Annotated in this window: 111 protein-coding genes, 1 tRNA gene and 2 riboswitches (2 of these 114 only partly in view); of the genes, 59 read left to right on the top strand and 53 right to left on the bottom strand. The window is 74.8% G+C overall.

The window, feature by feature from the left end; translation table 11 throughout:
* On the top strand, window positions 1-432 hold the 3' portion of the coding sequence (locus tag ACWIX6_RS02645; RefSeq protein ID WP_448615302.1) for an ATP-binding cassette domain-containing protein. It extends 375 nt beyond the left edge of the window; only the last 432 of its 807 coding nucleotides appear in the window; the start codon falls outside the window, past its left edge; the stop codon is at window positions 430-432.
* Window positions 433-489: 57 nt separating this feature from the next.
* On the opposite strand, the gene ACWIX6_RS02640 is transcribed toward ACWIX6_RS02645, so the two are convergent.
* The 7 genes from ACWIX6_RS02640 to ACWIX6_RS02610 all read right to left on the bottom strand — a co-directional run bounded on the left by ACWIX6_RS02640 (window position 490) and on the right by ACWIX6_RS02610 (window position 7,042).
* On the bottom strand, window positions 490-636 hold the full coding sequence (locus tag ACWIX6_RS02640) for a GPGG-motif small membrane protein (RefSeq protein ID WP_448615301.1): 147 nt from the start codon (window positions 634-636) through the stop codon (window positions 490-492).
* 101 nt (window positions 637-737) lie between these two features.
* A complete protein-coding gene (locus ACWIX6_RS02635; RefSeq protein ID WP_448615300.1) occupies window positions 738-1,145 on the bottom strand; it encodes a DUF3151 domain-containing protein in 408 nt (135 codons plus the stop codon).
* A 2-nt stretch (window positions 1,146-1,147) separates the two neighbouring features.
* Entirely contained in the window at window positions 1,148-2,182 is a 1,035-nt protein-coding gene (gene fbaA / locus ACWIX6_RS02630) for a class II fructose-bisphosphate aldolase (protein ID WP_448615299.1), read from the bottom strand.
* Between the two features lie 115 nt (window positions 2,183-2,297).
* A complete protein-coding gene (locus ACWIX6_RS02625) occupies window positions 2,298-3,734 on the bottom strand; it encodes an FAD-binding oxidoreductase (RefSeq protein ID WP_448615298.1) in 1,437 nt (478 codons plus the stop codon).
* Window positions 3,735-3,775: 41 nt separating this feature from the next.
* Window positions 3,776-4,375, bottom strand: coding sequence for an orotate phosphoribosyltransferase (gene pyrE / locus ACWIX6_RS02620; RefSeq protein WP_448615297.1), 600 nt, complete (start codon window positions 4,373-4,375; stop codon window positions 3,776-3,778).
* 153 nt (window positions 4,376-4,528) lie between these two features.
* Window positions 4,529-5,206 carry a fasciclin domain-containing protein gene (locus ACWIX6_RS02615; RefSeq protein WP_448615296.1) on the bottom strand — a complete coding sequence of 226 codons (678 nt, stop codon included), beginning with the start codon at window positions 5,204-5,206 and terminating at the stop codon, window positions 4,529-4,531.
* A 129-nt stretch (window positions 5,207-5,335) separates the two neighbouring features.
* Entirely contained in the window at window positions 5,336-7,042 is a 1,707-nt protein-coding gene (locus ACWIX6_RS02610) for a molybdopterin-dependent oxidoreductase (protein ID WP_448615295.1), read from the bottom strand.
* Window positions 7,043-7,301: 259 nt separating this feature from the next.
* Here ACWIX6_RS02610 and ACWIX6_RS02605 point away from each other — a divergent pair, with 259 nt between their 5' ends.
* On the top strand, window positions 7,302-7,625 hold the full coding sequence (locus ACWIX6_RS02605; protein ID WP_448615294.1) for a hypothetical protein: 324 nt from the start codon (window positions 7,302-7,304) through the stop codon (window positions 7,623-7,625).
* Window positions 7,626-7,643: 18 nt separating this feature from the next.
* Here ACWIX6_RS02605 and ACWIX6_RS02600 read toward each other — a convergent pair whose 3' ends face one another.
* On the bottom strand, window positions 7,644-8,387 hold the full coding sequence (locus tag ACWIX6_RS02600; protein WP_448615293.1) for a DUF6264 family protein: 744 nt from the start codon (window positions 8,385-8,387) through the stop codon (window positions 7,644-7,646).
* 149 nt (window positions 8,388-8,536) lie between these two features.
* Here ACWIX6_RS02600 and ACWIX6_RS02595 point away from each other — a divergent pair, with 149 nt between their 5' ends.
* Window positions 8,537-9,229, top strand: a complete 693-nt coding sequence (locus ACWIX6_RS02595; RefSeq protein ID WP_448615292.1) for a DUF4190 domain-containing protein — start codon at window positions 8,537-8,539, stop codon at window positions 9,227-9,229.
* Between the two features lie 68 nt (window positions 9,230-9,297).
* Here ACWIX6_RS02595 and clpB read toward each other — a convergent pair whose 3' ends face one another.
* Window positions 9,298-11,901 carry an ATP-dependent chaperone ClpB gene (gene clpB, locus ACWIX6_RS02590; protein ID WP_448615291.1) on the bottom strand — a complete coding sequence of 868 codons (2,604 nt, stop codon included), beginning with the start codon at window positions 11,899-11,901 and terminating at the stop codon, window positions 9,298-9,300.
* A 172-nt stretch (window positions 11,902-12,073) separates the two neighbouring features.
* On the opposite strand from clpB, the gene ACWIX6_RS02585 reads away from it, so the two are divergent.
* Complete coding sequence (locus ACWIX6_RS02585) at window positions 12,074-12,541, top strand: MarR family winged helix-turn-helix transcriptional regulator (protein WP_448615290.1); 468 nt, start codon at window positions 12,074-12,076, stop codon at window positions 12,539-12,541.
* 231 nt (window positions 12,542-12,772) lie between these two features.
* Window positions 12,773-13,213: an OsmC family protein gene (locus ACWIX6_RS02580; RefSeq protein ID WP_448615289.1), complete on the top strand. Its 441-nt coding sequence runs from the start codon at window positions 12,773-12,775 to the stop codon at window positions 13,211-13,213.
* 219 nt (window positions 13,214-13,432) lie between these two features.
* Here the strand turns inward: ACWIX6_RS02580 and ACWIX6_RS02575 are convergent, their stop codons facing one another.
* The 4 genes from ACWIX6_RS02575 to ACWIX6_RS02560 form a co-directional block, all read right to left on the bottom strand.
* Window positions 13,433-15,091, bottom strand: coding sequence for an MFS transporter (locus tag ACWIX6_RS02575; protein WP_448615288.1), 1,659 nt, complete (start codon window positions 15,089-15,091; stop codon window positions 13,433-13,435).
* A complete protein-coding gene (locus tag ACWIX6_RS02570) occupies window positions 15,088-15,588 on the bottom strand; it encodes a MarR family winged helix-turn-helix transcriptional regulator (protein WP_448615287.1) in 501 nt (166 codons plus the stop codon). The genes ACWIX6_RS02575 and ACWIX6_RS02570 overlap by 4 nt, the downstream gene beginning before the upstream one ends.
* A 127-nt stretch (window positions 15,589-15,715) precedes the next feature.
* Window positions 15,716-18,634 carry an FAD-binding and (Fe-S)-binding domain-containing protein gene (locus ACWIX6_RS02565; protein WP_448615286.1) on the bottom strand — a complete coding sequence of 973 codons (2,919 nt, stop codon included), beginning with the start codon at window positions 18,632-18,634 and terminating at the stop codon, window positions 15,716-15,718.
* A 73-nt stretch (window positions 18,635-18,707) separates the two neighbouring features.
* Complete coding sequence (locus ACWIX6_RS02560; RefSeq protein ID WP_448615285.1) at window positions 18,708-19,889, bottom strand: pyridoxal-phosphate-dependent aminotransferase family protein; 1,182 nt, start codon at window positions 19,887-19,889, stop codon at window positions 18,708-18,710.
* A gap of 230 nt (window positions 19,890-20,119) precedes the next feature.
* On the opposite strand from ACWIX6_RS02560, the gene ACWIX6_RS02555 reads away from it, so the two are divergent.
* The 3 genes from ACWIX6_RS02555 (at window position 20,120) to ACWIX6_RS02545 (ending at window position 23,780) form a co-directional block, all read left to right on the top strand.
* Window positions 20,120-21,631 (top strand): SLC13 family permease, encoded by a 1,512-nt coding sequence (locus tag ACWIX6_RS02555; protein WP_448615284.1) that lies wholly within the window; start codon window positions 20,120-20,122, stop codon window positions 21,629-21,631.
* 149 nt (window positions 21,632-21,780) lie between these two features.
* Window positions 21,781-23,001, top strand: coding sequence for a CaiB/BaiF CoA transferase family protein (locus tag ACWIX6_RS02550; protein WP_448615283.1), 1,221 nt, complete (start codon window positions 21,781-21,783; stop codon window positions 22,999-23,001).
* Complete coding sequence (locus tag ACWIX6_RS02545; protein ID WP_448615282.1) at window positions 22,998-23,780, top strand: enoyl-CoA hydratase; 783 nt, start codon at window positions 22,998-23,000, stop codon at window positions 23,778-23,780. The genes ACWIX6_RS02550 and ACWIX6_RS02545 overlap by 4 nt, the downstream gene beginning before the upstream one ends.
* Here the strand turns inward: ACWIX6_RS02545 and ACWIX6_RS02540 are convergent.
* Window positions 23,761-24,549, bottom strand: a complete 789-nt coding sequence (locus tag ACWIX6_RS02540; protein WP_448615281.1) for an IclR family transcriptional regulator — start codon at window positions 24,547-24,549, stop codon at window positions 23,761-23,763. The genes ACWIX6_RS02545 and ACWIX6_RS02540 overlap by 20 nt on opposite strands.
* Before the next feature lie 237 nt (window positions 24,550-24,786).
* Here ACWIX6_RS02540 and ACWIX6_RS02535 point away from each other — a divergent pair, with 237 nt between their 5' ends.
* The 5 genes from ACWIX6_RS02535 (at window position 24,787) to ACWIX6_RS02515 (ending at window position 31,301) form a co-directional block, all read left to right on the top strand.
* The gene (locus ACWIX6_RS02535; RefSeq protein WP_448615280.1) at window positions 24,787-24,930 is read left to right on the top strand and encodes a hypothetical protein; all 144 of its coding nucleotides are present in this window, start codon (window positions 24,787-24,789) and stop codon (window positions 24,928-24,930) included.
* Window positions 24,931-25,071: 141 nt separating this feature from the next.
* The gene (locus ACWIX6_RS02530; protein ID WP_448615279.1) at window positions 25,072-26,628 is read left to right on the top strand and encodes an FAD-linked oxidase C-terminal domain-containing protein; all 1,557 of its coding nucleotides are present in this window, start codon (window positions 25,072-25,074) and stop codon (window positions 26,626-26,628) included.
* Between the two features lie 10 nt (window positions 26,629-26,638).
* Window positions 26,639-27,937 (top strand): FAD-binding oxidoreductase, encoded by a 1,299-nt coding sequence (locus ACWIX6_RS02525; RefSeq protein ID WP_448615278.1) that lies wholly within the window; start codon window positions 26,639-26,641, stop codon window positions 27,935-27,937.
* Window positions 27,937-29,346 (top strand): (Fe-S)-binding protein, encoded by a 1,410-nt coding sequence (locus tag ACWIX6_RS02520; RefSeq protein ID WP_448615277.1) that lies wholly within the window; start codon window positions 27,937-27,939, stop codon window positions 29,344-29,346. The genes ACWIX6_RS02525 and ACWIX6_RS02520 overlap by 1 nt, the downstream gene beginning before the upstream one ends.
* 185 nt (window positions 29,347-29,531) lie before the next feature.
* On the top strand, window positions 29,532-31,301 hold the full coding sequence (locus ACWIX6_RS02515; RefSeq protein WP_448615276.1) for an L-lactate permease: 1,770 nt from the start codon (window positions 29,532-29,534) through the stop codon (window positions 31,299-31,301).
* A 62-nt stretch (window positions 31,302-31,363) separates the two neighbouring features.
* Here the strand turns inward: ACWIX6_RS02515 and ACWIX6_RS02510 are convergent, their stop codons facing one another.
* The 6 genes from ACWIX6_RS02510 to ACWIX6_RS02485 form a co-directional block, all read right to left on the bottom strand.
* A complete protein-coding gene (locus tag ACWIX6_RS02510; RefSeq protein ID WP_448615275.1) occupies window positions 31,364-31,867 on the bottom strand; it encodes a MarR family winged helix-turn-helix transcriptional regulator in 504 nt (167 codons plus the stop codon).
* A 47-nt stretch (window positions 31,868-31,914) separates the two neighbouring features.
* Window positions 31,915-32,373: a heat shock protein transcriptional repressor HspR gene (locus tag ACWIX6_RS02505; RefSeq protein WP_448615274.1), complete on the bottom strand. Its 459-nt coding sequence runs from the start codon at window positions 32,371-32,373 to the stop codon at window positions 31,915-31,917.
* A complete protein-coding gene (gene dnaJ / locus ACWIX6_RS02500) occupies window positions 32,370-33,608 on the bottom strand; it encodes a molecular chaperone DnaJ (RefSeq protein WP_448615273.1) in 1,239 nt (412 codons plus the stop codon). The genes ACWIX6_RS02505 and dnaJ overlap by 4 nt, the downstream gene beginning before the upstream one ends.
* Window positions 33,609-33,724: 116 nt before the next feature.
* The gene (grpE, locus tag ACWIX6_RS02495; protein ID WP_448615272.1) at window positions 33,725-34,363 is read right to left on the bottom strand and encodes a nucleotide exchange factor GrpE; all 639 of its coding nucleotides are present in this window, start codon (window positions 34,361-34,363) and stop codon (window positions 33,725-33,727) included.
* Window positions 34,364-34,454: 91 nt separating this feature from the next.
* A complete protein-coding gene (gene dnaK / locus ACWIX6_RS02490; RefSeq protein ID WP_448615271.1) occupies window positions 34,455-36,335 on the bottom strand; it encodes a molecular chaperone DnaK in 1,881 nt (626 codons plus the stop codon).
* A 146-nt stretch (window positions 36,336-36,481) separates the two neighbouring features.
* Entirely contained in the window at window positions 36,482-37,150 is a 669-nt protein-coding gene (locus ACWIX6_RS02485; protein WP_448615270.1) for a class I SAM-dependent methyltransferase, read from the bottom strand.
* Window positions 37,151-37,319: 169 nt separating this feature from the next.
* Between ACWIX6_RS02485 and ACWIX6_RS02480 the strand changes: the two genes are divergently transcribed.
* The 3 genes from ACWIX6_RS02480 to ACWIX6_RS02470 all read left to right on the top strand — a co-directional run bounded on the left by ACWIX6_RS02480 (window position 37,320) and on the right by ACWIX6_RS02470 (window position 41,603).
* Window positions 37,320-39,608, top strand: coding sequence for a (Fe-S)-binding protein (locus ACWIX6_RS02480; protein WP_448615269.1), 2,289 nt, complete (start codon window positions 37,320-37,322; stop codon window positions 39,606-39,608).
* 152 nt (window positions 39,609-39,760) lie between these two features.
* Entirely contained in the window at window positions 39,761-40,321 is a 561-nt protein-coding gene (locus ACWIX6_RS02475) for a hypothetical protein (RefSeq protein ID WP_448615268.1), read from the top strand.
* A gap of 49 nt (window positions 40,322-40,370) precedes the next feature.
* The gene (locus ACWIX6_RS02470; RefSeq protein ID WP_448615267.1) at window positions 40,371-41,603 is read left to right on the top strand and encodes an MFS transporter; all 1,233 of its coding nucleotides are present in this window, start codon (window positions 40,371-40,373) and stop codon (window positions 41,601-41,603) included.
* A 23-nt stretch (window positions 41,604-41,626) separates the two neighbouring features.
* On the opposite strand, the gene ACWIX6_RS02465 is transcribed toward ACWIX6_RS02470, so the two are convergent.
* Both ACWIX6_RS02465 and dcd read right to left on the bottom strand, forming a co-directional pair.
* A complete protein-coding gene (locus ACWIX6_RS02465; RefSeq protein ID WP_448615266.1) occupies window positions 41,627-42,403 on the bottom strand; it encodes a methyltransferase domain-containing protein in 777 nt (258 codons plus the stop codon).
* 29 nt (window positions 42,404-42,432) lie between these two features.
* On the bottom strand, window positions 42,433-44,112 hold the full coding sequence (gene dcd, locus ACWIX6_RS02460; RefSeq protein ID WP_448615265.1) for a dCTP deaminase: 1,680 nt from the start codon (window positions 44,110-44,112) through the stop codon (window positions 42,433-42,435).
* A gap of 121 nt (window positions 44,113-44,233) precedes the next feature.
* Here dcd and ACWIX6_RS02455 point away from each other — a divergent pair, with 121 nt between their 5' ends.
* The 5 genes from ACWIX6_RS02455 (at window position 44,234) to ACWIX6_RS02435 (ending at window position 47,279) form a co-directional block, all read left to right on the top strand.
* Window positions 44,234-44,809, top strand: a complete 576-nt coding sequence (locus ACWIX6_RS02455) for a PAS domain-containing protein (protein ID WP_448615264.1) — start codon at window positions 44,234-44,236, stop codon at window positions 44,807-44,809.
* A gap of 1 nt (window position 44,810) precedes the next feature.
* A complete protein-coding gene (locus ACWIX6_RS02450; RefSeq protein ID WP_448615263.1) occupies window positions 44,811-45,773 on the top strand; it encodes a methyl-accepting chemotaxis protein in 963 nt (320 codons plus the stop codon).
* A gap of 77 nt (window positions 45,774-45,850) precedes the next feature.
* A tRNA-Gly gene (locus ACWIX6_RS02445) sits at window positions 45,851-45,921 on the top strand.
* A 60-nt stretch (window positions 45,922-45,981) separates the two neighbouring features.
* Window positions 45,982-46,536, top strand: coding sequence for a GNAT family N-acetyltransferase (locus tag ACWIX6_RS02440; RefSeq protein WP_448615262.1), 555 nt, complete (start codon window positions 45,982-45,984; stop codon window positions 46,534-46,536).
* Between the two features lie 161 nt (window positions 46,537-46,697).
* Window positions 46,698-47,279 carry a universal stress protein gene (locus ACWIX6_RS02435; protein WP_448615261.1) on the top strand — a complete coding sequence of 194 codons (582 nt, stop codon included), beginning with the start codon at window positions 46,698-46,700 and terminating at the stop codon, window positions 47,277-47,279.
* Window positions 47,280-47,357: 78 nt separating this feature from the next.
* Here the strand turns inward: ACWIX6_RS02435 and ACWIX6_RS02430 are convergent, their stop codons facing one another.
* The 4 genes from ACWIX6_RS02430 to ACWIX6_RS02415 form a co-directional block, all read right to left on the bottom strand.
* Window positions 47,358-47,999 (bottom strand): response regulator transcription factor, encoded by a 642-nt coding sequence (locus ACWIX6_RS02430; RefSeq protein WP_448615260.1) that lies wholly within the window; start codon window positions 47,997-47,999, stop codon window positions 47,358-47,360.
* A 94-nt stretch (window positions 48,000-48,093) separates the two neighbouring features.
* Window positions 48,094-49,122, bottom strand: coding sequence for a type III polyketide synthase (locus ACWIX6_RS02425; RefSeq protein WP_448615259.1), 1,029 nt, complete (start codon window positions 49,120-49,122; stop codon window positions 48,094-48,096).
* Window positions 49,123-49,222: 100 nt separating this feature from the next.
* Complete coding sequence (locus ACWIX6_RS02420) at window positions 49,223-49,933, bottom strand: methyltransferase domain-containing protein (protein ID WP_448615258.1); 711 nt, start codon at window positions 49,931-49,933, stop codon at window positions 49,223-49,225.
* 8 nt (window positions 49,934-49,941) lie between these two features.
* Complete coding sequence (locus ACWIX6_RS02415) at window positions 49,942-50,283, bottom strand: DUF3140 domain-containing protein (protein ID WP_448615257.1); 342 nt, start codon at window positions 50,281-50,283, stop codon at window positions 49,942-49,944.
* A 69-nt stretch (window positions 50,284-50,352) separates the two neighbouring features.
* Between ACWIX6_RS02415 and ACWIX6_RS02410 the strand changes: the two genes are divergently transcribed.
* From ACWIX6_RS02410 to ACWIX6_RS02365, 10 genes are all read left to right on the top strand, one after another.
* Entirely contained in the window at window positions 50,353-50,850 is a 498-nt protein-coding gene (locus tag ACWIX6_RS02410) for a DUF6328 family protein (RefSeq protein ID WP_448615256.1), read from the top strand.
* Between the two features lie 62 nt (window positions 50,851-50,912).
* Complete coding sequence (locus ACWIX6_RS02405; protein WP_448615255.1) at window positions 50,913-52,052, top strand: ribokinase; 1,140 nt, start codon at window positions 50,913-50,915, stop codon at window positions 52,050-52,052.
* 127 nt (window positions 52,053-52,179) lie between these two features.
* Window positions 52,180-52,311 carry a hypothetical protein gene (locus ACWIX6_RS02400; protein ID WP_448615254.1) on the top strand — a complete coding sequence of 44 codons (132 nt, stop codon included), beginning with the start codon at window positions 52,180-52,182 and terminating at the stop codon, window positions 52,309-52,311.
* A 188-nt stretch (window positions 52,312-52,499) separates the two neighbouring features.
* Window positions 52,500-53,132 (top strand): TetR/AcrR family transcriptional regulator, encoded by a 633-nt coding sequence (locus ACWIX6_RS02395; RefSeq protein WP_448615253.1) that lies wholly within the window; start codon window positions 52,500-52,502, stop codon window positions 53,130-53,132.
* A gap of 68 nt (window positions 53,133-53,200) precedes the next feature.
* A complete protein-coding gene (locus ACWIX6_RS02390; protein ID WP_448615252.1) occupies window positions 53,201-53,623 on the top strand; it encodes a hypothetical protein in 423 nt (140 codons plus the stop codon).
* A gap of 29 nt (window positions 53,624-53,652) precedes the next feature.
* Entirely contained in the window at window positions 53,653-53,823 is a 171-nt protein-coding gene (locus ACWIX6_RS02385; RefSeq protein WP_448615251.1) for a hypothetical protein, read from the top strand.
* Window positions 53,824-53,967: 144 nt separating this feature from the next.
* Entirely contained in the window at window positions 53,968-54,186 is a 219-nt protein-coding gene (locus tag ACWIX6_RS02380) for a hypothetical protein (RefSeq protein ID WP_448615250.1), read from the top strand.
* A 40-nt stretch (window positions 54,187-54,226) separates the two neighbouring features.
* Window positions 54,227-54,412: a hypothetical protein gene (locus ACWIX6_RS02375; RefSeq protein WP_448615249.1), complete on the top strand. Its 186-nt coding sequence runs from the start codon at window positions 54,227-54,229 to the stop codon at window positions 54,410-54,412.
* Between the two features lie 58 nt (window positions 54,413-54,470).
* Window positions 54,471-55,391: a 3-methyladenine DNA glycosylase gene (locus ACWIX6_RS02370; RefSeq protein WP_448615248.1), complete on the top strand. Its 921-nt coding sequence runs from the start codon at window positions 54,471-54,473 to the stop codon at window positions 55,389-55,391.
* Between the two features lie 43 nt (window positions 55,392-55,434).
* On the top strand, window positions 55,435-56,271 hold the full coding sequence (locus tag ACWIX6_RS02365) for a tyrosine-protein phosphatase (RefSeq protein ID WP_448615247.1): 837 nt from the start codon (window positions 55,435-55,437) through the stop codon (window positions 56,269-56,271).
* A 19-nt stretch (window positions 56,272-56,290) separates the two neighbouring features.
* On the opposite strand, the gene ACWIX6_RS02360 is transcribed toward ACWIX6_RS02365, so the two are convergent.
* The 3 genes from ACWIX6_RS02360 to ACWIX6_RS02350 form a co-directional block, all read right to left on the bottom strand.
* Complete coding sequence (locus ACWIX6_RS02360) at window positions 56,291-58,348, bottom strand: diguanylate cyclase domain-containing protein (RefSeq protein ID WP_448615246.1); 2,058 nt, start codon at window positions 58,346-58,348, stop codon at window positions 56,291-56,293.
* 326 nt (window positions 58,349-58,674) lie between these two features.
* Window positions 58,675-58,827 (bottom strand): hypothetical protein, encoded by a 153-nt coding sequence (locus ACWIX6_RS02355; RefSeq protein WP_448615245.1) that lies wholly within the window; start codon window positions 58,825-58,827, stop codon window positions 58,675-58,677.
* Window positions 58,828-58,990: 163 nt separating this feature from the next.
* Window positions 58,991-60,697, bottom strand: coding sequence for a putative PEP-binding protein (locus ACWIX6_RS02350; RefSeq protein WP_448615244.1), 1,707 nt, complete (start codon window positions 60,695-60,697; stop codon window positions 58,991-58,993).
* 209 nt (window positions 60,698-60,906) lie between these two features.
* On the opposite strand from ACWIX6_RS02350, the gene ACWIX6_RS02345 reads away from it, so the two are divergent.
* The 4 genes from ACWIX6_RS02345 to ACWIX6_RS02330 are packed head-to-tail and all read left to right on the top strand — an operon-like array spanning window position 60,907 to window position 65,198.
* Entirely contained in the window at window positions 60,907-61,674 is a 768-nt protein-coding gene (locus ACWIX6_RS02345) for a DeoR/GlpR family DNA-binding transcription regulator (protein ID WP_448615243.1), read from the top strand.
* The gene (locus ACWIX6_RS02340; RefSeq protein WP_448615242.1) at window positions 61,671-62,735 is read left to right on the top strand and encodes a 1-phosphofructokinase family hexose kinase; all 1,065 of its coding nucleotides are present in this window, start codon (window positions 61,671-61,673) and stop codon (window positions 62,733-62,735) included. Before ACWIX6_RS02345 ends, ACWIX6_RS02340 begins: the two co-directional genes overlap by 4 nt.
* A gap of 26 nt (window positions 62,736-62,761) precedes the next feature.
* Complete coding sequence (locus tag ACWIX6_RS02335) at window positions 62,762-64,891, top strand: PTS fructose transporter subunit IIABC (protein ID WP_448615241.1); 2,130 nt, start codon at window positions 62,762-62,764, stop codon at window positions 64,889-64,891.
* Window positions 64,892-64,937: 46 nt separating this feature from the next.
* Window positions 64,938-65,198: an HPr family phosphocarrier protein gene (locus ACWIX6_RS02330; protein ID WP_448615240.1), complete on the top strand. Its 261-nt coding sequence runs from the start codon at window positions 64,938-64,940 to the stop codon at window positions 65,196-65,198.
* A gap of 70 nt (window positions 65,199-65,268) precedes the next feature.
* On the opposite strand, the gene ACWIX6_RS02325 is transcribed toward ACWIX6_RS02330, so the two are convergent.
* From ACWIX6_RS02325 to pdhA, 3 genes are read right to left on the bottom strand one after another with little or no spacing between them, the layout of a single operon-like run.
* Window positions 65,269-66,831 carry a dihydrolipoamide acetyltransferase family protein gene (locus ACWIX6_RS02325; protein ID WP_448615239.1) on the bottom strand — a complete coding sequence of 521 codons (1,563 nt, stop codon included), beginning with the start codon at window positions 66,829-66,831 and terminating at the stop codon, window positions 65,269-65,271.
* A complete protein-coding gene (locus tag ACWIX6_RS02320; protein WP_448615238.1) occupies window positions 66,831-67,811 on the bottom strand; it encodes an alpha-ketoacid dehydrogenase subunit beta in 981 nt (326 codons plus the stop codon). The genes ACWIX6_RS02325 and ACWIX6_RS02320 overlap by 1 nt, the downstream gene beginning before the upstream one ends.
* A complete protein-coding gene (gene pdhA / locus ACWIX6_RS02315; protein WP_448615237.1) occupies window positions 67,808-68,950 on the bottom strand; it encodes a pyruvate dehydrogenase (acetyl-transferring) E1 component subunit alpha in 1,143 nt (380 codons plus the stop codon). Before pdhA ends, ACWIX6_RS02320 begins: the two co-directional genes overlap by 4 nt.
* Before the next feature lie 210 nt (window positions 68,951-69,160).
* On the opposite strand from pdhA, the gene ACWIX6_RS02310 reads away from it, so the two are divergent.
* Entirely contained in the window at window positions 69,161-69,646 is a 486-nt protein-coding gene (locus tag ACWIX6_RS02310) for an Lrp/AsnC family transcriptional regulator (protein WP_448615236.1), read from the top strand.
* 22 nt (window positions 69,647-69,668) lie between these two features.
* Here ACWIX6_RS02310 and ACWIX6_RS02305 read toward each other — a convergent pair whose 3' ends face one another.
* A complete protein-coding gene (locus ACWIX6_RS02305) occupies window positions 69,669-71,144 on the bottom strand; it encodes an AAA family ATPase (protein ID WP_448615235.1) in 1,476 nt (491 codons plus the stop codon).
* Between the two features lie 162 nt (window positions 71,145-71,306).
* On the opposite strand from ACWIX6_RS02305, the gene ACWIX6_RS02300 reads away from it, so the two are divergent.
* Window positions 71,307-71,693: a DUF6394 family protein gene (locus ACWIX6_RS02300; protein ID WP_448615234.1), complete on the top strand. Its 387-nt coding sequence runs from the start codon at window positions 71,307-71,309 to the stop codon at window positions 71,691-71,693.
* Window positions 71,694-71,698: 5 nt separating this feature from the next.
* Window positions 71,699-73,507 (top strand): potassium channel family protein, encoded by a 1,809-nt coding sequence (locus ACWIX6_RS02295; protein WP_448615233.1) that lies wholly within the window; start codon window positions 71,699-71,701, stop codon window positions 73,505-73,507.
* A 4-nt stretch (window positions 73,508-73,511) separates the two neighbouring features.
* Here ACWIX6_RS02295 and ACWIX6_RS02290 read toward each other — a convergent pair whose 3' ends face one another.
* Window positions 73,512-73,763: a DUF3253 domain-containing protein gene (locus ACWIX6_RS02290; protein ID WP_448615232.1), complete on the bottom strand. Its 252-nt coding sequence runs from the start codon at window positions 73,761-73,763 to the stop codon at window positions 73,512-73,514.
* 99 nt (window positions 73,764-73,862) lie between these two features.
* Between ACWIX6_RS02290 and ACWIX6_RS02285 the strand changes: the two genes are divergently transcribed.
* Complete coding sequence (locus tag ACWIX6_RS02285; RefSeq protein WP_448615231.1) at window positions 73,863-74,378, top strand: hypothetical protein; 516 nt, start codon at window positions 73,863-73,865, stop codon at window positions 74,376-74,378.
* 56 nt (window positions 74,379-74,434) lie between these two features.
* Here ACWIX6_RS02285 and ACWIX6_RS02280 read toward each other — a convergent pair whose 3' ends face one another.
* From ACWIX6_RS02280 to ACWIX6_RS02270, 3 genes are all read right to left on the bottom strand, one after another.
* Complete coding sequence (locus ACWIX6_RS02280; RefSeq protein WP_448615230.1) at window positions 74,435-75,757, bottom strand: serine hydrolase domain-containing protein; 1,323 nt, start codon at window positions 75,755-75,757, stop codon at window positions 74,435-74,437.
* Between the two features lie 10 nt (window positions 75,758-75,767).
* On the bottom strand, window positions 75,768-76,112 hold the full coding sequence (locus ACWIX6_RS02275; RefSeq protein WP_448615229.1) for a DUF3817 domain-containing protein: 345 nt from the start codon (window positions 76,110-76,112) through the stop codon (window positions 75,768-75,770).
* Window positions 76,113-76,309: 197 nt separating this feature from the next.
* Window positions 76,310-77,407, bottom strand: a complete 1,098-nt coding sequence (locus ACWIX6_RS02270) for an NlpC/P60 family protein (protein WP_448615228.1) — start codon at window positions 77,405-77,407, stop codon at window positions 76,310-76,312.
* 16 nt (window positions 77,408-77,423) lie between these two features.
* A riboswitch (cyclic di-AMP (ydaO/yuaA leader) is annotated at window positions 77,424-77,589 on the bottom strand.
* Between the two features lie 149 nt (window positions 77,590-77,738).
* Between ACWIX6_RS02270 and ACWIX6_RS02265 the strand changes: the two genes are divergently transcribed.
* The 4 genes from ACWIX6_RS02265 (at window position 77,739) to ACWIX6_RS02250 (ending at window position 81,241) form a co-directional block, all read left to right on the top strand.
* Window positions 77,739-78,281, top strand: coding sequence for a hypothetical protein (locus ACWIX6_RS02265; RefSeq protein ID WP_448615227.1), 543 nt, complete (start codon window positions 77,739-77,741; stop codon window positions 78,279-78,281).
* Between the two features lie 4 nt (window positions 78,282-78,285).
* Complete coding sequence (locus ACWIX6_RS02260; protein ID WP_448615226.1) at window positions 78,286-78,759, top strand: GNAT family N-acetyltransferase; 474 nt, start codon at window positions 78,286-78,288, stop codon at window positions 78,757-78,759.
* Window positions 78,756-80,300 carry a phytoene desaturase family protein gene (locus ACWIX6_RS02255; RefSeq protein ID WP_448615225.1) on the top strand — a complete coding sequence of 515 codons (1,545 nt, stop codon included), beginning with the start codon at window positions 78,756-78,758 and terminating at the stop codon, window positions 80,298-80,300. Before ACWIX6_RS02260 ends, ACWIX6_RS02255 begins: the two co-directional genes overlap by 4 nt.
* Window positions 80,301-80,371: 71 nt before the next feature.
* The gene (locus ACWIX6_RS02250) at window positions 80,372-81,241 is read left to right on the top strand and encodes a YhjD/YihY/BrkB family envelope integrity protein (protein WP_448615224.1); all 870 of its coding nucleotides are present in this window, start codon (window positions 80,372-80,374) and stop codon (window positions 81,239-81,241) included.
* 5 nt (window positions 81,242-81,246) lie between these two features.
* Here ACWIX6_RS02250 and ACWIX6_RS02245 read toward each other — a convergent pair whose 3' ends face one another.
* Both ACWIX6_RS02245 and ACWIX6_RS02240 read right to left on the bottom strand, forming a co-directional pair.
* Complete coding sequence (locus ACWIX6_RS02245) at window positions 81,247-81,606, bottom strand: YrdB family protein (RefSeq protein WP_448615223.1); 360 nt, start codon at window positions 81,604-81,606, stop codon at window positions 81,247-81,249.
* Between the two features lie 79 nt (window positions 81,607-81,685).
* Window positions 81,686-83,782: a HelD family protein gene (locus ACWIX6_RS02240; protein WP_448615222.1), complete on the bottom strand. Its 2,097-nt coding sequence runs from the start codon at window positions 83,780-83,782 to the stop codon at window positions 81,686-81,688.
* Between the two features lie 97 nt (window positions 83,783-83,879).
* Here ACWIX6_RS02240 and ACWIX6_RS02235 point away from each other — a divergent pair, with 97 nt between their 5' ends.
* On the top strand, window positions 83,880-84,680 hold the full coding sequence (locus ACWIX6_RS02235) for a YsnF/AvaK domain-containing protein (protein WP_448615221.1): 801 nt from the start codon (window positions 83,880-83,882) through the stop codon (window positions 84,678-84,680).
* 130 nt (window positions 84,681-84,810) lie between these two features.
* Entirely contained in the window at window positions 84,811-86,640 is a 1,830-nt protein-coding gene (locus ACWIX6_RS02230; protein WP_448615220.1) for an NAD(P)-binding domain-containing protein, read from the top strand.
* A gap of 48 nt (window positions 86,641-86,688) precedes the next feature.
* On the opposite strand, the gene ACWIX6_RS02225 is transcribed toward ACWIX6_RS02230, so the two are convergent.
* Entirely contained in the window at window positions 86,689-87,357 is a 669-nt protein-coding gene (locus ACWIX6_RS02225; protein WP_448615219.1) for an acVLRF1 family peptidyl-tRNA hydrolase, read from the bottom strand.
* Window positions 87,358-87,438: 81 nt separating this feature from the next.
* Between ACWIX6_RS02225 and ACWIX6_RS02220 the strand changes: the two genes are divergently transcribed.
* The gene (locus ACWIX6_RS02220; RefSeq protein WP_448615218.1) at window positions 87,439-88,596 is read left to right on the top strand and encodes an MFS transporter; all 1,158 of its coding nucleotides are present in this window, start codon (window positions 87,439-87,441) and stop codon (window positions 88,594-88,596) included.
* 82 nt (window positions 88,597-88,678) lie between these two features.
* Here the strand turns inward: ACWIX6_RS02220 and ACWIX6_RS02215 are convergent, their stop codons facing one another.
* The 8 genes from ACWIX6_RS02215 to ACWIX6_RS02180 all read right to left on the bottom strand — a co-directional run bounded on the left by ACWIX6_RS02215 (window position 88,679) and on the right by ACWIX6_RS02180 (window position 95,571).
* Complete coding sequence (locus ACWIX6_RS02215; protein ID WP_448615217.1) at window positions 88,679-89,092, bottom strand: VOC family protein; 414 nt, start codon at window positions 89,090-89,092, stop codon at window positions 88,679-88,681.
* A 94-nt stretch (window positions 89,093-89,186) separates the two neighbouring features.
* Window positions 89,187-90,083, bottom strand: coding sequence for a hypothetical protein (locus ACWIX6_RS02210; protein ID WP_448615216.1), 897 nt, complete (start codon window positions 90,081-90,083; stop codon window positions 89,187-89,189).
* 48 nt (window positions 90,084-90,131) lie between these two features.
* Complete coding sequence (locus ACWIX6_RS02205; protein WP_448615215.1) at window positions 90,132-90,371, bottom strand: hypothetical protein; 240 nt, start codon at window positions 90,369-90,371, stop codon at window positions 90,132-90,134.
* A gap of 293 nt (window positions 90,372-90,664) precedes the next feature.
* On the bottom strand, window positions 90,665-91,174 hold the full coding sequence (locus ACWIX6_RS02200; RefSeq protein WP_448615214.1) for an inorganic diphosphatase: 510 nt from the start codon (window positions 91,172-91,174) through the stop codon (window positions 90,665-90,667).
* A gap of 131 nt (window positions 91,175-91,305) precedes the next feature.
* Entirely contained in the window at window positions 91,306-92,520 is a 1,215-nt protein-coding gene (locus ACWIX6_RS02195) for an MFS transporter (RefSeq protein ID WP_448615213.1), read from the bottom strand.
* Window positions 92,521-92,709: 189 nt separating this feature from the next.
* Complete coding sequence (locus tag ACWIX6_RS02190) at window positions 92,710-94,524, bottom strand: phosphoenolpyruvate carboxykinase (GTP) (protein ID WP_448615212.1); 1,815 nt, start codon at window positions 94,522-94,524, stop codon at window positions 92,710-92,712.
* A 217-nt stretch (window positions 94,525-94,741) separates the two neighbouring features.
* Complete coding sequence (locus tag ACWIX6_RS02185) at window positions 94,742-95,245, bottom strand: SRPBCC family protein (protein ID WP_448615211.1); 504 nt, start codon at window positions 95,243-95,245, stop codon at window positions 94,742-94,744.
* Window positions 95,242-95,571 (bottom strand): ArsR/SmtB family transcription factor, encoded by a 330-nt coding sequence (locus ACWIX6_RS02180; protein WP_448615210.1) that lies wholly within the window; start codon window positions 95,569-95,571, stop codon window positions 95,242-95,244. Before ACWIX6_RS02180 ends, ACWIX6_RS02185 begins: the two co-directional genes overlap by 4 nt.
* Window positions 95,572-95,657: 86 nt before the next feature.
* Here ACWIX6_RS02180 and ACWIX6_RS02175 point away from each other — a divergent pair, with 86 nt between their 5' ends.
* The 3 genes from ACWIX6_RS02175 to ACWIX6_RS02165 all read left to right on the top strand — a co-directional run bounded on the left by ACWIX6_RS02175 (window position 95,658) and on the right by ACWIX6_RS02165 (window position 97,352).
* A complete protein-coding gene (locus ACWIX6_RS02175; protein ID WP_448615209.1) occupies window positions 95,658-95,936 on the top strand; it encodes a hypothetical protein in 279 nt (92 codons plus the stop codon).
* Window positions 95,937-96,024: 88 nt separating this feature from the next.
* Window positions 96,025-96,267, top strand: a complete 243-nt coding sequence (locus ACWIX6_RS02170; RefSeq protein WP_448615208.1) for an acyl carrier protein — start codon at window positions 96,025-96,027, stop codon at window positions 96,265-96,267.
* A gap of 122 nt (window positions 96,268-96,389) precedes the next feature.
* Complete coding sequence (locus ACWIX6_RS02165; protein ID WP_448615207.1) at window positions 96,390-97,352, top strand: NAD(P)H-dependent flavin oxidoreductase; 963 nt, start codon at window positions 96,390-96,392, stop codon at window positions 97,350-97,352.
* Here ACWIX6_RS02165 and ACWIX6_RS02160 read toward each other — a convergent pair.
* Window positions 97,235-97,981: a DsbA family oxidoreductase gene (locus ACWIX6_RS02160; protein ID WP_448615206.1), complete on the bottom strand. Its 747-nt coding sequence runs from the start codon at window positions 97,979-97,981 to the stop codon at window positions 97,235-97,237. The two genes, ACWIX6_RS02165 and ACWIX6_RS02160, sit on opposite strands and share 118 nt — an antisense overlap.
* 101 nt (window positions 97,982-98,082) lie before the next feature.
* Complete coding sequence (locus tag ACWIX6_RS02155; protein ID WP_448615205.1) at window positions 98,083-98,460, bottom strand: FKBP-type peptidyl-prolyl cis-trans isomerase; 378 nt, start codon at window positions 98,458-98,460, stop codon at window positions 98,083-98,085.
* A gap of 212 nt (window positions 98,461-98,672) precedes the next feature.
* Between ACWIX6_RS02155 and ACWIX6_RS02150 the strand changes: the two genes are divergently transcribed.
* Complete coding sequence (locus tag ACWIX6_RS02150; protein WP_448615204.1) at window positions 98,673-101,372, top strand: ATP-binding protein; 2,700 nt, start codon at window positions 98,673-98,675, stop codon at window positions 101,370-101,372.
* Window positions 101,373-101,542: 170 nt separating this feature from the next.
* Window positions 101,543-102,649, top strand: coding sequence for an MFS transporter (locus ACWIX6_RS02145; protein WP_448615203.1), 1,107 nt, complete (start codon window positions 101,543-101,545; stop codon window positions 102,647-102,649).
* Window positions 102,650-102,713: 64 nt separating this feature from the next.
* On the opposite strand, the gene ACWIX6_RS02140 is transcribed toward ACWIX6_RS02145, so the two are convergent.
* The 3 genes from ACWIX6_RS02140 to ACWIX6_RS02130 all read right to left on the bottom strand — a co-directional run bounded on the left by ACWIX6_RS02140 (window position 102,714) and on the right by ACWIX6_RS02130 (window position 106,443).
* Complete coding sequence (locus tag ACWIX6_RS02140) at window positions 102,714-103,100, bottom strand: antibiotic biosynthesis monooxygenase family protein (RefSeq protein ID WP_448615202.1); 387 nt, start codon at window positions 103,098-103,100, stop codon at window positions 102,714-102,716.
* A gap of 98 nt (window positions 103,101-103,198) precedes the next feature.
* Window positions 103,199-104,458, bottom strand: a complete 1,260-nt coding sequence (locus ACWIX6_RS02135) for an amidase (protein WP_448615201.1) — start codon at window positions 104,456-104,458, stop codon at window positions 103,199-103,201.
* Window positions 104,455-106,443, bottom strand: a complete 1,989-nt coding sequence (locus tag ACWIX6_RS02130; protein ID WP_448615200.1) for an acetoacetate--CoA ligase — start codon at window positions 106,441-106,443, stop codon at window positions 104,455-104,457. Before ACWIX6_RS02130 ends, ACWIX6_RS02135 begins: the two co-directional genes overlap by 4 nt.
* Window positions 106,444-106,637: 194 nt before the next feature.
* Window positions 106,638-106,749, top strand: a riboswitch (TPP riboswitch).
* On the opposite strand from ACWIX6_RS02130, the gene ACWIX6_RS02125 reads away from it, so the two are divergent.
* The 8 genes from ACWIX6_RS02125 to ACWIX6_RS02090 form a co-directional block, all read left to right on the top strand.
* Window positions 106,739-108,082: a purine-cytosine permease family protein gene (locus ACWIX6_RS02125; protein ID WP_448615199.1), complete on the top strand. Its 1,344-nt coding sequence runs from the start codon at window positions 106,739-106,741 to the stop codon at window positions 108,080-108,082. It overlaps the preceding riboswitch by 11 nt.
* Window positions 108,079-108,711: a thiamine phosphate synthase gene (gene thiE, locus ACWIX6_RS02120; protein WP_448615198.1), complete on the top strand. Its 633-nt coding sequence runs from the start codon at window positions 108,079-108,081 to the stop codon at window positions 108,709-108,711. The genes ACWIX6_RS02125 and thiE overlap by 4 nt, the downstream gene beginning before the upstream one ends.
* A 47-nt stretch (window positions 108,712-108,758) precedes the next feature.
* Window positions 108,759-109,877 carry a glycine oxidase ThiO gene (gene thiO, locus ACWIX6_RS02115; protein WP_448615197.1) on the top strand — a complete coding sequence of 373 codons (1,119 nt, stop codon included), beginning with the start codon at window positions 108,759-108,761 and terminating at the stop codon, window positions 109,875-109,877.
* Window positions 109,868-110,068, top strand: a complete 201-nt coding sequence (gene thiS, locus ACWIX6_RS02110) for a sulfur carrier protein ThiS (protein ID WP_448615196.1) — start codon at window positions 109,868-109,870, stop codon at window positions 110,066-110,068. Before thiO ends, thiS begins: the two co-directional genes overlap by 10 nt.
* A 1-nt stretch (window position 110,069) precedes the next feature.
* Complete coding sequence (locus tag ACWIX6_RS02105; RefSeq protein WP_448615195.1) at window positions 110,070-110,945, top strand: thiazole synthase; 876 nt, start codon at window positions 110,070-110,072, stop codon at window positions 110,943-110,945.
* The gene (locus ACWIX6_RS02100; RefSeq protein ID WP_448615194.1) at window positions 110,942-111,532 is read left to right on the top strand and encodes a thiamine phosphate synthase; all 591 of its coding nucleotides are present in this window, start codon (window positions 110,942-110,944) and stop codon (window positions 111,530-111,532) included. Before ACWIX6_RS02105 ends, ACWIX6_RS02100 begins: the two co-directional genes overlap by 4 nt.
* Window positions 111,523-112,110, top strand: coding sequence for a thiaminase II/PqqC family protein (locus ACWIX6_RS02095; protein WP_448615193.1), 588 nt, complete (start codon window positions 111,523-111,525; stop codon window positions 112,108-112,110). Before ACWIX6_RS02100 ends, ACWIX6_RS02095 begins: the two co-directional genes overlap by 10 nt.
* On the top strand, window positions 112,107-112,337 hold the start of the coding sequence (locus ACWIX6_RS02090; RefSeq protein WP_448615192.1) for a TenA family protein. It continues 384 nt past the right edge of the window; only the first 231 of its 615 coding nucleotides appear in the window; it begins with the start codon at window positions 112,107-112,109; the stop codon falls past the right edge of the window. Before ACWIX6_RS02095 ends, ACWIX6_RS02090 begins: the two co-directional genes overlap by 4 nt.

Below are 112,337 nucleotides of genomic sequence, written 5' to 3'. Positions count from 1 at the left end.
GCCACGGCCTGCGAGGTGACCACCCAGGCGATGGCCCGGGTCGGGGTCGTCGGGCTGGACCCGGACCAGCCGGCGAGCGCCCTGCAGCCCGGGGAGCGGCAGAGCCTGGCGATCGCCCGCGCCCTGCACTTCGGTGCCCGGGTGCTGGTCATCGACGAGCCGACGACACCGATGACGCTGGCCCAGCGCAGCGTGGTGCTGCAGTCGGTGGTGACCGCCCGGGACCAGGGTCTGGCCGTCGTCTTTGTGACGCACAGCCCGCAGCACGCCCACCTGGTGGGCGACCGCTTCCTGCTGCTGGCCCATGGGCGGGTGGCCGGGGACCTGACCCGGGACGACGTGGACGCCGACGACCTCACCCGGCTGGTGGCCGGGGGCGACGAGCTGTCCCGGCTCACCGTCACACTGCGCAACGCCCGCGGGGACCGCTGACGCAGCGCTGAGCCCTCCGTCACCGGCCGGGGAGAGCCGGCGACGGGGGGCTCGCCGTCATCTCGTGAAGATGCTCACCCCGCCCGGCCCGACGAGCAGACCGACGATGATGAGGACGACACCCCACAACACCTGCTTACGCAGGATGGCGAAGATGCCAGCGATGACGAGGACGACGGCCAGGATCCAGAGCAGAGTCGCCACGGTGATCCCTTCCTACGTGGGGCGCCGTGATGGCGCCCAGTGGAGCGACCGTAGTGACTCTTGGTCACAACGGCATCTCGATGACGATCATGCGACCGCGGTCATCTCCCCAGCGCCGGATCGCAGTCACGCAGCAGCTGGTGCAGGCGCTCGGTCTCGGCGACCTCACCGATCCGCTCCGAGGCCGCGGCCAGCACGGTGACGCAGCGGAGGAAGCCGCGGTTGGCCTCGTGCGACCAGGGGACCGGGCCAAAGCCCTTCCAGCCGTTGCGGCGCAGGGCGTCCAGGCCCCGGTGGTAGCCGGTGCGGGCGTAGGCGTAGGCCTCGATCGTCCGGCCCCCCTCCAGCGCGCCCTCGGCGAGGGCGGCCCAGGCGGCACTGGACGTGGGGTGCGCCGCGGCCACCTCGGCCGGGTCGGTGCCGGCGGCGAGCGCGTCGTCGGCGGCCGGGTCGCCCGGCAGCCGGGTCGCCGGCGGCTCCCCGAGCAGGTTGTGGTGCGCGTGCGTCACGGTCAGCCCGCCTGGGACTGGCCGGCGGACAGCAGGTCCTCGCAGGCCCGCACGACCCGGTCGGCCATGCCGGCCTCGGCGAGCTTCATGTAGGTGCGCGGGTCGTAGGTCTTCTTGATGCCGACCTCGCCGTCGATCTTGAGCACGCCGTCGTAGTTCTTGAACATGTGGTCGGTGATCGGCCGGGTAAAGGCGTACTGGGTGTCGGTGTCGACGTTCATCTTCACGACGCCGTAGGACAGCGCCTCGCGGATCTCCTCCAGGGCCGAGCCCGAGCCGCCGTGGAAGACCAGGTTGAACGGCTTGGTGCCGTCCCCGAGACCGAACTCCTGGGCGACGACCTCCTGCCCGCGCTTGAGCACCTCGGGGCGGAGCTTGACGTTGCCTGGCTTGTAGACGCCGTGCACGTTGCCGAAGGTGGCGGCCAGCAGGTACACGCCCTGCTCCCCCAGCCCGATGGCCTGCGCGGTGCGGACGAAGTCGCCGTCGGCGGTGTAGAGCTTCTCGTTGATCTCGTGGGCGACGCCGTCCTCCTCGCCGCCGACGACGCCGATCTCGACCTCGAGGACGATCTTCGCCGACGCGCACTTCTCGATGAGCTCGGAGGCGATGTCCAGGTTCTCTGTGAGCTCCACCGCCGACCCGTCCCACATGTGCGACTGGAACAGCGGTGCCTGGCCGGCGTCCACGCGGTCCTGGGAGATGGCGATCAGCGGACGGACGTAGGAGTCCAGCTTGTCCTTCGGGCAGTGGTCGGTGTGCAGCGCGACCTGCACCGGGTAGCGCTCCGCGACGACGTGGGCGAACTCGGCCAGCGCGACCGCACCGGTGACCATGTCCTTGACCCGGGTGCCGGCGCCGAACTCCGCGCCGCCGGTGGAGAACTGGATGATGCCGTCACTGCCGGCGTCGGCGAAGCCGCGCAGCGCCGCGTTGATGGTCTCCGAGGACGTGCAGTTGATGGCCGGGTAGGCGAAGCCGCCCTCCTTCGCCCGGCTGATCATGTCGGCGTAGACCTCGGGGGTCGCGATGGGCATGCGTGCACTCCTGGCGTCGGGGTCAGCTGCTCTGCTGGACGTCAGTATCGCGGCCGCCCTCCGCCGGTGTGGTCCCCGGGGCGCGCTTTCCGCCGCCGGGACCCCACCGGACCGGTCAGGGACGCGCCAGGGCGCCGAGCGCCCCGAGGTCCCCGCGGTGCGCCCGCCGGAACATCTTGCCGGGGTTGAGCAGCCCGGCGGGGTCCAGGGCGTCCTTGACCGCCTGGTGCACCGACAGGGACACCGGGCCGATCTCCCGCTCCAGCCACTCGGCCTTCACCGTCCCCACGCCGTGCTCGCCGGTGACCGTCCCACCCAACGAGAGCCCGAGCTCGAGGATCGCGTCGAACGCGGCGAAGGCCCGGGTGCGCTGGTCGGGATCGGCGGCGTCGAAGACCACCGTCGGGTGCATGTTGCCGTCGCCGGCGTGCCCGACCACGCCGATGACCAGGCCGGACCCGGCCGCGATGGCGTCGCAGCCGTCGATGAAGGTGGCGACCCGGGAGCGCGGGACGGCGACGTCGTCGAGCAGCAGGCTGCTGCCCAGCCGCTCCAGCGCCGGCAGCGCCATCCGCCGCGCGGTGAGCAGCAGGTCGCCCTCGGCGGGGTCGTCGGTGGAGTGCACGAAGTCCGCCCCCGCCTCCTCGCAGATCCGGGTGAGCGCGGCGATCTCGGCCACCGCCGCCTCGCCCCCGCTGTCGGACTGGGCCAGCAGCAGCGCCTGGGCGTCCCGGTCCAGGTCGGCCCGCATCAGGTCGTCGACCGCGCGGATGCAGGTGCGATCCATCACCTCGAGCATGCTGGGCACCAGGCCGCTGGTGACCACCCGCTCGACGACCTGCCCGGTCTGCGCCGAGGTGCCGAAGCTGGCCACCAGGGTGATGGGTGGCGGCGGGGAGGGCCGCAGCGCCAGCGTCGCCTCGGTGATCACGCCCAGCGTGCCCTCGGAGCCGACGAAGAGCCGGGCCAGGTCGTAGCCGGCGACGCCCTTGACCGTCCGCCGGCCGGTGCGCAGCACCCGCCCGTCGGCGAGCACGACCTCCAGGCCGAGCACGTAGTCGGTGGTGACGCCGTACTTCACGCAGCACAGCCCGCCGGAGTTCACCGCCAGGTTGCCGCCGATGGTGCACCAGTCGTAGCTGGCCGGGTCCGGTGGGTAGAACAGCCCGGAGCCGCGGACGGCGTCCCGCAGCGTCTTGTTCACCACGCCGGCCTGGACGACGGCGAGCCGGTCGGCGGGCGCCACCTCCAGGACGGCGTCCATCCGGGTGAGCACCAGGGTGATGCAGCCGTCGGTCGCGTTGGCCCCGCCGACCAGCCCGGAGCCGGCGCCGCGCGGCACCACCGGCACCCCGTGCCGGGACGCGACCCGCATCACCGCGACCACCTCGTCGGTGCTGCGCGGGAGCGCCACGGCGGCCGGCACGCCGGCCTCGGCCAGCATCGCCTGGTCGCGCGCGTAGGACGCGGTCACCTCGGGGTCGGTCAGCACGCTCTCGCGCCCGAGCGCGTCCTGCAGCTCCCGGACCCACGTCGTCGTGAGGGTGGTCACCCGGTGACCGTACGTCGGAGACCGCCTGGTCGAGACCCTGTCTAGAGGTCGAGGTCGGCCAGGTCGAACGCCGCGCGGTACTCGAAGCCGGCCGCTTCGACCGCCTCCCGGCCACCGCGGTCGACGATCACCGCCACGGCGATCACCTCCGCGCCCGCCTCCTGCAGGGCCTCGGCGGCGGTGAGCGGGCTGCCCCCGGTGGTGGAGACGTCCTCGACGACGAGCACGGCGCGACCGGCGACGTCCGGGCCCTCGATCCGCCGCTGCAGGCCGTGCGCCTTGCCCTCCTTGCGGACCACGCAGGCGTCCAGGAAGCCCTCGCCGGCCGCCGCGGCGTGCAGCATCGCGGTGGCCACCGGGTCGGCACCCAGGGTGAGCCCGCCGACGACGTCGTAGACCAGGTCGCCGGTGAGCTGGCGCATCACCCGGCCGACCAGCGGGGCGCCCTCGTGGTGCAGCGTCAGCCGGCGCATGTCGATGTACCAGTCGGCCTCCCGGCCGGAGGAGAGCGTCACCTTCCCGTGGACCACGGCGAGTTCCACGATCAACTCGCGCAGCCGGTCGCGGTCGGGGTGCGCGGTCCCGTCCCAGGGGCCCGCCCCGGAGGACGAGGGGTGGGCGGGGAGGGCGTCCTTCTGCATGCCGGCAGACCCTACGCAGCGCTCCGGGCGCGGTCGCACCGAACGCGGCAGGGCCGCCGTCCGGGTGCGGACGACGGCCCTGCCGTGCGGGTCAGGCCCCCTGCAGGGCCCCGCCGCGAGCGTGCGAGCGGTGGGGGGCAGGGGGGTCCTTCCTCAGGAGGTGGCGGGAGCCAGGACCTGGTCGATGATGTAGACCGTCGCGTTCGCGGTCTGCACGTTGCCGCAGATCACCGAGGCCGGCGCGCTGCCCAGCACCGTCTGGTCGGCGGCGAGGGTGAAGTCCTCACCGGAGCCCTCGATGGTCACCGTGCCACCGGCCACGGTCGCGTGCTCACCGGCCAGCTCCTCCGGGGTCAGCCGGCCCGGGATGACGTGGGACGTCAGCACGGTGGTCAGCTGCGCGGTGTCGGCCAGCAGCGCGTTCAGGGCGTCGGCCGGGACGGCCTCGAAAGCCGGGTTGGCCGGGGCCAGCACGGTGATGTCCTGGGTGGTGTTCAGCGTGTCCACCAGGTTGGCGGCGGTCACGGCCTGGACCAGCGTGGACAGCACCGGGTTGTTGCTGGCGGCGGTGGCGACCGGGTCGTCGGTCATGCCGTCGAAGCTGCCCTCACCGTCGGCGGGGACGGCCGAGCAGCCGGCGCCGAAGGGCTCGTCGGACGCCGGGGCGGCCGTGGTGCTCTCCGGGGCGGACGACGACGACGAGCTGCTGCTCGCCTCCGGGCTGCTGGCGGTCGAGGTCGACTCCTCGGCACCACCACAGGCGGTCATGGTGAGGGCGAGACCGGACACGGCGGCCAGGACGACGCTGCGGTAGAGGCGGGGGGTGGTCATGGCGTTTCTCCCATGTGTTCTCGTGCGACGACAGTCGCGGGGTGGGACCCGGGCCGATGGCCCGGGCAGCGCCGCCGGCCGGTGGCCGTCGACGAGCGTGGGGGGTGCCGGCAGGCGGCACCCGGTCGGTCAGGTCGCGATGACCCGGATGGAGTGCCAGCCACTGGCGCCGTTCGGGAACGGCGCCGCGCGCTGGTCGGTCTGCACCGTGCCGGCGCGGTCGGTGGCACGGACGGTGAGCTGGTGCTGGCCGGGAGGCAGGTCGACGGGCAGCACCCACTGGCGCCACAGGTCGGCGTCCACCTCGGGGGCGAGCTCGGCGTCGACGAAGTCGGCGTCGTCCACCTTGACCTCGACCCGGGCGATGCCGCGGGTCTGGGCCCAGGCGACCCCGGCGACGGCCTGCCGGCCGGCGGGGATCTGGCGCAGCGGCACAGGGGTGTCGATCCGCGAGAAGACCTTGATCGGGCCGTCGGTCGCCCAGTCGCGTTCGGTCCAGTAGGCGTCGAAGGCGTCGTAGGTGGTGGCCTCGATGCCGGTCAGCCACTTGCACGCCGAGACGTAGCCGTACAGGCCGGGGATCAGCATCCGGACCGGGAAGCCGTTGGCGACCGGCAGTGGCTCGCCGTTCATCCCGATCGCGAGCATCGCGTCCTCGACGTCGAGGGCCGACCGGGTGGGCGCGCCGATCGTCATGCCGTCGCTGGACCGGCACACCAGCTGGTCCGAGCCGGACTGGACGCCGGCCTCACGCAGGAAGTCGCCGAGCGGGACGCCGATCCAGCGGGCGGTGCTGGCCAGCGTGCCGCCGACCTCGTTGGACACGCAGGTGAGGGTGATGTCGCGCTCGATGAGGTCGTCGCGCTCGAAGAGCTCGGCGAGGGTGAACGACCGCGGGTCGTCGAACATCCCGCGCAGGGTCAGCGAGTACTCCGACGGGCGGAGCTGGGGGACGGTGATGGCGGTGTCCACCCGGTAGAAGTCCGCGTTGGGGGTGAACAGCGGCGTCAGCCCGGGCACGCGCTCGGCGAGGTCGGCGCCGGCGGGCAGTGCGGCGGCGGGCGAGGACGGCACGGGCAGCGCCAGGTCGGCGCGCTCGCCGGCGACGGCGAAGCGCCGCTGCAGCAGCCGTCCGCCGCCCCCGGTCACCGCGGCCGCCCCGACGGCGACCCCGCTGGTGACCAGGAAGCGCCGGCGGTCGACGGTGGACCCGTTCCGGTCCCCCGCGGCGAGCACCTCGCGCAGCCGGCCCAGCACCCGGTCGTCGGCCGACCGGCCGTCGTCCTCGGCCGGGTCCGTCCCGGCGGCGGTGCCGGACGCCGGCGCAGGACGGGCGGTCCGCGCGGTGAGCGCGGCGAGCAGCGCGCCGAGCGCGACGATCCCGGCCATCGCACCGACCAGCGAGGGGATGCCGTCGGCCAGGCCGCCGGCCGGCCGGGTGACCGCCGCGACGAACCCGACGATCCCGAAGACGGCGATCCCGGCGTAGCCGAGCGGGCGGTTGCGCAGCCCGATCAGGCCCACGGCCACCGCGTAGAGCGCGATGACGAGGAGGGTGCCGACGACGAGGGCGATCTTGTCGGCCTCGCCGAAGGTCGCGATGGCGAAGGCCTTGACCGGCTCGGGGGTCAGCGGGATGGCGGCGTTGCCGACGGCGATGACCGGGCTGGACGCCGGACCGATGAAGCCGGCGACCAGCTCTGCCGCCCCGAGGGCCACGGCGGCGGAGATCACGCCGGCCAGGGCGGCCAGCAGCCGGCGGGGTGCCCGGGCGCCGGCGGCCGGCGGAGCCGCCGGTGCTGCGCTGGGGGCTGCGCCCTGCTCGGTGTCGGTCATGCACTGTCTTCGCGCTCACACCCGGTTTTGGTTGATCACGTTTCTGTAACACGCCACACAACCTGTCGACACCCTCCGCCGGGCGGTCGTGCCACGCTGCACGCATGAGCGCGTCGCGACCCGCCGAGCCACCCGCCGCACCCGCCGCGGGACGGCCGGGGATGCCCGCCTCGGTGCGCGTCTCCGTCGCCCTGCTCGCCGTCGTCGGTGGCTTGCTGCTGGCCAGCGCCCTGTTGACCTGGGGCGGCCGGGACGGCGTGTGGAGCAGTACCTGCGCGCCCAGCCGGGCGCGACCCGGGCCGACGGCGAGCGGCTGGTGCTGCTCAACGTCGGCCAGGGCCTGCTGCTCGGCGTGCTGGCGGCGGTGTCGGCCCTGTTCCTGTCCCGCCGGCACGGCTGGGCCCGGTGGACCGGGGTGGTCGGCTGCGGGCTGCTGGTGCTGCTCACCGTGTGGCTGAGCGTCGGCGTCGGCGGCATCACCGTCAGCTCGCTGCTGCTGCTGGTCCTGTGCGTCGGCGCGGTGAGCAGCCTGCTGGCCCCCACGACCGCCGGCTGGACCCGCTCGGGGTCCGCCGGCGGCTGAGTACGGGTCGGGGCCGGCTCAGGCGGTCCAGCCCTGGCGGCGGCGGGACTCCGACCGGTACCACTCGTTGGACGGCCGCAGGGCGAGGAGCACGACACCGGCGGCGAGCAGCAGAAGCTGCAGCACGCCGAGGACGGCGAGCACACCCGAGCTGGCGATGAGCCCCAGCAGCCCGAAGAGCAGGCCGAGACCGCCGAAGACCCAGAGGACGATCCGGGCCCAGTTGTGGCCCTTCCAGGCGGCCCAGACCATCCCCAGGTAGAACGCCGCCCACAGCAGGGTGAGCACCAGGCCCACGATCGCGAAGGTGCGCGCCATCCCGGAGAAGTCCTCCTCCAGCCCGGCGTCCACGGTCGCCTGGTCCACGACGGAGTCCAGGTCGGCGAACCCCACGGCCGTGGCCACCAGGCTGATCAGGGCCTGGGCCACGAGGGCGGCGAGCCCCGCGGTCACCGTCCGAGGCCGCGGCGTCGGCTCGATGCTGGCGACCTGCTGCCCGTAGCCGGGCGCCGACGGGTAGGGGGACCATCCCGGCTGGCCGTACGGGGACTGCCCGTACGGCGGCTGGCCGTACGGGGGCTGGCCGTACTGGGGCTGCTGGCCGTACGGGGGCTGGCCGTACTGGGACTGCTGTCCGTACGGGGACTGCTGTCCGTACGGGGACTGCTGTCCGTACGGGGACTGCTGCCCGTACGGCGGCTGCTGGCCGTGGGGCTGCCCTTCCGGCCGGCCGTGCTGCGGATCCTGCGGGCCTGACGTCATGCCACTCCTCCGGGGGTCGCGGTGGACCACCGCGATCATCGGCCATCGGCATGCCCGCAGCGAGCACCGCGGCCGTGAGCTGCTGCACCGCCGCACCGTCCCGGCGATGCGGCCCGCCCTGGGGGCCGGCAGGCCCTACGCTCCGGGCCGTGACGACGCCAGGAAACCCGACGGACCCCGACCGCCCCGGCGACCGGAGGCCCGAGCCGCCGTCCGGCGCCTCCTCCGAGCCGGCACGGTCCCCGTGGGACCAGCCGCGGCCGGACCACGACCAGCAGGCCGGCTCGTACCAGCCCGGACAGCCCCAGCAGGGCTACCCGCAGCAGGGCTACCCGCAGCAGGGTCAGCCCCAGCAGGGCTACCCGCAGCAGGGTCAGCCGCAGCAGGGCTACCCGCAGCAGGGTCAGCCGCAGCAGGGCTACTCCCAGCCGGGGCAGCCGTGGGACCAGCAGCAGGGCTACCCGCAGGCCCCGGGCGGCTACGGCCAGCCGGGCCAGTACGGGCAGCCGAAGAAGAACGGCTTCGGGATCGCCGCGCTGGTGCTGGGCATCCTGTCCCTGCCGGCGGCCTTCTTCGCCGGGGTGCCCGGCATCGTCCTGGGCCTGCTGGCGATCGTGTTCGGCGTCCTCGGGCTGCGCCGGGTCAAGGCCCGCCAGGCGGACAACCGCGGCATGGCGATCACCGGCCTGGTCACCGGCGTGCTGGGCCTGCTGCTGGGCATCGCCGTCCTCGCCGCGACCGTGTTCTTCGTCCAGACCGCCGGTGACTGCCTCACGGACTTCGAGCAGACCGGCGACCAGGCCGCGTACGAGCAGTGCCTCCAGGAGTCCGTCAGCGACTGATCCGGGAAGGCGGGCTCAGGCCCCTGCCCCCACCGCGAGCGTGCGAGCGGTGGGGGCAGGGGCCTTTCTCAGCTGCGGCGCGCGGTGACCACCAGGCCGCTGGCGCCCGCCTCGTCGGCCACCCCTGCCGGACAGTCGACGAGCACCTCGTCGCCGTCCCGGATCTCCCCGGCCAGCAGCGCCCGGGCCAGCTGGTCACCGATCGCTGACTGCACCAGGCGGCGCAGCGGCCGCGCTCCGTAGACCGGGTCGAAGCCGTTGATGGCCAGCCACTCGCGGGCGGCGTCGGTGACCTCCAGCGTCAGCCGCCGGGCGGCCAGCCGCCGCGCCAGCACGCCGACCTGGATGTCCACGATCCCGGTGAGCTCCTCGCTGCCCAGCGCCCGGAAGACCACGACGTCGTCCAGCCGGTTGAGGAACTCCGGCTTGAAGTGCCCGCGGACCACCTCCATCACCGCCTGCCCGCGCACGGCCTCCGGCACCGACTGGTCGGCGATCAGCTGCGAGCCCAGGTTCGACGTGAGCACGAGGATGGTGTTGCGGAAGTCCACCGTGCGGCCCTGACCGTCGGTGAGCCGGCCGTCGTCGAGCACCTGCAGGAGGACGTCGAAGACGTCCGGGTGCGCCTTCTCCACCTCGTCCAGCAGGACGACGGTGTACGGACGCCGCCGCACCGCCTCGGTGAGCTGGCCACCGGCCTCGTAGCCGACGTACCCGGGGGGCGCACCCACGAGCCGCGCCACCGAGTGCTTCTCGGAGTACTCGCTCATGTCGATGCGGACCATCGCCCGCTCGTCGTCGAACAGGAACTCCGCCAGCGCCTTGGCCAGCTCGGTCTTGCCGACGCCGGTGGGCCCCAGGAACAGGAAGGACCCGGTGGGCCGGTCGGGGTCGGCGACACCGGACCGGGCGCGGCGGACGGCGTCGGAGACGGCGCGGACGGCGTCGGGCTGACCGACCACCCGCTTGCCGAGCTCGTCCTCCATCCGCAGCAGCTTCTGCGTCTCGCCCTCCAGCAGTCGGCCGGCCGGGATGCCCGTCCAGGCCTGGACGACCTCGGCGATGTCGTCGGGGCCGACCTCCTCCTTGAGCATCGAGTCACCGGTCTCCACCGACGCCTCGGCCTCGGTCAGGTCCTTCTCCAGCTGCGGCAGCCGGCCGTAGCGGAGCTCGGCCACCCGGGCCAGTTCGCCGTCACGCTCGGCGCGCTCGGCCTCCGCCCGCAGTCGCTCCAGCTCCTCCTTGATGGACTGGATCCGGGTGATCGCGCTCTTGTCCTGCTGCCACCGGGCGGTCAGCTCGGCGAGTTCCTGACGCCGGTTGGCCAGGTCGGCGCGCAGCGCCACGAGCCGCTCCATCGAGGACGGGTCGTCCTCCTTGGCCAGCGCCATCTCCTCGATCTCCAGGCGCCGGACCACGCGCTCGACCTCGTCGACCTCGACCGGGCGGCTGTCGATCTCCATCCGGAGCCTGCTGGCCGCCTCGTCGACCAGGTCGATCGCCTTGTCCGGGAGGAACCGGGCGGTGACGTACCGGTCGGACAGGGCCGCGGCGGCGACGATGGCGGCGTCGGTGATCCGGACGCCGTGGTGCACCTCGTAGCGCTCCTTGAGCCCGCGCAGGATCCCGATGGTGTCCTCGACGCTGGGTTCGCCGACGAAGACCTGCTGGAAGCGCCGCTCGAGCGCGGGGTCCTTCTCGATGTGCTCGCGGAACTCGTCCAGCGTGGTCGCGCCGACCATCCGCAGCTCGCCTCGCGCCAGCATGGGCTTGATCATGTTGCCGGCGTCCATCGCCGAGTCACCGGTGGCGCCGGCACCGACGATGGTGTGCAGCTCGTCGATGAAGGTGATGACCTGGCCCTCGGCGTCGGTGATCTCCTGCAGCACGGCCTTGAGCCGCTCCTCGAACTCGCCGCGGTACTTGGCCCCGGCGACCATCGACCCCAGGTCCAGCGCCATCAGCCGCTTGCCCTTGAGGCTCTCCGGGACGTCGCCGGCCACGATCCGCTGGGCCAGGCCCTCGACGATCGCGGTCTTGCCGACGCCGGGCTCGCCGATCAGCACCGGGTTGTTCTTGGTGCGCCGGGACAGCACCTGCACGACCCGGCGGATCTCGGTGTCCCGGCCGACGACGGGGTCGATCTCCCCGCGGCGGGCCCGCTCGGTGAGGTCCAGGGCGTACTTCTCCAGCGCCTGGAAGGTGCCCTCCGGGTCGGGGCTGGTGACCTTGCGGTTGCCCCGCACCGTCCGGAACGCCGCGAGCAGCGCCTCCCGGGTGGCGCCCGCGCTGCTGAGCACGGCGCCGGCCTCGCCGCCGGTCGTGGCCAGCCCGACCAGGAGGTGCTCGGTGGAGACGTACTCGTCGCCGAGGGCGCCGGCCTGCTCCCCCGCGGCGTTGATCACCTGCAGCAGGTCCCGGGACGGGGACGGGGCGGGCACGGTGGCCCCGCTCACCCGTGGCATACGGCGCACCGCGGCGTCGGCCTTCGCCCGGACGTCGACGGGGTCGGCGCCGGTGGCGCGGAGCAGCGGGCCGGCGATGCCGTCGGTCTGGTCGAGCAGCGCGACCAGCAGGTGCAGGGGCTCCAACTGGGCCTGACCACGTTCGACCGCCAGCCGCTGGGCGGCAGCGAACGCCTCCTGCGAACGAGTGGTGAGCTTGTCTGGCATGGTCCGGGGCGGTCCTCTCCTGCTCGATGGTGCCTGTCGCGTGGTCCAACGACTGCGGAGTTGAGTCTGTTCCACTCAATCCTGGGATCCTGCGGCCCCGCCAGGGTGTGATGCACAACCAAAGGTGGAGTGGTGGCAAGCCCACGACCGGATCTCGCCCTACGCTGACCACATGACGGAAACCCCGTCGCCGAGCGTCGCTCTCGACGACCAGCTGTGCTTCGCGCTCTACGCGGCCTCCCGAGCGGTCACCGCGCGGTACCGCCCCATGCTCGACGAGCTGGGGGTGACCTACCCGCAGTACCTGGTGCTGATGCTGCTCTGGGAGGAGGACGGCCAGACCGTCGGCCAGCTGGGCTCCCGCCTCGCGCTGGACTCCGGCACGCTCTCCCCCCTGCTCAAGCGGCTCACCGCCGCCGGGCTGGTCACCCGGCACCGCCGGGCCGACGACGAGCGGTCGGTGTCGATCCGGCTCACCGAGGCGGGCCGTGCGCTGAAGGAGCCGGCCTGCTCGGTCAACGAGCAGATGATCGACGCCCTGGCGCTGGACCGGGTCGAGTTCGAGGAGCTGCGCAAGCTGCTGCACGTGATCGCCGAGCGGGTCAGCTCGCCGCCTGCGGACGCCGTCCAAGGCGCCTGAGGAAGGACCCCTCCGCCCCCCACCGCTCGCAGGCTCGCGGCGGAACCCTGCGGAGGGGCCGGATCCTCCTCGGGACGGGGCCTTGCTCCGCTCCCACCGGAGGGGCCGCGCTCGAGCGGGAGAGGTTCGAGTGGCGGGAACACCGCCCGCCAGCAACGGTTGTGCCCCACAGGTCGGGTGACCGACCGCGCCGCACCGGCAGCGCGGGTCACCCACCCCGGAGGAGGTCCCATGCCCACCCGTACCGCACGCACCGCCTGGAACGGCTCCCTGCAGGAAGGGTCCGGCCAGGTCGAGCTGAGCAGCTCGAAGGTCGGCACCTACGACGTGTCGTTCCCCAAGCGCGCCGCCGAGGAGGCCGGGGGCACCACCAGCCCCGAGGAGCTCGTGGCAGCCGCACACTCGGCCTGCTTCGCCATGCAGCTGTCCGCGAACATCGCGGAGGCCGGCGGGACCCCACAGAGCCTCGAGGTCAGCGCCGACGTGTCGCTCGGCCCGGACAAGGAGAACGGCGGGTTCCGGCTCACCGGCATCACGCTCACCGTCCGCGGCGAGGTCGACGGCCTGGACGCCGAGGGCTTCCAGAAGGCAGCCGAGGGCGCCAAGGCCGGCTGCCCGGTCAGCAAGGCCCTCACCGGGGTGGACATCACCCTGGACGCCGCGCTCGTCTGAGTAAGGACCCTCCTGCCCCCCACCGCTCGCAAGCTCGCGGCGGGACCCTGCAGGAGGGCCGACCTGGACGGGGCCTGACCCTGCCCCCCACCGCTCGCAAGCTCGCGGCGGGACCCTGCAGGAGGGCCGACCTGGACGGGGCCGGCGGCGGGGCCCTGCAGGAGGGCCGGCACGGCGAAGGCCCGCTCCCCCTGGGGGGCGGGCCTTCGCCGTCCGCACTCAGGAGCGGGCGGCCACCTCGCGGGTGCCGACCACCGGCTGGACGTCGACGTCCACGGGGGCGCCGGCGGTCTCGGCGCGCAGCCGCTGGTCACCGGTGTCGGTCCGCAACGCGACCTCGCGGATGAACAGGACGGCCACGATCGTGATGACCGACAGCAGCGCCGCGACCAGGAAGATGCGGCCGGTGGCGTCGCCGTAGGACACCGCGATCAGCTCCCGGATGGCCGGCGGCGCTCCCGCCAGGTCGGCCAGCCCGACGTCGCCACCCGCGGCCGCGGCCGCGCCACCGGGGACGTCGGCGAGCCCCTCGGAGATCAGCCCGCCGACCCGGCTGCTGAGCACCGCCCCGAGCACCGAGACGCCGATCGTGCCGCCCAGGCTGCGGAAGAAGGCCACCGCCGAGCTGGCCGCGCCCAGGTCGCCGGCCGCCACCGTGTTCTGCACCGCTAGCACCAGGTTCTGCATCGTCATCCCGATGCCGGTGCCCAGCACGGCGAGGAAGCAGCCCAGCAGCACCATGTCCGTGGCGTGGTCGATGGTGGCCAGCAGGCCGAAACCGGCGGCGACCAGCACCGACCCGGCGACCAGGTACGCCTTCCAGCGGCCGTACCGGGAGATCAGGATGCCGGACACGGTGGAGGAGACCAGCAGCCCGCCGACCATCGGGATGGTGAGCAGCCCGGCGGCGGTCGGCGAGTACCCGCGGGAGATCTGCAGGTACTGGCCCAGGAACACCGTGGAACCGAACATCGCCACGCCGATCGCCACGCTGGCGACGACGGCCAGCGTCGTCGTCCGGTCGCGGAACAGCCGGAGCGGGACGATCGGCTCGGGCACGCGCAGCTCGGTGACGACGAAGGCGACCACGGCCAGCACGCCACCGCCGACGAACAGCGCCGTCTCCACCGACAGCCACGGGAAGCTGTTGCCCGCGAGGGTCACCCAGATGAGCAGCGCCGAGACGCCGGCGGTCAGGAAGGCGGCACCCAGGTAGTCGATGGAGACCTCCCGCCGGGTCACCGGCAGGTGCAGCGTCCGCTGGAGCAGCACCAGCGCGGCCACCGCGAAGGGGACGCCGACGTAGAAGCACCAGCGCCAGCCCAGCCAGCTGGTGTCCACCAGCAGACCACCGAGCAGCGGGCCACCGACCGTGGCCACGGCCATCACGGCGCCGAGCAGGCCGGAGTACCGGCCGCGCTCGCGCGGACTGATCATCGCCGCCATCGCGATCTGCACCAGCGCCTGGAGCCCGCCCAGGCCCAGCCCCTGCAGGACGCGCCAGCCGATCAGGGTGGGCACCGACTGCGCCAGTCCGGCCAGCATCGAACCGACGATGAACACGACGATGGCGACCTGGATCAGCAGCTTCTTGCTGTTCAGGTCGGCGAGCTTGCCCCAGATCGGCGTGCTCGCCGTCGAGGCGAGCAGCGTCGAGGTGACCACCCAGGTGTACTGGCTCTGCGACCCCCGCAGCTCGGTGATGATCGTCGGCAGCGCGTTGGACACCACGGTCGAGGACAGGAACGCCACGAACATCGCCAGCAACATCCCCGACAGCGCCGAGAGGATCTGCTGGTGGGTCATCGCCCCCTGCTGCTCGGCCGGGACCGGCGCGGCCGGCCCCGCTGCGGATCGGACGGGTGCGGTGCTGGTCATCGGTTCTCCTGCGGGGTGCGGTGCGGGACGTGCGCTGCGGCGGGCGGCCGTCGGAGGGTGCGGTCGAGGTCGTCGGCGAGCCGGTCGACCAGGCGGCCCAGCAGTGCGGCCTCCTCGTCGTCCCAGCCCCGCAGGGCGTCGAGCGCCCACCGGGCGCGCAGCTCGCGCACCCGAGCGAGCGCGGCCGAGCCCGCGTCGCTGAGGCCGATCAGGCCGGCGCGCCCGTCGAGGGGGTCGGGCCGGCGGACGACGAGACCACCGCGCTCGAGGGCGGCCACGTGGCGGCTGGCGACCGAGACGTCGACGGCGAGCCGGACCGCGAGGGCGCTGCAGCGCAGCGGGCCCTCCTGGTCCAGCACGACGAGCAGGGTCCAGCCGGACGGCGGCAGGTCCCCGTAGAGGTCCGCCGCCGCGCCGTGTCCGAGCCGGCGACCGGTGCGCAGCAGCCGGGTCACCCCGGCGGTGAGCCGGTCGGCGGTGTCCCGGGTGACGTGCACGCCGACCATCATCGAACAGTTGGTTGCTGTATGCAACTGAACCCGTGGAGACGGGCACCACAGACAGACGGGCGCCTGCCGGACCGTCCGGTCCGGCAGGCGCCCGTCGTGTGCGACCGGCCCCGGGTCAGTCCGGGGCGACGGCCTCCAGCACCAGTTCCACCGGGTGCCAGGCGTTGCGCTCGGTGCCGTGGAAGATCTGCTGCCGGCAGGAGACGCCGGTCGCGGCGATCACCGTCTCGGCGTCCGCCGCCCGCACCGCGGGGAACAGCCGGTCCTCCCCCACCTGCAGGGACACCTCGTAGTGCTCGGACTCGAAGCCGAACGACCCGGCCATGCCGCAGCAGCCGGCGTCCAGCTCCTCGACCACGACGCCCGGGATCCGTGACATCAGGGCCACGGTGGCCGCCGTCCCCGCCTCAGCCTTCTGGTGGCAGTGGCCGTGGAACAGGATCCGGCGACCGGCCAGCCAGCTGTCCTCGCGCAGCCGGAGCCGGCCTGCGTCGATCGCCTCGACGAGCAGCTCCTCGGGCAGCTTCACCCGGGCCGCGACGTCCCGGACGTTCGGGTCGTCGGGCAGCAGCTCCACGTGCTCGGCCCGGAGCGTGAGGATGCAGGACGGCTCGCACCCGACGATCGGCGACCCGGGCTCGGCGCCGTCGCACAGCGAGGCGGCGAGGTGACGGGCCTTGTCCCGGGCGTCGTCCAGCATGCCCTTGGAGATGCTCGGGCGGCCGCAGCAGCCCTTGCTCTCCAGGACGACGCGGTGGCCGGCCCGCTCCAGCAGCTGGACGACGGCCTGGCCGATCCCCGGCTCGGTGTAGCTGGTGAAGGAGTCCGCCAGCAGCGTGACCGTGCCCTGGGTGGGCGCGGTCGGCGCGGTGTGCTTCCGGAACCAGCGCGGCAGCGTGTTCCGCCGGAAGGTGGGCAGCTCCCGCTGGCGGGCGATGCCCAGCTTCGAGTCCATCAGGGCGCGCAGCGGCTTGATCCTGCCCGGGAGGTTGGACAGCGGCGCGGTCGCCGCCCCCAGCTTGTTCAGCGTGCGGATGGCGCCGAAGGCGCGGGAGCGCAGCGGGATGCCGTGCACGTCGTGCTTGGCCGCCAGCGCCTCGCTCTTCATCGCCGAGACGTCCACGCCGAGCGGGCACTCGCTCTTGCAGGCCTTGCACATCAGGCAGAGGTCCAGCACCTCGTGCAGCCGCTCGTCGGCCAGCGCGGTGTGCGGGTCCCCCTCGCTGAGCGCCTTGACCAGCGCGCCGGCCCGGCCCCGGGTGGAGTGCTCCTCCATCCGGGTGGCGATGTAGGACGGGCACATCGCCCCGGTGGTGGACTTGCGGCAGAGCCCGATGTTCATGCAGCGGTCGGCCAGGCCGAACATCCCGCCGACGACGTCGAACTCGAGCCGGGTGCGCAGCGGGCCCGGCTGCGGCGGGTCCGCGTCCCGCAGGTGCTCGGTCATCGACGGCGAGTCGACGATCTTGCCCGGGTTGAGCCGGCCCTCCGGGTCGAACAGCCCCTTCACCCGGCGCATCGCCTCGTAGAGCTCGTCACCGAAGAGCTCCCGGTTGAACTCGCTGCGCGCCAGGCCGTCGCCGTGCTCGCTGGAGTTGACCCCGCCGTACTCCCGGACCAGGTCCTTGACCTCGACCGCCACCGCGCGCATGACCTCCACCTGGCCGGGCTGGGTCAGGTCGACGAAGGGCCGGATGTGCAGGCAGCCGACCGAGCAGTGACCGTAGAAGCCGGCCTCGAGGCCGTGCCGGTCCAGCACGTCGCGGAAGCGGGCGGTGTACTCGGCCAGGTGCTTGGGGTCGACCGCGGTGTCCTCGACGAAGGCCAGCGGCCGGCGGGCGCCCACCGAGTTGGCCATCAGCAGCCCCAGCGCGGACTTGCGCACCTTCAGCAGCGCCGCCTGCTGGGCCGGGGTGACCGCCCGCAGCGTGTGGTAGCCGTGCCCGTTGCGCTCCCAGAGCGCGGCCAGCCGGTCCAGCGAGGCGACCAGCTCGTCCTCGTCGTCCCCGGTGAAGGAGACGAAGAGCAGCGCGTCGGGGTCGCCCTGCAGGATCTTCCCCAGGGCGGCGTACTCGATCTTCTGCCGGGACAGGTCCAGGATCGTCCGGTCCAGCAGCTCCACCTGGGCCGGGTCGACCGACAGCGCGTCCTCGGTGGCGTTGATCGCGTTCTGCACGGTGGTGAAGTGGCCGACGGCGAACACCGTCTTGGCCGGCTTGGGCACCAGACCCACCCGCGCGGCGGTGACGATGGCCAGCGTGCCCTCCGAGCCGACCAGGAACTTCGCCAGGTCGAAGGGGGCGCCGTCGGCCAGCCGGTCCAGCCGGTACCCGCCGGCCCGCCGCCAGAAGGACGGGAAGCCGGTGGCGATCGCCTCGGCGTGCGCGGCCACCAGCTCGGGCAGCTCGCGGTGGATCGCCGCCTCGAGCGTCGTCCCCTGCGCCCGGCGCGCCCGCTCGGCCTCGTCGACCACCCCGAAGGTCGCCGTGGACCCGTCGGCCAGGACGACGTCGACCTCCTGCACGTGGTCGATGGTCATGCCGAAGCGCACCGACCCGCTGCCGGCGGAGTTGTTGCCGATCATCCCGCCGATGGTGGCGCGGTTGCTGGTGGAGGTGTCCGGCCCGAACATCAGCCCGTGGGCGGCCGCCGCCCGGTTCAGGTCGTCCTGGACGACGCCGGGCTCGACGACCGCCGTCCGGGCCTCGGGGTCCAGCTCGCGGATCGCGTGCATGTGCCGGGACACGTCCAGCACCAGGCCCGGGCCCACGGTCTGCCCGGCCAGGCTGGTGCCCGCGCCCCGGGCCAGCACCGGCACGCCCGCCGCCGCGGCCAGCCGCACCGCGGCGGCCACGTCCGCGGCGTGCCGCGGGTAGGCGACCCCGAGCGGGGTCATCGTGTACATGCTGGCGTCCTGGCTGAACAGGTGCCGGGTGTAGTCGTCGAAGGCGACCTCGCCGTCCAGCGCGGCCCGGAGCTCCCGCTCCAGGTCGGCCGTGGCCGCGGGCGCCGTCCGCTCCGGAGCGGCCGTCACGGTGCCTCCTCGCCGGCGCTCGTCGGCCCCGTGCCGGGCCGTGCTGTGCTCATGCGTGACCTCGCGAGCTCGGTCACGGCTGCGACAGCCGGTCGAGGGCGGCCTGGAGGCCGGTTGGGTCGATCTTCACCCCGCTGCGCACCAGACCCATCTGGACGCCGGCGAGGGTGCCGGCCAGCGTCAGGTCGTTGAAGTGGCCGAGGTGGCCGATCCGGAAGACCTTGCCCGCCAGCTTCGTGAGACCGGCGCCCAGGGACATGTCGTACTCACGCAGGATCAGCGCGCGCACGGCGTCGGCGTCGTACTCGTCGGAGAGCAGGACCGCGGTGAGCGAGCCGGAGTACTCACGCTCGTCGAGGGCCAGCACCTCCAGGCCCCAGCCCCGCACCGCGGCGCGGGTGGCCTCCGCGTGCCGGGCGTGGCGGGCGTAGACGTTCGGCAGCCCCTCCTCGTCCAGCATCTTCAGGGCCTCCTTCAGGCCGTAGAGGATGTTGGTGGCCGGCGTGTAGGGCCAGAAGCCGTTGGCGTTGGCGGCGAGGATCGGCTCCCAGTTCCAGTAGGACTTCGGCAGCTTCGCCGTCCGGGACGCCTCGAGCGCCTTCTCGCTGATCGCGTTGAAGCTGATCCCCGGCGGGAGCATGAGCCCCTTCTGCGACCCGGAGATCGTGACGTCGACGCCCCACTCGTCGTGCCGGTAGTCGATGCTGCCCAGCGAGGAGATGGTGTCCACCAGCAGCAGGGCCGGGTGGCCGGCTGCGTCGATGGCCTCCCGCACCTCGCCGACCCGGCTGGTGACGCCGGTGGAGGTCTCGTTGTGGACCACCATGACGGCCTTGATCGCGTGACCGGTGTCCGCGGCGAGCTTCTCCTGGACCCCCTCCGGCGGGACGCCGTGCCGCCAGTCGCCCGGCACGAAGTCGACCTCGAGCCCCAGCTCGGTGGCCATCTTCTGCCACAGGGTCGCGAAGTGGCCGGTCTCGAAGCACAGCACCCGGTCGCCGGGGGACAGCGTGTTGGCCAGCGCGGCCTCCCACGCGCCGGTGCCGGACGCCGGGTAGATGACCACCGGCTGGGTGGTGCCGAACGGCGCCTTGACGGCCTCCAGCACCTCCTTGCCCAGCGCGGCGAACTCCGGACCCCGGTGGTCGATCGTCGGGAAGTCCATGGCCCGCAGGACCCGGTCCGGGACGTTGGTCGGCCCGGGGATCTGCAGGAAGTGGCGTCCGCCGGTAGTCGTCGTCACTGACATGCCCATGCCTCCATGGTGTCGCCTCTCGTCGGGAGCCCCCGGACGCGACGCCCGAAGTCCACTCTGCGGAAGGCTACTACCGGCAGGTGGAGTCTCGTTTGGCCACCGCACCAGAGGCTGCGACCCTTGACACCGGGGTCCGTGCCGGTTGTAATCCCCGCTAGCGAAAATGCGGTTCCGCATGGCGGAAGCGCACGGCAGCGGGTTCCACGCCCGCCTCACTCCAGGGGACACCGGTGTCCGTACAGCTCGTCCTGATCCTCATATTGCTGGTGGTCTTCCTGATCGCCACGGTGCTGCCGGTCCACATGGGGGCCCTGGCGCTCACCGCAGCCTTCGTCGCCGGCTACTTCATCTACGGCACCGAAGGGGACCTGCCCTACGACGACGCCATCTTCGACTCCTTCCCCGGGTCGCTGTTCGTCGTCCTGGTCGGTGTCACGTACCTCTTCGCCATCGCCAAGAACAACGGAACGGTCGACTGGCTGGTGCACGCCGCGGTCAAGGCCTCGGGCGGGAAGCTGGTGGCCATCCCGTGGGCCATGTTCGCCGTCACCGGCGCACTCACCGCCATCGGCGGCGTCGTGCCCGCGGTGGTCGCGATCATCGCCCCGGTCGGCATGTCCTTCGCCCGGCGCTACTCGATCAACCCGGTGCTGATGGGCCTGTTCATCATCAACGGCGCCACCGCGGGCGGGTTCTCCCCGCTGTCGATCTTCGGGGTCATCACCAACACCGTCGTCGCCGAGAACGACCTGCCGGGCAGCCCGCTGTTCCTCTGGGGCGCCTCGATCGTCATCAACATCCTGCTGTCGATCGTGGTCTTCTTCCTCTTCGGCGGCCGCAAGCTGCTCGGCGGTGGACGGGTCGACCTGGACGACAACCGGGACGACGACTTCGTCGCCGCCACCGTGGCCGGCGACGCCACCGAGGACACCGGCGCGGACATCCCCGGCGGACCGGCCCGGAACACCGCCGTGGGCAGCACCGGCACCGGCGGCGCGGCGATCTCCGGCGGCCGGGTCACCGAGCCCCGGCACGGCGAGCCCGGTCACCACCACAGCACCGCGGAGGACCGCGCCGACACCAAGGCCGTGCAGACCACGGCCCTGGCGCCGGAGGACCACTCCGGACGGGTGACCACGCTCGACCGGGACCGGACGCTGACCCTCGTCGGGCTCGTCGTGCTGATCATCGGCGCACTCCCGCCGCTCAACCTGGACATCGGCCTGCTGGCCATCGCCGTCGGCGTGGTCCTCTCCGTCGTCGCCCCGCGCGGCGCCAAGGGCGCCGTCGGGCAGATCGCCTGGCCGACGGTGCTGCTGATCTGCGGCATCGTCACCTACGTCGGGCTGATGCAGGACCAGGAGGTCCCCAGCTGGCTGGGTGACAACGTCGCCGCGCTCGGCCTGCCGCTGATCGCCGCGCTGCTGATCTGCTACATCGGCGGTGTCGTCTCGGCGTTCGCCTCCACCACCGGCATCCTGGGCGCGCTCATCCCGCTGGCCGTCCCCTTCCTGCAGGGCGACAACGCCGTGGGCGCGATCGGTCTGATCACCGCCCTGGCGCTGTCGTCGTCGATCGTCGACTCCAGCCCGTTCTCCACCAGCGGCGCCCTGGTCGTCGCCAACGCCACCGAGGCCGAGCGGGACCGGACCTTCCGGACCCTGATGATCTGGGGCTTCTCGATGGTCGCGATCATCCCGCTGGTCACCTGGCTGATCCTGGTGGTCCCCGGCTGGCTGTGAAGGCGGGCCCCTGCAAGGGGGCCATCAGAGCTCGGGACGGGGCCGACCAGCACCTCACCGGACTGCGCCCCGGACGGCACCCGCCGTCCGGGGCGCAGTGCCGTACCGGCCACGATGAACCGACCACCGACCCACCCGCGGAGGCAGAGATGACCGCAGCCCCGACGTCCCCCGAACCGCAGCCACCGCTGACCGGCATCACCGTGCTCGAGGTCGGCGTCTTCATGGCCGTGCCCTACGCGTCCATGCAACTGGCCGACCTCGGCGCCCGGGTGGTCAAGGTGGAGGACCCCCGCTCCGGTGACCCGGTGCGCGCCAGCGGCCCGTTCGTGGACGGCGAGAGCTCCCCGTACCTGCGGCTGAACCGGAACAAGGAGTCCGTCGCGCTGGACCTGAAGTCCGCGGACGGCAAGCGGGCGTTCCTCGCCCTCGTCCAGACCGCCGACGTGGTGGTCGAGAACCTGCGCCCGGGGGCGATGGCCCGGCTGGGCCTGTCCCCCGCCGACGTCTGGGCGGTCAACCCGCGGGTGGTCTACGCCTCCGGGTCCGGATGGGGCCAGGACGGGCCGCTCGCCCCGCTCCCCGGGCTGGACATCATGGCCCAGGCGCGCAGCGGGATCATGAGCATCACCGGCACTCCCGGCGGCGAGCCGGTGAAGGTCGGTGTCCCGGTCTGCGACCTGGTGTGCGGGCTCTACCTGGCCCTGGGCGTGACCGCCGCGCTGCGCGAGCGCGACCGCACCGGCGTCGGCCAGTCGATCGACGTCTCGCTGTTCGAGGCCGGCGTCAGCCTGGCGGTCTGGGAGGCCGGCAAGTACTTCGCCACCGGGGAGGTCGGCGGGCCGCTGGGCTCGGCGCACCAGAGCCAGGCCCCGTACCAGGCCTTCCAGACCGCCGACGGGTGGATCACCATCGGCGCGAACACCCCCAACACCTGGACCGGGCTCTGCCGCACCCTGGACATGGCCGACGAGCTGGCCGACCCCGGCTACGCCGACGCCAGCCGCCGGCACGCCCGGCGCGGGGAGCTGCTGGACGTCGTCGAGTCCCGCACCCGCACCCGCACCACCGCCGACCTGCTGGCCGCCCTCGGCGAGGCCGGGGTGCCCTGCGCCCCGATCAACGACTACGGCCAGGTGTTCACCGACGAGCACCTCGCCACCCGGGGGTTCTTCTGGGACGCACCGCACCCCGCGCTGGGCCCGGTCCGGCAGATCGGCTCGCCGATGCGGCTGTCCCGGACCCCCGCCGTCCGCGGGGTCGCCGGGCCGCCGCTGGGCGCGGACACCCGGGCGGTGCTGACCCGCGCCGGGCTCCCCGCCGACCTGGTCGACGCCGTCGCCCCCACGACCTCCGGAGAGCGGGCATGAGCGACCTCGAGGTGACCCAGGACGGGCCGGTGCTGACCGTGCTGTTCAACCGGCCCGAGCAGCGCAACGCGATGACCTACGCCATGTACGACGGACTCGAGGAGGCCTGCGTCCGGGCCGACGAGGACGAGTCGGTGCGCGTCCTGGTCCTCCGCGGAGCGGGCCGGGCCTTCGTGGCCGGCACCGACATCAGCCAGTTCCTCGAGTTCGGCACCGGGGACTCGAGCAGCGGCGACGACGGCGTGGCCTACGAGGCCCGCATCGAGCGGGTGGTCACCCGCCTGGAGGACGTCGGCGTGCCGACCGTCGCCGCGGTGGGCGGCGCCTGCGTGGGCGGCGGGCTGATCCTGGCGGCGGCCTGCGACCTGCGGGTGGCGACCGCCTCGGCCCGCTTCGGGGTCCCGGTCGCCCGCACACTGGGCAACTGCCTGTCGATGAACACGTACTCGCTGCTGGTGAGCCACCTGGGGCCGGCCCGCACCCTGGACATGCTGCTGCGCGCTCGGCTGCTGTCCGCCGCCGATGCGGCCGCCGCGGGCTTCGTCGGCGAGGTGTGTCCCGACGACGGGCTCGACGCGGCGCTCGACGCCCTGGTGACCACGCTGCTGGGGCACGCGCCGCTGAGCATGCGGGCGGCCAAGCGGGCGGTGGCCCGGCTGCGCCGGGCGGACGTCCCGAACGGGGACGACATCGTCCGCGAGGTGTTCGGCAGCGCCGACTTCCGGGCCGGCGTCACCGCGTTCGTGGAACGGGGTCAGGTCAGCTGGACCGGCCGCTGACCAGGTGCTGGTCCTCGCGCAGCTCGGCGGCCAGCGCCGCGGCGGTCCGCTTGAGCAGGGCGACGACCTGCGGCACGCTCTCCAGCGGGAGCCGGCCCTCCGGGCCGGAGACCGAGATGGCGGTCATCAGCGGGCCGCCGGGCACCGGGACCGCCACGCAGCGGACCCCGATCTCCTGCTCGCCGTCGTCGAGCGCGTAGCCCTGCTCGGCGATGCGGGGCAGGCGGGCCATCAGCTCGTCGGGGTCGGTCACGGTCAGCGGCGTGCGGGCGGGCATGCCGCCACGCTCCACGAGCTCACGGGCCGTCTCCGGCGGCAGCTGGGACAGCAGCGCCTTGCCCACCCCGGTGCAGTGCAGGTGCACCCGACGGCCGACCTCGGTGAACATCCGCATCGAGTGCCGGGACGGGACCTGGGCGACGTAGACCACCCGGTCGCCGTCCAGCATGGCGAGGTTCGCGGTCTCCCCGAAGGCGTCCACGAGGTCGCTCAGGTGCGGGCGCGCCCAGGTGCCCAGCGTCCGGGACGAGCTCTCCCCCAGGTGGATCAGCCGCGGGCCGAGCACGTAGCGCCGGGACGGCAGCTGCCGCACGTAGCCGCGGCTGACCAGGGTGCGGACCAGCCGGTGGATCGTGGACAGTGGGAGCCCGCTGTCCACGGCGAGCCGGGACAGCGCCACCTCGCCGCCGTCCTCGGCCATCAGCTCCAGCAGCAGGAACGCGCGCTCCAGCGACTGGACGCCGCCGTCGGTGCCGCCGACGTCTGCCATGCCTGCCCCCTTCGTCCCGGCACCGGGGACGCCCGCGTCCGGCAGGCCCACCAGCACCTCCGGGCACTTCGCGGGCGGCACCCGGGGGCGCGGACCTCGTCTTGACCCGACTGGGACCCGAGGATACGTTTTCCATCTGCCAGTGGGAACCTCCCGCATCTCGGAAGGTGCACCCACTTGCGGCGTCCCGGACCGAGCGGCGCGCGCCCAGCGCGGCACCGACACGCAGGGAGAGCCATGAGCACGGTGCAGGCGGTCGACGAGGGCGGGACGGCGGGCCCCGTCCGCCGGCCCTGCGGAGGTGCCCTCGCCCCCGCCGGATGGGACGATGCCCGCGCCCCGTCCACCGGGACGGCACCGGCGGACGAGCGCATGCCCTGAACGAACCACCGGTGGGACACGGGGGCCCCGGCACCCCCGGTCCCTCCCCCGGACGGCGCGGATGCACGTCCGCGCCGTCCGGGGTCGCACCACCACCGAACGAGCGGTACACACCAGGTCCGGCGACGAAGGCGGAGCCTCATGAGCGGTACGCACGGCACGGAGACCACGGCAGGCCCGATCGAGGGCGCCGTCCCACCCGAGGCCACCTCGGCCACCGGGGAGCCCGGGGACAACAGCGCGGGCATCGAGGCGGTGGGCCGGGTGGCCCGCTCCGTCCTCCCGGACACCGGCGTCATCTCCGACCCCACCCAGCTGCGCACGTACGAGTGCGACGGGCTGGCCCACTACCGGGTCACCCCCGCCCTCGTGGTGCTCCCCGAGACCACCGAGCAGCTCGCCGCGGTCGTGCGGGCCTGCAGCGAGCACGGCGTGCCCTTCGTCGCCCGCGGCTCGGGCACCGGCCTGTCGGGAGGGGCCCTCCCCCGCGCCGACGGCGTCCTGCTCGTCACCTCCCGGATGCGCACCATCCGCGAGGTGCGCCGCGAGGACCAGCGGGCCGTGGTCGAGCCCGGCGTCATCAACCTCGACGTCACCCGGGCCGCCACGCCGCACGGCTACTACTACGCCCCCGACCCCAGCAGCCAGCAGATCTGCTCGATCGGCGGCAACCTCGCGGAGAACTCCGGCGGCGCGCACTGCCTGAAGTACGGCTTCACCAGCAACCACGTGCTCGGCACCGAGCTGGTCACCCCGCAGGGCGACGTGGTGCAGCTGGGCGGGCTGGCCCCCGACGCCCCCGGCTACGACCTGCTGGGCACCGTGGTGGGGTCGGAGGGCACCCTCGGCATCGCCACGACCGCCACCGTCCGGCTGGTCCGGCTCCCCGAGGAGGTCCGCACCCTGCTGGCCGGGTTCGCCTCCACCGACGAGGCGGGCGCGGCGACGTCGGCGATCATCAGCGCCGGGGTGCTGCCGGCCGCGATCGAGATGATGGACGCCCTGGCCATCGAGGCGGCCGAGGCCGCCGTGCACTGCAACTACCCCGCCGGCGCCGGCGCGGTGCTGGTCATCGAGCTGGACGGCCCCTCGGCCGAGGTGGAGCACGAGTACGCCGAGGTCGAGCGCATCTGCCAGGAGAACGGCGCCTTCGAGCTGCGGCTGGCCATCGACGCCGCGGAGCGCGCGCTGATCTGGAAGGGCCGCAAGTCCGCCTTCGCCGCGGTCGGCCGGATCAGCCCGGACTACATCGTCCAGGACGGCGTCATCCCGCGGACCGCGCTGCCCGAGGTGCTCCGCGCCATCGCCGAGCTGTCGTCGTCCTCCGGCGTCCGGGTGGCCAACGTGTTCCACGCCGGCGACGGCAACCTGCACCCGCTGGTGCTCTTCGACGACGCGAAGCCCGGCGCCGGCGACGCCGCGGAGAAGGTCAGCGGCGCGATCCTCGACCTGTGCATCTCCCACGGCGGGGCGATCACCGGGGAGCACGGCGTGGGGGTGGACAAGGCGGCCTACATGCCCAAGATGTTCACCGACGACGACCTGGACACCATGCAACTGGTCCGCTGCGCCTTCGACCCGAACAACATCAGCAACCCGGGCAAGGTCTTCCCCACCCCGCGGCTGTGCGGCGAGGTGCCCGGCAAGCGCAAGCACGCCCACCCGCTGGTCGAAGCCGGCCTCGCCGACGCCTTCTGAGGGGCCCGAGATGACCACTGCTGCCCGGACCCGGTTCGACGCCGCCCGCACCGCCCTCTCCTCCGCGTGCGGCGAGGTCGTCGACGGCACCCCGGCCGACGCCGTCGACGGGGTGCCCGCCGCCCTGGTCGCGCGGCCGGCCAGCACCGAGGAGGTCGCCGAGGTGCTCCGCGCCGCGGCGGTGTACGGACTGGTCGTCGTCCCGCGCGGTCGCGGCACCAAGACGACCTGGGGGCGCCCGCCGGAGCAGGCCGACCTGGTGGTCGACCTCAGCCGGATGTCCGCGGTGCTGGACCACGCCGCCGGCGACCTGATCGTGGACACCCAGGCCGGCGCCCTGCTGGCCGACGTGCAGGCCACCGTCGGCTCGGCGGGCCAGCGGCTCTCCATCGACGAGGCCGTGCCCGGCTCCTCGATCGGCGGGACCCTCGCCACGAACATGAGCGGTCCCGGCCGGATGGCGGTCGGGACCGCCCGCGACCTGCTCCTGGGCGTCACCGTGGTGCGCGCTGACGGCGTGGTCGCCAAGGCCGGTGGCCGCGTGGTGAAGAACGTCGCCGGCTACGACCTGGGCAAGCTGACCATCGGGTCCTTCGGCACGCTGGCCGTGATCACCCAGGCGGTCTTCCGGCTGCACCCGGTGCCCGCTGCCCGGCGGGTGGTCACCGTGTCCACCGACTCCCCGCACGACGCCCAGCGCCTGGTGCAGCAGCTGCTGCACGCGCAGTTGGTGCCGGCCGCGGTCGAGGTCGACTGGACGGGCGGTGGCGGCACCATCGGGGTGCTGCTGGAGGGCACCGAGGCCGGGGTCGAGGGGCGGGCGGCGGCCACGGTGGCGCTGCTCGGCGGCGACGCCGCGTCCTCCGCCGACCTGCCGGCCGGTTGGGGCCGGCTGCCCTGGGACGGCGGAGCGCCGACCGACGGCGGGGCCGCCGCTGCCGGCCGCGCCACCGCGCTCAAGGCCACCTTCGCCCTGTCCGGGCTGGCCTCGGTGCTCGACGCCGGGCACCGGGGCGCCACGGCGGCCGGGACGACCCTGCACCTGCGGGGCTCGGCGGGCGCCGGGGTGCTGGCCGGGTCGCTGCCGGCCGGGACCGACGTCGACGCGGTCCGGTCCGTCGTGGGCCGGCTGCGCGCGGCGTGCACCGCCGCGGGCGGGGCGCTGGTGGTCCTGGACGGACCACCCGAGGTCAAGGCGGGCATCGACACCTGGGGGCCGGTCCCGGCCCTGGACCTGATGCGCCGCGTGAAGGAACAGTTCGACCCCGAGCGCCGCCTGGCGCCCGGCAGGTTCGTCGGAGGCATCTGATGAGTGAGCAGTCCGCCCAGGCCCGCGTGACGGAGCAGGAGCCGCAGGGCGACCCGCAGAAGGCCGGGGCCCTCGCGCACGGGCCGGTACCGGTCGACGGCCCGGCCCTGCGGCCGGCCTTCGACGACGACCACCCTCCGTCGGCCGAGCTGATCAGCGACTGCGTGCACTGCGGTTTCTGCCTGCCCACCTGCCCGACCTACACGCTGTGGGGGGAGGAGATGGACTCCCCGCGCGGCCGGATCGACCTGATGAAGTCCGGTCTGCAGGGCGCGCCGATGACCGACACGATGGTGCAGCACTTCGACGCCTGCCTGGGCTGCATGGCCTGCGTGACCGCGTGCCCCTCCGGCGTCCAGTACGACGCGCTGATCGAGGCCACCCGGGTCCAGGTGGAGCGGCACCACACCCGCGCGCCGGGCGACCGGGCACTCCGGGCGGCGATCTTCGCGCTGTTCCCGCACAAGAAGCGGCTGCGTGCGCTGCGGGGCCCGCTGCGCGCCTACCAGGCCAGCGGACTCCCCAAGGTGGTCCGGCGCAGCGGCCTGCTGGAGAAGCTCGCACCCAAGCTCGCCGCCATGGAGGGCCTCGCCCCGCCGCTGGAGAAGCGCGAGAAGCTGCCCGAGCGGGTGGCCGCCGTCGGCACCCGGCGGGCGGTCGTCGGCCTGCTTACCGGCTGCGTGCAGGGCGAGTTCTTCCCCAACGTGAACGCGGCCACCGCCCGGGTGCTGGCCGCCGAGGGCTGCGACGTGGTGATCCCGCGCAAGCAGGGCTGCTGCGGCGCGCTGTCGGTGCACAACGGCCGCCAGGAGAAGGCGGAGAAGTACGCCCGGGCCACGGTCGACGCCTTCGAGGCCGCCGGGGTGCAGACGGTGGTCGTCAACGCCGCCGGCTGCGGGTCCAGCATGAAGGAGTACGCCGCGATCCTCGCCGACGACCCGGCCTACGCCGAGCGGGCGAAGGCCTTCGCCGCCTCGGTCCGCGACGTCTCCGAACTGCTCGCCGAGCTGGGCACCGTCGCCGAGCGGCACCCGCTGGAGGTGACCGTCGCCTACCACGACGCCTGCCACCTGGCGCACGCCCAGGGCGTCCGGGCGCAGCCGCGGACCCTGCTCAAGGAGGTCCCCGGCCTGCAGCTGAAGGAGATCGCCGAGGCCGAGCTGTGCTGCGGCTCGGCCGGCATCTGGAACATCCTCAACCCCGAGCCGGCCCGTGAGCTGGGCGACCGCAAGGCCCGCAACATCGCGGCAACCGGCGCCGAGCTGCTCGTGACGGCGAACCCCGGCTGCCTCATGCAGGTGTCCTCGTCGCTGGAGCGGCAGGGCACCCGGATCGGGCTGGCCCACACCATCGAGGTCCTCGACGCGTCCATCCGGGGCCTGCCGGTCAGCACGCTCGGCCCGCAGTAAGAGGACCCCCGTCCTCTTCACCCCTCGCAGGCTCGGGGTGAGCCTCTGGACGGGGGCCGACAGGTCACCGTTCGGTGACGACCGCTTGCACGGGGAAACCGTCGCCGTCACTCTTCCCAGGGCCCAACGGCCCACCGCTCCACCGCACCGTCCCCACGCCCCTCCTCACGACGAGGTGAGACCCGATGTTCGAACAGGTGCTGGACCCCGTAGCGGGTTCGCTGGGCCTCAGTGCCCTCTGCGCCGTCTTGCCCCTGATCACGCTGTTCGTCCTGCTGGGCGCCTTGAAGGTGAAGGCCTGGATCGCCGGCCTGGTCTCCCTGCTGGTGGCCATGCTGGTGGCGATCGTCTTCTTCCGGATGCCGGTGGACCAGACGCTGCTGAGCGCGACCGAGGGCGCGGCCTTCGGGTTCTTCCCGATCCTCTGGATCGTCATCAACGCGATCTGGGTCTACAACCTCACGGTGGAGACCGGGCACTTCGACGTGCTGCGCCGGTCCTTCGAGAAGGTCAGCCCTGACCAGCGGATCCAGGCCATCATCATCGCCTTCTGCTTCGGCGCCCTGCTCGAGGCGCTGGCCGGCTTCGGAACCCCGGTGGCGATCAGCGTGGTCATGCTGATGGCGCTGGGCTTCGCGCCGCTCAAGGCCGCCGTGGTCGCCCTGATCGCCAACACCGCCCCGGTGGCGTTCGGCGCGCTGGCCACCCCGATCATCACCCTGGCGACGGTGACCTCCGGGGTCAACGACGACGCCCGGCTGACGACGGAGACCCTCGGCGCGATGGTCGGCCGGCAGACGCCGATCCTCGCCGTCTTCGTGCCGCTGCTGCTGGTGTTCGTCGTCGACGGCAAGCGCGGGCTGCGCCAGACCTGGCTGCCGGCGATCGTCTCCGGCGTCGCCTTCGCGATCGCCCAGTTCGTGGCGGCCAACTACATCTCGGTCCCGCTGACCGACATCATCGCCGCTCTCGTGTCGGCTGCCGCCGTCGTCGCCCTGCTGCGCGTGTGGACGCCGGTGGAGTCCCCCGACCTGGCCCGCCACGACCGGGCGACGGTCGGCGGCGGTTCGGCGGGCGGGTCGGCCGGCGTCACGGCCGGCGAGGAGCTGGGCGGACGACCGGGCGAGCAGGACGCCCGCGACGACCACGCCCCGGGGACCGGGCGACACGGTGGCGGGGGCGGCTCGGGCGCCCCGGTCAGCGACAGCGGGTCCGAGGTCTTCAAGGCCTACGCCCCCTACCTGATCATCATCGTGGTCTTCTCCCTGTTCAGCCTCGCGTCGGTCAAGGCGTTCTTCGCCGAGCCGCCGTGGACGATCAAGTTCCCGTGGCCGGGACTCAACGTCTTCGGCCCCGGCGCCGATGCCCCTCTGGCGTCGGTGACCTACACGTTCAACTGGTTCAGCTCCGCCGGCTCGCTGATGATCTTCGCCGGCATCCTGACGATGCTGGTGCTCAAGATCTCCCCGGCCCGCGGGCTCAAGGCCTACGGCCGCACGTACGCCGAGCTCAAGTGGGCCATCGTCACGGTGATGGCGGTGCTGGCGCTGGCCTACGTGATGAACCAGTCGGGGCAGACGACCACGCTGGGCGCCTTCCTGGCCCAGACCGGCGCCTTCTTCACCTTCATCTCGCCGATCCTGGGCTGGATCGGCGTCGCGGTGACCGGTTCGGACACGTCGGCGAACGCCCTGTTCGGCGCCCTGCAGGTGCAGACCGCTGCCCGGGCCGGCCTGGACCCGGTGCTGCTCGCGGCGGCCAACACCTCCGGCGGCGTGCTGGGCAAGATGGTCAGCCCGCAGAACCTGGCCATCGCCGCCGCGGCGGTGGGGATGGCCGGCCGGGAGGGCGAGATCTTCCGCAAGGTGTTCGGCTGGAGCCTCCTCCTGCTGTTCTTCATGTGCATCCTGGTCGTGCTGCAGGCCACGGTGCTCAGCTGGATGATCCCCGGCTGAGGAAGGACCACAGTGGGCCACCCCGGAGCTCTCCGGGGTGGCCCACTGTCGTACGGCCCCGATTACTGGTCGGCGCGTTCCTCGGCCTCACGGGCGTCGCCCAGCCGGTTCAGCCGGTTCAGCAGCACGGCCAGGGTGGCGACGTCGGAGGTCGGCCAGTCGGCGAGGTCGGCCTCCCACCGGACCCGGCGGGCGTCGCGCAGCTCGCTGAGCCGCCGGTGGCCCTCCGCGGTCGTGGACAGCACCTGCGCCCGGCCGTCGACGGGGTCCGCCGCCCGGTCGACCATGCCGAGGTCCACCAGGGCGGCCACCTGCCGGCTGACCGTGCTCTTGTCCAGTCCCAGCCGGGCCACCACGTCACTGGCCCGCAACGGCCCGGCGTCGTCGAGCAGCACCAGCAGCCCGTAGGCGGCGCCGTCCAGGTCCCGGTGCAGCTCACCGCCCAGCCGGCCGGAGATGGCCCGGGCCCGGCGCAGCAGCAGCGCGACCTCGCGTTCCAGGCGGACGAACGCCTCGTGGGCGTCCAGCGACTGGTCCGCGTCGACCGTGTCAGGCGTTGTGCTCACATGGTCCTCCACGCGCCGCGGGCCCGGCGCGTTCCCCGGGGACGGGTTCACGGCCGTGCCGCCGGCCGCCACACGACCAGCGCCGAACCGGGGCTGGACAGCGGCACCAGGTCGCGCCGGTAGCCCGCGGGGACGGCGGACTCCGCGGCGATCCGCCGGTGCTCGGAGACCTCGAGCTCCTCGAGCAGCTCGCGGACGCGGTCCTGCAGCGCCTCGACCTGCGACTCGAGCTCGATGATCCGCTTGATCCCGGCCAGGTTGACGCCGTCCTCCTGGCTCAGCCGCTGCACCTCCCGCAGCAGGGCGACGTCCCGGGGGCTGTAGCGCCGGCCTCCGCCCGGGGTGCGCCCCGGCCGCACCAGCCCCAGCCGGTCGTACTGGCGGAGGGTCTGGGCGTGCATCCCGGCCAGCTGGGCGGCCACCGAGATCACGAAGACCGGCGCGTCCTCGGCGACGGGGCCCGGCGCCCGCCGGGGGTCCGGGACGCCGGCCTGCGGGGCGGTCACCGCGCGCCTCCGGCCCCCAGCGCCGCGGTGATCTCCGGCCGCGGGTCGTCGGGCAGCTCGGTGGCGAGCTTCTCGATGGCCTCCCGGGCACCCGGCGTCAGCTTCTTGGGCACCGCGATCTCCACGGTCACCAGCAGGTCCCCGGTGGGGCCCTTGCCGGGCACACCGCGGCCGCGCACCCGGAACGTCCGCCCGCTGGCGGTGCCCGGCGGCACCTTCAGCGACACGGGGGCGTCCAGCGTGGGCACGGTCAACGTCGTGCCCAGCGCGGCCTCGGCGAAGCTGATCGGCACGGTCAGCGTCAGGTCGTTGCCGCTGCGGCCCAGGAGGTCGTGCCCGGAGACGTGGACGACGACGAACAGGTCGCCCGCCGGTCCGCCACGGCGCCCGGGGGCGCCCTTACCGGCCAGCCGGATCCGCTGCCCGTCCTTCACCCCGGCGGGGATCCGCACGGTGATGGTGCGGATCTGGGTGGTCACCCCGCTGCCCCGGCACTCCGGGCACGGGTCCTCGACGACCGACCCGGTGCCGCGGCACTCCCGGCAGGGTTCGGAGAAGGCGAACGCGCCCTGGCTCCGGCTGGTGACGCCGGCGCCGTTGCACACCGGGCAGGTGTGCGGGCTGGTGCCCGGCCGCGCGCCGCTGCCGTGGCAGGTGGCGCAGGTGCCCGGGCTCTGCATCCGCAGCGGCACGGTGACGCCGAGGACGGCCTCGTCGAAGGAGAGGGTCGCCTCGGTCTCGACGTCCTGGCCGCGCGCCGGGCCGGACGCCGCCTGGCTGCGGCTCCGCGGGCCGGCGGTGCCCCCGGCGCCGCCGAACAGCCCGCCGAAGATGTCCCCCAGTCCCCCGCCGGCCCGGCCGCCGGCGCCACCGGGGCCCCCGGCGCCGCCGAAGAGGTCACCGAGGTCGAACGTGGTGCCCGAGCCCCCGCCGGGGAAGCCGCCGGCACCATCGGGGAAGCCGCCGCCGGCCGCGCCGGGGCGGAAGCCGCCCGACCCGAACAGCCGGCGGGCCTCGTCGTACTCGGCCCGCCGCTTGGGGTCGGACAGGACGTCGTAGGCCTCCGAGACCTCCTTGAAGCGGGTCTCGGCCCCGGCGTTGTCCGGGTTCTTGTCCGGGTGCAGCTCGCGGGCCAGCTGCCGGTAGGCCTTCTTGATGGCCGCGGCGTCGGCGTCCTTGGCGACGCCGAGCGCGGCGTAGTAGTCCTTCTCGATGAAGTCGCGGGTGTTGCTCATCGTTGCTCCGCAGGGGAACCGGACCTGCTGGGCTCACTCATCGGGTGCCCCCTTGCTGCGGTGAGCGGCCTCCGCGGCGCGGAGACCGGAACGGACGGGAGAGGGACCGGCCACGCTCAGCCGGCGGCCGGGCCCGCGGGCTCCTGCCGCTGACCCGTCGCGGCCGGGTCACCGGCCGGGGGCGCGGCGGGGGCGTCGGCGACCTCGCCGTCCACGGTCCCACCGTCGGGGAAGCCGTCCCCGGAGGCGGCAGCGGACGGGGCGGGCGCCTCGGGATCGGTGACCCCGACCATCGCCGTCCGCAGCACCCGCTCGCCGCGCCGGAAGCCCGGGCGCAGCACGGTGGTGGCGGTCGGCACCGACACGTCGGGGGACGTGTCGTGCAGCACCGCCTCGTGCAGGGCGGGGTCGAACGGGTCGCCGGCCTGGCCGAACGCGGTCACGCCGAGTCCGTCGAGCAGACCGAGGACGCGGTCGGCGACCACCTTGAAGGCGCCGGTCAGGTCGCCGTGGTCGCGTGCGCGCTCGATGTCGTCGACGATCGGGAACAGCTGGCCGGCGAAGCGCTCGGCCGCCTGGTCCACGACGAGCACCCGGTCACGCTCGACCCGGCGCCGGTAGTTGGCGTACTCGGCGGTGACCCGCTGCAGGTCCTCGGTGCGCTCCGCCAGCTGGCGGCTCACGTCGTCCGGAGCCCCGCCGTCGGCCGGCTGACCGGTGACCGCGGCGTCCATCTCGCTGTACTGCTCGCTCATCTGTTCTCCCTGTACCGGTGCGCGGTCGGAGTGGGACGCGCGTCCCCCCGGCCCGGTCGCCCGGGCCGGGGGGACGCGCGAGGGGGGACCGTCAGCGCTTGTCGGCGTCCTCGTCCACGATCTCGGCGTCGACGACGTCGTCGTCGCTGCCCGTCGTGGCACCCGGCTCACCGGCCGGGTCGCCCGGGGCACCGGCGGCACCGGCCGCGCCGGGTGCACCGCCGTCCTGGGCGGCCTGCGCGTAGAGCGCGCCCCCGACCTCCTGCGAGACGCGGGCGACCTTCTCCTGCGCGGTCTTGATGGCCCCGATGTCCGAGCCGCCGAGGGCGGACCGCAGCTCGGTCAGCGCCTCACCGAGCTCCTCCTTCTTCTCGGCCGGGATCTTCTCGCCGTTCTCGGCCAGGAACTTCTCGGTCTGGTACTGCAGCGACTCGGCCAGGTTGCGGGTCTCGGCCTCCTCGCGGCGGCGCTTGTCCTCCTCGGCGTGCGCCTCGGCGTCCTTCATCATCCGCTCGATGTCGTCCTTGGGGAGCGCCGAGCCACCGGTGATGGTCATCGACTGCTCCTTGCCCGTGCCCAGGTCCTTGGCGTGGACGTGCACGATGCCGTTGGCGTCGATGTCGAAGGCCACCTCGATCTGCGGGACGCCGCGCGGCGCCGGGGGCAGACCGGTCAGCTCGAACATGCCGAGCTTCTTGTTGTAGGCGGCCATCTCGCGCTCGCCCTGGAAGACCTGGATCTGCACGCTGGGCTGGTTGTCGTCGGCCGTCGTGAAGATCTCCGAGCGCTTCGTCGGGATCGTGGTGTTGCGCTCGATGAGCTTGGTCATGATGCCGCCCTTGGTCTCGATGCCCAGGGACAGCGGGGTGACGTCGAGCAGCAGGACGTCCTTGACCTCGCCGCGGAGCACACCGGCCTGCAGCGCGGCACCCACGGCGACGACCTCGTCGGGGTTGACGCCCTTGTTGGGCTCCTTGCCCCCGGTCAGCTCACGGACGAGCTCGGTGACGGCCGGCATCCGGGTGGAGCCACCGACGAGCACCACGTGGTCGATCTGGCCGAGGGACACACCGGCGTCGCGGATCGCCTGGTTGAACGGGGCCTTGGTGCGGTCCAGGAGGTCCTGGGTCATCCGCTGGAACTCCGCCCGGGTGATCGTCACGTCCAGGTGCAGCGGGCCCTCGGCACCGGCGGTGATGTAGGGCAGGTTGACGTTGGTCGACTGCGCGCCGGACAGCTCGATCTTCGCCTTCTCGGCGGCCTCCCGGAGCCGCTGCATCGCCAGCTTGTCCTTGGACAGGTCGATGCCGCTCTGCGCGTTGAAGGTCTGCACGAGGTGCTTGACCACCCGCTCGTCCCAGTCGTCGCCACCGAGCTTGTTGTCACCGGCGGTGGACTTGACCTCGATGACGCCCTCGCCGATCTCCAGCAGGCTGACGTCGAAGGTGCCGCCACCGAGGTCGAAGACCAGGATGGTCTGCTCGGTCTCGCCCTTGTCCAGGCCGTAGGCCAGCGCGGCCGCGGTCGGCTCGTTGACGATGCGCAGCACGTTCAGGCCGGCGATCTCCCCGGCCTCCTTGGTGGCCTGGCGCTGGGCGTCCTCGAAGTACGCCGGGACGGTGATGACCGCCTCGGTGACCGGCTCGCCCAGGTAGGTCTCGGCGTCCCGCTTCAGCTTCTGCAGCACGCGGGCGCTGATCTCCTGCGGGGTGTACTGCTTGCCGTCGATCGAGCCGGTCTTCCAGCTCGTGCCCATCTCGCGCTTGACGCTGCGGATGGTGCGGTCGACGTTGGTGACGGCCTGGTTCTTGGCCGACTGGCCGACCAGGACCTCGCCGTTCTTCGCGAACGCGACGACGGACGGCGTGGTGCGCGCGCCCTCGGCGTTGGCGATGACGGTGGGCTCGCCGCCCTCGAGGACCGCGACGACGGAGTTGGTCGTACCGAGGTCGATGCCGACTGCTCGTGCCATGGGAAGGGCCTCTCTTGTCGTTCCGGTGGTGGTGCCTGCTGTGGAGGGGTCGAGGGACCACACCCGCTCTTGCGCCGGGTCCGCTCAACTTTCCTGCCCAGGTTAACGGCAGTCCCCCGCGCCGTGTTCCCGGGGGACGAGATCGGTCACCCGACGGCCGTCGCGGTCACCGCGTAGAGGGGGTCCCCGACCCCGGGAGCGGTGCGCAGCTGCACGACCGGCTCGCTGAACCGACCGGCCCGGCGCAGCAGCTCGGCGACGACCAGGCCGTGCTGCTCGTCGTCGGTGGCCAGCCAGCCGCGCACCGCCTTGGTCGGGAAGCAGCGGTTCGAGTAGGTGACCGCCACCGGCCCACCCGGCCGCAGCACCCGGCCGACCTCGGCGAGCACCTCGATCGGCCGCACCAGGTAGTCGATCGAGACGCAGCAGACGACGGCGTCGACGTCCTCGTCGGGCAGCGGCAGCCGCGGGTCGGCGTTGAGGTCGTGCACCACCCGCTCCGTGGCCGCCTCGTTCTGAGCCAGCTCGGCGTCGTTCATGCCCAGCACGACCAGCTCGGCCGGCGGGACCCGGAAGTGGGAGACCCAGGACGACATCAGGTCCAGCACCCGCCGGGGCTCCGCGGCACTGCCGTCGATGCCCAGCTCGGCGTACAGCTCCCCCACCGCGGCGATCGCGCCGGCGTCGATGTGCGTGACCAGCCGCGGCGGCGCGTAGAAGACCGCGTCCGCGGTCGGGTCGGCGCGGTCGAAGAACCCCGGCGGGAACCCGGCGTACGGGTCGGCGTCGGGGTCGGTGCGGTGGGGGTCGCTCACCGGACCCAGTCTGCGACGGCGGTGCCGCCGCCGCCGGACGTCCGCGACGAGCCGGTCCCGGCACGCAGACGACGGCGATCCGGGGTTACCCGCGAGTAGCCTGAGCCCGCCCGGTTATCGTCCGTCCGGGTGGGCGATGACGCCCGCGCACGCGCAGGAGAGGGAGCCCATGGGCCCGTTGCAGATCGTCCTCGGCACGCTGGCCGTGCTCCTGCTCGTCGTCTCCGTGGTGTACGCCACCAAGGCGGTGCGCGCGATGCTGCGGATCTTCCGGACCGGCCAGCCCGACCCCACCCGCTCGACCCCGGTCGGCCCGCGGCTCAAGACGCTCGCCGTCGAGTCGCTCGGGCACACCCGGATGCTCAAGTGGTCGGCCATCGGCGCCGCGCACTGGTTCGTCTTCCTCGGCTTCTACGGGCTGTTCCTCACCCTGGTCGAGGCGTTCGGCGAGGTGTGGGACCCGGCGTTCCACCTGCCGCTGATCGGCGAGTGGAGCCTGTGGAACCTCTTCGTCGACCTCATCGGCACCGGCACCGTCCTCGGCATCCTGTACCTGATCGTCCGGCGGCAGCTCGACCACCCGCGCCGCAAGGGCCGGCAGAGCCGCTTCGCCGGGTCCAACGAGGGGCGTGGCTACTTCGTCGAGGCCGTCGTCCTGGTCATCGGCATCTGCATCCTGCTGATCCGGGCCATCAAGATCGCCGCTGGGCTGACCGACGCCCCCGCCTGGTCGCACCCGGTCTCGGGTGCGCTGGCGACCATCGTCCCGGCCAACCCGGACCTGCTCAGCGTCGTCGCCTTCGTCAAGATCGTGGTGAGCCTGGTCTGGCTGATCACCATCTCGCGGATCCTCAACTTCGGGGTCGCCTGGCACCGGTTCAGCGCCTTCCCCAACATCTACTTCAAGCGCGAGGACGACGGGGCGGTCGCGCTGGGCCCGCTGCCGGCGATGACGTCGGGCGGCAAGCCCATCGACTTCGAGGACCCGGGCGAGGACGACGTCTTCGGCCGCGGCAAGATCGAGGACTTCACCTGGAAGGGGATGCTGGACTTCACCACCTGCACCGAGTGCGGGCGGTGCCAGAGCCAGTGCCCGGCCTGGAACACCGGCAAGCCGCTGTCCCCGAAGATGGTCGTGATGGACCTGCGCGACCACCTGTACGCGAAGGCCCCGTACCTGACCGGGGCGCAGAAGGCCTCCGACGAGGCCCCCGACCTCGCCGACTACTCGGTGCTGGAGCCCAGCGACGAGCAGGTCTGGGCCTCGGGCTACGCCCGCATCGAGGGCACCAACGACGCCCAGGCGCACCGCCCGCTGGTCGGCACGCTCGAGGAGGGCGGGGTCATCGACCCCGACGTGTTGTGGAGCTGCACCAGCTGCGGCGCCTGCGTCGAGCAGTGCCCGGTGGACATCGAGCACGTCGACCACATCATGGACATGCGCCGGTACCAGGTGCTGATCGAGTCCTCGTTCCCCTCCGAGGCCGGCGTGATGATGCGCAACCTGGAGAACCGCGGGAACCCGTGGGGCGTGGGCGGCAACGTCCGCGAGGAGTGGATGAAGGACCTGGACTTCGAGGTCCGGCAGGTGGACGGCACCATCGAGGACGACGTCGAGTACCTGTTCTGGGTCGGCTGCGCGGGCGCCATCGACGACCGGGCGAAGAAGGTCACCAAGGCCGTCGCCGAGCTGCTGCACACCGCGGGCGTGGAGTTCGCCGTCCTCGGCTCCGGGGAGACCTGCTCGGGCGACCCGGCCCGCCGGATGGGCAACGAGTTCCTCTTCCAGCAGCTGGGCCAGGAGAACGTCGAGACGCTGAACACCGTCTTCGAGGGCCGCGAGCCGGGCCGGCGGAAGATCGTCGCCACCTGCCCGCACTGCTTCAACTCCCTGGGCCGGGAGTACCCCCAGCTGGGCGGCGACTACGAGGTCGTCCACCACACCCAGCTGCTGGGCAAGCTCGTGGAGGAGGGCCGGCTGACCCCGGTCACGCCGATCGACCGCAAGGTCACCTACCACGACCCCTGCTTCCTGGGCCGGCACAACAAGGTGTACACCCCGCCGCGGGAGATCCTCGACTCCGTGCAGGGGCTGCGCACGCAGGAGATGCACCGCTGCAAGGACCGCGGCTTCTGCTGCGGCGCCGGCGGCGCGCGGATGTGGATGGAGGAGAAGATCGGCAAGCGGATCAACGTCGAGCGCACCGAGGAGGCGCTCGAGCTCGACCCCGACGTCATCTCCACCGCGTGCCCGTTCTGCATCACGATGCTGTCCGACGCGCTGACGAGCAAGAAGCAGAACGGCGAGGCGAAGGAGCACGTCGAGGTGCTCGACGTCAGCCAGATCCTGCTCCGGTCGCTGGCCCCGGCGGGCACGCCGGGCACCGGCTCGGGTCCGGACGTCGGCACCGAGCCCGACGACCCGGCCGGGACGGGGTCGCCGGCCACCCGGCACTAGAAGGACCCCGTCCTCCTCACCCTTCGCACGCTCAGGGTGAGCCTCTGGACGGGGCCACTGAGCGGGGGACCCTGTAAGAGGACCCCCTTGCCCCCCGCCACTCGCGAGCTCGCGGCGGGCCTCTGCAAGGGGGCCTGAGGGACACTGGCGGGGTGAGCTTCATCTTCGGGGGCGTCCGGGGGCGGGAGGACCCGGAGCTGGCGGCGGGCAACCGCCGCACCCGGCTGCACTACGCCCGTGACGTCAACGACGAGCGGGCGCTGGCCGACGACCGGCCGCCGGTGCGGCGGAGCCGGCACTGGACCTGGCTGGCCGTCGCCGTCGTGGTGATGGGCGTGCTCGCCGTCGCGGGGGGCCGCGGGGCACAGGACGTGCCGCTGACCGCGGACTGCGCCACCCCGGCGATCGGGGTGGAGAGCAGCCTGGTCACCGCCGGGACGGCGCTGCGCTACCGGCTGACCGGCCCGGACGACGCGCCGTACGTGGTCACCCTGGACGGGGAGCCGGTGCGCGGGGACGCCGGCAGCACCGTGTCCTACACGCCATCCGCGGCCGGGCCGCAGCTGCGCCTGCAGCAGTGCCTGAGCCCCACGCTGCTGCTGGCCGCGCCCGCGGGGGACGGGCCGCACCGATTGGCTATCCTGCGGGTCGACGCCGACGGCACCACGCGCCGGGTCGCCGAGGTCACGGTGACGGTCACCGGCACCCGCTGACCAGGGGGCCCCCGCCCGGCGCTGCGGGGCTGGAGGACGATCGACCGTCGTGACCCGCGCCGCCTCCGCCGACACCGCCACGACCGCCGGCCCGACGTCGTCCCGAGGGCTGCTGCTGGTCGGCGTGTCCATCGTGCTGACCGGGGTCAACCTGCGCACGGCGGTCAACTCGGTCGGCCCGGTGCTGGCCGAGATCGAGGCCGGCCTGGGGGTGTCGTCCGCCGCCAGCGGGGTCATCACGACACTGCCGGTGCTGTGCTTCGCCGTCCTCGGGTTCGCCGGTCCGCCGCTGGCCGCGCGGTTCCGGGACGGCCACGTCCTCGCCGCCGCGATGCTGGTCATGGCGCTGGGCCTGGTCGGGCGGGCGGCGGCCGGCTCGTTCTGGCCGTTCCTCCTGGGCACGGTCGCGGCGATGACCGGTGGCGCGCTCGGCAACGTCCTGCTCCCGGGCCTGGTCAAGCGGTACTTCCCCGACCGGACCGGCCTGCTGGTCGGCGCCTACGGCACCTCGATGGCCGTCGGCGGTGCGCTGTCCGCGGGCGGCACGGCCGGCATCGCCGCCTCGGTCGGAGAGGACGGCTGGCGCTGGGCGCTGGGCGTCTGGGCGGTGCTCGCCGTGGTGGCCGCGTTGCCGTGGCTCGCCGTCCCGGCCCGCCCGCGGGACGCCCGGTCGGCCCACCACACGGTCCGGATGCGCACCCTGGCCCGCACCCGGTTGACCTGGGCGATGGTGACGATGTTCGGGCTGCAGGCGATGCAGGCCTACGTGATCGTCGGCTGGACCGCCCAGTACCTGCGGGACCAGGGCATGTCGGCGTCGACCGCCGGGCTGCTCGTGGGCCTCAACGCGGTGGTCGTCGTCCCGGTCAACGCGGTGGTGCCGTCACTGACGGTGCGCCAGCACCTGCAGCGCCCGATGCTCGTCGGCTTCGTGGCCTGCTACCTGGCCGGCTGGACCGGGCTGCTGCTCGCCCCGCTCACCGCCGGCTGGCTGTGGCTGGCCCTGCTGGCCCTGGGCATGGGCACCTTCTCCATGGTGCTCACCCTGCTCGGGCTGCGGGCCCGGACGCCGGAGTCGACCGCCGCGCTGTCCACCCTGACGCAGGGCTGGGGGTACGTGCTGGCCGGGGTGGGTCCGCTGATGGTGGGGGTGCTGCGCGGGGCCACCGGGGGGTACACCGGCATGTTCGTGCTGGTGTACGTGGCGGTGGCGCTGCTGTTGGTCAGCGGCTGGACCGTCTGCCGCGAGCGGTACGTCGAGGACGAGCTGCCCGGGCGCTGACCGGCCTGCGGCCGCCGGGTGGGTCAGCCGGTCAGTTGGAGGGCCCGGCACAGCATGGCGGACCGGTCCGGCACGTCCGCCGACTTGGTCAGCAGGGCGGCCGCCACGACGTACTCGTCCTCGCCGGCCCAGCCGTGCCCGTCCGCGACCAGCTGCCGGATGTGCCGGTGCACCTTCGGCTCCCGGCTGTACTGCCCGAACTCCAGGCCCATGGCCAGGAAGTTGGCCACCCGGTAACCCAGGTCGGCGGCAGTGCCCAGGGTCTCGGCCGGGTCGGAGTAGCTGGGCAGGGTGACGAGCAGGTGGTCGAAGCCGGCTTTGAGCAGCCGCAGCACCAGGTCGTTGCCGTGCTCGCCGCCCCACAGCTCGGGCATCAGGATGTCGCCGTCCGGGGCGGGGATGTACGGCGGGTTGGCGATCACCGTGGAGACGGCCCGGCCCCGCGGGGAGTCCGCCCACTCGAAGAAGTCGCCGTGCTCGACGGTGTAGCGGTCGGTCACACCGAACTCGGCGATGGTGGCCCGCGCGTGCTCCACCGACTCGGCGCTGATGTCGGTGCCGTGTACCCGCAGCCCCGGCTGCCGGCGCACCACCTCGGCGATCGACCGGGCGTCGCCGCTGCCGAGCTCGGCGACCTCCTGGGAGCGCCACGGCACCAGCTCGGCGTACTGGCCGAGCAGCAGCTGCACGGAGAAGGCGTAGTGCTCGGACTCCTCGGTGCAGTCGAAGGCGCCGACGGTGTCGGGGGCGGCGGAGGTGGGCCGCTGCTCCGCGGCGTCGGCGGTGTCCCGGGGGTCCATGGACCGCCTCTACCCCACTGCGGGCCGCGTCATCCGGCGGTGGGCGACGGACCACCCGGGAGGGCGGTGGCCGGGTCCGGACGGCGGGTGTCGGCCCGGCTGAAGTTCCGGAACGACCGGGACGGCGTCGGCCCGCGCTGGTCCTGGTACCGGGACCCGTACACCGCCGAGCCGTAGGGGTGCTCGGCCGGCGAGCTGAGCTGGAACAGGCACAGCTGGCCGATCTTCATGCCCGGCCAGAGCGTGATCGGGAGGTTGGCCACGTTGGACAGCTCCAGCGTGATGTGCCCGCTGAAGCCCGGGTCGACGAACCCGGCGGTGGAGTGGGTGAGCAGCCCGAGCCGCCCCAGCGAGGAGTTGTGGGTGGGCACGTAGGAGTCCCCGATGAGGAACATGCCGCTGGGCGCGGACACCTGGATGCACCGGACCGGCACGGTGGGGACCTCGCGCACCGCCCGGACCGTGCGGAACTCGTGACCTCGCTGGTCGGTCTTCAGCCGCGACCGCTTGCGTGCCAGCCGGAAGACCGGCAACCGCGGCGTGAACTCCACCTGGAACGCCGGGCCGCAGTCGATGCCGTCCAGAGTCGCCCGCTTCTTCCGCCGGGTGGGGCGCAGCCCGAGGCTGGCGGCGAGTTCGTGCACGGCCCAGCTCAGGTCCTCCCGCATGTTGACGAACTCGCAGCGACCCTGGTCGTCGACGTAGCCGTCGGAGTCCATCAGTCCCTGGAGGAGCGCCAGCCTCTGCTCACGATCGGCGGTCAGGTACTGCTCAGGCACCCGCTCGTGCCCGAGCAGTCCCAGGGCGCGAAGGTCGCTGCTGAGCGACCCGTTGCCGCCGGAGCGGCCATCTCTTGAACGCCGGTGCTCGTGGTCGCCGTGTCGCGTGGGCCCGCCGAGCCGGTAGGCGCGCGCAGAACTCGTCCGCCAGACCGTGTAGCCGGCCGCCTCGAAGGACGCGAAGACCTCCTCGTCCCCGGCGCCGACCGCGATCTCACCCTTGGTGCTGGTCCCGTCACCCAGCCAGTAGCCCAGCACGTAGGGGTCGATCGGCAGCGGGGTGGTGGGGTACTGGGCGGGCCCGGCAAGCGCGATCTGGTGGCTGTACTCGTCCCCGTAGGTCAGGGAACGCCCGATCTCGTCCGTGGTGCGGACGGAGGCCGTCCGTGGCCGCCCCGGTCGACGCTCCTGCTTGCTGGTGGTCACCCACTGGTGTGACGCGTCGGCGATGAACAACGACCCGTCGCTCAACTCCACCTCCCGGCAGGGCCGGCCGAGCAGGACGTCGGTGGCCGCGACGACGTGGCAGGGCCGACCGCGCTCGTCGAACACCAGGTCGCCGACGTCGAGCTCGCCCATCGTCGTCCAGCCGGACGGCGTGGGCACCTGGGTCTCCAGGGCGAGGGCCTTGCCCTCGAGGCGGGCTGCGAGGTCGTCGGGGATCGACACCACCTCGAGCGTGGAGCCCAGCACGAACTCCCCGGGGTGCAGGACGAAGGGCTCGTCACCGGCCGGCTCGACCGGCGTGGTCAGGTCGTCCTGCTGCAGCGCCGGGTCGATGTGGGTGTACCGGGCGTTGTTGAAGACCCGGAAGAAGCGGTCCAGCCGCACGTCGATGCTCGAGGGCTGCACCATGCCCGCGTCGAAGGGCGCGATGCCCAGCCGGCCGGCCGCGAGGGCGGCGCGGATGTCACGGTCGGACAGCAGCATGGCGCGGAGTCTAGGGACGGGCGGCGGCTCCCCCACCCCGCCCCGGCCCGAGCGGGTCCGACCGGGCGCCCGGACTGCCGATACCTGCAGCGCGACCCAGCCCCGTCCAGGAGGAGCCGACGTGCTCGACGTCCGACCCGATGCGGACCGCACCACACCTCGCCGGGGGTCCGTGCGCCCCACTGGGGTGGAGCGCAGCTTCGCGCCGCACGAGCTGATCGTGTCCAAGACCGACGCCCGTGGCGTCATCACCTACGCCAACGACGTCTTCCTGCGGGTCAGCGGCTACTCGCTGGACGAGGTGATCGGCCAGCCGCACAACCTGATCCGCCATCCGGACATGCCGCGGGCGGTCTTCAAGCTGCTCTGGGACACCCTGGGAGCGCGGCAGGAGCTCTTCGCCTACATCGACAACCTCGCTGCCGACGGCGCCCACTACTGGGTGCTCGCCCACGTCACGCCGTCCTACGGCGCCGACGGCTCGGTGGTGGGCTACCACTCCAACCGGCGAGTGCCCGCGCCGCGGGCGATCGCCGCCGTCCGGCCGCTGTACGAGCGGCTGCTGGCGGAGGAGCGGCGGCACACCACCGCCCGGGCCGCGGTGGCGGCGTCCTCCGCGCTGCTGGCCGAGCTCGTCGCCGAGCGGGCCGCCTCCTACGAGGACTTCGTGTGGTCGATCATCAGCGAGGGGAACTGACGTGGCCCGACGCACCTCCCGGTCCGCCGGCCGTGAGGCCGCCGCCGAGCTCGCGGTCTACCGGGCCTTCGTCCAGCAGCTGACCTCGGCCTGCGCCGCGGCCGCGAGCGGCGACCTCGAGGCGCGCAGCCGGCCGGTCCCCGGCTCGGACGCCGTCCCCGACCTGGTCGCGCTGCAGGACTCCGTCAACCGCGTGCTCGACGTCTCCGACGCGTTCGTCCGCGAGGCGAGCGCCGCGCTGACCTCGGCAGCGGAGGGCCGGTACCACCGCGAGGTTCTGCTCACCGGCCTCCCCGGCGCCTTCCGGAAGAGCGCGGTGGACATCAACGCCGCCCGCGGCGCGATGCAGGAGACCGGTCAGCGGGTGCAGGACGCCCGGGACTCCCGGCTGACCCTCGCCGACGGTTTCGAGTCGGTGGTGATGGCGATGAGCGAGCAGGTGGCCACCGCCGCCACTCAGCTGAGCGCGTCCGCCGGAGGGCTCACCGACGCGGCGTCGGCGGCCAGCACCGAGGTCACGCACGCGCGGGAGACGATCGGCACGCTCACCCGGACGTCGGAGGAGATCAAGCAGGTCATCGCCCTCATCGACACCGTCGCCGACCAGACCCGCCTGCTCGCCCTCAACGCGACCATCGAGGCAGCCCGGGCCGGCGAGGCGGGCAAGGGCTTCGCCGTGGTCGCCTCCGAGGTCAAGGACCTCGCCGACCAGACGGCCCAGGCCACCGAGCGGGTCACCGCCCAGGTCGAGGCGGTCCGGGGTGCCTGCGACGACGTCAGCCAGGTCATGGGCAGCGTCGGCACCCGGGTGGTCGACATGGCCGGCCTGGTGGACGGCATCGCCGCGGCGGTGGACGGCTCGGCCAGCGTGGCGCAGGGCGACACCGACGTGACCGGGTTGTCCCGGATGGCGGAGAAGCTGCGGTCGGAGATGACCGGGTTCCTGGCGCAGATGCGGAGCTGAGCGCCCGGCCTCCGGGCGGCTCTGCCGACGGGCGCACGGGCCTTGCTAGGCTCTGCACCGAGGGCCGAGAGGCCGTCGCGGGTGTAGTTCAATGGTAGAACATCAGCTTCCCAAGCTGACAGTGCGAGTTCGATTCTCGTCACCCGCTCTCCGCGCCCGTCGGCGCCGTCACCCAGCGCCGTCCGCACCCCTCCACGAGGCTGGTGGGGTGGACACCCCACCTCCGGCACCGGCGGAGGTCCGCACCGTCGTCACCGCCGACCTGACCGCCGCCGAGACCGGCCGGCTCCGGGCCTTCCTGGACGACGCCTTCGCCGGCGAGTTCGGCGACGACGACTGGTCACACGCCCTCGGTGGCGTGCACGTCCTGGCCACGGTGGACGGCGAGCTGGCCGCGCACGCCGCCGTCGTGGCCCGGCAGCTCGTCGCGGACGGCCACCCCCTCCGCACCGGGTACGTCGAGGCCGTCGCCACCGGCCGGCGGTGGCGGCGCCGAGGCATCGGGGACCAGGTGATGGCCGCGGCGGAACGGCTGGTCGCCGGGTTCGAGCTGGGCGCCCTGGCCCCCAGCGAGGACGGCGCCCGGCTCTACCTGCGCCGGGGCTGGGCGCCCTGGCGCGGCCCGCTGGCGGCGCTCACCCCGGACGGTACGGTGCCCACACCGGACGAGCAGGTGTTCGTCCTGACCACACCCTCCAGCCCGGCCGGGCTGGACCTGGCCCGGCCGCTCACGTGCGACTGGCGGCGGGGCGACCTCTGGTAGGGCGTGCGCCACCGAAGACGGGCGCACTCGCACATGAGTCGCTCCGGAGCGTGGCGACACGCCAGCGCCGGGGCCGAAATAAATACGGACGGGTTTGATCCGCGTTCTTACGGGCCCTTGGTCCCTGTTCCGCATCGTGACGACGCCGACACGATGCTCGCATGCACCCGGTGCACCGGCTCGACACCGCTCCTGACCACCTCTCCGCCCCGTCCTCCCCGACCTCCTCGTCCTCCTCGACCGAGCGCGCCGCCGTCGGCGTCGCGCGGATGGACGCCCCCCGGCCGCGCAGCGAAGCCGACGCCGCGCCGGCTCCTTCCCGCCCCGTCATCCCCCTGCCCCGCCGCCAGCACCCCTGGCTGCTCGTCGTCGTCGACCCCGACCCGGCCGGAGAGGCCACGCTGGTCTGGGCGCTTCAGGAGGCCGCCCGTCGGGAGGCGACCGTCGTGGCCGTCAGCATCGAGGTCGAGGCCTCCCGCGACGACGAGACGATGACCGGGTGGCCCAGTGCGGCTGCCCACGACACGCGGCTGGCCGACCTCCGGGCCCGGGTGCGCAGTGCGACGGCCGAGGCAGGCGTCCGCCCGCCGGTCCGCACGGCCGTGCTCGACGCCCAGGTCTTCGAGGCCCTCGCCGGCGCGGCGCGGGGCGCGGACCTGGTGGTCGTGGGCACGCACGGCAAGACCCTGCTGCGGCCCGCGGTGGCCCGCAACACTGCCCGGCGTCCCGCCCGGCCCGCCTGACCCGTCCCCGCCACCGGGACGACCGGACCCTGCCCCGTCCGGTCGTTCCGGCGAGCCCGGTCCGGACGGCCCGCCGGCTCAGCCCGATCCGTCCGGATGCCCCAGCCGGGTCGCCAGGATCGCCGCCTGGGTCCGGCGCTCCAGACCGAGCTTGGCGAGCAGGTGCGAGGTGTAGTTCTTCACAGTCTTCTCCGCCAACCCCATCCGGTCGGCGATCTGCCGGTTGGTCAGCCCCTCACCGATGAGCCGCAGCACGGCGCGCTCGCGCTCGGTGAGCGCCGCCAGCCGGTCACCGCCGAGGTCGGGACGCCGCTGGACGACGACGTGGCCGCTGGCCGACGGCACGGCCCCGGCCGCGAGTGCGTGCACGGCGGCCACCAGCGTGCGGCCCCGCACCGGCTTGCGCAGGACGGCGGACCCCGTCCCGGCCGCCCCCTCCGTGCCGAAGGCCCCCGGCCCCTGCAGTGCCAGGAGCGCGGTCCGCGGCAGCACCGCCCGCAACCGCCGGCGGACCTCGGCGACGTCGTGCGGGGAGAGGTCCAGCACGGCGACGTCGGGGTGCAGGAACGGCATCCGGGCCAAGGCGTCGCCGACCGCTCCGGCCTCCCCCACCACGGCCAGCTCCGGATCATCCCCCAGCACACCCGCGATCCCCCGGCGGTAGACCTCGTCGGGGCAGAGGAGGAACACCCGTACCGGGCCAGGTCCTGGACCGTTCACGCCGACCTCCTCGCGCAGAGGTGAGGCGAGGGTAGGCCGCGGGCCCGACCTCAGGAAGCCCTCGCCCCGCCCCGGCACGGTCGCGAGGTGGCGCTCAGTCCGGCAGCAGGAGTGCGGCGTACAGCGTGAGCCCGGGACCGAACGCCATGGCCACCACCGGGCCGTCGACGTCGGCGAGCTCCTCGAGCACCAGCAGCACCGTCGCCGACGAGCAGTTGCCGTGCTCGGCCAGCACCCGCCGGGACGCCGCCATCTGCGACTCGACCAGCCCCAGCTCGTCGCGGACGACGTCCAGGATCCGCGGGCCACCGGGGTGCACGGCCCAGCCGGCGACGTCCTCGACGCGCAGGCCGGCCCCCGCCAGCAGCTCGCCGACCACGTCCCCGACGTGCCGGGACAGCACGTCGGGGACCCGGGGCGACAGGCCCATCCGGAAGCCGAGGTCGGTCACGTCCCAGGTCATGTGGTCGGCGGTCGAGTGGTCGGTGCGGGCCACCAGCCCGGCCATCCGCCGGCCACGCCCGGCTCCGGGCTCGACGACGACGGCAGCGGCGGCATCGCTGAACAGGGCGTGCGCCACCACCTGCTCGAGGTCCCGCTGCGCCGGCTGCACGTGCAGGCTGGTCAGCTCGCAGCAGAGCAGGACCGCCGGCCGGGAGCGTGCGGCCACGAAGTCGGTCACCGCGCCCAGGCCCGGCAGCGCGGCGTAGCAGCCCATGTGCCCGACCAGCAGTCGCTGCAGCCCCAGCGGCATCCCCAGGTCACCGGCCAGCCGGATGTCCAGCCCCGGGGTGGCGTACCCGGTGCAGGTGGCCACGGCGAACAGGCCGACGTCCCCCGGGGCCAGTCCGGCGGCGTCCAGGGCGCCGGCCACGGCCTGCTTGCCCAGCGGCAACGCCTCGGTGAGGTAGCGCTGCATCCGGGCCGCGGTGCCCCAGCCGGACAGGTCCTCGTCGATCGGGTTGGCCACCGCGTGCCGGGTGCGCACCCCGGAGGACCGGAAGATCCGCTCGGCCGACCGGACCCCGGCGTAGTGCTGGGCGAAAAAGCCGTCCCACACGGCGTCCTGCTCGTAGGTGGCGGGCAGCGCCCGGCCCGCACCGGTCAGGAACGCCGCTGTCACGAGGCCGCCACCAGCGCGTTCGAGCCTGTCCGGCGGTGCTCCCTCATGGACCCGACGGTACGTGCGGACGCAGGCTCCCGCCGCCCCGGCGTGGCCGGGCTCACCGCTTGGTCCCGTAGCCGGCGAACAGCACGCCGGTGTAGCGCAGCGGGCGCATCCTCACCACGGCCCGCCGGCCGCGGCGCCAGGCCAGCACGTCGCGCAGCGAGGGCCGGAGCCCGACCAGCCGCAGGTCCAGCCCCACCGCCCGGGCGGCCTCGGCCAGCGCCGCCCGGTCGACGAACAGTGCCGGGTCGTGGATCCCCGGCGGGGGTCCGCCGGGCACCCGCTCGGCGATCCGCACCGCGACCAGCCCGGCGAGCCGGGTGGCGGCGATCGAGTCGACGACGAGCGTCCCGCCGGGACGCAGCAGCCGGGCGCACTCGGCGAGCACGCCGGCCGCGTCGTCGACGTGCTCGAGGATCTCGCCGGCCAGCACCACGTCGGCGCACCCGGCGGCGAGCGGGACGGCGAGCACCGAGCCCCGGACCACCGAGACGCCGTGGCCGCGTGCCACCCGCAGCCCGGCGAGCCCGAGGTCGACCCCGACGTGGCGGTAGCCCAGCCGGGCCACGTGCGGCGCCATCAGCCCGCCCCCGCAGGCCAGGTCGACCAGCACGGCGTCGGGGCCGGACGCGGGCGGGACGTGCTCGGCCCGGGAGGCGGCCAGCCAGTGCAGCATGGCGAAGCCGCCGGCCGGGTCCCACCACTGGTCGGCCAGGTCGTCGTACTGTGCCGGGTCGTTCAGCGCCCGGACCGGGGGGTGCGCCACCGGGGGCGTCAGGTCCGCAGGGGGTCGTGGCCCCAGTTCATCAGCGAGTACCGCCACTTGGACGTCTCGACGTCCTCCTTGGCCGGCTGCTGCGCGAGGTGGCGCTGCACGTAGCCGTGCACCTTGCGCATGTGCGCGAGGTCGTCGTCGGTGAGGTCGGCGGCCTTCGTGCGCAGCAGCTGGACGATCCGCCGTCCCGACTCGTGGCCGGTGGACTCGTCCGACCCGCCCTTCTTCTGCCCGACCGACTGCGACTCCTCGGTGGTCAGCCACTCCTCCAGCTGGCCGGCGGTCATGTTCACCGCCTCGCCGAACTCCCGGCGCACGGTGTCACGGTCGTCCTGGCTCACGGTGCCTCCTGGTGGGACGTCGGGCGGGGTCGGGTGTCGAGGGGCTCGTCGCTCGGGTACCGGTCCGGGGTGGCCGCCAAACCGGAGGACGTGCAGCAGACCGCGCGGGCCCGCGGGGAGTCGCGCGACGAGGTGCTGGACCGCAACGTCAGCGAGCTGCTCCAGGAGATGCGGGTCGCGATCACCGGCGTGCAGGTGCTCTTCGCGTTCCTGCTCACCCTGCCGTTCCAGTCCCGGTTCAGCGAGCTGGACTCCTTCGGCACCACCGTCTACACGGTCACCCTGACCAGCTGTGCGCTGGCGACGGTGCTGCTCATCGCCCCGGTCCCCTACCACCGCACGGTGTTCCGTCAGCGCAAGAAGCAGGCGCTGGTCGAGTTCGCCGACCGTTCGGTGCTGCTCGGTCTGACCCTGCTGTTCGTCGGCATCGCCAGCGCGCTGCTCCTGGTCCTCGACGTCGTGCTGGGCCGCGGGCCCGCGGTCGCCGGGTGCGTCCTCGTGGCGTCGGTCGGGGCCCTCACCTGGTACGTCCTCCCCTGGCGGCAGCGCGCCGACCCCGGCCGCTGACCACCCGGCCCGCGGCTGTGCTCTGCTGACCCGGTCGCAGCCGCAGCCGACCAGGGGGAACCGTGTCCGTCACCGTCGTCGGGAGCCTCAACGAGGACGTGCTGGTCACCGTGGACCGGTTGCCCGGTCGCGGGGAGACCGTGATCGGGTCCGCCACCCGGGTCGCGCCCGGCGGCAAGGGGGCCAACCAGGCGGCCGCGGCGGGCCGGCTGGGCCCGGGGGTCACCATGGTCGGCCGGGTCGGCGACGACCCGGCCGGGGAGCGGCAGCGGACGGCGCTGGCCGACGTCGGGGTGGACGTGCACCTGGTGCACCGGACGCCCGGCGAGCTCACCGGCACCGCCACCATCCCGGTGGAGGCGGCCGGCGGCGAGAACCTGATCGTGGTGGTGCCCGGCGCCAACGCCGCCCTCGGCCCGGCCGACGTCGACGTGCCCGAGGTGCACCGGGCCGACGTGGTGCTGCTGCAGCTGGAGAACCCGCCGGCGACGGTGCTGGCGGCGGCGGCCGCGGCCCGCGGGACCGTCGTCCTCAACCCGGCTCCCGCGCGGCCGCTGCCGGCCGAGCTGCTGGCCCGGGTGGACGTGCTGGTGCCCAACGAGCACGAGCTGCGGGCGCTCACCGGGGACGACGGGGGGTCCGGCGGTCCGGCGCGGCTGGTCGGGCCCAGCCGCCGGCTCGGTGCCGGCGCGGTCGTGGTCACCCTCGGCGGGGACGGCGCGCTGGTGGTCCCCGCGACCGGGCCGGCGCTGCTGCAGGCCCCGCCGCCGGTGCGGCCGGTGGACACCACGGGGGCCGGCGACTGCTTCTGCGGCGCGCTCGCCCAGGCGCTGGCCGGCGGGGACGACCTGCCGGCGGCGGTCCGCTGGGCGGTGACCGCGGCGGCGGCCTCGACCACCGGCGCCGGGGCGCGGGGCGCGCTGCCCGACGCCGGGACCGTCCGGGAGCTGCTGGCGCGGACCCCGGCCGCCGTCCCGGTCGGCCCGGAGGGGTTGCCCGGCGCCGCTCCGGGGAACGGCCCGGACATGACCGAGAGCGCACCGCAGCGTGCCAGTGACGTGGACCAGCCCGACGGCGGCGGGCCGTCCCGGGGCGAGGAGGGCACCGGGCGCACCCCGCACCCCGACCAGCCCGCCGAGGGGGCCGACCCCGATGCGGAGACGCCCGGCATCGACCCGGACACCCGGGTGACCGGGGTCTGACACCAGCACCTCCCGGACCTCCGGGCGTCCCGCAGCGGCGTCGGCGTGACGGACATCTCATCGCTCGGACGGGGTCCACCCGATCGGGGACTGTTTCCCCTGCCCCGACCGAGGGGAGGGTGGACGCATGCGAGAGACCGACGACGACCAGCGCACCGACGACCAGTCCAGCTCCGAGCCGGCCGCTGCCGGGACGCGCGCGCAGACCGCGGCCGTCGCCCGGATGCTGGCCAACCCCCGGCGGGTCCGCCGCTCCTGACCGCCCGGTCGGCGGAGGGCGGCGGCCCGGCCGCCGCCCTCGCCCGCGGTCACGCAGCGCTGCCACACCAACACCATCGACCCCCGTCGTCCCGGGGTGCACGCCCTCCCCAGTGACGCAGCGCAATCGCCCCGGGGTCTCGGCGTGCCGCGAACTGCTCCGTCACGACGTGCTGCACGATCCGTCCTGTGACTGCCGCAGCCCTCTCCCTGCACCCCGCCGACGACGGTCCGGCGACGCCCCGGCGCTCGCGCGCCGAGCGGCAGCAGATCGTCCTGGACACCGCGGAACGGCTGTTCGCGTCGCGCAGCTCGCGCAGTGTCGGCATGGACGAGCTGGTCCGGGAGACCGGGCTGGGCAAGATGACCGTCTACCGGCTGTTCAAGAGCAAGGACGACCTGGTCGGGGCCTACCTCGCGCGCAAGGCGGCCACGGTGCTGGCGTTCTTCGACGCCGAGCTCGACCGGCTGCAGGGTGACCCGCGGGCGGCCCTGTTGTCGGTCGTCGACGCGGTGGAGAAGGACGTCACCCGCAGCGGCTTCCGCGGGTGCCCGTTCACCAACGTGAGCAGCGAGTACGACGACCCCCAGCACCCGGCGCGCAGCGCGGCCGCGGACTACAAGTACGAGCTGCACATGCGGCTGCTGGCACTGGCCGGCGAGCTCGTGCCCGGCGCCGGGGAGGACCTCGCCGCCCAGGTGCACCTGATCATCGACGGCATGTACCTCTCCGGAGGACTGCTGGGCCCCGACGGCCCGGCCTCGCACGGCCGGCAGCTGGCCGAGCGGCTCATCGACGTGGCCATCGCCGGCACCCGCTGACCCAGACCCCCGCTGCTCCTCACCGCTCGCGAGGGGCCGGTGCGGCGGGGCCAGGTGAGACTGTGCCCATGACCGACCGCAGCCGCCCTGAACTCGACGACGACACGGTGTCCGCCCTCGGCAAGCTGTCCGAGGCGCTGGAGACCGTGGAACAGGCCCGCGGCCTGCTGTACGGCTTCCACCAGCTCACCGGCAAGGCCGACCTGCTCCTGCAGGACGCGGTCGCAGAGTTCCGCGCCGCCGGGCACGGGGCGCTGGCCGACGACCTGGACCGGGACCTCGTCGGCCGCAACGTCATCGCCGACCGCTGGACGTTCCAGGTGGTCGAGGACTTCGACGCCGGGTACTGGAGCGCCTTCCGGGCCGCCGACGCCCGCGCCCGCGACGAGCTGGCGGACGGCGACCGGCACGTGCTCGAGGCCCGCATGAAGCAACGGGAGCGCACCGCGGGGCACCCGCGGCACGAGGCCGGGCCGGCGCTCGACGGGTGAGCCGCGGCCGGCAGTCCGACACTGGGGCGATGAGCAGCCCGGACCCTGCCCACCCCGACGACCACCGCGCCGACCACGACGTCGCCCCGCTGGGCGGCGCCACCGCACCACCCCCGGGCGACGGCGACGACGGGACGGCCGGACCGGTGTACCCGCCACCGGAGACCGAGCCGGACGCCGGCGGGCACCGGCCGGGCTGAGCGGCTGGTCCCGCCACTCATCCTCCGCATCGTCACTGACCGAACCCGTGACGGCGCGCGACGGGCCGGCCCGGGTGGGGACCGCGCATGGGGGGAGGCGATCCCGGGCATGGCTGGGTCCCGCGACCCCACGATTGGACGGCCATGACCGATCCCGGCGGCAGCGACCGCATCCAGCAGGACGTGCCGACCTCCTCGGGCACCGGCGACGACAGCTCCAGCGGGACCGACGGCTCCGCCGACGTCCCGTTGACCGCGGACGAGGCGATCGAGCGCGACTCGGCGTCGGGTGGCGACCAGCCGGCCCGGACCTCGGGTCAGCCGGAGCTGGCCGAGCGCGCCCGGAACTCGATGGACACGTGACCCCGCTCGAGCCCCCGACCCGCGATCCCGAGGAGACCTGATGACCCAGTCCGACCGCACCGGCTACGGCGAGTCCCCCGACACCGCCGACTCCGACGAGAACCTGATCGACGGCCGCACCGGCGACAACGCCTCGGACGGCGGTGAGCAGGACGTCGTCCTGGTCACCGACGAGGAGGCCCAGCGCGACGACGAGGTGGCCCGCCCGGGCAACAGCGCCTCCTGAACCGGCGTCCGGCGCCCGTCCCGAGGGCGGGGGCCGGGCGCCGTCCTACCCTGGACGGGTGCGCACCGCCCTCCCCGAGCCGGGCACGGCGGTCGCCGAGGCGGAGTGGACCGCCCGGGAGGCCGCCCACCAGGCGCGGGTGGACCGCTGGGTGGTGCCGCACCAGCAGCGCCGCCGCGCCGGGGTCCCCCACCCGGTGCTGGACTTCCTGTTCACCTACTACTCGCACCCGCCCGGCCGGCTCCGCCGCTGGCACCCGGGCCCGGGGAGGGTGCTGCTCGGGGACGCCGCCCGGGAGCGGCTCTCCTGGCCCTTCTGCACCGAGCTGCCGGCCCGGGACGCGGCCGGGCGGCCGGCCCTCGGCGTGGGCCTGGACCTCCCGGCGTTCCTCGAACGGCGCCGGGACACCGTCGCCTGGGTGGCCGGCCTGCTGTCGGCGACCGCGGGCCGGCCGGCGTCCTTCGGCTGCTTCGGGCTGCACGAGTGGGCGATGGCCTACCGGCCCGAGGGCGGTGGGGTGCGGCACGACGGCGTCCCGCTGCGACTGGGCGTCGACGGCACCGCCGCCGTGGTCGACCGCCACCGGGTGCAGTGCAGCCACGTCGACGCCTTCCGGTTCTTCACCCCGCCCGCCCGGCCGCTGAACACGCTGCAGCCGACCCGGGAGACCCAGGGAGAGCTGGAGCAGCCCGGTTGCCTGCACGCCACCATGGACCTCTACAAGTGGGCCTACAAGCTGGGACCGGCGACCCCCGGGGAACTCGTCGGCGACTGCTTCGAGCTCGCCGTCGACGTCCGGGAGCTGGACATGCGGGCCTCGCCCTACGACCTGGCCGCGCTCGGGTACCCGCCGGTGCGGATCGAGACGCCGGCCGGCAAGGCCGAGTACGTGGCCGCGCAGCGGGGCTTCGCCGAGCGCGGCGCCGCGCTGCGCGCCCGGCTGCTGGCCGTCTGCACCGACCTGCTCGCCGCCGGCTGAGCGCCGGACGGCCCGCCCGCCGGGCGCGTCGTACCGTCGCAGGGTGACCCGCGCCCGCACCGACCGCTGGGTCCCCCTGGAGGGGACGACGAACACCCGCGACCTCGGTGGGCTGCCCACCCGGGACGGCGGGGAGACCGCCCGCGGGCGGGTGCTGCGCAGCGACAACCTGCAGACGCTGACGCCGGCCGACGTCACCCGGCTGGTCGAGGACTACGGGGTGCGCGACGTCATCGACCTGCGGACCACGGCGGAGATCCTGCTGGAGGGCCGCGGCCCGCTGCGCTCGGTGCCGACGGTCACCCACCGGCACTTCACCCTCCTGCCCGAACGCGGCCGGCGCACCGACGTCTTCGCCGCGGAGGAGGACGACGAGGGGGTCGCCGACCGGCTGCCCGCCGACTGGGGGGAGTCCCTGCTCCCCCGGCAGACCGCGCCGGGCGCCGAGGGCGAGCCGCCGGCGGTGCGGTCCTACCTGGGGTACCTGACCGACGGGGCGTCCAACGTGCTGGCCGCGCTGCGCACGCTGGCCACCGGCGAGGGCGCCGCGGTGGTGCACTGCGCCGCCGGCAAGGACCGGACCGGGATGGTGTGCGCCCTCGCCCTGGCCGTGGCCGACGTCGAGCCCGAGGCGATCGTGGCCGACTACGCGCTGACCGCGGAGGTGATCGACGACGTGGTCGCCAAGCTGGCCGCCAGCCCGACGTACGCCGAGGACATGACCACCCGGGACGTTGCCAGCCACACCCCGCGGGCCGAGTCGATGCGCCGCGTGCTGGAGCTGCTCGACGAGCGGCACGGCGGGCCGGTCGGCTGGCTGACCGAGCACGGCTTCGGGGCCGACGAGCAGGCCGCCCTGCGGGCCCGGCTGCGCTCCTGACGGGAGGTCCTCGTCCGGGTCAGCGGGCGGGGGCCCGGGAGGCCGGGCGCTGCTTGTCCTGGTACATCGACGCGTCGGCCGCCCGGAGCAGCCCCTCGGCCGTGCCCTCCGGCCCGGCGGCGATCGCCATCCCGACGCTGGTCGCCGCCGGCACGTCGATGCCCTCGATCCGGAACGGCTCGGCGAAGCAGCCGCGCACCCGACCGACGAAGTCCGCCGCGTCGTCCGGTCCGGCCAGCCCGGGCAGGACCAGCGCGAACTCGTCGCCACTGAGCCGCCCCACGGTGTCCTGGGGGCGCACCACGCCGCGGAGCCGCGCGGCGACCTGACGCAGCAGCTCGTCACCGGCCGCGTGCCCGAGGCTGTCGTTGACCTGCTTGAAGCCGTCGAGGTCGCAGAACAGGACGGCGAGCCACTCCTCCGGCCCGGTCCCGGCCAGCCGCAGGTCCAGCTGCTCGCTGAAGAGCACCCGGTTGGGCAGCCCGGTCAGCGCGTCGTGGGTGGCCTGGTGCCGCACGGTGGCCAGCAGGTGCGCGTTCTGCAGCGCGGTGGTGGCCTGGTCGCCCACACCGCGCAGCCGGGCGAGGACGTCCCCGTCCAGCCGGGGCGGTGCCTCGCCGCTCCCCCACGACGCGGTGGCCACGCCCAGCAGCGATCCGCCGGCCACCAGCGGGACGGCGACGACGTCGGTCAGCTGCAGCGCGGCCAGCAGCGACCGCAGCCCCGGGCTGGCCGTCTGGCCGGAGAGGAACCGCGGCTCGCCGTCGGTGAGCATCCCGACCACCTCCGGGACGTCCTCGGCCCGCAGCGGGGTGCCGAGGAACAGCGCCCGCCGGTCCTCGTCCAGCCCGGTCGCCGCCGCTCCCTGCAGGCAGCCGCCGGCCGGGTCCCAGAGCATCACCGACGCGCTGGTGCAGCCGACCACCCGGGGCAGCGCGGCGGCGACCACCGAGCACACCTCCGCGGCGTCGGCGGAGACGGCCAGCTCGTGCGCGAGCTCCAGCAGGGCGCCGGAGCGGCTGGCCTGCAGGCGGGCGTCCTCGAGGGCGAACAGCAGGTCCAGCGCGGCCGCCGCGTGGCCGGCGTACGCGGCCAGAACGAAGCCCTCGTCGTCCATGCCGGGCACCTCGGACCGGTAGACGGCGGCCAGCCGGCCGTGGTGCCGGCGCGCGGAGGTGACGTCCACGACGACGGCGCGGGTGCCCAGGTCCTCCCCGTCCAGCAGGGCCTCGGCCAGCCGTTGCGCCTCGCCGTCGGCGAGTCCGGCGCTGTGCACCCGTGGTGGTCCGCCGGCCGGCGGGTGCACGGCCAGCACGTAGGCGGGCGCGAGGACCGCCTCCGCGGCGCGGGCGACGACGTGCTCGAGCGCTGTGCCCAGGTCGTCGCTGGACACCAGGTCGGTGGCTGCGGACTGCAGCGCCCGCAGCTGTCCCCGCAGTGCGGTGAGCTCCAGGTGGGCAGCCGACCGCCGGCGCCGGCGCCAGGGCAGCCGGGACCGCTCCGCCCAGGTCAGGTGGTACAGGCAGGCGGGGTGGCCGTCGGACTCGCACTCCGCGTGGACGACGTGCGCCGGCGGGAGCCCGAAGAGGGACGGCACCGACGTCAGCAGCCCTTGTGCGTACTCGCAGTCCAGCCGCGAGTGGGTGTACTCGGGCTGCAGGACCATCCGGACGGTCGCGTGCGTCGCACCGGACTCCAGGACCGCCATGGTGGAGGTGGTCGAGAACTTCAGGACGGCGCTGGGCAGCTGCCGGACGACCTGTCGCGGCGACCCCAGCGCGCGCAGCATCAGCACGACGGACGGCGACAACCCGCGGGCCAGGGCCGTGGCGCCGACCTGGAACATCGTCCGGGGGTCGCCGAGGACCTCGGTGGCCGCGGTGAACAGCCGGATGCGGGTGTCGTAGCTGGTCCAGTTGGCCGGGTCGACCAGCTCCTCGACGGTGTGCGGCACGCCGGCCCGGCGGACGGTCTCCTCGACGGCGGTGGGTCCGCCCTCCGAACGCAGGTAGCGCAGCAGTCCGGCCGTGGTCGCCGACGACGTCTCCCGGGCCACCGGGGCCGCGATGCCCGTCATCGGTGCCACCGTCGTCTCGAAGCGGTGTGCCGGGTCCTCACCCGTTCCCCATCGGCAGCCTGCCGTCCCGGCCTGAGCGGAGGGCGGGTGCGCCCACCCGTGCGGGGGAGCCGCCGGCGTCCTCGGGGGTGGCCCGGACGCAGACGACCCCGGTCTCCGTCGTGGAGGCCGGGGTCGGGTGTCGTCCGGATCGCGCGTCCCGCCCCCTCCCGGAGGCTCGTCCGAGCTTGCGAGGGACGAGGAGGGGAGGGTCGGTGCCGCATCAGTCGGCCCCCTCCAGAGGCTCGTCCCGAGCTTGCGAGGGACGAGGAGGAGGGGGTCCTTCGTCAGCGCAGGACGTCGAACTGGCTGCTGTTCGCCAGGGTCAACAGCTCGTCGCGCATGGCGGGGCTGCTGCTGCGGGCCACGGCGAGGTCCAGGGCCCGCCGGGTACGCGCCGCCCGCCGACGGGCTCGCCAGCTGGAGGTCACGCTGCTCATGTCACTGCCTTCTTCCGTTGGTCACGATCGGTGGTACGCCTGTAGTAAAGCAGGGCAGCCGTCGTGTATTCCATCGGAACGGAGGCTGTGTCGCAGAAGTGACCTACGGATCATTCATCCGAACAAGGAAGGGGCGACGATCCGTCGGCGCACCTCCCCACGGTCAGCCGGCCAGGGCCGCCCGGGCAGCCGCCCGCGCGTCGGCCGGGTCGCCGGCGGCCAGCGCCGCCTCGGCCGCCCGGCTGCAGGCGGCCAGGTCGACGGTGGCCAGCTTCGCGCCGACCCCGGCCACCGAGCTGGCCGCACAGGACAGCGAGGTGATGCCCATGCCGACCAGCACGCAGGCCAGCAGCGGGTCGGCCGCCGCCTCGCCGCAGACCCCCACCGGCTTGCCCGCGCGCCGGCCCGCCGCGGCGGTGGCGGCGACCAGCGCGAGCAGCGCCGGCTGCCAGGGGTCGGTGAGGTCGGCGAGGTCGGCGGAGAGCCGGTCGGCGGCCAGCGTGTACTGCGAGAGGTCGTTGGTCCCGATGGACAGGAAGTCCAGGTGCTCGAGGAACCGGTCGGCCAGCAGCGCGACCGAGGGCACCTCGACCATGACCCCGGGCACCAGGCCGCGCTCGCGGACCGCGGCGGCGAACTCCGCGGCCTCGGCGACGGTGGCCACCATCGGGGCCATGACCCACGGCGCGGTACCGGTCGATCGGGCGGCCTGGGCCACGGCGTCCAGCTGGCGGGTCAGCAGGCCGGGGTCCCGGCGGGCCACCCGCAGGCCCCGGACGCCGAGCGCCGGGTTGGGCTCGTCCGGCGGCGTGGCGAAGGCCAGCGGCTTGTCCGAGCCGGCGTCCAGCGTGCGCAGCACGACCTTGCCGTCGGGGAAGGCGGCGAAGACGTCCGCGTAGCCGGCCGCCTGCTCCTCGACGGAGGGCTCCACGGCGTGGCCGAAGAACGCCAGCTCGGTGCGCAGCAGCCCCACGCCCTCGGCGTGGGCGGCACGGGCGGCCCGGGCACCCACGCCGTCCTGCACGTTGGCCAGCACCTGCACCGGGTGGCCGTCCCGGGTGGCGCCCGGGCCGCGGTAGCGCGCCAGCGCCTCGGCCACCGCCCGGGCCTCGGCGACCCGCGCCTGCGCCTGCGCCACGTCCGGCCCGACGGTCACCGTGCCCTGCTCACCGTCGACCAGCACGAGCGAGCCGACCGGGACGTCCCCGAGCCCGCCGACCCCGACCACGCAGGGCAGCCCCAGCTGGCGGGCGATGATCGCGGTGTGGCTGGTGGCCCCGCCGAGCCGGGTGGCCAGGGCGACGATCCGGGTGGGGTCGAGCCCGGCGGTGTCGGCCGGGGCGAGGTCGTCGGCCAGCAGGACCGAGGGCGTGTCGGGCGAGGGGACCCCGGGCTCGCCCTGGCCGGTGAGCTCGGCGACGATCCGGTCCCGGACGTCGCGCACGTCGGTGGCCCGCTCGGCCATCACGCCGCCCAGGCTGGTGAACAGCGCCACGAACTGCTCGGCGGCGCCCACCGTGGCCACCGCGGCGGAGGCACCGGAGTCGATCCGCTGCTCGACGGCCGACAGCAGCCCGCGGTCCCGCGCGAGGCCCGCGGTCGTCGACAGCACCTCCGCGCTCACTCCGGTGGCCGCCGCCGCGCGCTCGGCGAGGCGGTCGGCGACCACCGTCGCGGCCGCGGTGAACCGGGCGCGCTCGGCGGGCCGGTCGGCCTCCACCACCGGCGCGGCGTCCGCGGTGGGCAGCTGGACCTGACCGGTGGGCCAGACGGCCGGCCCCAGGGCGACGCCCGGCACCACCGGCGTGCCCGTGAGCACCTCCTGTCCGGTCAGGACGTCGGGCACCGCGGTGGGGGTGGAGGGGGTCATGGCGCGCCTCGCTGTCTGGCTCGTCGGCGACCGCGGGAGGGGTCGGCCGGTGGCGGGAGGGTGCACGCCGGGAGCCGGCGTGGGGTGCGGTGACCAGACTCACGAATTCCTCTTGACTTGTCAACGGGATCCCACGTAGAACAACACACAACAACGGCGTTTCCCACATGACCGGGCACGCTGGCTCTCCCCACGACCGGAGGTGCTGTGTGTACGCCGAGGAACGTCAGCAGGAGATCGCCGCACTCGTCGCCGACCGGGGTCGCCTGGCCGTCACCGCGGTGGCCGAGCGCTTCGGGGTGACCACCGAGACCGTCCGCCGCGACCTCGCCGTCCTGGAGCGGGCCGGGATGCTCCGGCGCGTGCACGGCGGCGCCGTGCCGGCCGGCGTCCTCTCCGTCGCCGAGCCCGGGCTGGGCGAGCGCGGCGGCGCGCGGATCGAGCAGAAACGGAAGATCGCCGCGGCTGCGCTCGACCTGGTCCCCGCCGCCAACGGCAGCCTCGTCCTCGACGGCGGCACCACCACCGCCGCCCTGGCCGACGTCCTGCCCGGGGGCCGGCAGCTGCTCGTGGCAACCAACGCGGTGCCGATCGCCGCCCGGCTGTCCGCCGTCCCCGGCATCGAGCTGCACGTGCTCGGCGGGCGGGTCCGGGGCGTCACCCAGACCGCGGTCGGCGAGTCCACCGTGCGGGCCCTGGCCGACCTGCGGGTCGACGTGGTGTTCCTGGGCGCCAACGGGATCAGCGCCGGCCACGGCTTCTCCACCCCCGACGAGCGGGAGGCGGCCGTCAAGCGGGCCATGGTCCGGGCCGGCCAGCGGGTGGTCGTGTTGGCCGACAGCAGCAAGCTGGGCCGGGAGCACCTGGTCCGGTTCGCCCCGGCCGAGGACGTCGACGTCCTGGTCACCGACTCCGAGGCCGACGCCGAGCTGCTGGGCGAGCTCGAGGACCAGGGCCTCGAGGTGGTGATCGCGTGAGCGGCGCCCGCCCGGAAACCGCACCGGCCGTCGTCACCCTCACCGCCAACCCCAGCCTGGACCGGACCCTGGCGCTGCCCGGGCCGCTGCAGCGCGGCGGGGTCGCCCGGCTCGGCGCCAGCCGGACCGAGCCCGGCGGCAAGGGCGTCAACGTCGCCCGGGCCGTGGCCGCCGCCGGGGTCGACGCCGTCCCGGTGCTGCCGGCCGACGACGGCGACCCGTTCCTCGCCGCCCTCCGCTCGATCGGCCTGCCGCTGCTCAGCGTCCCGGTCGGCGCCCCGGTGCGCACCAACTACACGCTCACCGAGCCCGACGGCACCACGACCAAGCTCAACGAGCCGGGCGCCCCGCTCGGGGAGGACACCCGGGCGGCGCTGGCGGCGGCGGTGCGGGAGCACGCCGACCCGGCCGGCTGGGTGGTGCTGTCCGGCTCCCTGCCGCCGGGGACCCCGGTGGACTGGTACGCCGACCTGGTCCGCACCCTGCGGGCCACCGGTGCCCGGATCGCGGTGGACACCTCCGAGGCCCCGCTGCTGGCCCTGCTCGCCGCCGGCCCCGCCGCCGCACCGGACCTGCTCAAGCCCAACACCGAGGAGCTCGCCCAGCTGGCCGGCCGCACCGAGGCCGAGCTCGCCGGGGACCCCGACGCGCTGCTGGCGGCGGTCGACACGCTGCACCGGGGCGGCGTCGGCCAGGTGCTGCTGACCCTCGGCGCCGACGGCGCCCTGCTGTCCACCGCGGACGGCGACCGCTGGTCGGCCCGTCCGCCGCGGACGACGGTGCTCAGCACCGTCGGCGCCGGCGACAGCAGCCTGGCCGGGTTCGTGCTCGCCGACCTGGCCGGGGCACCCCCCGCCGAGCGGCTGCGCACCGCCGTGGCCTACGGCTCGGGCGCCGCCGCGCTCCCCGGGTCCGCCGTCCCCACCCCGGCGCAGGTCGACCCGGCCGCCGTCGCGGTCTCCCCTGGCGCCGGTGCCGTCACCGGTCCACACCCCACCGCACCCGCACTCCTCGGCGGCCGCCCGGTCGCCGGCACGTCGACACCGCCCGTCCGCCCGTGACCCACCCACCGCAGGGAGAGCCGTCCATGTCCGCACTCATCACCACCTCGCTGGTGGCGATCGACGCCGATCTCGGCCGCGAGAAGGGCGACGTCGTCGCCCGGCTCGCCGGGCTCGTCGCCGACGCCGGCCGTGCCACCGGCGCCGAGGCGCTGCGCGCCGACGCCATGGCCCGCGAGGCCAAGGCCGCCACCGGCCTGCCCGGCGGGATCGCCATCCCGCACTGCCGGTCGGCCGCGGTCACGCAGGCGTCGCTGGCGTTCGCCCGGCTCTCCCCGCCGGTGGACTTCGGCGCCCCCGACGGCCCGGCCGACCTGGCGTTCCTGATCGCCGCGCCGGAGCACGGCGACGCCGACCACCTCACCCTGCTCACCGCGCTGGCCCGCGCGCTGGTCCGGCCGGAGTTCGTCCAGTCGCTACGCTCGGCGTCCTCGGCGGAGGAGGTCGTCGCCCTGGTGGAGGAGGTCGTGTCCCCGGCCCCGGCGGCCGCTCCCGCCGCCGGCGCGACCGCCACCTCGGCCGGCGCCACCGCCCCGGCGACCGCGCCCCCGACCGCGCCCTCGGACGGCGCCCGGCGCAGCATCGTCGCGGTGAGCGCCTGCCCCACCGGCATCGCGCACACCTACATGGCCGCGGACAAGCTGACCGCCGCGGCGAAGGAGATGGGCGTCGACCTGCACGTGGAGACCCAGGGCTCGTCGGGCTCCACCCCGCTGGACCCCTCGGTGATCAGCAGGGCCGACGCGGTCATCTTCGCCGTCGACGTCGGGGTCAAGGACCGGGACCGGTTCGCCGGCAAGCCGCTGGTCCAGTCCGGCACCAAGCGGGCGATGAACGAGCCCCAGGTGATGATCCGCGAGGCGCTGGCCGCCGCTGACGACCCGAACGGCCGGCGGGTGCCGGGCACCGCCGACGGCACCGCCGCCGCCTCCCCGGGCGGCGACCGGCCCAGCACCGGCACGGAGATCCGCCGCTGGCTGCTCACCGGCGTCAGCTACATGATCCCGTTCGTCGCCGCCGGCGGTCTGCTGATCGCCCTGGGCTTCCTCTTCGGGGGCTTCCAGATCGTCAACCCCGACCCCGGCACCGAGGGCCTGAGCTACGCCCGCAACTGGGTGCTCAACAACCACTTCTTCGACCTCCCGGTCGCCTCGGGGATCGAGGGGCTGAACGACGGGCTCCTCGGCTACCTGGGTGCCGTCTTCGTGACGCTCGGCCAGGCCGCGTTCGGTTTCCTCGTCCCGGCGCTGGCCGGCTACATCGCCTACGCGATCGCCGACCGGCCGGGGATCGCGCCGGGCTTCGTCGTCGGGGCGGTGGCTGCCTCGCTGGACGCCGGCTTCCTCGGCGGACTGGTCGGTGGCATCATCGCCGGCCTGGCCGCGCTGTGGATCAGCCGCTGGAAGCTGCCTGCCGGCGTCCGCGGCCTGCAGCCCGTGGTGATCATCCCGCTGCTGGCCACGATCATCTCCAGCGGCCTGATGGTCGTCGCCCTCGCCCGTCCGCTGGCCGCGGCGCTGTCCGGCCTGGGCAACTTCCTCAACGGCCTGACCGGGACGTCCGCGGTCCTGCTCGGGATCATCCTGGGCCTGATGATGTGCTTCGACCTCGGCGGGCCGGTCAACAAGGCGTCCTACCTCTTCGCCACCGCGGGACTGTCCGCGCAGACCAGCGGCTCGCTGGTCATCATGGCCACGGTCATGGCGGCCGGCATGGTGCCGCCGCTGGCCATGGCCCTGAGCACCGCCGTCCGGCCGAAGCTCTACACCCCGGCCGAGCGGGACAACGGCAAGGCGGCCTGGCTGCTGGGCGCCTCGTTCATCTCCGAGGGCGCCATCCCGTTCGCCGCGGCCGACCCGCTGCGGGTCATCCCCTCGATGATGCTGGGCGGCGCCACCACCGGGGCCATCGTGGCCGCGAGCGGTGTCGAGCTGCGGGCCCCGCACGGCGGCTTCTTCGTGTTCTTCGCGATCAACGGACTGCTCATGTTCTTCCTCGCGATCGTCATCGGCACGATCGTCGGCGGCCTCGCTGTCACGATCGCCAAGAGCATCGGCCGGCCGAAGGCCGACGCCGTCCCCGAGGACGCCACCGACCTCGCCCACGCCCACACCCCCGCCGCCACCGTCCGCCCGGCGGGCAGCCCGGTCGCCTGACCGGCAAGCTCACCACCGCAGCTCCCCGACAGAGAGAAGGCACCAGATGCCCAGCACGACCGTGACCGTCGGCTCCACCGTCGGTCTGCACGCCCGCCCCGCGGGGCTCATCGCCGAAGCCGTCGCCAAGGCCGGGGTGCCGGTCACCCTGGCCACCGCCGGCGGGAACTCCGTGGACGCCGGGTCGCCGTTGATGATCATGACGCTCGGCGCCAAGCAGGGCACCGAGGTCACCGTCACCAGCGACGACGAGGCGGTGCTCGCCCAGATCGCGGACATGGTGTCCTCGAACCTCGACGCCGAGTAAGGACCCCTCTGCCCCCGCCGAGGGGCCACCCCGGCGCCCGCCCCCTCGGGGGCGGGCGCCGGCCTCGTCCTCAATGGGTCCAGACGGTCTCGGGGTCGCGCAGCAGGGCGCCGACGTCGGCGAGGAACCGGGAGCCCAGCTCCCCGTCGATGACCCGGTGGTCGAAGCTCAGCGCCAGGGTGGTGACCTGCCGGGGCCTGACCTTGCCCTTGTGCACCCAGGGCCGCTCCTGCACCGCGCCGAAGGCGAGGATCGCCGACTCGCCGGGGTTGAGGATCGGCGTCCCGGTGTCCACGCCGAACACCCCGACGTTGGTGATCGTGATGGTGCCGCCGGTCATGTCCGCGGGTGCGGTACGGCCCTCCCGCGCGGTGGCGGTCAGCTCGGCCAGCGCCCCGGCCAGCCCGGCGAGGTCCAGCCGGCCGGCGTCCTTGACGTTCGGCACGACCAGGCCGCGCGGCGTGGCAGCCGCGATGCCCAGGTTGACCTGGTGCTTCACCACGATCTCCTGGGCTGCCTCGTCCCAGGAGCTGTTCACCATCGGGTGCCGGCGCACGGCGAGCAGCACCGCCCGGGCGACGAACAGCAGCGGACTCACCTTGACCCCGGCCAGCTCCGGGCGGGCGGCGAGCCGCCTGCGCAGCTTCATCATCCCGGTGACGTCGACGGTCAGGAACTCGGTGACGTGCGGCGCGGTGAAGGCGCTGCTCACCATGGCCGCCGCGGTGTGCTTGCGGACCCCCTTGACCGGGATCCGCGTCTCGGCGGCCTCCAGGACCGCGCTCTCGGTACCGGGAGCGCGGCTCTCAGCGGCCTGGACCACCTCGGAAGCGGTGCTCTCGGAACCGGGAACAGCGGAACCGAGAGCAGCGGCGCGGGCGGCGTCGACGTCGGCGCGGGTGATGACCCCGCCCTCACCGGTGCCGGGCACCGTGGCCAGGTCGATGCCGAGGTCCTTGGCGTACTTGCGGACCGGCGGCTTGGCCAGCGGACGCGGCGCGCCGCTGCCGGGACGACTGGTCCGGGACGGCGGCGCGGTGGCCTCCGGCTGCGCGGCGGCGTGCGCCTCGGCGGCCCGGCCGGTCTCCAGCCCGCCGTGCCGGACCGGCTTGGTGGTGGCGTCGGGTGCGGTGGCCAGCAGCGGCGGACGGCCGCTCCCGGAGCCGTAGTCGGCCTCGGGCAGCGGCGCGGTGGCCCGGGCGGCCACCGCGGCGCCGGACCGGCGCGGTCGGCGGGCAGCCTCGGTGTTCCGCGGCCCGTAGCCGACCAGCACCGAGGTGCGCCCACCGGGCGCGGGCCCGCCGATCAGCCCGGCCTCGACGGCCGGCTCCCCGGACGCCTCCGACGCCGCGGGAGCCGCGGACGGACCGGTCCCGGACGCGCTGTCCCCACCGACGTCGATGGTGATGATCGGGGCGCCGACGTCGACCGTCGTCCCCACCTCGTGCAGCAGCTCGGTCACCGTGCCGGCGAACGGGCTGGGCAGCTCGACGGCGGCCTTCGCCGTCTCCACCTCGCACAGCGGCTGGTTGACCGTGACCGTGTCGCCGACGGCGACCAGCCAGGTGAGGATCTCACCCTCGGTCAGGCCCTCGCCCACGTCGGGCAGCTTGAACTGGCGCAGGTCGGCCATCAGAACCCCAGCGATCGGTCGACGGCGTCGAGCACGCGGTCGAGGTCGGGGAGGTAGTCCTCCTCCAGCTTGGACGGCGGGTACGGGGTGTCGTACCCGCCGACCCGCAGCACCGGCGCCTCCAGGGAGTGGAAGCAGGTCTCGGTGACCCGGGCGGCGATCTCCGCGCCCAGGCCCAGGGTCAGCGGCGCCTCGTGGACGACGACGCAGCGACCGGTGCGGCGCACCGACTCCACGACCGGGTCCAGGTCCAGCGGCGAGATGGTGCGCAGGTCGACGACCTCCACCGACCGGCCCTCCTCCTCGGCCACCTCGGCGGCCTGCAGCGCCGTCTTCACCATCGGCCCGTAGGCGAGCAGGGTGAGGTCGTCGCCGCCGCGGACCACCCGGGAGGCGAACAGCGGACCGGGGGTGGCGTCCAGGTCGACCTCGGCCTTCTCCCAGTAGCGCCGCTTGGGCTCCAGGAACACGACCGGGTCCGGGTGCGCGATGGCCTGCTGGATGCCCCAGTAGGCGTCGGCCGGGTTGGAGACGGCCACGACCTTGAGGCCCGCGGTGTGCGCGAAGTAGGCCTCCGGGCTCTCGCTGTGGTGCTCCACCGCGCCGATGCCGCCGCCGAAGGGGATCCGGATGACGACCGGCATGGGCAGCTTGCCGCGGGAGCGGGCGTGGATCTTGGCGACCTGGGTGACGATCTGGTTGTAGGCGGGGAAGACGAACCCGTCGAACTGGATCTCGCACACCGGCCGGTAGCCGCGCATGGCCAGGCCGACGGCGGTGCCGAGGATCCCCGCCTCGGCCAGCGGGGTGTCCACGACGCGGTCCTCGCCGAAGTCCTTCTGCAGCCCGTCGGTGATCCGGAAGACCCCGCCGAGCTTGCCGATGTCCTCGCCCATGAGCACGACCTTGGCGTCGTCCTCCAGGGCCCGGCGCAGCCCGAGGTTGAGCGCCTTGCCCAGGGTCAGCGTCTGGGTGCTCATGCCTCGTCAGCCCCTTCGAAGGACGCGTGGTACGCCACGAACTCGGCGCGCTGGGCGGCCAGGTGCGGGGTCTGCTCGGCGTAGACGGAGTCGAACATCTCCGTGGGAGCCGGGTCGGCCATCTCCAGCGTGCCCTTCCGGATGTGGGCGGCCAACTCGTCGCCCTCGGCGTCCACCGCGGCGAAGAACGCCGCGTCGGCGATCCCGGAGCGGGACAGGTGTGCCTTGAGCCGGGCGATCGGGTCCCGCAGCTTCCACTCCTCCAGCTCGCTGGCGAGCCGGTAGCGGGTGGGGTCGTCGGAGGTGGTGTGGGCACCCATCCGGTAGGTGAACGCCTCGATGAAGGTGGGCCCCTGACCCTCGCGGGCGGCGGCGAGGGCCGCGCGGGTCACGGCCAGCACGGCCAGCACGTCGTTGCCGTCGACCCGGACGCCCGGGAAGCCGAAGCCGGCCGCCCGCTGGAAGAGCGGCACCCGGGACTGGCGCTCGATGGGCACGCTGATCGCGTACTGGTTGTTCTGGCAGAAGAAGACGACCGGGGCGGAGAAGGTGGCCGCCCAGATGAGGGACTCGTTCACCTCGCCCTGGCTGGTCGCGCCGTCGCCGAGGAAGGCGAGCACGGCGCTCTCCGCGCCGTCCCGCTGCACGCCCATGGCGTAGCCGGTGGCGTGCAGGCACTGCGCGCCGATCACCACGGTGTAGAGGTTGAAACGGGTGGCCACCGGGTCCCAGCCGCCCATGTCCACGCCGCGGAAGAGGCTGATCACCTCCAGCGGGTCCACGCCGCGGGTCCAGGCGACGCCGTGCTCGCGGTAGGTGGGGAAGGCCATGTCACCGTCGGCGAGCGCCCGTCCGGCGCCGACCTGGGCGGCCTCCTGGCCCAGCAGCGAGGCCCAGATGCCGAGCTCTCCCTGCCGCTGCAGGGCGGTGGCCTCGACGTCCCAGCGGCGGACCAGGGCCAGGTCGCGGTAGAGGCCGCGCAGCTCCTCGTCGCTGACGTCGAGGGCGTAGTCCGGGTGCTCGACCCGCTCGCCCTCGGGGGTGAGCAACTGGACGAGGTCCGGCTGACTGGGCAGGTGCGGAGCGGCCGCCCCCGGTACGGGGTCGACCACCTCGGTGGCGTGTTCGAGCGCCGTCATGCCGATCTCCTCGCCGTGTGCCGGGCCGGGGTCACCGGGCGCCGGTCATGGACGTCTCGCGGTCCCGGGATGTGGCACCGCTCACCCATGGTGACACGCCTCACCCCGGTGTGGAGCAGATCACCCGTCCGTCGATCTGCGCAACACCCGAACGCATGACTGAGCAGCGTGACCGGTCTAGCGGCGCTCAGCCGTGTCAGACTGAGCACCATGCCCGCTGGGGACCGACTCGACGCCACGGACGCGCGGCTGCTGCTGGCCCTGTCGGAGGACCCGCGGGCCACGGTGCTGGCGCTGTCGCAGCAGCTCGGGCTGGCCCGCAACACCGTGCAGGCCCGGCTGGCCCGGCTGGAGGCCGGTGGTGCGCTGGACCCGTTCGAGCGCCGCGTCCGGCCCGAGGCGCTGGGCTACCGGCTCGGGGCCTACGTGACCGTGCAGGTGGTGCAGCGCAGCCTGGCCGACGTCAGCGCGGCGCTCGCCGAGATCCCGGAGGTCCTCGAGGTCACCGGGCTCTCCGGGGTGGCCGACCTCCTCGTGCAGGTGGTCGCGGTGGACGCCGACGACCTGTGGCGGATCACCGAGCAGGTGCTCGCCATCCCCGGGGTGCAGCGCACCGACACCAACCTGGCCCTGCGCCGGTTCGTCGACCACCGGCTGACGCCGCTGCTCGAGCGCGCCGCCGGTGAGGACCGCTGACCGCAGCGACCGCGGCCGCGCGTCAGGTGGGGACGCTGCCCAGCAGGGTGCGGGTCATCGCGTTGCGGGTGTCCAGCAGCTCGCCCAGCGCTCCGGACAGGTCCGCGGCCGAGACGCTCAGCGGACCGTCCGGGATGCGCTGGGCGGCCAGCAGCGCCGCCCGGCGCAGCAGCTCCTTGAGGAACGAGGCGGTCACCCCCTCGGTCCGCGCCAGGACGTCGTCCAGCCCGCTGGTGTCCACGTCCAGCCGACCCCGGTAGAGCTCGAACAGCGCCCGGCGGGCGTCGGCGTCCGGCAGCCGCAGCTCGACCGCCTGGTCGACCCGGCCGGGCCGGGCCGCCAGCGCGGGCTCGAGCAGGTCGGCCCGGTTGGTGGTCAGCACGAAGACGACGTCGGCGTCCTCGGCCAGCCCGTCCATCTCGTTGAGCAGCTGGAACAGCAGCGGGTGCTGACCGGGGTGCATACCGCGGTCCTCGGCGATCAGGTCGACGTCCTCGATGACCAGCATCGCCGGCTGCAGCGCGCGGGCCACCGAGCACGCCTCGGCGATCAGGTGCAGGGCGTTGCCGGTCAGCTGGATGACCGTCGTCCCGGTCAGCGTGCTGGCCAGGTAGCGGACGGTGTGCGTCTTGCCGACCCCGGGCGGGCCGTAGAGCAGCACCCCCCGCTTGAGGTGCTGCCCGGCGGCCAGCAGCTGCGCCTTGTGCCGGGCGACCTCCACCACCTGGCGCTGCACCTCGGCCAGCGTGTCGGCGGCCAGCACCAGCTGGTCGGCGCCCAGGGTCGGCCGGCGGTGGAACTGCAGCAGCGTCTGACCGTGGCCGAAGACCTCGGCACCGAAGGACAGCACCTGGCCGCGGAAGACGTTCTGCGCCATCGCCGCAGCACGGACCTCCGCCGCGGCCCGGGTCGCCGCCTCCGGGTCGGTGCTGACCACCTGCACCGTCGTCTGCGGCAGCCCGGTCTCCGGCTCGGGGCCGCGCAGCAGCACCGCGGTGCGGGCCGCGCCGTCGGTCACCAGGTAGACGCCGCACCGGACGCAGGGCCGGGACTCGCCGTCCGGTCCGGCGGACCGGTTTACCCGGGCGGCGTTGCCCGGCCGGGGGCCGTAGGGGTCGTGCGCCTCCGGCCCGGCGGACAGCAGCTCGCCCAGCCCGAAGGGCCGGTGCTGGAAGCCGACCACGCCGACCAGCTGTGCGGTACGCCCGGCCCCGGCGAGCCAGGTGTCCAGGCCGGCCTGCACGTTGACGTGCTCGTACCCGGGCCAGGTCTCCTCGACGACGTCCAGCGCGGCACCGGCCGGGCCGAGGTGGCCCAGCAGCAGCCCGGACAGCGTCACCCGGTCCCCGGCGCGCGCGGCACCGACGACCGCCCTCACCCCGCGCCGCACCAGCTTCCCGACGTCGGCCAGCTCCGGCCGGGGACCCGCGGGCACCGGCCGGTCGACCTCGAGACGGAGCTCGGACGTGTACGCCTGCTGGCCGACCTGGGGCTCCACGGCGCCTCTCCTCCGTGCGGGGACCGACCCGCACCGTAGCCATCCGGGCCCACCGGGGACAGCGACCCCGACCGGCGGCCCGCGCAGCGGAGGACGGCGAGTCGCCAGGAGCGGGGCTATCGTCGGCGTCCGTCAGCGCAGCGCCGGTCCCCCGGGAGTCCCGTGAACCTCGAGAAGGTGGTGTTCGGGTTCTTCGTGCTGCTCGCCGCGACGCTCAACTTCGGGTTCTTCATCGGGGACATCTCCGACCCGGTGCTGCACAACGAGTACGAGCTGTTCGCCGCCGTCGTGGTCAACCTGATCGCCACGGTGCTCAAGTTCGGCGACCGGACGCAGATCGGCGCCGTCCACCTGGCCACCAGCCTGGTCGCCGACCTGCAGCTGATCGCGGCCACGCTGGTGTGGGCCTACGCCACCCAGATCTCCGCCGCGGGCCTGGACGCCGGCGCCACGGCCAGCGTGGTGTCCCTGTCCGGCGGCGCGCTGCTGGCCAACGTCGTCTCGCTGGTGCTGCTGGTGGTCGAGACCGTGTCCTTCCGCCGACCGTAGCGGCGGTGACCACCGTGAGCAGCGGGCTGCGCGCGTCCGTGCGCCACCTGATGGGCCGCGACCCCGAGCCGCGCCGGATGCGCCGCCGGAGCCCGCTGGTGACCGGCGCGCAGGCCTCGGCCACCGTGTTCGTGATCCTCCGCCGGATGCGCGCCCCGCTGATCATCCTGGTCTTCATCTTCGCGGTCAGCGTGCTGGGCCTCACCTTCATGCCAGGGGTGGACGACCAGGGCCGGCCCTGGCGGATGGGCTTCTTCGACGCCTTCTACTTCATGAGCTACACCGCGACGACGATCGGCTTCGGCGAGATCCCGTACCCGTTCTCCGGCGCCCAACGGCTCTGGGTGATGGGCACGATCTACCTCACGGTGGTCGGCTGGGCCTACGCGATCAGTGCGCTGCTGTCCCTCCTGCAGGACCGGGCCTTCCGCCAGGCGCTGGCGTTGCAGCACTTCCGGCGGAAGGTCGCCCGGCTCCGCGAGCCGTTCCTGCTCATCGCCGGCTACGGGCAGACCGGCGAGGCGCTGGGGCGCTCGTTCGACACCCTCGGCCGCCGGTTCACCGTGGTGGACCTCTCCGACACCCGGATCGACGCCCTGGAGCAGAACACCCACCGCGCCGACGTCCCCGGGCTGGCCGGGGACGCCCGGGACCCGCACAACCTGGAGATCGCCGGGCTCGGCCACCCGTGGTGCGAGGGCGTGCTGGCCCTCACCAACGACGACGAGGCCAACCTGGCGGTCACCATGACCGCGGCGCTGCGGCGCCCTGAGCTGCCGGTGGTGACCCGCACCATCTCCCCCGTGGTCGCCGGCCGGATGCGCGCGTTCGGCGAGCCCACGGTGATCAACCCGTTCGACCGGTTCGGGGACCACCTCCGGCTGGCCCTGCGCGCTCCCGACGCCTACCAGCTGATGACCTGGCTGGAGAGCGGCCCGGGCGCCGAGCTCACCCCCCGCAAGGACGCCCCGGCGCCGGGCCGGTGGGTCGTCTGCGGCTACGGCCGCTTCGGCCGGCACTTCACCGCCGACCTCCGCGCCGAGGGGCTGGAGGTCACCACCATCGACCAGGACGACGGCCACCCCGACGGGCCGGCCACCATCGTCGGCGACGGCACCGACCCCCGGGTGATGGCGCAGGCGGACCTCCGGACGGCGCGGGGCTTCGTGGCCGGCACCGACAACGACACGACCAACCTGTCGCTGGTCGCCGAGGCACGGCGGGTCAACCCGGACCTGTTCGTGGCCGCCCGGCAGAACCAGCCCACCAACGCGCCGCTGTTCGCCGCGATGGAACCCGACGGGTTGCTGGTGCCCACCGACGTGGTCGCCCACGACGCCTACGCCCAGCTGAGCACCCCGCTGCTGTGGCGGCTCCTGCAGGAACTCCCCGGCCAGAGCGACGAGTGGGCCGCCGACCTGGTCGCCCGGCTGACCACGGCCTGCGGCCACCGGCTCGAGGAGCTGTGGAAGGTGCGGCTCGACCCGACGGAGGCCCCCGCGCTGCAGCCGTGGCTGCGCGGCGGCGAGCTGACCCTCGGCGACCTGCTGCGCAGCCCGGTGGAACGGGAGCACCAGCTGCCGGCGGTGGTCCTGCTGGTGCTCCGCGGCGACGAGTGCACCCTGACGCCGGGCGGGGACTTCGTGCTGCGGTCCGGGGACCAGCTGCTGATGGCCAGCCGACCTGTCGTCCGCCGGCAGCTGGAGGCCGCGCTGGTCGTGGACTCCGTGACCGAGTACCTGGTCACCGGACGCCGGGTGCCCTCCAGCTGGATCTGGCGCCGGCTGACCCGGACCGCCCCGCGCCGGGCCTGACCGGTCAGCGCGGGCGACGGACCCGCACCGGCCCCCGCACGGTCGCCACGTCGACGACCTCGCCGGACCGGGTCACCTCGACCGTCCCGGCCGCCGCCAGCCGCCCGGCCGCTGACCGCGCCGCGGGCATGAGGTCCCGCCAGCCGACCGGGTCCACCGCCCGCGCGGCCTCGGACGGGCAGATCGAGGCGCCGGACCGCCGCTGGTCCAGCAGCGCCCCGATGGCCTGCTCGAGGGCCCGGTCGACGTCGTCCACCCGGCCAGCGTCGTCCCGGAACCGGCCCGTCGCCAGCCGACCGGGCCGGTCGCCGGCCGCGCGGTTTGCCCGTCGACGCGGCCCGGGTAGGGCGACCCCATGGCGAAGCGGAGCCCGGTGGGCACCTCCGGCAGGACACGGCGGGGGATCGGCACGCTGGGCTGGGCGCTGCGGGGCGCGGCCGCCGGTGCGGCGGGGACGACCGCGCTCAACGCGGTGACCTACCTGGACATGACCGTCCGCGGCCGGGGCACCAGCTCGACGCCGGAGCAGACGGTGGAGCAGCTCGCCGGGAAGGCGCACGTGTCCATCCCCGGCGAGAGCGCGACCCGGGACAACCGGGTGCAGGGGCTCGGCGCGCTCACCGGCATCGTCGCCGGGATCGGCATCGGCGTCCTGGTCGGGCTGGCCCGGGCGGCCGGCTTCCGGTCCCGGCCGCTGGTGGGCACGGCGCTGATCACCGGCGGCGTCCTGGTGGCCACCAACGGGCCGATGACGGTGCTCGGCGTCACCGACCCGCGCACCTGGTCGGCCACCGACTGGACCAGCGACATCGTGCCGCACGTCGCCTACGCAGCGGTGGTGGAGACAACGATGGACGCCTTCCAGCCCTGACGGCCCCCGTGCAGGGTCCCGCCGCGAGCCTGCGAGTGGCGGGGGGCACGGGGGCCCTATCTCCAGCTGGCGTCGTCGACACCACCCGGGACTGGGGCGTCGGGGTCGTAGGGCGTCCGGGTGAAGACGAAGGTGGCCAGGTCCAGGTGGTCGGGCGCGATGCGCAGCGTCTCACCGGCGTAGTAGCCGTCCAGCCCCACCCAGGTGCCGTCGTCCCGCGGGGCGAACCGGCTCGCCCGCCCGGTGCGCCCGGCCAGCGGGCCCAGGTGCAGCAGCCCACCGGCCTGGGCGCGGAGCACGTGCGGCGTGGGCCCCCAGTACCAGGTGCCGAGCAGCTCCAGGGGCAGCGGCGGGGTGGAGGGCACCCAGGGCTCGACCACCCGGGGCTCGGCGGCCCGCAGGTCGGCCAGCAGCCCCGGCACCAGCGGGTCGACGCCGCTGGTGGTGTTGGCCAGCATCACCGCCCCGGTCTGCTCGGCCCGGTCGACGAGCACCCCGGCCAGGAAACCGGGCATCGAGCCGCCGTGGCCCACCAGCGTCTGCCCGTCCACGCGGACCACCTGCACGCCGAGGCCGTAAGCCGTCCAGCCGGGAGCCGACGGGTCCACGCCGGCCGGCACCGTCATCTCCTCGAGCGTCGCCGGCGCGAGCACCTCACCGGTGTCGCCGAGCAGGAAGGCGGCGAAGCGGCCCAGGTCGGCCAGGGTCGCCCACAGCTGCCCGGCGGCGGCCATCACCCCGGCGTCGTGCTCCGGCTCGGGCAGGACGACGTCGGCCCACGGGTGGACGGCGCAGCCCTGCGCGGCGGCATCGGCCGGGCGCGGCGTCGTCCGGGTCATCCCCAGCGGCGCCAGGACCTCGTCGGTGACGACGTCCTCCCAGGAGCGGCCGCGCTGCCGGGCGACGAGCTCGCCCAGCAGGCCGAACCCGAGGTTGGAGTAGTGGAAGCGCCGCGCGGCTCCGAGCACGACGTCGTCGGGCCCGAGCCGCAGGTCGGCCAGCGTCCCGCCGGGCACCCGCTCCCACCAGCCGCCGGGGCTCTCCGAGCTGGCACCGGCCAGGTGGGACAGCAGCTGGCCGACCGTCCGGTCGCCCAGCGGGGTGCCGGGCACGTGCCGGTCCAGCGGGTCGTCGAGGTGCACCACGCCCTCGTCGCGCAGCCGCAGCACCGCCACGGCGGTGACCGTCTTGCTGATCGACCCGAGCCGGTACTGGACGTCGGTGTGCGGGTCGGCGACGGCGCCGCGGCCGGCCGACCAGGCGAGCCCGCCGCCGCGGACCACCCCGGCCACCAGGCTGGGGGCACGACCGTCGCGCTGCGCCCGGGCCGTGCGGGCGAGCAGGGTGCGGGCGGTCGTGGGCAGCACCGGGTCGGCCATGGCGGGGAGGCTATCCAGCCCGCGACGTCACGGGCTGCGCGACCGGCAACCGGCCGGTCCGCCGCGCCCAGCGCTCGAACCACACGGTGCTGAACGGCGGCACCGAGGCGGCCAGTGCCAGCAGCGCCGTCCCGGGGGTCCAGCGCAGCACGCGCCAGGCGACCAGGGCCACCAGCACGTAGGCGATGAACACCGCGCCGTGCACCGGGCCGAACACCTGGACGCCGACCTCGGACGTGCGCAGCACCCACTTGACGAACATGCCGGCCAGCAACAGCGCCCAGGAGACGGCCTCGGCGACGGCCACGGCGCGGAAGACCCCGGCCACGGTGCGGGGTGCGAGCAGGGAGGTCATCGGGTCCTCGGGGGGTCGGTGGGACGAGCCGCGACCGATGGTGCCCGCTCGGCCGGTGTGACCGTGCACGCACCCGGGACACGACGGTGCCCCGGCCGCCACGAGGCGACCGGGGCTCCGGTGTCGTGCGGCCCACGACAGGCCCCCTTGCAGGGCCCCGCCGCGAGCGTGCGAGCGGCGGGGGGCGAGGGGGTCCTTCAGCCGGCGATGCGGCGGGCGAACGGCTGGCTGCCCATGCTGTTGATGGACCCGATCTTCACCGGCTGCCCGGACGTAGAGGCGTGCACCATCTGCCCGTTCCCGATGTACATGCCCACGTGGCTGACCGGGCTGTAGAAGAACAGCAGGTCCCCGGGCTGCAGGGCACTGAGCGGCACCGGGCTCCCCATGCCCGCCTGGGCGCGGCTGGAGTGCGGCAGGCTGACGCCGGCCGCGGCGAAGGCGAACTGGGTCAGGCCGGAGCAGTCGAACGCGTTGGGACCGGCGGCCGCCCACACGTAGGGGTCGCCCAGCTGGGCCATGGCGGTGTCCACGGCGGTTCGCGCGGCACCGCTGCCGGCAGCCGCTACGGGCGGGGGCGGAGCGGCCTGCTGCCGGGTGGTCGACCGCGAGGCGGCCGGTGCCGAGCGGTCGTCGGCGGGAGCGGCCGCGTGCTGCCGCTCGGCGAGCTCGGCGGCCCGCTGCTGCTCCTCGGCGGTGAGCCGGGCCAGGTCGGCCTGGTACTCGGCGATCTGGGACTGCAGCGCGGTCTGCTGCGCGGCGACCCGGTCGACCTGGGCCTTCGCCTCGGCCGCGGCCTGGTCGGCGGCTGCCTTGCTCGCCGCGGCCGCCTCGGTGGCCTCCTGGGCCGCGCCGAGGACGCCGTTGTTGTGCTGGGCGATGGTGTCCAGCGTGCCCACGCGGTCGAGCAGCTCATCGGCCGACCCGCTGGTGAGCATCGCCTGGAGGGTGCTGAGCTGGTCGCCGGTGTAGGCGCTGCGCGCGACCTCGCGGACCTTGTCGCGGGCGTCGCCCACGGCGGCGTCCGCGGCCTCGACCTGTTCGGCGGCCTCGGCGGCCTCGGCCTGCTGGGCCTCGAGCTGCACGCGGGCGTCGTTGAAGTCCTCGGTCACGACCTCGAGGTCGTGCGCCCGGGCGGCGACCAGCGCGGCCGCCTCCTGGGAGTTCTCCGGTGTTTCGGGTGCGGCGACCGCGGGGAAGGAGGTGACTGCGACGCCGGCTGCGGCGGCGAGGGTGACGAGCACCCGGCGGCCGGTGAACGCCCGGTGGCGGGCAGCAGAGAGCGAACTCGCCATGTTCGGCGGGTTTTTCCTTTCTTCCACGTGCCGCCTACCGAGTTAGCTGACGGGTTCGGGCGGGAAGACGCCCGGCACCTCGGCTCTGTCGAGCCGACGTGCTTCACCCCAGTACTGCGGTGGGTCCCCGGTCCATCTGGCCAGCAGGGAGCACTGACACGGTGGTTCGGCGGCGCCCGGTCGGTCGTCACCCGGTAGGTGACGGAACGACCCGTCCGGACGCGCCCACGGTAGGTGCGTGACGGACTTGTGACAAACCGGGGCTGCCGACTTGTGCAGAAATCCCGAGGGTGCGCGAAGACACGCTCACGCGGGGTGACAGGCTCGCTGGGTGCGAGGACTGGCGCGGCGCGAGTTCTGCCTCGTGCTGCTCCGCCGGATGGCCGACACGCGACCTGACCTGGTCCTCGAGGCACTGCCCCGGCTCGGCGCCGACCGGGCCGAGGCGCACGCGGCACACACCCGGTGGCAGGCCCTGCAGCACTCCCCCCGGGCGCCCCGCGGTGTGACTCTTCGCACAGCGGTGCTCGGCCCGCCCGAGGAGGTCGAGGACGCACCCTTCGGCGACCTGGACCTCGTCGTCCACCGCTGGCCGCTGCCGCTGTGGCCCCACCTGCGGTGGCAGGTGCTGGCCGCGCCCGACGGGCCGGTGCTGCACGAGGAGCTGGTCCGGGCTCCCGGCTCCCCGGTCCCGGCCGCCCGGCCCGGCGACCTGCGGGTGTGGGAGCACGTCGTGGCCGACGTCGCGGCGCTGCCCGGCGCCGTCGACGTCGACCCCGACGTGGTCACCCGCTGGGAGGTGCACCTGCCCGGTGCCTGCGCCGAGTTCGTCTGGGGACTCCTGCAGCGGGTCACGCCGGACCCGGGACCATGAGCTGGTGCCCCACCTGACCTCCGCGGGCTGGGACGACCCCGTCGTCCGGCAGCTGACCGCCGCCCAGCAGGCCGAGCTGCGGGGACGCTACGGTCCCGACAGCGAGCCCGGCGTTCCCCCGTCGGCGACCGACGTGGCCGTGGTGCTGGTCGCGGTGGACGACGACGGGACGCCGGTGGGCTGCGGCGCACTGCGCGCCCTCGGACCGGACAGCGCGGAGGTCAAGCGGATGTACGTCGTCCCGGCCGCGCGGCGCCGCGGCCTGGCCAGGCTGCTGCTCGAGGGCCTGGAGTCGGTCGCGGTGGAGCGCGGGTGGACCACGCTGTTCCTCGAGCTGGGCCCGGGCCAGCCCGAGGCGGTCGGCCTCTACACCGGCGCCGGGTACACCCGCACCGGCGCGTTCGGGCACTACGTGCGCCCGGACCAGGACTGGTCGCTGTACTTCCGGCGCCGGCTGGCCGTCCGGGAGGGCCGGTGACCGGCTACGACGCCGTCGTCGTCGGGGGCGGGCACAACGGCCTGGTGGCCGCCGCCTACCTCGCCCGCGCCGGCTGGTCGGTGCTGGTGCTGGAGCGGCTGGGCGTGCTCGGCGGCGCCGCGGTCAGCAGCCGGGTGTTCCCCGGCGTCGACGTCCGGCTGTCGGCGTACTCCTACCTGGTCAGCCTGCTGCCCGACCGGATCGTGGCGGACCTGGCGCTGCCCGTCCGGCTGGTCGACCGCGCGGTGGCCTCCTACACCCCGCTCCGGCGCGGCGGACGGGCCCGGGGCCTGCTGGTCGAGCGGGACGAGGGTCCGGCGACGGCGGCCTCGTTCCGGGAGCTGACCGGGTCGGACGCGGAGTTCGCCGGCTGGCAGCGGTTCTACGGCCGGCTGACCACCCTGGCCGAGGACCTCGCGCCCACCCTGACCGAGCCGCTGCTCGCCGAGGCCGAGCTGGTGCGGCGGCTGCGCGACCCGCAGCTGTGGCACGACCTGCGGGAGCGGCCGCTGGCCGACGTGGTCGGTGCGCACCTGGGCGACGACGACGTCCGCGGGATCGCGCTGACCGACGGGCTGATCGGCACCGCCGCGGACCTGCACGCCGCCGACGGCCTGGCCGGCCGCTGCTTCCTCTACCACCTGGTCGGCAACGGCACCGGCCGCTGGCGGGTGCCCGTCGGCGGCATGGGCGCGGTCAGCGGGGCGATCGCCGCCTCGGCCCGGGCCGCCGGCGCGGAGCTGTGCACCGGGGCCACCGTCACCGCCCTGGAGACCCGGGCCGACGGCGTCACCGTGCACTGGACCGACGACGAGGGCACCGAGCACGCCGTGGACGCCGGCCACGTGGTCTCCGGCGCCGCGCCCGCGGTGCTGGACGAGCTGCTCGGGCTGCCGGCCCGGCCGCGCCCGTCGGGCTCCCAGCTGAAGGTCAACATGGTGCTGCGGCGGCTGCCGGCCCTGCGGTCGGGCGCCGACCCCGCGACCGCCTTCGCCGGGACGACGCACGTCGACGAGTCCGCCGGGCAGCTGGACGCCGCGGCCGAGCAGTCCCGGGCCGGCCGGCTGCCCGACGTCATCCCGTTTGAGGTGTACTGCCACTCGCTCACCGACCCCTCGATCGTCGGCGACACCGGATTGCACACGCTCACGCTGTTCGGGCTGTACACGCCCGCGGAGCTGTTCGGCGCCGACCCCGTCGGCACCCGCGACGAGGCCGTCCGCCGGGTGGTGGCCCAGCTGGACGCGCACCTGGCCGAGCCGCTGGCCGACTGCCTGGCCCGGGACGCCGACGGGCGGCCGTGTCTGCAGGCGTCCTCCCCGCTGGACGTCGAGGCGAGCCTGGCCATGCCGGGCGGGCACATCTTCCACGGCGACCTGTCCTGGCCGGTGGCCGAGGACCCGGAGCAGGCCGGCGGGTGGGGTGTGGCCACGCCGCACCCACGGGTGGTCGCGGCGTCCTCCGGCGGGACGGTGCGCGGCGGCGCGGTCAGCGGACTGGGCGGCTTCGCCGCCGCCCGGCACCTGCTCGACGGCCGCTGACCCCCGGTCGCCGGCTCCGGTGGGCGCGAGCGGCCCGGACCTGGTGCCATGGGCCGGTGCGGGGAGCCTGGGTGCGGACGGAGGCCGGCGGACTGTGGCGCGCCATCCGGGCCCAGCTGCGCGGCCGGGACACCGCGCTGATCTCGGCCGGGCTGACCTTCTACGCCGGGATCGCCGTCGTCCCGCTGCTGGTGCTGTCCCTCGGCCTGACCGCCTGGCTGACCAGCGCCGGGACGGTCCGCTCGCTGGCCGGGCGGCTGGCCGAGGTGCTGCCGGCCGAGCTGGGCGCCCCGGACGCGCTGGCCCGGCTGGTGGACGCCGGGGTGACGCTGAGCCCGCTGAACGCGGTGCTCAGCCTGCTGCCGATCTCGCTCTACGGGGAGGGGCTGCGCCGGGCGCTGCTCCGGTTCAGTCCGGCGCACGACCGGTTCACCGCGTGGCGCGGCCGGCTGCTGGCCCTGCCGCTCGTCGTGGTGGCGCCGCTGCTGCTCTACCCGCTGTTGCTGGCCGGACGGGAGCTCGCCGACCTGGCACAGCGGCCCGGCGCCTGGGCGGCGGTCGGCGGCTTCGCGGTGGGCTACTACTCGGTGCTGGCCGCCCTCACCGTGCCGCTGGTGTGGGGGTTCCGGGTGGTCGCCGCCGGGCGGCTGCGCTGGTCGGCGGTCGTCGTCGGCGCGCTGCTGACCGCGGCCAGCCTGTCGGGCTTCCTGCAGGGGTTCGTGCTGTTCCTGGCCCTGCCGCTGGACCTGGGCGCCCCCTTCGGCGGCCTGGTCGTCGTCGGCGGCGCGGTGGCGCTGGGCTTCTGGCTGTTCCTGCTGCACCTGGTGGTGATCGCCGGCTGGCTGTTCACCCTCGCCCTGGACGCCCGGCTCCGCCGCGACGACCCGGCCGACGACGCCGGCGCCGGCGAGCGGCAACCGGCCGCCGGGGCGCGCCGCTGAGCCGGTCACCCTGCCGGCGTCGTCCCCACGGTCGGCAGCAGGGCGGCGAGGACCAGGTTGACCGCGACCAGTGCAGCGAGGCCCCCGCCCCAGCGCGGGGACAGCCCGACGGCCAGCACCAGCGCGGCACCGCCGAGGACGGCGACCTGCACGGCGAGCCGCCCGGCCGTGGAGGGGACCGTCGCGTGCGGAGCCGCGAACACCGCCCAGAGGACGGCGGCCGCCACCGGCAGGCCGACCGCCAGCACGACGCGCAGGACGCCGTCCCCGCCCAGCCGCCACCCGCCCCAGGCGAGCACGCCCAGCGCGACCAGCTCCAGCAGGAACGCCAGCCCCGCGTTCACCCACGCCACCCCGATGGCCATCGCCGCCTCCTGATGAGATCACCGCTCTCGGATGTGAGCACCGTACGCGCGGGCCCGGCACCTGTCGAGAGCAGTGCTCTCACCGATCGACGAGCGGCTCCGGCAGCTCGCCGCGGTGCAGCACCACCAGGTGGCTGACCGCCCGGGTCAGCGCCACGTAGAGCCGGTGCAGGCCCCGCGGCTCGGCGGCCACGATGGCCGCCGGCTCGACCACCACCACGGAGTCGAACTCCAGCCCCTTGACCAGCCCGGCCGGGACCACGGCCAGCCGGGCAGGGGCGGACCCGTCGTCGGTCAGCGCCGGCACCTCCAGCCCGGCCACGGCGAGCATGCCGACCACCGCGGGCACGTCGGCGTCGGCGCAGACCACGCCCGTCGACCCCGGGAGCGCGGCCAGCCGGGCGACCACGTCGGCCAGCACCTCGGCCAGCGCCGTCACCGGGCGGACGTCCAGCGAGCCGGCGTCCCGCCGGGTGGCCGTGGCCGCCGGCAGGCCCGGGGCGATCACCGGCAGCAGCCGGTTGGCGTAGTCCAGCACCTCGCCGGGCACCCGGTACCCGCGGGTCAGCGGCCGGACGGGGGTGTCCGGCCGGCCCAGCCCGGCCAGCGTCTGCGCCCAGTCCGCGCTCGACCACGGACCGGTGGCCTGCGCCAGGTCGCCCAGCACCGTCAGCGACCCGGCGGCCAGCCGGCGGGCGACCGCCCGGCACTGCATCGGGGAGAGGTCCTGCGCCTCGTCGACGACGACGTGCCCGTACCCCGCCGTGCGCTCCAGCAGCCCGGCCACCTCGTCGACCAGCACCGCGTCCTCCGCGCTCCACCGGGCGGCCCGCACCGAGCGCGGCGGCGCGGGCCGGCGCAGCAGCGCCTGCTCCTCCTCGGTCAGCACGCCCCGGGCCGCCCGGGCCAGCCGGTCGGGGTCGGCGAGCAGGGCGGCCACCAGGGCGGCGGCGTCCACCGCGGGCCAGACCGCGTCGCAGAACGCCCGCACCTCCGGGCTGCGGGCGGCCTTCCGGGTCTCGGCGTCGGTCGGGCTGCCGCCGCCGGCCTCCTTCTGTCGCCGGGCGTCCTCGGCGACCGCCATGGCCAGCCGCTCCCGCCCGGCCGCGTAGTGGACGACCTGCTGGCCGTCGGACGACCCGGTGCCCGACCGGCGGAGGTCGTCGACGTAGCGCCGCAGCCGCTGCTCGGGGACCCGGTACCGCCGTCCGGCCAGCGTCACCTGGACCGGGTCGGCGGGCTTGGCGACCCCGCCCCACACGGCCCGGTGCAGCACCGCGGCCATCCGCGCGTCCCCCTTGAGGACGGCGACGGCCGGGGTGTCCACCGCCCGGACCAGGACCCGCGCGGTGAGGTCGGCGACCGTCGCCTGGTCGACGTCCACCTCGCCCAGGGTGGGCAGCACCTGCTCGATGTAGCGCAGGAAGGCCCGGTTGGGCCCCACGACCAGGACGCCGGTCCGGGCCAGCTGGCCGCCGTGGGTGTACAGCAGGTAGGCCGCGCGGTGCAGTCCGACCGCGGTCTTGCCGGTGCCCGGCGCGCCCTGCACGCAGACCGACTGGCGCAGCGGCGCCCGCACGATGTCGTCCTGGTCGGGCTGGATGGTGGCCACGATGTCCCGCATCGGGCCGCTGCGGGGCCGCTCGATCTCCTGCCGGAGGACGGCGCTCTCGCCGGCGTCGTCCTCCCCGGCCGTGAGCAGCTCGTCCTCGTAGCTGGTCAGCTCGCCGCCGGCGAATCCGAACCGGCGGCGCCGGGTCACGCCCTGCGGGTCCGCGGCGCTGGCCTGGTAGAACGGCCGGCTCATCGGGGCGCGCCAGTCGATGACCACCGGGTCCCCCGCGGCGTCCCGGACGTGCCGGCGGCCGATGTGGAAGACCTCGGCCGCACCCGTCGCCGGGTCGCCCGGACCGGTGGGACCGGCGTCGGTCCGGCCGAAGAAGGCCGGGACACCGGGGTCGGCGGCCAGCGACCGCAGCCGCTCGGCGCGGGCGGCACCGAGGCGCTCGGAGGCCCACGCGTCGACCCCGGCGTCGACGACGGCGGTGCTCGCGGTGCGCATCCGGGTGAGGCAGTCCGCGGCGCGGGCCAGGTGGTCGCGCTCGGCGGTCAGGACCGGGTCGGCGTCGGTGGTCTCGGAGGTGGCGGGGACGGCCCCGCCGGTGAGCTGGGACACGATCGGCAGACGCTACGCGCGGACGGCGCCGTCCTCAACCACCGTCCCGACGCGCCCCCGGATGTGTGAACCGGGCGTTTCCGGATCAACCACAGGCATGACCAGTGACCCAGTCCTGCCCCCAGTCATCGGGGCGATCGCCGACGACCGCAACGGGAACGCGCTGGGCACCGTGACGGCGGTCTTCGTCGACGACGTCACCGGCCGGCCCACTTGGGTCGGCCTGACCGACGGCCCCGACGCCTCCCCCGACGCCGGCGCCACCCCCCTCGTCGCGCCGATCGCCGACGCGCAGTTCAGCGACGGGCGGCTCCGGCTGACCGTGGACGACGAGGCGGTGCGCCGCGCACCCCGCCCGTCGGCGCCCGACCGGCTCAGCCCGGCCGAGGAGGTGACCCTGCGCGAGCACTACGCGGCGGGGACCCGGGGTGCGGCCGGCGGCCGGACGGACACCCGGTCGACCGAGGCCGTCGGGCAGCCGGCCGGCCGGACCGGCGGCGGCGGCGACACGGCCATGACCCGCTCCGAGGAGCAGCTGCGCGTCGACACCGTGCGGGAGCCGTGGGCCCGGGCGGTGCTGCGGGTGGAGGACGTGACCGAGGAGGTCATGGTCCCGGTGACGATCACCCGCCAGCGGGCCCGGATCGAGTACCTGCCGCTGCGGCCCGGCGACAGCACCACCGACGCGGCGGGGGACGCCGTCCGGGACGCCGGGGACCACGCGGGGCGCTCGAGCGACTGGGTGACCCTCTACGCCGACCAGCCGGTGGTGACCCTGGAGCGGGCGCCCGTGGAGCGGGTCCGGCTCACCACCGCCTGGGTCACCGAGCAGCAGGCGGTCACCGACCGGCTGCGGCGCGAGGAGATCGAGCTGACGTCGGACGCGCCGCTGCGCTGAGGGGGCGTCGGGGCGGGCCCGCTCCGGGCCGCGCAACGCCGTCCGGGCCTTGCCGCGGAGGTGTCCGGGGTGGTCAGCTCGTCGGGCGCCCGACCCGGGCGGCACCCCTTCGACGACGCAGGAGGTGGGCGTGACCCAGACCCTCGACCCGACCGACACCCCGACAGCCGCCGCCGACACCCCGGACGGGCGGGTCGCCGCCTGGCTGGCCGCGTTCCAGCGGGCGCTCACCGCCCGGGACGTGGACGCAGCGGTGGAGCTGTTCTCGCCCACCTGCTTCTGGCGGGACCTGGTCAGCTTCACCTGGAACATCACCACGGCCGAGGGGCACGACCAGGTCCGCGACCTGCTGACCGAGACCCTGGACCGCACCGACCCGCGGGACTTCCGCGTCGCCGAGCCGCCCACCGGCGGCGGCGGCGTCGACGAGGCCTGGCTGGAGTTCGAGACCGCCGTCGGCCGGGGGCGCGGGCACCTGCGGTTGCAGGACGGCAGGGCCTGGACGCTGCTGACCACGCTGTACGAGCTGACCGGCCACGAGGAGCCGGTCCGCGACCGCCGTCCCCCGGGTGCCGAGCACGGCATCCACCGGGACCGGGAGACCTGGCTGGACCGGCGCGAGCGCGAGGCGCGCGAGCTCGGCTACCGGACCCAGCCCTACGTCCTGGTCGTGGGCGGAGGCCAGGGCGGCATCGCGCTGGGCGCGCGGCTGCGGCAGCTCGACGTCCCGACGATCGTCATCGACAAGCACCCCCGCCCGGGGGACCAGTGGCGCAGCCGCTACAAGTCGCTGTGCCTGCACGACCCGGTCTGGTACGACCACCTGCCCTACATCAAGTTCCCGGACAACTGGCCGGTGTTCGCCCCCAAGGACAAGATCGCCGACTGGCTGGAGTCCTACACGCGGGTGATGGAGCTGAACTACTGGTCCAACACCCGGGCGCTGTCCGCCTCCTACGACGACGTCACGCAGGAGTGGACGGTCACCGTCGAGCGCGACGGCAAGCCGGTCGTGCTGCGCCCCAAGCAGCTGGTGCTGGCCACCGGGATGTCCGGCAAGCCCAACATCCCGAAGCTGCCGGGGATGGAGCGGTTCCGCGGGGACCAGCACCACTCCTCGGCGCACCCCGGCCCGGACGCCTACCGCGGCAAGAAGTGCGTCGTGATCGGCTCCAACAACTCCGCCTTCGACATCTGCGGCGCGCTGTGGGAGACCGGCGCGGACGTCACGATGGTGCAGCGCTCCTCGACGCACATCGTCCGCTCGGACTCGCTGATGGACATCGGGCTGAAGGCGCTGTACTCCGAGGAGGCGGTCGAGGCGGGCATGACGACGGAGAAGGCCGACCTGGTCTTCGCCTCGCTGCCGTACCGGATCATGCACGAGTTCCAGATCCCGCTGTACCAGCAGATGCGGGAACGGGACGCCGACTTCTACGAGCGGCTGGAGGCCTCGGGCTTCGACCACGACTGGGGCGACGACGGGTCCGGGCTGTTCATGAAGTACCTGCGCCGCGGCTCGGGCTACTACATCGACGTCGGTGCGGCCGACCTGGTGGCCAACGGCGACGTCGCGCTGGTGAAGGGGCAGGTGGACCACCTGACCGAGCACTCGGTGGTGCTCGCCGACGGCACTGAGCTGCCCGCCGACCTGGTCGTCTACGCCACCGGCTACGGCTCGATGAACGGCTGGGCCGCCGACCTCATCTCCCAGGAGGTCGCCGACAAGGTCGGCAAGGTGTGGGGCCTGGGCTCGGACACCACCAAGGACCCGGGGCCGTGGGAGGGCGAGCAGCGCAACATGTGGAAGCCCACCCAGCAGGAGGCGCTGTGGTTCCACGGCGGCAACCTGCACCAGTCCCGGCACTACTCCCTCTACCTGGCGCTCCAGCTCAAGGCGCGGCAGGCGGGCATCCCGACGCCGGTGCACCGGCTGCAGGAGGTCCACCACACGTCCTGAGCCGCTGAGCGGTCCACGGGGCGCCTCCCGCGCCCCGGGGACGGCGGCTCAGCCGCGGTCGGCGGGCTCGACGACGTGCACCTCGACCGCCCGGAACTGCTCCGGCGTGGTCAGCAGCACGGCCCTGGTGGGATCGCCCACGTCCAGCGCCGGCTCGCGGCGCAGCGCGGCCAGCGGGCGCAGCCGGGGGTCGGCCAGGACGTCGTCCACCAGGCCGCGGTCCCCGCCGGTGAACAGCGCCCGCACGGTGGCGGCGTGCGGCAGCAGCACCCGCACGGCGGTGTCCGCGGCGTGCGAGACGACGGCGTCGGTCTGGTGCCCGCGCCGGCGGGCGAACCGCTGCTGCGACCAGCCGCCGGCCGCGGTCCGGCCCTGCACCTGGCGGGCGTCGACCTTGGAGACGACGAGCTCCGGCCCGTCGAACACCCCGACCGCCCACCGGCCGCGGCGGACCAGCAGGACGGCGGCCCGGTGCGGCTCCCGGGCGCCGGCGGCGAGGGCCGTGAGCACGCCCGGGCCCGGGGCCCAGCCGAACGGCGCCCGCAGGGTCAGCGTCGTGCCGTCGGCGCTGGTGGTGCGGACCGTCCCGTCCGGGTCGGCCACCACCTCGGTGAACGCGCCGTGCCGCTCGGCCACCCCGTCCAGCCAGCGGCCCAGCCGCTCGGGGGCGACCCCGAGCCGGCGTCCGCCGCCCGCGGCGGGGCGGGGTCGGGTCACCGGGCCAGCATGTCAGCCGGGGCGGCTGGTCGTCCGCGCCGATCGCGGGACCGTCGGACCCCGGTGCCTAGGGTGGGCGCGGTGAGCGCGGACCGCGGCCGGCGTGGGCCGTCGCGCGACGTGGCCGCGGTCGCGGTGGGCACCGGGGTCTACTCGGTCTCGCTGGGCATCGCCAGCGTGGCCCTTCCTCTGCTCGCCCTGCGGGCCGGGTACTCCGCGACCGAGATCGGCGTCCTCACCGCGGTGTCCGCCGTGTCGCAGATGGCCGTCCGGCTCGTCCTCGGACGGGTGATGCGGATCTGGGCGGACTGGACGCTCATCGCCGGCGCCGGGGTGCTGCTGGCGGCCAGCAGCGCGGTCGTCGCGGTGTCCGCCGCCGTCCTCCCGATGGTGCTGGCGCAGCTGGTGCAGGGTGTCTCGCGGGCCTGCTTCTGGACCGGCAGCCAGACCCACGTCGTCCGGGGCCCCGGCAGCGCCGCCGGCGCGCTCGCCTCGGTGAACCTGGTCGGGGGCGTGGGGCTGCTCGCCGGCCCGCTGGCCGCCGGCGTGCTGTCCGAGCGGTCGCCGGCGCTGGCGCTGGGGGTGGCCGCCGTCGTCGCCGTCCTCGGCGTGGCCCCGACGTTACTGCTCGACCGGCTGCCGCCGTTCGTGCCGCCGGCGGACCGGCCGCCCGGGCGGCTGTGGCGGCGGCCGGGGGTGGACGCCGGGTGCTGGGCCGGCGTGACGGCCGGCGCGTGGCGGTCGCTGCTGACGTCCTACATCCCCGTCGCCCTGGACCAGGCCCGGCAGTCCTCCTCGACCATCGGCGCGCTGGTGGCGGCGGCGAACGGCGCCGCCCTGGTCGGGACAGCGGTCTCCGGCCGCCTCCCCCGCCGGTGGACGACGCGGGTGCTGGCCGGCGGCATGGTCCTCACCGGCGTCGCCACCGCGGCCACGGGCGCCGTGGCCGGCAGCATCGTGCTGTCCGGGCTGATGCTGGTGCTCAGCGGCGTCGCCGCCGGCGTCGTCCAGGTGCTCGGTCCGGCGGTCGCAGCGGAGGCGGTGCACCCGGAGGAGCGCGGCGAGGCCATCGCGGTCAGCGGCACCTTCCGGGCCGCGGCGCTGCTCGCCGCGCCGCTCGCCGTCGCCGGGCTGGTGCTCGTCGTCCCGCTGGCGCCGGCACTGGCGCTGGCCGGTGCCGGGATGGCGGCCCCGGCGCTGGCCCTGCGCCGCGGGTCCCCCGGCCCGGCGGCCGGTTGACCTCGTGGTGCCGGATCTGCGGTCCCGTGGCCTCCCGGCGCCTGAGAGCCACGAGACCGCAGATCTCGCGAGCCGTCGACCGTCAGCCGGCGGGCTGGGAGATGTTGACCATCCAGGAGATCCCGAACTGGTCGACGCACATCCCGAACTCGTCACCCCACATCTGCTTCTCCAGAGGCATGGTGACCGCTCCCCCCTCGGAGAGCCGGGTGAAGTAGCGGCGCAGGTCGTCGCCGTCGTCCCCGCTGAGGCTGACCGAGATGCTCGAGCCGACGCTGCGGTCCATGCCGGTCGGGGTGTCGGAGGCCATCAGCGTGTACCCGGCGGGCGTCTGCAACTGGGCGTGCATGACCTTGTCGGCGTCCGGTCCCTCGGCCATGCCCGACTCGCCGAACGTGCTCAGCGTGAGCTCCCCGCCGAACACGTCCCGGTAGAACTCCATGGCCTGCCGGGCCGTGTCCGAGAAGCTGAGATAGGGGTTGAGAAGCGAGGCCACGGGCGGTCCTTCCTCCGACGGGGTACGGGCCCGGCCACGGTAGCGAGGACGACGGCCGGACAGGCGCCCGCCGGCCACCGCCCCCGCGTGTACCTCACCCCTCCGACTCGGCCACCGTCACCAGGGAGACCCCGGCCGACCCGAACGGCTCCACCCGGAACCCGGCCATCGCCAGCAGGTCGCCGATGACGTCGTTCATGGCCTCCTGCACCGCGGCGTCCATCGCGGCCCCACGCACCTGCTGCCGCCCCATCCGGTCGTGCCGGTGCCAGCTGACCACGATCCCGCGGTGCCCGGACTCGGGCGTGAGGCAGACCCCGCCGGCCGGCTCCTCCCCCACGCAGTCGTGCAGCGGCAGCCCGGCCTCGACCAGGGCGGCGGCCACCTCGACCACCAGCGTGGTGAGCTCGTCCTCGTCGGTCAGCAGCTCGTCCCAGTCGTCGGACAGCCGGTCCAGCTGGTCACCGAGCTCGGTCAGCCAGGCCCGCTCCTGCGGCAGCTGCCGCCGCACCACCCCGGCGCCGTCGGCGCGTGGCACCCCGTAGACGACCCGCGTGCCGGACAGGCCGCCGGCCAGAGCGGCCCAGTCCGCCTCGATCGGGTCCGCGAACGGTCCCGCCAGGACCTCGCCCGGCATGTCGCCCTGCTCGTCGACCAGCCACCAGTCCGGCACCGCACCCGGATCGGTGGCCCGCTTCCCCGCCGGGTGGTTGGCCACGCTGACGGCGGCGCCCCGCTCGGCGCGCTGCTCCTGCACCGCGGTCCCACCGCTCCCGCCGGTCGCGTGCCCGAGGTCACCGGCCGGCCGCTCCGGCGGCCCCTCACCGGCGAGGACCTCCACCGCGTTCGCGGGGACGACCGCCTGCTGCCGCGCCGCCTGCACCCGGTTGCGCTCGAACTCGTACCGCGCGGTCGAGCTGGCGCCCAGGGCGATCACCAGCGCCGCCAGCACGACGAACCCAGCCATGGACACCATCGGCCAGAACAGCATCACCGCACCACCTTCGAGGGTCGACCGGACGTCGGGATCAGGAGACGGTCACCAGGCACGCCAGGCACCTCCCGGACCGGCACCCCACGCGGTGGCCCGCCGCACGCCGTGCCGCAGCCAGCCCCACAGCCGGGTCGCGTCGGCCCGGAAGGAGCTGCCGGCCGGCACCGCCGCCGCCCCCTCCGGGGCGAAGAGGTCGAGCAGCTCGGCCAGGCCGAGGTCCTCGTCCCCGGGCAGCGTCAGGACGGCGGACGACGATCGGGCGGCCGGTGCAGGGGGCGCGTTCACGCGGGGCTCCTCAGGTGCGCTCGTCGCGGCTGGGGAAGTGCCGCCGACGCACATGAAATTAGGTCCCGCGCCCCCTTCTTGGACGCGCTCGAACGCACTCAGCGCGGCTCCGTCACGCAATCGTTGCGGCGGTCCCGGAAATGGCCGACGACCGCCGGCAATTACGTCAGCTTGTCGACATCCGCGCCGGAAATGGCCGGGAAACCGCCATTCCGCTGCTCGGTCACGCCGTCGGGGGCCGTGCCGTCCGGCATGTCGCGGAGGTCACGTCCCCGCGGCCGAGGGCCGTCGGCTCACGCCTGGGCGACGGGGTCGGTGCTGCGCTGCTCGGCGTACCGGCGGACGGCCTCCTCGACCGCCCTGGTGGCCTCGTTGCGCCCCTCCCAGCCGCGGCTCTCGCTGGACTTGTCCGGTTCCACGGCCTCGTAGGTGTCGAAGAAGTGCCAGATCTCGGCGACGAGGTGCATCGGCACGTCCTCCAGCCGCTGCCGGTGCACGTGCCGCGGATCGGTGGCCGGCACGCACAGCAGCTTGGCGTCCGGGCCCTTCTGGTCGTGCATCCAGAACACGCCGATGACCCGGGCGCGGACCAGGCAGCCGGGGAACGTCGGCTCGTCGAGCAGCAGCAGCGCGTCGATCGGGTCGCCGTCCTCGGCCAGCGTGTCCGGCACGAACCCGTAGTCGCCGGGATAACCGGTCGCGGTGAACAGCATCCGGTCCAGCCGGATGCGGCCCAGCCGCTGGTCGTACTCGTACTTGTTCCGCGATCCCTTCGGGATCTCGACGATCACGTCGACGTCCACGGCCCCGCCTTCCTCCCGGCCAGCACCGGCCAGGCGACCTTGGCCCCGGGCCGGTCCCGCGTCAAGCCGGGGCCGGATGAGGCAGCGCAGTCAGGCGGCCGGGGACGGCTGAGCCGTCCGGCGGACGGCGGTCAGGCGGCGAGGCCGGCGGCGTCCACCCGGTCGGCGGGCACGTGCAGGTGGCGCTGACCCACGGCCACCGCCACGACGGCCACCGCGGCGGCGCCGGTGGACACCAGGAAGCTGGTGTTCGCGCCGGCGACGTCGACGATCTTGCCGGCGGCCGACGCACCGACCGCGACGCCGAGCGCCAGCGCCGTGCCGATCCAGGTGAAGGCCTCGGTCACCGAGGAGCGCGGCACTAGCACCTCCGCGAGGGTGAAGGCGCTGATCAGCGACGGCGAGACGGCGATGCCGGCGACCAGCACGAAGGGCAGCATGAGCCAGACGTTGCCGACCAGCACCAGCGGGAAGGTCAGCACGGTCAGCACGAGCAGGACGCCGACCAGCCGGCGGCGCAGCGGGATGCGCCAGTGCACGGCCCCCCAGCCGATGCCCGAGACCATCGACCCGGCGGCCAGGGCGGCGATGAGCAGGCCGGACGACGAGCGGGCGCCGTTCTCGTCGGCGAAGGCGACCAGGGCGATCTCCAGGGTGCCGAGGATGGCGCCCACGGCCAGCCCGACGACGAAGAGCACCCGGAGGCCGCGGCTGCGCATCGCCGTGGGGCCGCCCCGGTGCTCGTGCTCGGCCGGTGGGGGCTCGGTGTGCCGCTGCGCGGCGAACAGCAGACTGCCCACGGCGGCCAGCGCGAAGGCGGTGACCACGCCGGCGGTGGTGTGGCCGGTCGTGGACAGGAACGTCACGAGCACCGGCCCGACTATGAACACGAACTCGTCCACCACGGACTCCATGGCCAGGGCGGTGGGCAGCGACGGCGTGCCGCGCAGCAGGTGGGTCCACCGCACCCGGATCATCGAGGAGACCGGCGGGATGGTCGCGCCGGCCAGCGCGGCGCTGAGGAAGACCGTCCACAGCGGCCAGTGGTCGCGGACGGCGAAGAGGAAGGCCACCCCCGAGGCCACGAAGACCGAGACGACGGTCAGCAGCACCCGGCGCTGCGCGTGCGTGTCGGCGAGCCGGCCGATCACCGGCCCGGCCGCGGCGGTGGCGACGGCGCCGACCGCGGCCACCGCACCGCCCAGCCCGTAGCTGCCGGTCTCGGCCTGGACGAGCAGCACGCTGCCCAGGCCGACCATCGACAGCGGCAGCCGGCCGATGAACGCCGCCACCACCATGGGCACCGCGTGCGGGGTCCGCAGCACGTGCAGGTACGGATTGGGCACGAGCGGGGAGGCCTCCGGTCACGGGTGGACGCCGGTCACCCCACGCTAACCGACGCCCCGCCCGCCCCCGACGCGCCCTGCGGACGCGCCGGACCCGGACACGACGAGGCCCGTCAGTCCCCGGTCGGCCCCGTTGCAGGGCCCCCACCGCGAGCCTGCGAGCGGTGGGGGGGGCAACGGGGTCCTTCCTCAGGCGAGGCGGCTCTTGAGGATCTCCAGCTCGTCCCACATGGTGGTCGGCAGCTTGTCCCCGAACTTCTCGAACCACTCGGTGATCTGCGGGATCTCCTCGCGCCACTCCTCGGGCTTGACGGCGAGGGCCTTCTCCACCTGCTCCTGGGTCATGTCCAGGCCGGAGACGTCGAGGGAGTCCGGCGTCGGCACGTGCCCGACCGGGGTCTCGACGGCCGCCGCGGTGCCCTCCAGGCGCTCGACGACCCACTTGAGCACGCGGGAGTTCTCACCGAAGCCCGGCCACAGGAAGCCGCCGTCCTCGTCCCGGCGGAACCAGTTCACGTAGAAGATCCGGGGCAGCTTGGTGGAGTCGTGCTGCTTGCCAGTCTGCACCCAGTGGTTGAAGTAGTCGCCGGCGTTGTAGCCGATGAACGGGAGCATCGCGAACGGGTCGCGACGGACGACGCCGACCGCGCCGGTGGCCGCGGCGGTGGTCTCCGAGGAGAGCGTGGCGCCCATGAAGACGCCGTGGTTCCAGTCCCGCGCCTCGCTGACCAGCGGGATGGTGGTCTTGCGGCGCCCGCCGAACAGGATCGCCGAGATCGGCACGCCCTTGGGGTCCTCGTACTCCGGCGCCAGGATCGGGCACTGGGTGATCGGGGTGCAGAACCGGCTGTTCGGGTGGCTCGAGGGCTCCTCGGACTCCGGCGTCCAGTCCTTGCCCTTCCAGGAGGTCAGGTGGGCCGGCGGCTCGTCGGTCATGCCCTCCCACCAGATGTCGCCGTCGTCGGTCAGCGCGACGTTGGTGAACACCGAGTTGCCCTTGTCGATGGTGCGCATCGCGTTGGGGTTGGTGTCCCAGCCGGTGCCCGGGGCGACGCCGAACAGGCCGAACTCGGGGTTGAGCGCGTAGAGCCGGCCGTCCTCACCGAACCGCATCCAGGCGATGTCGTCCCCGAGGGTCTCGACCTTCCAGCCCGGGATGGTGGGCTCGAGCATGGCCAGGTTGGTCTTCCCGCAGGCCGAGGGGAAGGCCGCGGCGACGTAGTAGGTCTTCTGCTGCGGGCTGGTCAGCTTGAGGATCAGCATGTGCTCGGCGAGCCAGCCCTCGTCGCGGGCCATCACCGACGCGATGCGCAGCGAGTAACACTTCTTGCCCAGCAGCGCGTTGCCGCCGTAGCCCGAGCCGTATGACCAGATGGCCCGCTCCTCGGGGAAGTGCACGATGTACTTGGTGTCGCTGCACGGCCACGGCACGTCGGCCTGGCCGTCGGCCAGCGGGGCGCCGAGGGAGTGCATGGCCGGGACGAAGGGCCGGTCGGTGCCCATGGCCTCGAGGATGCGGCTGCCGATCCGGGCCATGACGCGCATGGAGACGACCACGTACTCGGAGTCGGTGAGCTCGACGCCGAACATCGGGTTCTCGGCCTCGACGGGGCCCATGCAGAACGGGATGACGTACATGGTCCGGCCGCGCATGCACCCCCGGTACAGCTCGGTCATGACCGACTTCATCTCGGCCGGTTCCATCCAGTTGTTGGTGGGACCGGCGTCGGCCTCGTCGACCGAGCAGATGTAGGTGCGGTCCTCGACCCGGGCCACGTCACTGGGGTCGGAGGCGCACCAGAAGGAGTTGGGCTTCTTCTCCAGCCGGGTGAAGGTGCCGGCGTCCACCAGCCGCTGGGTGAGCCGCTCCCACTCCTCCTCCGTGCCGTCCACCCAGACCACCCGGTCCGGCGTCGCCAGCTCGGCCATCTCCTGCACCCAGGCCAGGAGGCGGGCGTGCGTGGTCGGGGCGTCGTCGAGGCCTTGAATCGCCACGGAAGTCACGGCGTCTCCATCCTGTGGGTGGCCGGGCTGCGCGCTGGCACCGGCGCTGGTGCTGGGCTGTCGATCTCCCCGGCCGCGACGTCGAGGCCGGGGGATCGGGTCAGGCTACCGAGGCGGGACGGCCCCCGGAACCGCGAACAGTGTTACGTATAAGACGTCTACCCGCAGTGTGAGGTACGTCGCTCTGCGACACCAGCGATCGGCGCGCGACCGCAGCTCAGGACGCGGAACGGGAGCCGTAGGCCGGCCCGACCTCGGCCAGGAACGCGTCCCAGTCCCCGGGCTGGGGGCGCCCGGTGAGCTCGGCCTCGAACTTGTCCAGGTACCAGTGCCAGCCGGCCGCCACGTCCCCGACGGCGTCCGCGCTGACGAGCACCTGGGTGAGGACCAGTTCCGTGCGGCCGTCCTGGCGGGCGAGCTCCAGGTCGATGCGCCAGTGCTCCTCGGCAGTCCACTCGAGCACCAGCCGGCGGGGCGGGTCGCACTCGACGATGGTGACCGCCTCGGCGGCCGGCTCCTCCTCGTGGGTCATGGTGAACGTGCCCACGCCCCCGGTCCGGCGCTCGCCCTCGTACGTGCCGATCCACCGGGCGGTGCGCTCGTTGTCGGTCAGCGCCGCCCAGACGTCCTCGACGGGGTCCGGCCAGGAGCGCCGGAACCGCAGCCGCCGGCCGCCTCCCGGCTCCTCGGTCACCTCGCCGTACCGCGGGTCTCCGCTCATCGGTCGTCTCCTGTCCGTCGTGCCCGCCGTCCGCGGGCGATCTCGGTGTCCAACGCGTCCAGCCGCTGCGCCCAGAGCCGCCGGTAGGGGGTCAGCCAGGCGTCGAGCTCCTCGAGCGGCCCAGGGTCCAGCGCGTACACCCGCCGCTGGCCCTCGGCGCGCACCCGGACCAGGCCGGACTCCCGCAGCACCCGCAGGTGCCGGCTGACCGCCGGGCGGCTCACCGGGAACCGGGCCGCGAGCTCGCCGGCGGTCACCTCGCCGCCGGCGAGCAGCGCCACGATCTCCCGGCGGGTGGGGTCCGCCAGTGCGGCCAGCGCGTCCACGGGAGATGTGTAACAGACTTCTTACGTAACCGTCCAGTTACGGGGATCGCGATTGGGACGCCGGCTGGCCGGGCACCCGCTGGGTCATGACCGTCACCGACCCCGCCGTCCCGGACCCGCTGAACGACCCGCGGACCCTGCAGGCCGACCCCGGCGCCGTCGCCGAGGGCGAGGACCTCGCCTCCACCGCGGACGACGACGTCACCACCGGTCAGGACGAGCTGGACGCAGAGGCGGACGAGACCGACGGCGGTGGCCCGGCCGGCGGCCCGGCGCCGCTCCCGGGTGACCCGATGGCGGCCGAGGAGGACGCGCCCGACGACCTCACCGGGGACGACGTCACCGGCGGGTTCGCCGGCAGCTGACCAGGTGTCCCGGCCGTCCGGCCGGGGTAGTCGCGTGCCACCCGCGGCCGAGCCAGGGCCACGGGGCACACCGTCGTGAGGAGGGACCATGGCCACCGGTGAGACCGGCTTCGCCGACGTGACGTTCGACCTGATCTCCGTGCAGTACCACTCGCTCAAGGCCGGCCACGACTACGGCCAGTACGTCCGGGACGCCGAGAACGCCGGGCTGGACGACGTCGCCGCGTTCTTTCGCGAGGTGATGCAGGTGGACTCCGACCGGGCCGCGAGATGCCACGACCTGCTCAAGCAGCTGGCCGGCACCGAGCACGGGGGCCCCGCGACGAGCTGACCACCCGATCGCACCCGTGAGCCCCGGCCCCGCGGCCGGGGCTCACGCGCGTCCAGGGGACCTGCCCGCGCCCGGCGCACCGGGGTGCTGCGCCGCCGACCCACGCGGCGCACCATGTCCCCGTGATCAGGACCGCGCTGACCCGATGGTTCGACTTGGACGCCCCGGTCGTCGGGGCGCCGATGGCGGGGGTGGCCGGCGGTGCGATGGCCCGGGCGGTGTCCCTGGGCGGGGGGCTCGGGATGATCGGGGTGGGCTCGGCCACCGAGCCCGGCTGGATCGCGGAGCAGGCCCGGCTGCCCCAGGAGTCCGACGCCTCCTTCGGGATCGGCCTGATGGCCTGGGTGCTGGCCGACCGGCCCGAGCTGCTGGCGGCCACCATCGCCGCCGGGCCCGTCCTGGTGTCGGTGTCCTTCGGCGACCCCGGGCCCTCCGTCGGCCCGCTGCACGACGCCGGCATCGCCGTCGCCACGGCGGTGAACACCCGAGCCGACGTCGACCGCGCGCTCGAGGCGGGCGTCGACCTGCTGGTCGCGCAGGGCACCGAGGCCGGCGGCCACACCGGGCAGCGGGCCACCCTGCCCCTGCTGCAGGAGGTCCTCGCGGTCACCGACCGGCCGGTGCTCGCCGCCGGCGGGGTGGCGACCGGAGCGGGACTGGCCGCCGTCCTGGTCGCGGGCGCGGCCGGCGGCTGGGTCGGCACCCCGCTGCTGGCCTGCCCGGAGGGGCTGAACAGCCCGGCAGCCCAGCAGCGGGTCCGGGCGGCGAGCGGGGACCGCACCGTGCTGACCCGGGCGTTCGACGTGGCGGAGGGGATCCCCTGGCCGGCCAGGTGGCCGGGCCGGGCGCTGGCCAACGAGTTCACCGACACCTGGCACGGCCGGGAGGACGAGCTGCGCGGCGACGCCGCGGCCACCGAGCAGGTCCGCACGGCCCGCCGGGTGGGAGACCCGGACCACGCCCCGGTCTACGCCGGGGAGTCCGTCGGCCTGGTGACCGGGGAGGTGTCGGCCACCGACGTCGTCCGGCGGCTGGCCGCCGACGCCGAGGCCGCGCTGCGCGCGGTGCCCCGCCTGCTGGGCTGATCGGCCCAGGCCCGTTCCAGCAGCTGGAGCAGCACCTCGGCCGGCTGGGCGCCGGCGGCGCCGTAGGTGCGGTCGACGACGAAGAACGGCACCCCGGTCGCGCCGAGCGCCCGGGCGGTGGCGACATCCTCGGTGACGGCGGGCAGGTACCGCCGGTCGGTGAGCGCGGCGCGCACCTCGGCGGCCTCCAGCCCGGCCTCGGCGCCGAGCTCGACCAGCGCATCGACGTCGAACACCGAGCGCTGCTCCGCGAAGTGGGCGTGCAGCAGCCGCTCCTTCACAGCCCCGCCCAGGCCGCGCTCGGCCGCCAGGTGGATCAGCTCGTGTGCCAGCAGGGTGTTGCGGCTGATGCCGTCGGCGAGGTGGTACTCCAGTCCCTCCGCGGCGGCGAGGGACTCCACGTGCGCCATCTGGTCCCGCATCTCCTCGACGCTGCGCCCGTACTTCGCGGCCAGCGCGGGCAGGGTGGCGTGGGTCTGCCCCTCCGGCACGCTCGGGTCGAGCTGGAAGGAGCGCCACACGACCTCGACCCGGTCGGCGTGGGCGAACCGGGACAGCGCGGTCTCCAGCCGGCGCTTGCCGATGTAGCACCACGGACACACGACGTCGGACCACACCTCGACCTGCACGCCGGCACCGGACCGCGGCCCGGCCCCGGGCATCCCCTCGGCCGGGGGCCCCGCTGCGGGGCCCGCCCCGCGGCGGGGGCGCGGCCCCGCAGCGGGGTCGCTCAGCGGACGCCGACCAGGTCGACGACGAAGACCAGCGTCGCGCCCGGCTTGATGACGCCGCCCGCGCCGCGCTCGCCGTAGGCCTTGTGCGCGGGGATGGTCAGCCGGCGGCGGCCGCCGACCCGCATGCCCTCGATGCCCTCGTCCCAGCCCTGGATGACCATGCCCACGCCCAGCTGGAACTCCAGCGGGTCGCCGCGGTCCCAGGAGGCGTCGAACTGCTCGCCGCCCTCGTGGGTGACCCCGACGTAGTGGGCCTTAACCAGACTCCCGCGGGTGGCCTCGGCGCCCTCCCCGACCACCAGGTCCTCGACCACCAGGTCGTCGGGGGCCGGGCCGGTGGGGGGTTCGACGTCGGGGCGGGTCGGCTCTGCCACGGATGTGCTCCTCGGGCCGGGCGCCGGGGCTGTCCCGGCGGCACTGCCCCATCCAAGCCGCCACCGCCGCGCGCGGCCACGCGGCCTCGCGCCCGCCCTCCCGAGGACGGCCGGTACCTTGCAGCAGGCACGCCCACCACCGGCGGTGGGCCGCTGTCCCGTGCCGGCGTGCCGCCGGCGCCGTCCGAAGCGATCCGCGGCTGGAGGTGTGCGTGGCCCTCGTGCCCTCGTCGGGTCCCCCGGACGCAGACCTGTTCGCCGGGGGCGGCGAGTGCGGCCGGCTGATGGCGGCCCACGACTGGGCGGCCAGCCCGCTGGGCCCGGTCGGGTCCTGGCCGGCGGGGCTGCGGTTCGCCATCCGGACCGTGCTGGCCTCGCGCTTCCCCATGGTGCTCACCTGGGGCCCGCAGTACGTGCAGTTCTACAACGACGGCTACGCACCGTTCATCGGCGCCAAGCACCCGGCGATCGGCGAGGACATCCGGGTCACCCTGGCCGAGGGGTGGGCGGCGCTGGCCGGCCCGGTCGAGCACGCGATGGCCACCCGGGAGGCGTCCTGGCTCCCGCGGCTGCCGCTGCTGCTGGAGCGGGCCGGGTACCGCGAGGAGACCTACTTCACGGTCTCCCACGCGCCCGCCTTCGGCGACGACGGCGAGGTCGCCGGCATGCACGCGGTCTGCACCGAGGTGACCGGGGAGGTTGTGGCCGAACGCCGTCAGCAGCTGCTGCACGGGCTGTCGGCCGCCGGCGGTTCACTGGGCGACGAGGAGGCGGTGCTGACCGCGCTCTGCGCGACGCTTGGCACCGGTCTGCTGGACGTGCCCTTCGCCGGGGTCTACCTGCAGGACGCGACGGACGGCCGGTTGCACCGCGCCGGCGTCGTCGGCTGCCCGCCCGGGGCCCTGCCCGCGGTCTGCGACTCCGTCCAGGACCTGCCTCGCGACGTCGCCGGCCTCGAGCTGCACGGCGGCTTCTGGGGCGACCTGGTCACCGAGTCCGTGGCGCTGCCCATCACCGCCGCCGACGAGCCCATCGGCGTCCTGCTGGTCGCGGTCAGCCCCAACCGGGCACTGGACGAGGGCTACCGGGCCTTCCACGAGCTGCTGGCCGGCCAGTTCGCCGGAGCGCTGGCCAACGCCCGGGCCTTCACCGCCGAGCGGCGCCGGGCGGAGTCCCTGGCCGAGCTCGACCGGGCGAAGACGGCGTTCTTCTCCGACGTGAGCCACGAGCTCCGCACCCCACTGACCCTGCTGCTCGGCCCCATCCGCGACGTCCTCGACGACCCGGCCGAGCCGCTGACGCCGGGCGTCCGGGACCAGCTGACGCTGGCCGTGCGCAACGGTGAGCGCCTGCAGCGGCTGGTCAACGACCTGATGGACTTCGCCAGCATCGAGGCCGGGCGGGCCAGCGCCGTCCGGGTCGAGACCGACCTGGCGGCGTTCACCGCTGAGCTCGCCGGCGTGCTGCGGGCCGCCGCCGAGCGCGCCGGGCTGCGCTTCACCGTCGACTGCCCGCCGCTGTCCCGGCCGGCCGCGGTGGACCCGCGGCTGTGGGAGAAGGTCGTCCTCAACCTGCTGTCCAACGCGGTCAAGTACACCTTCGTCGGCGGCATCTCCGTCACCCTGGGCGAGGCGGACGACCAGGTGGTGCTGACCGTCGCCGACACCGGCATCGGCATCCCGCCCGAGGAGCTCTCCCGGGTGTTCGAGCGCTTCCACCGGGTGCCGGGCTCACCGGCGCGGCACCGCGAGGGCACCGGTATCGGGCTGGCCCTGGTGCGGGAGCTGGTGGCCCTGCACGAGGGCACCGTCTCGGTGGCCAGCGAGCCCGGCCGCGGGAGCACGTTCACCGTCACGGTGCCCTTCGGCCGCCCCGACGCCGACGCCACCCGGCCGGTCACCCCGTCGGCCGCGGCCCGCGGCACCGCGGACGCGTGGGAGACCGAGGTCGCGGTGCAGCAGGACCCGGCCGCCGTCCCCGGGGCGCCCACCGTGCTCGTCGTCGACGACAACGCCGACATGCGCGGGTACGTCGCCCGGCTGCTCGCGCACAGCTGCACCGTCCGGGCGGTGGCCAACGGCGCCGAGGCGCTGGACAGCATCGCCACCGCCGGCCTCCCCGACGTCGTGGTGACCGACGTGATGATGCCGGTCGTCGACGGCTTCGAGCTGCTCCGCCGGCTGCGCGCGGACCCGGCCACCCGCGACGTGCAGGTCGTAATGCTGACCGCCCGGGCCGGCCAGGAGGCCGCCGTGGAAGGCTTCGACGCCGGGGTGGACGACTACCTGGCCAAGCCCTTCCCGGCCGCGGAGCTCGTCGCCCGGGTGCGGGTCGCCGTCGAGCGCGCGGCCCGCCGCCGGGGCGCCGGACCGGTGTCCGGCCCGCCCTCGCGGACGACGCCCACCGCGCCGGAGGTGCCCTCGCCGGACGTGCGCTCGCTGGTGCCGGCCAGCCGCCCGGCGGACACCCCGGCACCCCCGGTCGTGCCGTCCCCGCCGCCGGCGGCGGTGGACACGTCGCTGCGGGAACGGTGGCGCTTCGCCTCCACGCCCCACTCGATCCCGGCGCTGCGGCGGGCGCTCCGCCGCCTGCTGGACGCCGCCGGGCTCGACGAGGACCAGGCGTACGACCTGGTCCTGGCGGCCTGCGAGGCGGCCACCAACGCGATCGAGCACGCCCAGGACCCGACCGAGCCGTTCTTCGACGTGGCCGCCGAGACCGCTGACGGCTCGGTGACCATCACCGTGCGGGACTACGGGCAGTGGCGGGAGCGGGTGCCCAGCATGGACCGCGGCCGCGGGTCGACCCTGATGAGCGCCTTCGCCGACATCACCGCCACGCCCAGCCCCGAGGGCACCACCGTGGTCATCCGCGCCTCCCGTCCGACCGCCGGCGAGACGTCCGAGGGCTGACCCCTCGGAGCGCGGACGGACCCGCCCGGGAAATCGCCTCGCCGCCGGCTCCGCCCCGGTCTACGGTCCCGGGCATGCCCCCCGATTGACCCCCACCCGTTCCGCCGCTCCCGCCGCCGGCCCGGTCGCTGGCCCGGCGGGCGGTCGCCTGGGCACTGGTCGCCGACGTCGTGCCGCTCTACCCGCTGTACGCGCTGCTCTTCGCCGACGCCGGGCTGAGCGACGCCGACGTCTCCGCGCTGCTCGCGCTGTGGTCGACCACCGCGGTGCTCGCCGAGGTGCCCTCGGGCGCGCTCGCCGACCGGTTCTCCCGGCGCGCCGCGCTGGTCGCCGCCGGGGTCCTGCAGGCCGCCGCCTACGTGCTGTGGACGGCGCTGCCCGGCGTGACCGCCTTCGCCGCGGGCTTCGTCGTCTGGGCGCTGGGCGGCGCACTGGTGTCCGGGGCGCTCGAGGCGCTGCTGCACGACGGGCTGACCGCGGCCGGTGCGCCCGGGCAGTTCGGCCGGGTCTACGGCTGGGTCAGCGCCATGGAGCTGGTCTCCCAGGTGCCCACCGCGCTGCTGGCCGCCGGGCTGTTCGCCGTCGGCGGGTTCCCGCTGGTCGGGTGGGTCAGCGTGGCCGGCTGTCTCGGGGCCGCCGTGCTGGCCGCCCGGCTGCCCGAGCCGCCCCGCCCGGCGCCGGCTGGCGGCGGCGGGACCGCCGACGCCGCGGACGGCGGCGAGCCGGGCTGGTGGGCGCTGCTGCGCGCCGGCGTCGGCGAGGTGGCCGCCCGGCCGCCGCTCCGGTCGGCGGTGCTGCTGGTCGTGCTGCTCGGTGGCCTCGACGCGGTGGAGGAGTACTTCCCGCTGATGGCCCGCGACTGGGGCGTGCCCGTCGCGGTCACCCCGGTGGCGGTGCTGGGCGTGCCGCTGGCCGGCGCCGCGGGCGCGGCGCTGGGCGGCCGCGCGGCGGCCTGGCCGGTCCGCACGCTCGCCGTCGTGCTGGCCGCTGCCGGGGTGGCGTTCGGGACCGCCGCGGCCCTGGCGGTGCCGCTCGGGCTGGTGGCCGTCGGCGGGGGCTACGCCCTGTACCGGTTGCTGCTGGTCGTCGCGGAGACCCGCCTGCAGGCGGCGATCGAGGGGCCGGCCCGCGCGACGGCCACGTCGGTGGCCGGGGTCGGGGTCGAGCTGGCGGCCCTGGTGGTCTTCGCCGGGTACGCGCTGGCCGGGACCGCGGCGGTCGCCGTCCTGGCGCTGCTGCTCGCCGCCGCCCTCCCCCGACTGCTCCCCCGGGCGTGAGCCCGAGAAAGCCCGCGGGCTCGAGCCCGGAAGAGCCCGGGGCGGTGACCACCGGGGCCGGGCGTCACCAGGGGACGGCGGCCGCTCCGGCGGACGTCACCGTCGGCACGACACCGGCGGTGCCCGGCTGGGCGCGGTTGCTGAAGTGCTCCATCTCCGGCCCCCAGCGGGCCATGGCCGCCCGGTGCGGATCGGCCCGGACGAAGGCCCGCACCGCCGCGCCGTCGTCCCACCAGGACACCGTGGTGAAGCGCCGTGCGAGGGGCTGGGCCCGCAGCACCAGCGACCGCGCGCCCGGACTGGCGACGGTCTGCGCCCGGATGGCCAGGCTGTCCCGGAGGAACGCGGGCACGTCACGCAGCCGGCGCAGGTGCAGGTGGGTGACGTGCACGACGCCGGGATCGGCCGCGAGGTGCTCGGCGGTCCACCGCAGGTCGGGGATCAGGGGCATGGCGTCCTCCTGGAGCACCGGGGTGCGGCCGGGTGCCGTCGACCGTAGGGCCGACCGGGCTCCGCGCCCAGCCCCTCGTGCGCGTGGGACGGACCGGTTCAGTCCACCGAGACGGGCGGGTGGAGGGTGTGCCAGCAGGTGCGGCCCTGGTACCACGCCCCGGCGTCCAGCAGCAGGTCCTCGCCGCCGACCGCCGCGGTGAGCTGGGCGCCGACCGGCATGCCCGAGCGCGGGTGCCGGCCCACCGGGAGCGCGAGGGTCGGCCCGTCGTGCAGCGACCAGGGGGCGGTGAGCTGGGCCAGCCGCCGGGTCAGGGCGAGCACGTCGTCCGTCCCCTCCGCGAGCGGGACGTCGACCGGCAGCGTCGGGGTGAGCAGCACGTCGACGTCGGCGAACACCTCCGCCATGGCCTGCAGGTAGTCGGCCCGGGCGGCCATCGCCCCGTCCCGGTCCCCGTCGGTCAGGCCGCTGCCCAGCAGCACCCGGGTGAGCGTGTCGGGGTGGAACAGCCCGGGGTGGTCCAGCCGCTCGCGGTGCACGTCGGGGAGCCCGGAGTAGACGATCGTGTAGAGCACGTCCTGCGCCGCGCTGAGGCCCGGCACCTCCACCGGCACCAGCTCCGACCCGCCGTCGGCGAACACGCGGCCGGCCGCGGCGACCGCCTCGGCCACGCCCTCGTCCAGGTCCGGGCCCAGCACGGGCAGGCCGATCCGGCGGGGCGGGGCGGGCGCCGGCTCCCGGACCGGCCGGCCGGCCAGGACGGCGAAGGCCCGCGCCACCAGGTCCACCGTGCGGGCCATCGGCCCGACGGTGTCGACCAGCTCGCACATCGGGAAGGTGCCGGCGGTCGGCACCGTGCCGACGCCGGGACGCAGGCCGGTGACGCCGCAGACCGCCGCGGGCAGCCGGATCGACCCGCCGGTGTCGGTGCCCAGCGCCAGGTCGACCAGGCCCGAGGCCACCGCCGCGCCGGAGCCGCCGCTGGACCCGCCCGGTATCCGGTCCAGCGCCCACGGGTTGCGGCACGGCCCGGCTGCCGAGTTCTGCGAGGTGAACCCGACGGCGAACTCGGACAGGTTGAGCTTGGCGACCACCTGGGCCCCCGCCTCGACCAGCCGGGTGACCACCACGGCGTCCACCTCGGGCACCCGGTCGGCGAAGAACGCCGACGCGCAGGTGGTGCGCACCCCGGCGGTGTCGATGTTGTCCTTGACGCCCACCCGCACACCGGCCAGCGGGCCGTCGGCGGCGTGCGGCAGCGGGGGGTCCACCACGGTGACGACGGCGTTGGTCGCGGCGGCGACCGCGCGGCGCCGGTCGGCCAGGTCGTCGTCGGAGGGCCAGGCCCGGCCCCTCACCGCCGGTTCGTCCGTTCCCGGGCGAGCCGGACGTAGTGCGTGACGAGGTCGGGGTCGTCGACGGCGCCGACGTTGAGCGCCTTGTCCTCCGGGACGCCCTGGAAGAGCCGCTTCAGCGGCACCTCCAGCCGCTTGCCGGTGCGGGTGTGCGGGACGCCGGGGACCACGACGATCTCGTCGGGCACGTGCCGCGGGCTGGCGTTGGCCCGGATCGCCGCCCGGATCTCCGCCTCGAGCTCGGGGGTCAGCTCGGTGTCCGGCGCCAGCTGCACGAACAGCGGCATCCAGTAGCCGCCGTCCGGCTGCTCCACGCCGAGCACCACGCAGTCGCGGACGGCCGGGATGGCCTCGACGGCGGCGTAGATGTCCGCCGTCCCCATCCGGACACCGCCCCGGTTCAGCGTGGAGTCCGACCGGCCGGTGATCAGGCAGGTGCCCCGCTCGGTGATCTCCAGCCAGTCGCCGTGCCGCCAGACCCCGGGCCAGGGCTCGAAGTAGGACTCCCGGTACCGGACGCCGTCCGGGTCGTTCCAGAAGTACAGCGGCATGGACGGCATCGGCTCGGTGATGACCAGCTCGCCCAGCTCGCCGACCACCGGCCGGCCGTCCTCGTCCCAGGAGGCTGCCGCGACGCCGAGCATCGGGCGCTGCAGCTCCCCGACGGTGACCGGCAGCAGCGGGGAGCTGCCGATGAAGCCGGTGGCGACGTCGGTGCCGCCGGACAGCGAGCCGAGCAGCACGTCGGGGCGCACCGCGTCGTAGACCCAGCGGAAGCCGGCGGCCGGCAGCGGGGAGCCGGTGACGCCGACGGACCGCAGCGCGGACAGGTCGTGGTCGTCGGCCGGCCGCACGCCGGCCTTCTCGCAGGCGGCGAGGTAGCCGGGGCTGGTGCCCAGGTAGGTGATGCCGACCCGGCCGGCGAGGGCGAACTGGGCGTCGACGGTCGGGTACGTCGGGGCGCCGTCGTGCACCACCACGGTCGCCCCGGTCAGCAGCGCCGAGGTGCCGATGTTCCACATGATCCAGGCGGTGGAGGCGTACCAGTAGAAGCGGTCGCCGGGGCCGACGTCGAGGTGCAGCCCGAGCTGCTTGCGCTGCTCCAGCACCACCCCGCCGTGCCCGTGCACGATCCCCTTGGGCAGCCCGGTGGTGCCCGAGGAGTAGACGATCCACAGCGGGTGGTCGAAGGGCAGCGCCTCGAACACCGGGTCCTTGACGTCGGCGACCGCCTCGGCCCAGGGCAGGGCGTCTCCGGGCACCTCGTCTGGGCGCAGCCGGGGGACGGCGATCGTCGTGCGCACGCTGGGCAGCGCGGCGCGCAGCTCGGCGACGACGTCGCGCCGGTCGTGCTCCCGGCCGCCCCAGCGGTAGCCGTCGACGGCGACCAGCACCACCGGCTCGATCTGGGCGAAGCGGTCCAGCACGCTGCGGGTGCCGAAGTCCGGCGCGACCGAGGACCAGACGGCGCCGACGGTGGCCGCGCCGAGGAAGGCCACCACCGCCTCGGGCACGTTGGGCAGGTAGCCGGCCACCCGGTCGCCGGGCCGGACGCCGAGCCGGCGCAGGGTGGCGGCGAACGCGCCGACCTGACCGCGCAGCGTCGCCCAGGAGACCTCCACCGGGTCGGTGTCCTCGGCGACGACGACCAGCGCCGGGTGGTCGTCGGTGGCGTGCCGCAGCGCCTGCTCGGCGTAGTTCAGCCGCGCGTCGGGGAACCACTCCGCGCCCGGCATCCCGCGCCGGGTGAGCACCCGGTCCTCGGGGACGTCGGGGAGCACGTCGGACCAGGTCGCGACGTCGGCCCAGAACTGGTCCAGGTGCTCCACCGACCAGCGCCAGATGCGGTCGTAGTCGGCCGGGGTGCCCAGGTCCAGGCCGCGTCGCCCGGCCACCCAGGCGGCGAACCGGCCCAGCCGGCTGGCCGCGATCGACTCGGGCGTCGGCCGCCACAGGACCTCCGGCCCGGTGGACGTCTCAGAGGTCACGTGCTGACCCTGCCACGGCCGCGGTCCCTGCGGCAGACCGTGTCCGTCCGCCGTCCACCGACCGGCCACGCGACCAGGACGACGAGGGCCAGGGCGGCCACCAAGCGCCCGGCCCAACGCCTGCCCGACCTGTCGTGGCGCAGACCGGCGACCCGGTCGGTGTGCGCGGTCACGGCCGAGGGACCTACAGTCGGCCGTACGTGTGCGGGAGCTCGGGTCACCGGGCTGAGAGGGCGGCTGACGGCGCCGCCGACCGCTGGAACCTGTCCGGGTAATGCCGGCGTAGGGAGCGACCATGAGCAGCGGCACGTCCGTCCCGGCCCCCGCCGCGGGTGACGCACCGATCACCCTGGACGCCGCCCCGCCGCGCACGCTGGGGCTGCGCGACAGCCTGGGCCTGTGGGGCAACCTGGGCATCAGCCTGCTGCTCCCGGTGGCGGCCACGTTCGTCGTGCTGCCCGGCCGCCCGCTGTCGATCACCCTGCTCGCGATCGTCGTGGGCGCGGTGATCGGATCGGTGCTGCTGGGTCTGGGCGCCGCGGCCGGCGCGCGCGAGGGCGTGCCCGGGATGGTGCTGCTGCGCGGCCTGCTCGGCCGCCGCGCCTCGGCGCTGCCCACGGCGTTCAACCTGGTCCAGTGCGTCGGCTGGGCGACCTTCGAGATCGTGGTCATCGCCGAGGCCGCCTCGCGCGCCCTGGACGCGCCGCGCTGGCCGTTCGTGCTCGCCGCCGGCGCGATGGCCACCGTCATGGCGCTGCGGCCGCTCGGCGTCGTCCGGGTGCTGGCCCGCTACGCGGTGTGGCTGGCGCTGGCCGCGGTGGCCTACCTGTTCGTGCAGGTGCTGGCCGAGCCGCTGCCGCCGGTCGCCACCGGGGCGGCGACGTCCTTCTGGACGGCGACCGACGTCGTCATCGCGCTGCCGGTCTCCTGGTTCCCGCTGGTGGCCGACTACACCCGGCACGTCCGCGGCGGCCGGGCCGCCTTCGCCGGGGCGTCCCTGGGCTACGGCCTGGCCACCGTCACGATGTTCACCCTCGGCGCGCTCGCGCTGGTCGCCTACGGCCGCGCCGGGCTGGACGTCATCGACGCCCTGCTCGCCGTCCCGCTCGGCCTGCTCGCCGTGCTGGTGCTGCTGGTGGTCGAGGTCGACGAGGCCTTCGCCAACGTCTACTCCACCGCCGTGTCGGCGCAGAACCTGGTCGCCCGGCTGGACCGCCGGGTGCTGGCCGTGCTGGTCGGGACGGCGGCGACGCTGCTCGCGCTCGTGCTGGACGTCGCCGCCTACGAGCCGTTCCTCTTCCTCATCGGCGCGGTCTTCGTCCCTCTCGTCGGCGTCTTCGTGCTGGTGTACTTCGTGCTGCCGCGCGGCGGCTGGGACGTGTCGGACACCGCGCCGGCCCGGCCGCTGCTGCTGCTCCCCTGGGCCGCCGGGTTCGTGGCCTACCAGCTCACCCTGCCCACGTACTTCACCGGCCCGGGCGCGGGCTGGACGGCGTGGTGGGCCGCGCGCCAGGGCGACCTGGGCATCGACCCGGCCAACGGCTGGTCGGCGTCGCTGGTCAGCCTGGCCGTCGCCGCCGTCCTCACCCTGCTGGTCACCGCGCCGTCCTGGCGCCGCGGCGCAGGGGCAGCCCGGTGAACGCGCCGCTGGGGCGGCTGCACGTGCTGACCGACGCCCGGGGCGGCCGGGCGGCGCTGGACGCCGTCGCCGCCGCGGTGTCCGCCGGCGCGCCGGTGGTGCAGGTGCGGGCCAAGGACTGCACCGACCGGGTGCTGTACGAGTTCGCCCGCGCGGTGGTCGGCATCTGCGGGGACACCACGACCTGCCTGGTGAACGACCGGGTGGACGTGGCGCTGGCGGTCGGCGCCGACGGCACCCACCTGGGCGCCGAGGACCTCCCGCTGGACGCCGCCCGGCGGGTCGCCGGCCCCGGCCACCTGCTCGGCGGCACGGCCCGTGACCCGGTCCGGGCCGCGGAGCTGGTGGCGCAGGGCGCGGACTACCTCGGGGTCGGCCCGGCCTGGCCGACGACCACCAAGACCGGGCTGCCCGGCCCGCTCGGCGCGGCCCGGATCGGGGCGGTGGCCGCCGCGGTCGAGGTGCCGGTCATCGCCATCGGCGGGGTGACCGCCGACCGGGTCGGTGAGCTGGTCGCGGCCGGGGCGGCCGGGGTGGCCGTGGTCTCGGCCGTCACCGCCGCGGCGGACCCCGCGGCCGCCACCCGGGAGCTGCTGCGGGCCCTGGACGACGCCCTGGCCGCCCGATGACCACCCCTCCCGCGCTTTCGGTACCGAAAGCGCGACCGCGGGACGACGTGGTGGTCGCGGGGGGTGGGCTGATCGGGCTGGCCATCGCCTGGCGGTCGGCGCAGCGCGGGCTGTCGGTGACGGTGGTGGACGACGCCCCCGGCACCGGGGCCTCCTGGGCGGCGGCCGGGATGCTGGCCCCGGTCACCGAGGTCAGCTACGGCGAGGAGGCGCTGCTGCGGCTGTGCCTGGCCTCGCTGCAGCGCTACCCGGCGTTCGCCGAGGAGGTGGAGCGGGCCGGCGGCGTCCCCGTGGGGCTGCGGACGGCGGGCACGCTCGTGGTCGGCTTCGACGCCGACGACCAGCGGGCCCTGGACGCGCTGCTGGCCTACCAGCGGGAGCTGGGGCTGGCCGTCGAACGGCTGACCCCGCGGGAGGCAAGGCGCCGCGAGCCCTCGCTGACCCCGCGGCTGCGCGGCGCGCTGCAGGTGGCCGGCGACCACTCCGTGGACGGCCGGGCGCTGCACGCGGGCCTGCTGGCCGCCGCGCAGGCCGCGGGCGTCCGGCTGGTCCGGGCCCGGGCGGCCGCGGTGCGGATCGAGGACGGCCGGGCCACCGGGCTGCAGCTGGACGACGGTTCCGTGCTCGGTGCCGGCACCGTCGTGGTCGCCCTGGGCGCGCACAGCGGGCGGCTGCCCGGCGTCCCGAAGCTGCCGGTGCGCCCGGTCAAGGGACAGATCCTGCGGCTGGCCGGCGCCGCGGGGCTGCTGGGTGGGACGGTGCGCGCGCTGGTCCGCGGGCGCCAGGTCTACCTGGTGCCCTACGCCGGTGACCGGCTGGTCGTCGGCGCCACCGTGGAGGACCGCGGCTTCGAGGACCGGGTGACCGCCGGCGGCGTGCACGACCTGCTGCGGGACGCGATCGAGGTCGTCCCGGGCATCACCGAGCTGGAGCTGGTGGAGACCCTGGCCCGCTGGCGGCCGGGCACCCCGGACAACGCGCCGGTGCTCGGCCCCTCCGGCGTCCCGGGGCTGGTGCTGGCCACCGGGCACTTCCGCAACGGCGTGCTGCTCACCCCGGTGACCGCGGACCTGGTCAGCGAGCTGCTGGTCACCGGGGAGCTGCCAGAGCTGGCCGCCCCCTTCACCCGCGACCGGTTCGACCGCCAGGAGGCGACGTGCAGGTGACCGTGAACGGCGTCCCCACCGACGTCCCCGACACCACGACCGTGGCCACCCTGGTCGCCGAGCGCAGCGCCGGGCACGACCGGGTCGCGGTCGCGGTCAACGGCGGCGTCGTGCCGCGCAGCAGCTGGGAGACCAGCACCCTGGCCCCGGGCGACGCCGTCGAGGTGCTCGCCCCCACCGCAGGAGGATGACATGAAGGACCCCCTTGCCCCCCTCCACTCGCAGGCTCGCGGCGGGCCCCTGCAAGGGGGCCTGACGCTGACCCACGAGCTCGCGCCGGCACTGGCCCGGGATGAGGCCGCGGACCCCTTTCCCCTCGGCGGGAAGACCTTCACGTCCCGGCTGCTGCTGGGCACCGGCGGCGCCCCCAGCCTGGAGGCGCTGGAGCGGGCGGTCCGCGCCTCGGGCACCGAGCTGGTCACCGTGGCGCTGCGCCGCGTCGAGGCCTCCAGCAGCAGCTCGATGCTGGAGGTGCTCGACCGGTGCGGGGTCCGGCTGCTGCCCAACACCGCCGGCTGTCACACCGCCCGGGAGGCCGTGCTCACCGCACAGCTGGCCCGCGAGGCGTTCGGCACGTCCTGGGTGAAGCTCGAGGTGATCGGGGACGAGGACACCCTGCTGCCCGACCCGATCGAGCTGCTCGACGCCGCCGAGCAGCTGGTCGCCGACGGGTTCACCGTGCTGCCCTACACCGGCGACGACCCGGTGGTCGGACGGCGGCTGGCCGACGTCGGCTGCGCCGCCGTCATGCCGCTCGGGGCGCCGATCGGCAGCGGTCTGGGCATCCGGAACCCGCACGCCATCGCGCTGCTGCGGGAGATGGTGGACGTGCCGGTCATCCTGGACGCCGGCATCGGCACCGCCTCGGACGCCGCGCTGGCGATGGAGCTGGGCTGCGACGGCGTGCTGCTGGCCTCCGCCGTCACCCTGGCCCGCGAGCCGGAGCGGATGGCGCTGGCCATGCGCCAGGCCGTGGAGGCCGGCCGGCTGGCCCGCGGCGCCGGGCGGATCCCGCGCCGGTTCCACGCCGCCGCCTCCACCCCGATGCAGGGGCTGCCCGAGCTGTGACCCTCCCGCGGCTGCTGCTGCTCACCGACCGGACGCAGGCGCCGGGCCCGCTGGCCGCGACCGTCGCGGCCGCCGTCGACGCCGGGGTGCGGGCGGTGGTGCTGCGCGACAAGGACCTCCCCGACGGCGAGCGGGCCGCCCTGGCCGCCGAGTTCCGGGCACTGCTCGCCCCGGTCGGCGGGCGGCTCGTGGTCGCCGGGCCCGCGGCCGGCACCGCCGACGCCGTCCACCTGGCCGCCCGCGACGCCTTCCCGCGCCCGCGGCCGGCGCTGGTCGGCCGTTCCTGCCACTCCGCCGCGGAGGTGGCCGCCGCCCGGGGGGAGGGCTGCGACTGGGTGTTCGTCTCGCCGTACGCGGCCACCGCGTCCAAGCCCGGGTACGGACCGGCGCTGGGCCCGGCCGGGCTGGCGGCGCTGGTGGCCGGCGGCCCGCCGGCCTACGCCCTCGGCGGGGTCCGGCCGGACGACGTCCCCGGCTGCCTGGCCGCCGGCGCCGTGGGCGTCGCGGTGATGGGCCCGGTCATGCGCGACCCCGGGTCGGCCGCCGCCTACCTGGCCGCCCTCGAGGAGGCCCCGCCGTGCCGGTGACCGACCTGCTGCAGCGCCATCCCGAGGACTGGGCGGGCGCCACGCGGCACCCGTTCCTGACCGGCGTCCGCGACGGCACGCTCCCCGACGGGGCCTTCGACACCTGGCTGGTCCAGGACGCGCTGTTCGTGGCCGACCTGCTGACCTTCCAGGCGCGGCTGCTGGCCCGGGCCCCGCGGCCGGCGCAGGCCGTGCTGGCCGCCGGCGCCGCGTCGCTGGTGGCCGAGCTGGACTGGTTCGAGCAGCAGGCGGCCGCCCGCGGGCTGGACCTGCACGCCGCGCCGCTGCCGGCCACGTCGTCCTACGCGGAGCTGCTCCGGCGGCTGGACACCGCCGGGACCGGCCCGGCGCTGACCGCGCTGTGGACGATCGAGCGGACCTACCTGGACGCCTGGTCGTACGCCGCGCCGGGCACGCCGGCGCTCCGGGGGTTCGTGGAGCACTGGACGGTGCCCGGCTTCGCCGGCTACGTGGCCGACCTGGCCGAGGCCGCGGACGCCCTGGGCGAGCCCGACGCGGCGGTCTTCCGGGAGGTCGTCGCCGCCGAGGTCGCCTTCTGGGACACGGCGCTGCGATGAGCCTGTCCCGGTCGCTGTGGGCGGCGAACGCCGACCTGGCCGGCGAGGCGCTGGCGCACCCGTTCGTCACCGGCATCGCCGACGGCACGCTCCCGCGGGAACGCTTCGCCGGCTACGTCGCCCAGGACGCCTTCTTCCTCGAGGCGTTCGCCCGGGCCTACGCCCTCGGGGTGGCGCACAGCCGGGACCGGGCCACCCTCGACGTCTTCGCCGACCTGCTGGCCGGG

Source organism: Modestobacter sp. URMC 112 (assembly GCF_053502575.1).
The sequence above is the reverse complement of the archived record's forward strand: the minus strand, read 5'-3'. Positions and strand labels throughout refer to the sequence as shown.

What these genes read in the sequence shown, in the direction of transcription:
- fbaA (WP_448615299.1), bottom strand. Translation starts at nt 2,182, where the DNA reads ATGCCCATCGCGACCCCCGAGGTCTACGCCGACATGATCAGCCGGGCG.
- pyrE (WP_448615297.1), bottom strand. Translation starts at nt 4,375, where the DNA reads ATGCAGAAGGACGCCCTCCCCGCCCACCCCTCGTCCTCCGGGGCGGGC.
- ACWIX6_RS02615 (WP_448615296.1), bottom strand. Translation starts at nt 5,206, where the DNA reads ATGACCACCCCCCGCCTCTACCGCAGCGTCGTCCTGGCCGCCGTGTCC.
- ACWIX6_RS02610 (WP_448615295.1), bottom strand. Translation starts at nt 7,042, where the DNA reads ATGACCGACACCGAGCAGGGCGCAGCCCCCAGCGCAGCACCGGCGGCT.
- ACWIX6_RS02600 (WP_448615293.1), bottom strand. Translation starts at nt 8,387, where the DNA reads ATGACGTCAGGCCCGCAGGATCCGCAGCACGGCCGGCCGGAAGGGCAG.
- clpB (WP_448615291.1), bottom strand. Translation starts at nt 11,901, where the DNA reads ATGCCAGACAAGCTCACCACTCGTTCGCAGGAGGCGTTCGCTGCCGCC.
- ACWIX6_RS02585 (WP_448615290.1), top strand. Translation starts at nt 12,074, where the DNA reads ATGACGGAAACCCCGTCGCCGAGCGTCGCTCTCGACGACCAGCTGTGC.
- ACWIX6_RS02580 (WP_448615289.1), top strand. Translation starts at nt 12,773, where the DNA reads ATGCCCACCCGTACCGCACGCACCGCCTGGAACGGCTCCCTGCAGGAA.
- ACWIX6_RS02575 (WP_448615288.1), bottom strand. Translation starts at nt 15,091, where the DNA reads ATGACCAGCACCGCACCCGTCCGATCCGCAGCGGGGCCGGCCGCGCCG.
- ACWIX6_RS02560 (WP_448615285.1), bottom strand. Translation starts at nt 19,889, where the DNA reads ATGGGCATGTCAGTGACGACGACTACCGGCGGACGCCACTTCCTGCAG.
- ACWIX6_RS02550 (WP_448615283.1), top strand. Translation starts at nt 21,781, where the DNA reads ATGACCGCAGCCCCGACGTCCCCCGAACCGCAGCCACCGCTGACCGGC.
- ACWIX6_RS02545 (WP_448615282.1), top strand. Translation starts at nt 22,998, where the DNA reads ATGAGCGACCTCGAGGTGACCCAGGACGGGCCGGTGCTGACCGTGCTG.
- ACWIX6_RS02540 (WP_448615281.1), bottom strand. Translation starts at nt 24,549, where the DNA reads ATGGCAGACGTCGGCGGCACCGACGGCGGCGTCCAGTCGCTGGAGCGC.
- ACWIX6_RS02535 (WP_448615280.1), top strand. Translation starts at nt 24,787, where the DNA reads ATGAGCACGGTGCAGGCGGTCGACGAGGGCGGGACGGCGGGCCCCGTC.
- ACWIX6_RS02530 (WP_448615279.1), top strand. Translation starts at nt 25,072, where the DNA reads ATGAGCGGTACGCACGGCACGGAGACCACGGCAGGCCCGATCGAGGGC.
- ACWIX6_RS02525 (WP_448615278.1), top strand. Translation starts at nt 26,639, where the DNA reads ATGACCACTGCTGCCCGGACCCGGTTCGACGCCGCCCGCACCGCCCTC.
- ACWIX6_RS02520 (WP_448615277.1), top strand. Translation starts at nt 27,937, where the DNA reads ATGAGTGAGCAGTCCGCCCAGGCCCGCGTGACGGAGCAGGAGCCGCAG.
- ACWIX6_RS02515 (WP_448615276.1), top strand. Translation starts at nt 29,532, where the DNA reads ATGTTCGAACAGGTGCTGGACCCCGTAGCGGGTTCGCTGGGCCTCAGT.
- dnaJ (WP_448615273.1), bottom strand. Translation starts at nt 33,608, where the DNA reads ATGAGCAACACCCGCGACTTCATCGAGAAGGACTACTACGCCGCGCTC.
- grpE (WP_448615272.1), bottom strand. Translation starts at nt 34,363, where the DNA reads ATGAGCGAGCAGTACAGCGAGATGGACGCCGCGGTCACCGGTCAGCCG.
- dnaK (WP_448615271.1), bottom strand. Translation starts at nt 36,335, where the DNA reads ATGGCACGAGCAGTCGGCATCGACCTCGGTACGACCAACTCCGTCGTC.
- ACWIX6_RS02480 (WP_448615269.1), top strand. Translation starts at nt 37,320, where the DNA reads ATGGGCCCGTTGCAGATCGTCCTCGGCACGCTGGCCGTGCTCCTGCTC.
- ACWIX6_RS02465 (WP_448615266.1), bottom strand. Translation starts at nt 42,403, where the DNA reads ATGGACCCCCGGGACACCGCCGACGCCGCGGAGCAGCGGCCCACCTCC.
- dcd (WP_448615265.1), bottom strand. Translation starts at nt 44,112, where the DNA reads ATGCTGCTGTCCGACCGTGACATCCGCGCCGCCCTCGCGGCCGGCCGG.
- ACWIX6_RS02435 (WP_448615261.1), top strand. Translation starts at nt 46,698, where the DNA reads ATGCACCCGGTGCACCGGCTCGACACCGCTCCTGACCACCTCTCCGCC.
- ACWIX6_RS02400 (WP_448615254.1), top strand. Translation starts at nt 52,180, where the DNA reads ATGCGAGAGACCGACGACGACCAGCGCACCGACGACCAGTCCAGCTCC.
- ACWIX6_RS02390 (WP_448615252.1), top strand. Translation starts at nt 53,201, where the DNA reads ATGACCGACCGCAGCCGCCCTGAACTCGACGACGACACGGTGTCCGCC.
- ACWIX6_RS02385 (WP_448615251.1), top strand. Translation starts at nt 53,653, where the DNA reads ATGAGCAGCCCGGACCCTGCCCACCCCGACGACCACCGCGCCGACCAC.
- ACWIX6_RS02380 (WP_448615250.1), top strand. Translation starts at nt 53,968, where the DNA reads ATGACCGATCCCGGCGGCAGCGACCGCATCCAGCAGGACGTGCCGACC.
- ACWIX6_RS02375 (WP_448615249.1), top strand. Translation starts at nt 54,227, where the DNA reads ATGACCCAGTCCGACCGCACCGGCTACGGCGAGTCCCCCGACACCGCC.
- ACWIX6_RS02360 (WP_448615246.1), bottom strand. Translation starts at nt 58,348, where the DNA reads ATGACGGGCATCGCGGCCCCGGTGGCCCGGGAGACGTCGTCGGCGACC.
- ACWIX6_RS02355 (WP_448615245.1), bottom strand. Translation starts at nt 58,827, where the DNA reads ATGAGCAGCGTGACCTCCAGCTGGCGAGCCCGTCGGCGGGCGGCGCGT.
- ACWIX6_RS02350 (WP_448615244.1), bottom strand. Translation starts at nt 60,697, where the DNA reads ATGACCCCCTCCACCCCCACCGCGGTGCCCGACGTCCTGACCGGACAG.
- ACWIX6_RS02335 (WP_448615241.1), top strand. Translation starts at nt 62,762, where the DNA reads ATGTCCGCACTCATCACCACCTCGCTGGTGGCGATCGACGCCGATCTC.
- ACWIX6_RS02330 (WP_448615240.1), top strand. Translation starts at nt 64,938, where the DNA reads ATGCCCAGCACGACCGTGACCGTCGGCTCCACCGTCGGTCTGCACGCC.
- ACWIX6_RS02325 (WP_448615239.1), bottom strand. Translation starts at nt 66,831, where the DNA reads ATGGCCGACCTGCGCCAGTTCAAGCTGCCCGACGTGGGCGAGGGCCTG.
- ACWIX6_RS02320 (WP_448615238.1), bottom strand. Translation starts at nt 67,811, where the DNA reads ATGAGCACCCAGACGCTGACCCTGGGCAAGGCGCTCAACCTCGGGCTG.
- pdhA (WP_448615237.1), bottom strand. Translation starts at nt 68,950, where the DNA reads ATGACGGCGCTCGAACACGCCACCGAGGTGGTCGACCCCGTACCGGGG.
- ACWIX6_RS02310 (WP_448615236.1), top strand. Translation starts at nt 69,161, where the DNA reads ATGCCCGCTGGGGACCGACTCGACGCCACGGACGCGCGGCTGCTGCTG.
- ACWIX6_RS02285 (WP_448615231.1), top strand. Translation starts at nt 73,863, where the DNA reads ATGGCGAAGCGGAGCCCGGTGGGCACCTCCGGCAGGACACGGCGGGGG.
- ACWIX6_RS02280 (WP_448615230.1), bottom strand. Translation starts at nt 75,757, where the DNA reads ATGGCCGACCCGGTGCTGCCCACGACCGCCCGCACCCTGCTCGCCCGC.
- ACWIX6_RS02275 (WP_448615229.1), bottom strand. Translation starts at nt 76,112, where the DNA reads ATGACCTCCCTGCTCGCACCCCGCACCGTGGCCGGGGTCTTCCGCGCC.
- ACWIX6_RS02270 (WP_448615228.1), bottom strand. Translation starts at nt 77,407, where the DNA reads ATGGCGAGTTCGCTCTCTGCTGCCCGCCACCGGGCGTTCACCGGCCGC.
- ACWIX6_RS02245 (WP_448615223.1), bottom strand. Translation starts at nt 81,606, where the DNA reads ATGGCCATCGGGGTGGCGTGGGTGAACGCGGGGCTGGCGTTCCTGCTG.
- ACWIX6_RS02235 (WP_448615221.1), top strand. Translation starts at nt 83,880, where the DNA reads ATGACCAGTGACCCAGTCCTGCCCCCAGTCATCGGGGCGATCGCCGAC.
- ACWIX6_RS02210 (WP_448615216.1), bottom strand. Translation starts at nt 90,083, where the DNA reads ATGCTGTTCTGGCCGATGGTGTCCATGGCTGGGTTCGTCGTGCTGGCG.
- ACWIX6_RS02185 (WP_448615211.1), bottom strand. Translation starts at nt 95,245, where the DNA reads ATGAGCGGAGACCCGCGGTACGGCGAGGTGACCGAGGAGCCGGGAGGC.
- ACWIX6_RS02175 (WP_448615209.1), top strand. Translation starts at nt 95,658, where the DNA reads ATGACCGTCACCGACCCCGCCGTCCCGGACCCGCTGAACGACCCGCGG.
- ACWIX6_RS02170 (WP_448615208.1), top strand. Translation starts at nt 96,025, where the DNA reads ATGGCCACCGGTGAGACCGGCTTCGCCGACGTGACGTTCGACCTGATC.
- ACWIX6_RS02140 (WP_448615202.1), bottom strand. Translation starts at nt 103,100, where the DNA reads ATGCCCCTGATCCCCGACCTGCGGTGGACCGCCGAGCACCTCGCGGCC.
- ACWIX6_RS02125 (WP_448615199.1), top strand. Translation starts at nt 106,739, where the DNA reads ATGAGCAGCGGCACGTCCGTCCCGGCCCCCGCCGCGGGTGACGCACCG.
- ACWIX6_RS02105 (WP_448615195.1), top strand. Translation starts at nt 110,070, where the DNA reads ATGAAGGACCCCCTTGCCCCCCTCCACTCGCAGGCTCGCGGCGGGCCC.